At 42.1% G+C, this 115,343-nt stretch carries 95 protein-coding genes and 3 tRNA genes (1 of these 98 only partly in view); 34 read left to right on the top strand and 64 right to left on the bottom strand.

What is annotated here, in order from left to right; genetic code table 11:
- Positions 1-12 precede the first annotated feature (12 nt).
- Both AC570H_RS19450 and AC570H_RS19445 read right to left on the bottom strand, forming a co-directional pair.
- Positions 13-366, bottom strand: coding sequence for a translation initiation factor (locus AC570H_RS19450; protein ID WP_497357951.1), 354 nt, complete (start codon positions 364-366; stop codon positions 13-15).
- A gap of 14 nt (positions 367-380) precedes the next feature.
- Entirely contained in the window at positions 381-1,259 is an 879-nt protein-coding gene (locus AC570H_RS19445) for a diacylglycerol/lipid kinase family protein (protein ID WP_497357949.1), read from the bottom strand.
- 231 nt (positions 1,260-1,490) lie between these two features.
- Here AC570H_RS19445 and metK point away from each other — a divergent pair, with 231 nt between their 5' ends.
- Both metK and AC570H_RS19435 read left to right on the top strand, forming a co-directional pair.
- Positions 1,491-2,741 carry a methionine adenosyltransferase gene (gene metK, locus AC570H_RS19440; RefSeq protein ID WP_497357947.1) on the top strand — a complete coding sequence of 417 codons (1,251 nt, stop codon included), beginning with the start codon at positions 1,491-1,493 and terminating at the stop codon, positions 2,739-2,741.
- Positions 2,742-3,036: 295 nt separating this feature from the next.
- On the top strand, positions 3,037-3,234 hold the full coding sequence (locus tag AC570H_RS19435) for a hypothetical protein (protein ID WP_497357945.1): 198 nt from the start codon (positions 3,037-3,039) through the stop codon (positions 3,232-3,234).
- Between the two features lie 56 nt (positions 3,235-3,290).
- Here the strand turns inward: AC570H_RS19435 and AC570H_RS19430 are convergent, their stop codons facing one another.
- Positions 3,291-3,818: an ExbD/TolR family protein gene (locus AC570H_RS19430; protein WP_497357943.1), complete on the bottom strand. Its 528-nt coding sequence runs from the start codon at positions 3,816-3,818 to the stop codon at positions 3,291-3,293.
- Positions 3,819-3,914: 96 nt separating this feature from the next.
- Positions 3,915-4,442: a superoxide dismutase family protein gene (locus AC570H_RS19425; protein WP_497357941.1), complete on the bottom strand. Its 528-nt coding sequence runs from the start codon at positions 4,440-4,442 to the stop codon at positions 3,915-3,917.
- 131 nt (positions 4,443-4,573) lie between these two features.
- On the opposite strand from AC570H_RS19425, the gene AC570H_RS19420 reads away from it, so the two are divergent.
- From AC570H_RS19420 to AC570H_RS19410, 3 genes are all read left to right on the top strand, one after another.
- A complete protein-coding gene (locus AC570H_RS19420; protein WP_497357939.1) occupies positions 4,574-4,921 on the top strand; it encodes a hypothetical protein in 348 nt (115 codons plus the stop codon).
- A gap of 92 nt (positions 4,922-5,013) precedes the next feature.
- Complete coding sequence (locus AC570H_RS19415) at positions 5,014-5,433, top strand: DUF5655 domain-containing protein (RefSeq protein WP_497357937.1); 420 nt, start codon at positions 5,014-5,016, stop codon at positions 5,431-5,433.
- Positions 5,411-5,857 carry a hypothetical protein gene (locus AC570H_RS19410; protein WP_497357935.1) on the top strand — a complete coding sequence of 149 codons (447 nt, stop codon included), beginning with the start codon at positions 5,411-5,413 and terminating at the stop codon, positions 5,855-5,857. Before AC570H_RS19415 ends, AC570H_RS19410 begins: the two co-directional genes overlap by 23 nt.
- Here the strand turns inward: AC570H_RS19410 and AC570H_RS19405 are convergent, their stop codons facing one another.
- From AC570H_RS19405 to AC570H_RS19390, 4 genes are all read right to left on the bottom strand, one after another.
- Entirely contained in the window at positions 5,858-6,580 is a 723-nt protein-coding gene (locus AC570H_RS19405) for a hypothetical protein (protein WP_497357933.1), read from the bottom strand.
- A 114-nt stretch (positions 6,581-6,694) separates the two neighbouring features.
- Positions 6,695-6,768 (bottom strand) — tRNA-Asp (locus AC570H_RS19400).
- A gap of 93 nt (positions 6,769-6,861) precedes the next feature.
- Positions 6,862-7,935 (bottom strand): peptide chain release factor 1, encoded by a 1,074-nt coding sequence (gene prfA, locus AC570H_RS19395; protein ID WP_497357931.1) that lies wholly within the window; start codon positions 7,933-7,935, stop codon positions 6,862-6,864.
- 197 nt (positions 7,936-8,132) lie between these two features.
- The gene (locus AC570H_RS19390) at positions 8,133-8,879 is read right to left on the bottom strand and encodes a UDP-2,3-diacylglucosamine diphosphatase (protein ID WP_497357929.1); all 747 of its coding nucleotides are present in this window, start codon (positions 8,877-8,879) and stop codon (positions 8,133-8,135) included.
- A 167-nt stretch (positions 8,880-9,046) separates the two neighbouring features.
- Here AC570H_RS19390 and AC570H_RS19385 point away from each other — a divergent pair, with 167 nt between their 5' ends.
- Together AC570H_RS19385 and AC570H_RS19380 are read left to right on the top strand one after the other, a co-directional pair.
- The gene (locus AC570H_RS19385) at positions 9,047-10,057 is read left to right on the top strand and encodes an NAD(P)/FAD-dependent oxidoreductase (protein ID WP_497357927.1); all 1,011 of its coding nucleotides are present in this window, start codon (positions 9,047-9,049) and stop codon (positions 10,055-10,057) included.
- Positions 10,058-10,059: 2 nt separating this feature from the next.
- Positions 10,060-10,389 (top strand): 2Fe-2S iron-sulfur cluster-binding protein, encoded by a 330-nt coding sequence (locus AC570H_RS19380; protein ID WP_497357925.1) that lies wholly within the window; start codon positions 10,060-10,062, stop codon positions 10,387-10,389.
- 125 nt (positions 10,390-10,514) lie between these two features.
- Here the strand turns inward: AC570H_RS19380 and AC570H_RS19375 are convergent, their stop codons facing one another.
- The 5 genes from AC570H_RS19375 to AC570H_RS19355 all read right to left on the bottom strand — a co-directional run bounded on the left by AC570H_RS19375 (position 10,515) and on the right by AC570H_RS19355 (position 18,453).
- Positions 10,515-11,396 (bottom strand): DUF1735 domain-containing protein, encoded by an 882-nt coding sequence (locus tag AC570H_RS19375; protein WP_497357923.1) that lies wholly within the window; start codon positions 11,394-11,396, stop codon positions 10,515-10,517.
- Positions 11,397-11,425: 29 nt separating this feature from the next.
- Complete coding sequence (locus AC570H_RS19370; RefSeq protein ID WP_497357921.1) at positions 11,426-13,042, bottom strand: SusD/RagB family nutrient-binding outer membrane lipoprotein; 1,617 nt, start codon at positions 13,040-13,042, stop codon at positions 11,426-11,428.
- An 11-nt stretch (positions 13,043-13,053) separates the two neighbouring features.
- Complete coding sequence (locus tag AC570H_RS19365) at positions 13,054-16,173, bottom strand: SusC/RagA family TonB-linked outer membrane protein (RefSeq protein ID WP_497357919.1); 3,120 nt, start codon at positions 16,171-16,173, stop codon at positions 13,054-13,056.
- 234 nt (positions 16,174-16,407) lie between these two features.
- Positions 16,408-18,099 carry a S41 family peptidase gene (locus AC570H_RS19360; protein ID WP_497357917.1) on the bottom strand — a complete coding sequence of 564 codons (1,692 nt, stop codon included), beginning with the start codon at positions 18,097-18,099 and terminating at the stop codon, positions 16,408-16,410.
- Positions 18,100-18,237: 138 nt separating this feature from the next.
- On the bottom strand, positions 18,238-18,453 hold the full coding sequence (locus tag AC570H_RS19355) for a hypothetical protein (protein WP_497357915.1): 216 nt from the start codon (positions 18,451-18,453) through the stop codon (positions 18,238-18,240).
- Between the two features lie 233 nt (positions 18,454-18,686).
- On the opposite strand from AC570H_RS19355, the gene AC570H_RS19350 reads away from it, so the two are divergent.
- Positions 18,687-19,034 carry a hypothetical protein gene (locus tag AC570H_RS19350; RefSeq protein WP_497357913.1) on the top strand — a complete coding sequence of 116 codons (348 nt, stop codon included), beginning with the start codon at positions 18,687-18,689 and terminating at the stop codon, positions 19,032-19,034.
- A gap of 67 nt (positions 19,035-19,101) precedes the next feature.
- Here AC570H_RS19350 and AC570H_RS19345 read toward each other — a convergent pair whose 3' ends face one another.
- Genes AC570H_RS19345 through AC570H_RS19335 form a run of 3 tightly spaced genes read right to left on the bottom strand, consistent with a single transcriptional unit; the run spans position 19,102 to position 24,621 of the window.
- Positions 19,102-19,914 carry a hypothetical protein gene (locus AC570H_RS19345; RefSeq protein WP_497357911.1) on the bottom strand — a complete coding sequence of 271 codons (813 nt, stop codon included), beginning with the start codon at positions 19,912-19,914 and terminating at the stop codon, positions 19,102-19,104.
- A 7-nt stretch (positions 19,915-19,921) separates the two neighbouring features.
- Positions 19,922-21,508, bottom strand: coding sequence for a SusD/RagB family nutrient-binding outer membrane lipoprotein (locus AC570H_RS19340; RefSeq protein WP_497357909.1), 1,587 nt, complete (start codon positions 21,506-21,508; stop codon positions 19,922-19,924).
- A 26-nt stretch (positions 21,509-21,534) separates the two neighbouring features.
- Positions 21,535-24,621 (bottom strand): SusC/RagA family TonB-linked outer membrane protein, encoded by a 3,087-nt coding sequence (locus tag AC570H_RS19335; RefSeq protein WP_497357907.1) that lies wholly within the window; start codon positions 24,619-24,621, stop codon positions 21,535-21,537.
- A gap of 423 nt (positions 24,622-25,044) precedes the next feature.
- Between AC570H_RS19335 and AC570H_RS19330 the strand changes: the two genes are divergently transcribed.
- Positions 25,045-25,791 (top strand): DeoR/GlpR family DNA-binding transcription regulator, encoded by a 747-nt coding sequence (locus tag AC570H_RS19330; protein WP_497357905.1) that lies wholly within the window; start codon positions 25,045-25,047, stop codon positions 25,789-25,791.
- Between the two features lie 78 nt (positions 25,792-25,869).
- Here the strand turns inward: AC570H_RS19330 and AC570H_RS19325 are convergent, their stop codons facing one another.
- Positions 25,870-27,705 carry a RagB/SusD family nutrient uptake outer membrane protein gene (locus tag AC570H_RS19325; RefSeq protein ID WP_497357903.1) on the bottom strand — a complete coding sequence of 612 codons (1,836 nt, stop codon included), beginning with the start codon at positions 27,703-27,705 and terminating at the stop codon, positions 25,870-25,872.
- An 11-nt stretch (positions 27,706-27,716) separates the two neighbouring features.
- On the bottom strand, positions 27,717-31,133 hold the full coding sequence (locus tag AC570H_RS19320; RefSeq protein ID WP_497357901.1) for a SusC/RagA family TonB-linked outer membrane protein: 3,417 nt from the start codon (positions 31,131-31,133) through the stop codon (positions 27,717-27,719).
- A gap of 237 nt (positions 31,134-31,370) precedes the next feature.
- Here AC570H_RS19320 and AC570H_RS19315 point away from each other — a divergent pair, with 237 nt between their 5' ends.
- Positions 31,371-32,117, top strand: coding sequence for a DeoR/GlpR family DNA-binding transcription regulator (locus tag AC570H_RS19315; RefSeq protein ID WP_497357899.1), 747 nt, complete (start codon positions 31,371-31,373; stop codon positions 32,115-32,117).
- 2 nt (positions 32,118-32,119) lie between these two features.
- Here the strand turns inward: AC570H_RS19315 and AC570H_RS19310 are convergent, their stop codons facing one another.
- A complete protein-coding gene (locus AC570H_RS19310; protein WP_497357897.1) occupies positions 32,120-33,319 on the bottom strand; it encodes an anhydro-N-acetylmuramic acid kinase in 1,200 nt (399 codons plus the stop codon).
- 190 nt (positions 33,320-33,509) lie between these two features.
- Between AC570H_RS19310 and nagB the strand changes: the two genes are divergently transcribed.
- From nagB to AC570H_RS19295, 3 genes are all read left to right on the top strand, one after another.
- Positions 33,510-35,429 (top strand): glucosamine-6-phosphate deaminase, encoded by a 1,920-nt coding sequence (gene nagB / locus AC570H_RS19305; RefSeq protein WP_497357895.1) that lies wholly within the window; start codon positions 33,510-33,512, stop codon positions 35,427-35,429.
- A gap of 134 nt (positions 35,430-35,563) precedes the next feature.
- Positions 35,564-36,712, top strand: coding sequence for an acyltransferase family protein (locus AC570H_RS19300; protein ID WP_497357893.1), 1,149 nt, complete (start codon positions 35,564-35,566; stop codon positions 36,710-36,712).
- A 54-nt stretch (positions 36,713-36,766) separates the two neighbouring features.
- A complete protein-coding gene (locus AC570H_RS19295) occupies positions 36,767-39,643 on the top strand; it encodes a M16 family metallopeptidase (protein ID WP_497357891.1) in 2,877 nt (958 codons plus the stop codon).
- A gap of 114 nt (positions 39,644-39,757) precedes the next feature.
- On the opposite strand, the gene AC570H_RS19290 is transcribed toward AC570H_RS19295, so the two are convergent.
- Positions 39,758-41,314, bottom strand: a complete 1,557-nt coding sequence (locus AC570H_RS19290; RefSeq protein ID WP_497357889.1) for a glycoside hydrolase family 10-like protein — start codon at positions 41,312-41,314, stop codon at positions 39,758-39,760.
- A 225-nt stretch (positions 41,315-41,539) separates the two neighbouring features.
- Here AC570H_RS19290 and AC570H_RS19285 point away from each other — a divergent pair, with 225 nt between their 5' ends.
- The gene (locus AC570H_RS19285; protein ID WP_497357887.1) at positions 41,540-42,445 is read left to right on the top strand and encodes a DUF8428 domain-containing protein; all 906 of its coding nucleotides are present in this window, start codon (positions 41,540-41,542) and stop codon (positions 42,443-42,445) included.
- Between the two features lie 19 nt (positions 42,446-42,464).
- Here AC570H_RS19285 and AC570H_RS19280 read toward each other — a convergent pair whose 3' ends face one another.
- The 4 genes from AC570H_RS19280 to AC570H_RS19265 all read right to left on the bottom strand — a co-directional run bounded on the left by AC570H_RS19280 (position 42,465) and on the right by AC570H_RS19265 (position 48,337).
- A complete protein-coding gene (locus tag AC570H_RS19280) occupies positions 42,465-46,196 on the bottom strand; it encodes a sensor histidine kinase (RefSeq protein ID WP_497357885.1) in 3,732 nt (1,243 codons plus the stop codon).
- 80 nt (positions 46,197-46,276) lie between these two features.
- Positions 46,277-47,158, bottom strand: a complete 882-nt coding sequence (gene fabD / locus AC570H_RS19275) for an ACP S-malonyltransferase (protein WP_497357883.1) — start codon at positions 47,156-47,158, stop codon at positions 46,277-46,279.
- A 122-nt stretch (positions 47,159-47,280) separates the two neighbouring features.
- Positions 47,281-47,916, bottom strand: a complete 636-nt coding sequence (gene folE / locus AC570H_RS19270) for a GTP cyclohydrolase I FolE (RefSeq protein WP_497357881.1) — start codon at positions 47,914-47,916, stop codon at positions 47,281-47,283.
- Between the two features lie 10 nt (positions 47,917-47,926).
- A complete protein-coding gene (locus AC570H_RS19265; RefSeq protein ID WP_497357879.1) occupies positions 47,927-48,337 on the bottom strand; it encodes a 6-pyruvoyl trahydropterin synthase family protein in 411 nt (136 codons plus the stop codon).
- 134 nt (positions 48,338-48,471) lie between these two features.
- On the opposite strand from AC570H_RS19265, the gene mqnB reads away from it, so the two are divergent.
- Both mqnB and AC570H_RS19255 read left to right on the top strand, forming a co-directional pair.
- Positions 48,472-49,110: a futalosine hydrolase gene (mqnB, locus tag AC570H_RS19260; protein WP_497357877.1), complete on the top strand. Its 639-nt coding sequence runs from the start codon at positions 48,472-48,474 to the stop codon at positions 49,108-49,110.
- 79 nt (positions 49,111-49,189) lie between these two features.
- Complete coding sequence (locus AC570H_RS19255; protein ID WP_497357875.1) at positions 49,190-50,047, top strand: menaquinone biosynthesis family protein; 858 nt, start codon at positions 49,190-49,192, stop codon at positions 50,045-50,047.
- A 65-nt stretch (positions 50,048-50,112) separates the two neighbouring features.
- Here the strand turns inward: AC570H_RS19255 and AC570H_RS19250 are convergent, their stop codons facing one another.
- From AC570H_RS19250 to AC570H_RS19220, 7 genes are all read right to left on the bottom strand, one after another.
- Entirely contained in the window at positions 50,113-50,496 is a 384-nt protein-coding gene (locus tag AC570H_RS19250; RefSeq protein WP_497357873.1) for a hypothetical protein, read from the bottom strand.
- A gap of 5 nt (positions 50,497-50,501) precedes the next feature.
- Entirely contained in the window at positions 50,502-51,734 is a 1,233-nt protein-coding gene (locus AC570H_RS19245; protein WP_497357871.1) for an ABC transporter permease, read from the bottom strand.
- A gap of 192 nt (positions 51,735-51,926) precedes the next feature.
- Positions 51,927-52,565 carry an MBL fold metallo-hydrolase gene (locus AC570H_RS19240; protein ID WP_497357869.1) on the bottom strand — a complete coding sequence of 213 codons (639 nt, stop codon included), beginning with the start codon at positions 52,563-52,565 and terminating at the stop codon, positions 51,927-51,929.
- Between the two features lie 13 nt (positions 52,566-52,578).
- The gene (gene gldD / locus AC570H_RS19235) at positions 52,579-53,166 is read right to left on the bottom strand and encodes a gliding motility lipoprotein GldD (RefSeq protein ID WP_497359178.1); all 588 of its coding nucleotides are present in this window, start codon (positions 53,164-53,166) and stop codon (positions 52,579-52,581) included.
- Positions 53,166-53,909, bottom strand: a complete 744-nt coding sequence (locus tag AC570H_RS19230; RefSeq protein WP_497357867.1) for a shikimate dehydrogenase family protein — start codon at positions 53,907-53,909, stop codon at positions 53,166-53,168. The genes gldD and AC570H_RS19230 overlap by 1 nt, the downstream gene beginning before the upstream one ends.
- A 115-nt stretch (positions 53,910-54,024) precedes the next feature.
- The gene (locus AC570H_RS19225) at positions 54,025-54,789 is read right to left on the bottom strand and encodes a phosphosulfolactate synthase (protein WP_497357865.1); all 765 of its coding nucleotides are present in this window, start codon (positions 54,787-54,789) and stop codon (positions 54,025-54,027) included.
- A gap of 62 nt (positions 54,790-54,851) precedes the next feature.
- A complete protein-coding gene (locus tag AC570H_RS19220) occupies positions 54,852-56,255 on the bottom strand; it encodes a tetratricopeptide repeat protein (RefSeq protein ID WP_497357863.1) in 1,404 nt (467 codons plus the stop codon).
- A 243-nt stretch (positions 56,256-56,498) separates the two neighbouring features.
- Between AC570H_RS19220 and AC570H_RS19215 the strand changes: the two genes are divergently transcribed.
- Complete coding sequence (locus AC570H_RS19215) at positions 56,499-56,966, top strand: nuclear transport factor 2 family protein (RefSeq protein WP_497357861.1); 468 nt, start codon at positions 56,499-56,501, stop codon at positions 56,964-56,966.
- 347 nt (positions 56,967-57,313) lie between these two features.
- Here the strand turns inward: AC570H_RS19215 and AC570H_RS19210 are convergent, their stop codons facing one another.
- Positions 57,314-59,815: a M1 family aminopeptidase gene (locus AC570H_RS19210; protein ID WP_497357859.1), complete on the bottom strand. Its 2,502-nt coding sequence runs from the start codon at positions 59,813-59,815 to the stop codon at positions 57,314-57,316.
- 150 nt (positions 59,816-59,965) lie between these two features.
- Between AC570H_RS19210 and amaB the strand changes: the two genes are divergently transcribed.
- Complete coding sequence (gene amaB / locus AC570H_RS19205) at positions 59,966-61,507, top strand: L-piperidine-6-carboxylate dehydrogenase (RefSeq protein WP_497357857.1); 1,542 nt, start codon at positions 59,966-59,968, stop codon at positions 61,505-61,507.
- Between the two features lie 91 nt (positions 61,508-61,598).
- On the opposite strand, the gene AC570H_RS19200 is transcribed toward amaB, so the two are convergent.
- Entirely contained in the window at positions 61,599-62,246 is a 648-nt protein-coding gene (locus tag AC570H_RS19200) for a GIN domain-containing protein (protein WP_497357855.1), read from the bottom strand.
- 349 nt (positions 62,247-62,595) lie between these two features.
- Between AC570H_RS19200 and AC570H_RS19195 the strand changes: the two genes are divergently transcribed.
- The 4 genes from AC570H_RS19195 to AC570H_RS19180 all read left to right on the top strand — a co-directional run bounded on the left by AC570H_RS19195 (position 62,596) and on the right by AC570H_RS19180 (position 67,476).
- A complete protein-coding gene (locus tag AC570H_RS19195) occupies positions 62,596-65,493 on the top strand; it encodes a DEAD/DEAH box helicase (RefSeq protein ID WP_497357853.1) in 2,898 nt (965 codons plus the stop codon).
- A 17-nt stretch (positions 65,494-65,510) separates the two neighbouring features.
- The gene (locus tag AC570H_RS19190; protein WP_497357851.1) at positions 65,511-66,035 is read left to right on the top strand and encodes a hypothetical protein; all 525 of its coding nucleotides are present in this window, start codon (positions 65,511-65,513) and stop codon (positions 66,033-66,035) included.
- Positions 66,036-66,100: 65 nt separating this feature from the next.
- A complete protein-coding gene (locus AC570H_RS19185; RefSeq protein WP_497357849.1) occupies positions 66,101-66,763 on the top strand; it encodes a DUF2927 domain-containing protein in 663 nt (220 codons plus the stop codon).
- 53 nt (positions 66,764-66,816) lie between these two features.
- Positions 66,817-67,476 (top strand): DUF2927 domain-containing protein, encoded by a 660-nt coding sequence (locus AC570H_RS19180; RefSeq protein ID WP_497357847.1) that lies wholly within the window; start codon positions 66,817-66,819, stop codon positions 67,474-67,476.
- A 107-nt stretch (positions 67,477-67,583) separates the two neighbouring features.
- On the opposite strand, the gene aat is transcribed toward AC570H_RS19180, so the two are convergent.
- On the bottom strand, positions 67,584-68,219 hold the full coding sequence (gene aat / locus AC570H_RS19175) for a leucyl/phenylalanyl-tRNA--protein transferase (RefSeq protein WP_497357844.1): 636 nt from the start codon (positions 68,217-68,219) through the stop codon (positions 67,584-67,586).
- A gap of 75 nt (positions 68,220-68,294) precedes the next feature.
- On the opposite strand from aat, the gene AC570H_RS19170 reads away from it, so the two are divergent.
- Together AC570H_RS19170 and AC570H_RS19165 are read left to right on the top strand one after the other, a co-directional pair.
- A complete protein-coding gene (locus AC570H_RS19170; protein WP_497357842.1) occupies positions 68,295-69,725 on the top strand; it encodes a DUF1800 domain-containing protein in 1,431 nt (476 codons plus the stop codon).
- A 69-nt stretch (positions 69,726-69,794) separates the two neighbouring features.
- Positions 69,795-70,994 carry a DUF1501 domain-containing protein gene (locus AC570H_RS19165; RefSeq protein WP_497357840.1) on the top strand — a complete coding sequence of 400 codons (1,200 nt, stop codon included), beginning with the start codon at positions 69,795-69,797 and terminating at the stop codon, positions 70,992-70,994.
- Here AC570H_RS19165 and AC570H_RS19160 read toward each other — a convergent pair.
- Positions 70,991-71,344: a hypothetical protein gene (locus AC570H_RS19160; RefSeq protein ID WP_497357838.1), complete on the bottom strand. Its 354-nt coding sequence runs from the start codon at positions 71,342-71,344 to the stop codon at positions 70,991-70,993. The genes AC570H_RS19165 and AC570H_RS19160 overlap by 4 nt on opposite strands.
- A gap of 120 nt (positions 71,345-71,464) precedes the next feature.
- On the opposite strand from AC570H_RS19160, the gene AC570H_RS19155 reads away from it, so the two are divergent.
- Positions 71,465-71,833: a YccF domain-containing protein gene (locus tag AC570H_RS19155; protein ID WP_497357836.1), complete on the top strand. Its 369-nt coding sequence runs from the start codon at positions 71,465-71,467 to the stop codon at positions 71,831-71,833.
- Here the strand turns inward: AC570H_RS19155 and AC570H_RS19150 are convergent, their stop codons facing one another.
- Both AC570H_RS19150 and AC570H_RS19145 read right to left on the bottom strand, forming a co-directional pair.
- A complete protein-coding gene (locus AC570H_RS19150) occupies positions 71,834-72,232 on the bottom strand; it encodes an META domain-containing protein (RefSeq protein ID WP_497357834.1) in 399 nt (132 codons plus the stop codon).
- A 41-nt stretch (positions 72,233-72,273) separates the two neighbouring features.
- The gene (locus AC570H_RS19145) at positions 72,274-73,251 is read right to left on the bottom strand and encodes an App1 family protein phosphatidate phosphatase (RefSeq protein ID WP_497357832.1); all 978 of its coding nucleotides are present in this window, start codon (positions 73,249-73,251) and stop codon (positions 72,274-72,276) included.
- 55 nt (positions 73,252-73,306) lie between these two features.
- Here AC570H_RS19145 and AC570H_RS19140 point away from each other — a divergent pair, with 55 nt between their 5' ends.
- Positions 73,307-74,188, top strand: a complete 882-nt coding sequence (locus AC570H_RS19140) for a diacylglycerol/lipid kinase family protein (RefSeq protein WP_497357830.1) — start codon at positions 73,307-73,309, stop codon at positions 74,186-74,188.
- Here the strand turns inward: AC570H_RS19140 and AC570H_RS19135 are convergent.
- The 13 genes from AC570H_RS19135 to AC570H_RS19075 form a co-directional block, all read right to left on the bottom strand.
- Complete coding sequence (locus AC570H_RS19135) at positions 74,154-74,555, bottom strand: hypothetical protein (protein ID WP_497357827.1); 402 nt, start codon at positions 74,553-74,555, stop codon at positions 74,154-74,156. The two genes, AC570H_RS19140 and AC570H_RS19135, sit on opposite strands and share 35 nt — an antisense overlap.
- Positions 74,556-74,557: 2 nt before the next feature.
- Positions 74,558-75,211 carry an energy transducer TonB gene (locus AC570H_RS19130; protein WP_497357825.1) on the bottom strand — a complete coding sequence of 218 codons (654 nt, stop codon included), beginning with the start codon at positions 75,209-75,211 and terminating at the stop codon, positions 74,558-74,560.
- 17 nt (positions 75,212-75,228) lie between these two features.
- Entirely contained in the window at positions 75,229-75,927 is a 699-nt protein-coding gene (locus tag AC570H_RS19125; RefSeq protein ID WP_497357823.1) for a peptidoglycan DD-metalloendopeptidase family protein, read from the bottom strand.
- A gap of 38 nt (positions 75,928-75,965) precedes the next feature.
- Positions 75,966-76,619: a PAQR family membrane homeostasis protein TrhA gene (gene trhA / locus AC570H_RS19120; protein WP_497357821.1), complete on the bottom strand. Its 654-nt coding sequence runs from the start codon at positions 76,617-76,619 to the stop codon at positions 75,966-75,968.
- Positions 76,594-76,980 (bottom strand): 30S ribosome-binding factor RbfA, encoded by a 387-nt coding sequence (gene rbfA, locus AC570H_RS19115; protein ID WP_497357819.1) that lies wholly within the window; start codon positions 76,978-76,980, stop codon positions 76,594-76,596. The genes trhA and rbfA overlap by 26 nt, the downstream gene beginning before the upstream one ends.
- Before the next feature lie 36 nt (positions 76,981-77,016).
- Complete coding sequence (locus AC570H_RS19110) at positions 77,017-78,132, bottom strand: alginate lyase family protein (RefSeq protein WP_497357817.1); 1,116 nt, start codon at positions 78,130-78,132, stop codon at positions 77,017-77,019.
- A gap of 20 nt (positions 78,133-78,152) precedes the next feature.
- On the bottom strand, positions 78,153-79,346 hold the full coding sequence (hflX, locus tag AC570H_RS19105; RefSeq protein ID WP_497357815.1) for a GTPase HflX: 1,194 nt from the start codon (positions 79,344-79,346) through the stop codon (positions 78,153-78,155).
- 317 nt (positions 79,347-79,663) lie between these two features.
- Entirely contained in the window at positions 79,664-80,098 is a 435-nt protein-coding gene (locus AC570H_RS19100) for a hypothetical protein (RefSeq protein WP_497357813.1), read from the bottom strand.
- A 203-nt stretch (positions 80,099-80,301) separates the two neighbouring features.
- On the bottom strand, positions 80,302-80,700 hold the full coding sequence (locus tag AC570H_RS19095; protein WP_497357811.1) for a hypothetical protein: 399 nt from the start codon (positions 80,698-80,700) through the stop codon (positions 80,302-80,304).
- Between the two features lie 103 nt (positions 80,701-80,803).
- Complete coding sequence (trpC, locus tag AC570H_RS19090; RefSeq protein WP_497357809.1) at positions 80,804-81,619, bottom strand: indole-3-glycerol phosphate synthase TrpC; 816 nt, start codon at positions 81,617-81,619, stop codon at positions 80,804-80,806.
- Between the two features lie 10 nt (positions 81,620-81,629).
- On the bottom strand, positions 81,630-82,250 hold the full coding sequence (locus tag AC570H_RS19085) for an anthranilate synthase component II (protein ID WP_497357807.1): 621 nt from the start codon (positions 82,248-82,250) through the stop codon (positions 81,630-81,632).
- Between the two features lie 33 nt (positions 82,251-82,283).
- Entirely contained in the window at positions 82,284-83,687 is a 1,404-nt protein-coding gene (locus AC570H_RS19080) for an anthranilate synthase component I family protein (RefSeq protein WP_497357805.1), read from the bottom strand.
- Between the two features lie 298 nt (positions 83,688-83,985).
- Positions 83,986-84,429, bottom strand: a complete 444-nt coding sequence (locus AC570H_RS19075; protein ID WP_497357803.1) for a cytochrome B — start codon at positions 84,427-84,429, stop codon at positions 83,986-83,988.
- Positions 84,430-84,637: 208 nt separating this feature from the next.
- Between AC570H_RS19075 and AC570H_RS19070 the strand changes: the two genes are divergently transcribed.
- The 3 genes from AC570H_RS19070 (at position 84,638) to AC570H_RS19060 (ending at position 92,356) form a co-directional block, all read left to right on the top strand.
- On the top strand, positions 84,638-87,826 hold the full coding sequence (locus tag AC570H_RS19070) for a TonB-dependent receptor (RefSeq protein ID WP_497357801.1): 3,189 nt from the start codon (positions 84,638-84,640) through the stop codon (positions 87,824-87,826).
- Between the two features lie 185 nt (positions 87,827-88,011).
- Positions 88,012-91,047, top strand: a complete 3,036-nt coding sequence (locus AC570H_RS19065; protein WP_497357799.1) for an amidohydrolase family protein — start codon at positions 88,012-88,014, stop codon at positions 91,045-91,047.
- A complete protein-coding gene (locus AC570H_RS19060; protein ID WP_497357797.1) occupies positions 91,040-92,356 on the top strand; it encodes an amidohydrolase family protein in 1,317 nt (438 codons plus the stop codon). Before AC570H_RS19065 ends, AC570H_RS19060 begins: the two co-directional genes overlap by 8 nt.
- 497 nt (positions 92,357-92,853) lie before the next feature.
- On the opposite strand, the gene AC570H_RS19055 is transcribed toward AC570H_RS19060, so the two are convergent.
- Positions 92,854-92,997: transfer RNA gene (locus AC570H_RS19055), tRNA-Asp, on the bottom strand.
- Between the two features lie 72 nt (positions 92,998-93,069).
- A tRNA-Asp gene (locus AC570H_RS19050) sits at positions 93,070-93,180 on the bottom strand.
- A gap of 187 nt (positions 93,181-93,367) precedes the next feature.
- Here AC570H_RS19050 and AC570H_RS19045 point away from each other — a divergent pair.
- Positions 93,368-93,844, top strand: a complete 477-nt coding sequence (locus tag AC570H_RS19045; protein ID WP_497357795.1) for an Lrp/AsnC ligand binding domain-containing protein — start codon at positions 93,368-93,370, stop codon at positions 93,842-93,844.
- A gap of 56 nt (positions 93,845-93,900) precedes the next feature.
- Here the strand turns inward: AC570H_RS19045 and AC570H_RS19040 are convergent, their stop codons facing one another.
- Positions 93,901-94,905: an NADP-dependent oxidoreductase gene (locus AC570H_RS19040; protein ID WP_497357793.1), complete on the bottom strand. Its 1,005-nt coding sequence runs from the start codon at positions 94,903-94,905 to the stop codon at positions 93,901-93,903.
- Between the two features lie 131 nt (positions 94,906-95,036).
- Between AC570H_RS19040 and AC570H_RS19035 the strand changes: the two genes are divergently transcribed.
- Together AC570H_RS19035 and AC570H_RS19030 are read left to right on the top strand one after the other, a co-directional pair.
- On the top strand, positions 95,037-95,384 hold the full coding sequence (locus AC570H_RS19035) for a winged helix-turn-helix transcriptional regulator (RefSeq protein WP_497357791.1): 348 nt from the start codon (positions 95,037-95,039) through the stop codon (positions 95,382-95,384).
- A gap of 137 nt (positions 95,385-95,521) precedes the next feature.
- Complete coding sequence (locus AC570H_RS19030; protein ID WP_497357789.1) at positions 95,522-95,902, top strand: hypothetical protein; 381 nt, start codon at positions 95,522-95,524, stop codon at positions 95,900-95,902.
- 69 nt (positions 95,903-95,971) lie between these two features.
- Here the strand turns inward: AC570H_RS19030 and AC570H_RS19025 are convergent, their stop codons facing one another.
- Entirely contained in the window at positions 95,972-98,284 is a 2,313-nt protein-coding gene (locus AC570H_RS19025) for a Tex family protein (protein WP_497357787.1), read from the bottom strand.
- A 66-nt stretch (positions 98,285-98,350) separates the two neighbouring features.
- Here AC570H_RS19025 and AC570H_RS19020 point away from each other — a divergent pair, with 66 nt between their 5' ends.
- Positions 98,351-98,953 carry a hypothetical protein gene (locus AC570H_RS19020; RefSeq protein ID WP_497357785.1) on the top strand — a complete coding sequence of 201 codons (603 nt, stop codon included), beginning with the start codon at positions 98,351-98,353 and terminating at the stop codon, positions 98,951-98,953.
- Positions 98,954-98,956: 3 nt separating this feature from the next.
- Here AC570H_RS19020 and AC570H_RS19015 read toward each other — a convergent pair whose 3' ends face one another.
- The 8 genes from AC570H_RS19015 to AC570H_RS18980 form a co-directional block, all read right to left on the bottom strand.
- Positions 98,957-99,457 carry a hypothetical protein gene (locus AC570H_RS19015; RefSeq protein WP_497357783.1) on the bottom strand — a complete coding sequence of 167 codons (501 nt, stop codon included), beginning with the start codon at positions 99,455-99,457 and terminating at the stop codon, positions 98,957-98,959.
- 375 nt (positions 99,458-99,832) lie between these two features.
- Positions 99,833-100,819 carry a pyruvate dehydrogenase complex E1 component subunit beta gene (locus AC570H_RS19010; RefSeq protein WP_497357781.1) on the bottom strand — a complete coding sequence of 329 codons (987 nt, stop codon included), beginning with the start codon at positions 100,817-100,819 and terminating at the stop codon, positions 99,833-99,835.
- A gap of 157 nt (positions 100,820-100,976) precedes the next feature.
- Positions 100,977-101,537: a GNAT family N-acetyltransferase gene (locus AC570H_RS19005; RefSeq protein ID WP_497357779.1), complete on the bottom strand. Its 561-nt coding sequence runs from the start codon at positions 101,535-101,537 to the stop codon at positions 100,977-100,979.
- 39 nt (positions 101,538-101,576) lie between these two features.
- The gene (locus AC570H_RS19000) at positions 101,577-103,970 is read right to left on the bottom strand and encodes a glycoside hydrolase family 95 protein (RefSeq protein WP_497357777.1); all 2,394 of its coding nucleotides are present in this window, start codon (positions 103,968-103,970) and stop codon (positions 101,577-101,579) included.
- Between the two features lie 90 nt (positions 103,971-104,060).
- Positions 104,061-106,913, bottom strand: a complete 2,853-nt coding sequence (locus AC570H_RS18995; protein WP_497357775.1) for a PD-(D/E)XK nuclease family protein — start codon at positions 106,911-106,913, stop codon at positions 104,061-104,063.
- Positions 106,914-107,002: 89 nt separating this feature from the next.
- Complete coding sequence (locus AC570H_RS18990) at positions 107,003-110,218, bottom strand: UvrD-helicase domain-containing protein (RefSeq protein ID WP_497357773.1); 3,216 nt, start codon at positions 110,216-110,218, stop codon at positions 107,003-107,005.
- A gap of 141 nt (positions 110,219-110,359) precedes the next feature.
- Positions 110,360-111,151: a tRNA threonylcarbamoyladenosine dehydratase gene (locus AC570H_RS18985; RefSeq protein ID WP_497357771.1), complete on the bottom strand. Its 792-nt coding sequence runs from the start codon at positions 111,149-111,151 to the stop codon at positions 110,360-110,362.
- Positions 111,152-111,192: 41 nt separating this feature from the next.
- Positions 111,193-111,846 (bottom strand): TatD family hydrolase, encoded by a 654-nt coding sequence (locus tag AC570H_RS18980; RefSeq protein WP_497359176.1) that lies wholly within the window; start codon positions 111,844-111,846, stop codon positions 111,193-111,195.
- A gap of 112 nt (positions 111,847-111,958) precedes the next feature.
- Between AC570H_RS18980 and AC570H_RS18975 the strand changes: the two genes are divergently transcribed.
- Entirely contained in the window at positions 111,959-112,486 is a 528-nt protein-coding gene (locus tag AC570H_RS18975) for a thioredoxin family protein (protein WP_497357769.1), read from the top strand.
- Between the two features lie 236 nt (positions 112,487-112,722).
- Here the strand turns inward: AC570H_RS18975 and AC570H_RS18970 are convergent, their stop codons facing one another.
- Both AC570H_RS18970 and AC570H_RS18965 read right to left on the bottom strand, forming a co-directional pair.
- On the bottom strand, positions 112,723-114,786 hold the full coding sequence (locus tag AC570H_RS18970; RefSeq protein WP_497357767.1) for a glycoside hydrolase domain-containing protein: 2,064 nt from the start codon (positions 114,784-114,786) through the stop codon (positions 112,723-112,725).
- A gap of 49 nt (positions 114,787-114,835) precedes the next feature.
- A protein-coding gene (locus AC570H_RS18965) for a glycoside hydrolase family 3 protein (RefSeq protein ID WP_497357765.1) crosses the window boundary here: on the bottom strand, positions 114,836-115,343 show its final stretch. 1,205 nt of this gene lie beyond the right edge of the window; 508 of the gene's 1,713 nt are visible here — the last part of the coding sequence; its start codon lies off the right edge, out of view — the gene reads right to left on this strand; its stop codon occupies positions 114,836-114,838.

Genomic DNA, 115,343 nt, shown 5'->3' with positions numbered 1-115,343 from the left:
TTGAAAACAAAATTAGCCTCCAGATTTTTTTACTTTATAGCCTTCTTTTTGAAGCAATAAAACGATCTTGTCGCGAAAATCGCCTTGAATCAAAATTTCGCCATCTTTGGCAGCTCCGCCAACGCCACATTTTGTTTTCAGCATTTTGGTTAGTGTATCTAACTGTTCGTTGCTTCCTCTAAAACCTGTAACCAACGTAACGGCCTTACCACCCCTATTTTTGCGGTCTAGCATTACCCTCAAATCTTGTTGCGCATTGGTTAACTCTTCGTTTGCCTCTTGCTCATTGCTTTCAAAAACAAAAGACGGATCTGTGGAGTACATAATTCCCCCCAAATCGCTCAGTGTTTTATTTTTCGGTTTCATTTTTTCCTGCTTCTTTACTTGGTAATAATATTCAAAGATAATGGCAATACTTCAATATCAATATCTCTGCCCATAAACAAAGGCTCTCCATCTAAATGGATTGCATCTTCTTTTGTCCGTTTGATTTTGATACGTTGCCCCCTGATGATTTCTACCATATCCGATTCATGCGTTTGCGCACGCAACATGTGATAAGCTAAAACAGGAAGCTTGTAGAGAGGAAAAGGCTTGACAACACATACATCCAAAAAGCCATCGGTGATGGAAGATTTGGGAGAGATGTATACATTATTGCCATACTGGGATGAGTTGGCAATGCTGATGACAAAGGCTTTTCTTTTATAGAGCTTTCCATCAATTTCTATTTCATAGGGCTGTGGCTTATAGGAAGTCATTTCTTTGAGCCCCATTTCGATATATCCCTTTAGGCCACGGCTTTTGTTACCGGCAAAAACGGCGCTCAGTTGGGCATCGAAGCCCATTCCGGCCATATTAAAAAATGGCTTTCCATTCAACTTGGCCGTATCTATCTGTGTTATGTTAAGCGTATTGAGCAACTGGATGGCTTTTTTGGTCTGCAAAGGAATTTTGAGAAACCTTGCCAAGCCGTTTCCCGAGCCCAACGGAATAATTCCTAATGTCTTATCCGACTGTACAACTTTAGCGGCCACTTCGTTAATGGTTCCATCGCCGCCTACGGCTACAATCACATCGAAATTCTTATTTGCCGCTTCTTCTGCCAATTCTGAGGCATGCCCTATGTATTCGGTAAAACTATAGTTGGCATTAAACTTTGTCTTGTCTAAATACGCATCAACCAAAGCTGGGATTTTGAGTTTCCCCTTGCCCCCAGAAATGGGATTAATAATGAATAAGATATTCGTTTTTAACAAATTGCTTCGATTAAGTTGGCACAAAATAATTGATATTTTTTGACTATTAATAATATATATAGTAATTTTGCAGCTGTTAAAAGTGGACTGATTTGCGATGCTATGCAAGTAGCGGGATTGCAACCACGTAAAAAAAAGTGCTAAAACCATACTACAATCGTTTTACCACCTGTTTACAGGACCGTCATTCCATTTTAATAATAAGTTTATTTAAAAATTTAATTATTTAAAATGTCGTATTTATTTACATCAGAATCTGTATCTGAGGGCCATCCAGATAAAATTGCGGATCAAATTTCGGACGCATTAATTGACAACTTTTTAGCGTTCGATACAGAATCAAAGGTAGCTTGCGAAACCCTGGTTACCACTGGACAGGTTATTTTGGCAGGCGAAGTAAAATCTCAGACCTATCTGGATGTACAACAAATTGCAAGGGATGTAATCAGGAAAATTGGTTATACCAAGAGCGAATACATGTTCGAAGCCAATTCTTGCGGTATTTTATCGGCTATACACGAGCAGTCTCAAGATATTAACCAAGGTGTAGACAGAAGCAACAAGGAAGAGCAGGGTGCTGGCGACCAGGGCATGATGTTTGGCTATGCCACCAACGAAACCGACGACTATATGCCTTTGGCCTTGGATCTTTCGCACAAACTGTTGCAGGAACTGGCTGCATTGAGACGCGAAGACAGCGAAATCAAATACCTTCGTCCCGATGCCAAATCGCAGGTTACCCTGGAGTATGACGACAACAACAAGCCTGTGCGCATTGATGCGATCGTAATTTCTACCCAGCACGATGATTTTGACGAAGAAGGCACAATGCTGGCCAAAATCAAACAGGACCTGGTAAACATCCTTATTCCAAGGATCATCAAAAAATACCCTCAATATGCACATTTGTTCAATGCGAACATTCAATACCATATCAACCCAACCGGCAAATTTGTAATTGGTGGTCCGCATGGCGATACCGGCTTAACAGGAAGAAAAATCATTGTGGATACTTATGGTGGCAAAGGCGCACACGGTGGCGGTGCCTTCTCTGGAAAAGACCCGAGCAAGGTAGACAGAAGCGCGGCTTATGCAACACGTCATATTGCCAAAAACCTGGTTGCAGCTGGCGTGGCTAGCGAAATCTTGGTTCAGGTTTCTTATGCAATTGGCGTGGCTCAGCCTATGGGCATCTATATCAATACCTATGGCACCAGCAAAGTAAACAAGACCGATGGCGAAATTGCCAAGATCGTTGAAGGCATTTTTGATATGCGTCCTTACTTTATTGAGCAGCGCCTTAAATTGAGAAACCCTATTTACAGCGAAACAGCAGCTTACGGACACATGGGCCGCAAGTCTGAAACTGTAACCAAAACCTTCAAATCGCCAAATGGCGAAGAGAAAACGGTTACCGTTGAACTGTTTACCTGGGAGAAGCTTGATTTTGTAGACCAAGTTAAAGTTGCCTTCGGTTTATAATCGACAGCATTAAATATAGAAAAGGCTCCTGAGGTTAAATCAGGAGCCTTTTTTGTTTGCTATCAATTAATTTCTTTACAAAAAATCCCTGAAAACAACGAGCAGAGAAATACTGGTTTTCTGCGGTTGCTTATGTTGCTGGCAAAGGGTAGATTTATTAACTATTAATTAATGATCAGCGCATATTTATGTTGCCGGCCTAACCCATCAAAAGCTTATACCTTAAATTCTAAAAGGCAAAGCAAAAAGCACCTAAACAATCCAGAAGCATATTTAACCTAACCAATAATAAATTATGAAAAAAACCATGAATTTGGGCAAAGCCCTTAGCAAAGCAGAACAAAAATCTATAATGGGCGGCGATAGTCCGTTTCAATTTGTACTAATTGGCTGCAGCAACGGAGCGGTAGTTTGCATCTCTTGCAACGAAGGAGAAGATTGCGACGCCATAGCCAAAGCCGCCTGTGCCGCAGCTGGCAATAGCGAGAGCTAATACAATTATTAGTTAATTGACAGAACCGGCATTAAGCGATGCCGGTTCTATTTTATTCATATCCCTTTATTCTTCATAAACGCCTGCTCTTCGGCCAGGACATGCTTATCGTCTATAAAATAAGATTTCACGTTGGCGATGTGCATCTCATCAATCACATCTACAAAATTCTTATAATTAGCAGTATTTGTCGGCTTAATAACCACCACCATAAACTTTGAAGGGTTATTTTGATGGGTTTTGGCTACCTGAGCCTTGGCCTGCAAAATGTATTGCTGGATGTTTTCCATGCTCGCTTGCCTCATCACCGCCTTGCTTGGTTCGCCCATGTAATAAACCGCCTGATTATTTCTACCCAGCAAGATGGTCATTGTTCTTGATTGTGCCAATGTCATTTTCTCTTTGCCGTCAACCGGTTTGGCGATTTCCATCGATTTCATTTTGGCCAAGGAGGTAGTGAGCATAAAAAAGGTGATGAGCAAAAATGCCAAATCAACCATTGCAGTTAAGTCTACGCTTGGAGCTAGGGTTTTGGTTCTTCCCTTTACGGCCTTGCCGTTTTCTGGGGTAGTAAGTGTTGCCATATGCTGTTTAGTTTTAAACAGGATGACATACAAACAGAAATTGCATAAAAAAAGCGACTAAAAATTTAGTCGCCCTTTAATAAGCTCATTTTGGTGCTATTTTATAGCTTCAATAACGCCACACCCTACCCTTGGACCCGAGTTGCCCGTTGGCTGCGTGGTGTAATCATCTGTTCCGCCATGAACGATAATGCCTCTGCCAATAATATTTTTAACGTCGCCGTCTTTTACGCTCCATCTATCGGTGCTTACACTTACCGAACCATGGCCTTTGGCATCGAGCTTGATATTGCCTATGTCTCCAGAATGATAAGCAGCGCTGCCCCATTTGCCATGCATTTCATTAGTTGGATTCCAATGTCCATGGGTATTTTCTCCCATGTTACCACAATCACCATGCTCATGGAAGTGAACCGCTACGGTACTGTCGGCACGCTCGGGGAAATTGATCTCGAGATCCATCTTAATCTTTCCATCGGCCAGACTATAAAACTTGACGGTACCAATAGCCTTATTAGCTGCTGTTGTATTTAAGGTTGCCTGAGCAATCTCTTTTCCTGCATTGTTACATGCGCTCCATGCCATTCCTAGGCATAGCGCTAAAGGTATAAGGTATTTTTTCATATTATATATTTAGGTTTAGAAAAGAACAAACGCCGTAAAGATTTGGTTTTGAATACTTAACAAAGAATATATCGAAATCGAAAACCAATTAGCTTTGCTGTTGTTTTTAGGATATATAAACTTCAGCAATCATGGAACAGCCAGTAGAAATGAATACAATGAGTCAGATTTTGGAAAAACTAAGACTCAAAGGAAGAGATAACGAAATCAGGATGTCCGATCATGGCAAAATGCAATCGGCAAACCTCAATAAAATATACAAACCAGAAGATTTAACCATCGTAAAAACCTATCGTTTTGAGGGCATGTCTGATCCTGCAGATAATTCAGTACTTTATCTGGTAGAAGACAAAGACAAGAACATTGGTTATATATTAGATGCCTATGGTATTTATTCTGACAACGAGGGTCCGGCATTTGATGATTTTTTGAAAAAGCTCCCTGTAGCCGACCGAGATGAGCAAGAGCTTTTCAGCTAAAGCACTTGATAATAAAAAGGCTTCTCTGCAAACGAGAAGCCTTTTTTACGTCTACTAAAATAACTATGTTTGGGTTGATAAATCTTTCAGCCATGTGGACTTGCCCCTTATGTAGCCGCCCCTTTAAGCAAAGCAATCAGCAACATTACTGTGGAGACAAAACGGTTGGCGATTTTTTGCAGGGGAAAAGCGAGGTCTCATTGGCATTATTCGATCACCTGTTGGCTAAACTGACTACACTTGGCCCTATCCAGCTACATGCCACCAAATCGATGATCGTGATATCGGTTATTACACGTTTTGCTTTCGTGATTAACCTCGGCCGCAATTTTATCGATCTGGTATTGCCTTTTGATGAACCCTATTATGACAACCTCTGCTTTCGCAAAATTGGGCAAGTACCCGGAAGCAGGCAATATAATCACCATTTGAGGCTTTTATTTGCCGACGATATAAACGAAGAAGTATTTGGATACCTACAAAAAGCCTATGCCAACGGAAAAAACGTATGAATTAAACGGACATCGCCTCAAGGTAACTTTTGCCGACCAGCTAGTCAGCATAGGAAGTCCAAAAGCGCTTAAAGCATTTCTTTCCTTGGCTATAGAAGAACGCTCCATTACTTTTGCTGCGTTGCTTAAAAAAGATTATTACCAATTAACAGGAAAAAGCCTTGACATTAGCGATGATTCGATCATCATCGAAATCTGGGGTCATGTTTATGCCAGTTATGTAGCAAAAGCGATTAAAAATCTGATCAGCTTAAAGCTGATAACAGAGATGGCCGATTTTGTAATTAATCGTTCAGACAGCATTGAGTGTGGTGAAAGAGCGATTGACAGCAACCGTTTATTTTGGGATCTGCTTTCGAATTTTAAAGGCTTGATCTTGGAGTTTTTGCCCAAGAGCCTTAAGAATACCGAATCCAATGAATAATTACTGAACTTGCATCCTGATGCCAAACGACACCTTTCTTGTGACCGCCTTTCCGTCAGCCTGTGCAGGCAATAATTCTGGCGAATTCAACAAAACCCTTACCAGTTCTGGCAGTACTTGTTTATTTGGCTGTGGCCTAAATGACAAGTTGCTAACCTTACCTAGACTATCGATTGTGAAAGTTGCCCTGATACTAATCGATTGAACATCGTTTAAATAATTAGTGATCTCTTCGCTTAGATAGAATTCACTATTAAAGTATTCCCTAAAAGTCTTGTATTTGCTCTGCTTTAAGGCTGGATCCGAAAGGACGGCTTCATTCTTTGATTTATCTTCTCCTTGGCCAAATCCTGGGTCTATTGTTGGCGGATCCGTATTTGGTTTAGGTTCTTGTTTTATCCCGGCTATATATTTGTTCGCCTCATCAAAGCTGATCCTTTTGGTCTTTTTTTGATTCGCATCATAAATTTCCCAAGTACCGATGGCTGCACCGTTGCTGTCGTAAGTTTCGACCGCCTCCATACGCTTGTTTTTCAGGTCATATTTTTCAATCGTATAGTTGCCCCCATTCTTTGGCGTAATACTGATACGAGTCACTGCCTTGTCTTGTGCAACTTCAGCTCGCTGTTCGTCGTAATACTTAACGCTGGCCTGCTTGGTTTGGGAGTAAGCGCATGCCGCAGACAGCACGAACGCCATGGCTAAAAAGAAAATCTTTCTCATGTGCAATTTTAAGCTCGTTATTTTTATTTTGAGTTTGTTTGAACCCTCGAGCTTTTAGCCGCTAAAATAGTGCCATAAACCAAAAAAGCACCACTTTGTAAGTGATGCTTTTTGCGGTCCGGACGGGACTCGAACCCGCGACCTCCGCCGTGACAGGGCGGCATTCTAACCAGCTGAACTACCGAACCATTTCCCAAAACTAAATCTCTTTCGGATTGGGATTGCAAATATAGCGTCTTTAATTTATTTTACAATAAAAATTTGAAAATATTTATAACTCATTAATTTACAGCGCCTTCTTTCATCTTCTCTGCGTTTTCTGCAAATTGCAAAGCATCAATCAACTCTTGTACGCCACCATCCATTACGCCATTCAGGTTATATAAGGTTAAACCAATACGGTGATCGGTTACCCTACCCTGTGGATAGTTATAGGTTCTGATTTTGGCCGAACGGTCGCCGGTTGACACCATTGTTTTACGCTTGGCTGCAATGTCGCCATTCTTTTTCTGTACTTCTAAGTCATAGAGTTTGCTTCTCAACATCTCCATGGCCAATTCGCGGTTAGCCAATTGCGAACGCTCTACCTGGCAAACCACTACAATGCCCGACGGACGGTGTGTCAACTGTACCTTGGTTTCTACCTTGTTTACGTTCTGTCCACCAGCACCACCAGACCTTGACGTCTGCAAATCAATATCGGCAGGATTTACATATAAATCAATTTCTTCTGCTTCTGGCAATACGGCCACAGAAGCCGCAGATGTATGCACGCGACCTTGTGTTTCTGTATCAGGCACACGCTGTACGCGGTGTACGCCAGATTCGTACTTCAATTGGCCATACACATCATCGCCGCTCACCTTTAAAATTACCTCTTTATAGCCGCCTGCCGTACCTTCGGTTACATCCATTGTTTCTACTTTCCAGCCTTTGCTTTCAAAGAAACGGGTATACATCCGGTACAAATCGCCTGCAAATAATGCGGCTTCATCGCCACCTGTACCACCCCTGATCTCAAAAACTGCATTCTTTGCATCTTCAGGATCTTTAGGGATCAACATTAAGCGAACCCGCTCTTCTAATTCTTCTTGTTGGACCAATAAAAGATCCAATTCCTCTTTGGCCATCTCGCGCATTTCCTGGTCTTTTTCGGTACTCAGAATTTCCTTGTTGGCCTCGATGTTGCTCATCACATTCTTGTAGATTTTATATTCGTCTACAATTTTGCCCAAGTCTTTGTATTCTTTATTCAAAGCCGCAAAACGCTTCATATCCTGTACCGTGTCGGGATTGCTCAACTGCTCCTCAACATCTTCCCAGCGTAGCTTAATTGCTTCTAATTTTTCTAACATAGTTTTGTTTTTTGAAAATGTGCCTTGGTGCTAGCAACAAAGCAAGTCCCGCTATCCGCTTCTCCCGATTTCTATCGGGATCCGCTACTATCGGGTTTATTTAACGGCAGTCTGTGCCGTAAAGAATGCAAAAATACGATTTTAAGACTAAAGGTGAAAGCCTTCAGCCAAAAGAGCAGTCAAGCTCAAAAACCTGGTTAATTGGGCTTGTAATATTCAAGCTTAAGGTCTTGGCCATCAAAAACTCCGTAAGACGAATAATTGATCCACTCGCCAATGTTTACATAGCGGCTGTTATTGCCCAAATCAATATCCAGAGGCAGGTGCCGATGTCCAAAAACAAAATAATCAAAATGCGCTTCTTTCAGTTTTTCCTTGGCAAAAATAGCCAGCCATTCGTTTTCATTGCCTAAAAAAACTTCCTTCTTGTTGTTGGCAACCCTGCTGCTGCCCGACCAGCCGTTGGCAATAAACATGCCTATGCGAGGAGGCAACACCGAGAACAGCCATTGGCAAAATGGATTTCTGAACACCTTGCGCAAAAATTTATACTTCTTGTCTCCCGGCCCTAATCCGTCACCGTGGTGTAAATAAAACTTCTTGTTGGCCCGTTCAATCACCAATTCGTCGCTAATTATCTCAAGGCCTATCTCTTTGGTAAAATAATCGTCAACCCACATATCGTGGTTACCCTTAAAAAAATAGATTTTGATGCCTTTATCGGCCATTTCGGCCAATTTTCCTTGCAAACGGATAAAGCCTTTCGGAATGACCTTCCCATATTCGAACCAAAAATCAAACACATCGCCCATTAAAAACAGTTCGCTGCAGCTGGGCTCAATAAAATCTAGCCAACTCACAATGTGGGCTTCCCTTTTGCGGCTTTCTGTATAATTTGGCGCACCTAAGTGAAAATCAGAGGCGAAATAGATGCATTTATCCATAATAGTGCAAAGATAACAATTTCAACGGTCGTATAATCAGCTTCAACATGCTTATAAATATGGTAATTCTATAGTTTTAATAGACTTTTTTAGTTTTCTATGTAGAACCTGTCTAAATAAGACTAATTTTTAAAGTTTAATTGTTAAATTTGCAAAAATTTAAAAATATGATTTCAACTGACATAGCCATTATTGGCGCCGGACCCGTAGGTTTATTCGCGATTTTTGAAGCAGGACTATTAAAGATGCGTTGTCATTTAATCGATTATTTACCCCAAGTAGGCGGTCAGTTGTCTGAAATCTACCCTAAGAAGCCAATTTATGATATCCCTGGCTATCCTAGCGTATTGGCTCAAGAGCTTATTGATAACCTGGTAGAACAGGCTAAACCTTTTCATCCAGGCTATACGCTTGGCGAACGTATCGAAGGTTTGGAGAAACGTGGCGAAGGCGACTTTGTATTAACTACCAATATGGGTACCATCATCGAGGCCAAAGTTGTGGTAATCGCTGGCGGACTAGGCTGTTTTGAACCACGTAAACCTGCAGTTTCTGGTTTGGAGCAATTCGAAAACGGGAGAGGCGTAAACTACATGATCTTAGATCCGGAAAAATACCGCGGTCAGAAAATGGTTATTGCCGGTGGCGGCGACTCTGCTCTAGATTGGACAATTTTCTTGGCCGATATCGTATCAGAACTGACTTTGGTACACCGTAGCGAAAGCTTCCGCGGTGCGCCAGATTCGGTAAATAAGGTAATGGAACTGGCCGAAAGCGGAAAGATCAATCTGGTACTGAATAGCAACCTAAACTCGGTTAACGGAAACGGAAAACTAGAAAGTGTTGAGGTTATTCATAACCGAACCATGGAAACCGTAACCTATGAAGCAGACCACTTGATTCCGTTATTCGGATTAAGCCCTAAATTAGGCCCTATAGAGCAATGGAACCTCAACATTAGCAAGAGTGCCATTGAGGTAAATACAGACGACTACAGCACGAATATCCCAGGTATTTACGCAATTGGAGATATTAATACCTATACTAATAAATTAAAGTTAATTTTGTGCGGATTCCATGAGGCAGCTTTGATGAGCCACAGCGCTTACCAATACATCAATCCCGGAGTTAAATACACCATGAAATATACCACCGTAAATGGGGTAAGCGAATTTTAAGAATGGAAACAAACGATATTTCTATACAAGTTGAAGACCGTGAGGGCAATTTGGCAACACTAATTGCTCCTACTGACATGGGCTTAAGCCTAATGGAGTTTTTAAAGGCAAGCGAATACGATATTTTGGCTACCTGTGGAGGCATGGCACTTTGTGCTACTTGTTGCGTTGATGTGTTGGAAGGCGAAGAAAAGCTGAACGAAATGACAGACGACGAATATGCCATGCTGGATACCTTGCCAGATCTGTTGCCTAACTCAAGACTGGCTTGCCAGCTTCAATTAAGCCCAGCCATGGACGGATTAAAGGTTCGGCTGCATGCAGAGCAATAAGACAGGATAAAAACATAAATAAAAGGGGCGATAATCAGATTATCGCCCCTTTATTTTTTCCAACAAAGCAAATAAAAAAAGCCCTGAGCAATAAACTCAGGGCTTTTTTATGATTTAATTCGATGCTATGGATTTCTTTTCCATTTCTCCACTAAACCTCTACCAGAAAAAGTCCAATTGATATCGAAACTCTTAGTGGCTGTATTAAGCGTGAAGCTTTGGATAGAACTTGCATAATTAGTTGCACCATTATAGGCTTTAACTTCAGTAATTGCAGTATTGTCACCATTGAATTGGTACTCAACGAAACCACTATAGGTTTGCGCGATATATTGTACCCTTACACGATTAGGACCAACTGTTGATAAACTGATGCCATCTTCTGAATAGTGACCTATGTTAGCATCTATAGTACCATAGTTGTTATTTACATCGTAAAGGTATTTGCCTTCCCAAAGACTTTTGATAGGCAAGTTGTAAATAACAGCTCCAAAATTGCCACTTACAATACCAGCGGTTGCTGATGTAATTTTGATACCTATTACGTTAGCCTTAGTTTGGTCTAGCATAGGAACATTCAAAGTCACATCAAAATAAGCAGCCTTTTCACCTTTTTTAATGGTAACAGTAGAAGGGAAAGTGATAGCTCCACTAGCAATTTGATTGTATGGAAATTGTGCTGTTGGATATGCAGTATTCCATTTAGTTACCAACTCTGGTGCTAGCGCTACCTGTACAGTAATATCCTGTGGCGCTACATCTTCCGCACCTGCATATCTTACCGAAGTGGTAAATTTTGCAGTAGTTTGCGATGGATCTAGTGTTGTTGGTGTATAGGCATAAACTGGTGCTCCCGATGGAGAAGAAGGTGTACCTGTACTACCAAATTCAACTACGTTACCTGGTGATTTATCCGGATCTAATACAGTTGTATCGTCCTTCAAACAAGAGGTAAGTGCAACTGTAGCAAACAATAATGCTACAGTTTTATTTATAATTTTTTTCATTTTCATTAAATTTTAAATCCGTTTACCTATTAATTAGCATCCCAGAAGATAAGTGTACTAAACTTATTAATGCCTTGTGGTGCATTGGCCGGGTTCAAGTTGTACTCTTCTTGTGGATATAATACTCTTGTAGGCAATTTATCAACATGAGTAGATACCGATTGTCTAGAAGCGAATGTCAATAATGCATCTGCCGAACCATTTACAATAGCTGGATAGCCAGTACGTCTAAATTCGTTAAATGCTTCGTCGTTTTCAATCATGTTTAACGCAATGTATTTTTGAGTAATGATTGATTCGATTTTATGGTCTAGTGTAGTAGCTAAGGTAAAATTAACTAATGAGCTCGCAGCATTGGCTGTTTGATAAGCGGTCACATCAGTTGCTACGTTTTTAGTTGCATCTACAGTATTACTTACGTTTTTGTACAAATAAGTGAACGATTGTGTAATACCAGTATTGAATGCAGCTGCAGCATCACCAGTTAGGTAACCACGTGCATAGGCTTCAGCTCTTAAGAACCAAGCTTCCGCTGCCAACATTAATGGCTGAGCTTGTGTAGGTCCTTTTACGATACCCAATGCGGTAGCATCTTTAGTAGCTGTTGTCCACGAAGAACCTGCTGACAAAGCTGGTGGCACTGTTGAAGATTCATCACCCATTTGATTGATAGGGGTGGTTGGGAAAGACCTATAAATTACTTTACCACGTCCTTGGTCATTCAATTTTTTACCATCGTAGAAGCTATACATCCATTTAGTAGGAATTCTACTTGTAGTTGTATTTGCACCAGCAGTAGTAAAACCAATTGAGTTCCAAGTTGGATTTGGTCTTGTTGTTTTCTCATAACCTGGTTGAACCAAGGCGTCAGTAGTAATAAAACCAATTGTAGTATTCATAGCAGCAAATTCTGTATTTGCATAAGCTTGATGAGCTGCTACTCCAGCCATCTTGATCAACATACGCAATTTGATGGTATTGGCAAATTTCTTCCAATTATCCATGTTTATACCTTTATTAGCTGCTGTACCAGACGGATTACTACCACCAAATAAAGGATCGGCAGTAGCTGGTACGTCGGTAGTTTTACTCAAATTAGCTTGACCTGCAGTAATATCTGCAATCGCCTTATTCAACTCCGCGATACAAGCTTTGTAAACGTCTGCACCCTTATCATATTTAGGTTGCAAGCTTCCTGTGCCTTTAAACGCATCAGAATAAGGAACGTCGTTAAATTGATTCACCAAACGCTCAAAAGCTAATGACTTCATGATACGTGCAATTGAAGTAGACCAAACCAATGTTGGATCATCTTGAGTACTCTTGATTACATAATCAAAGTCATTGGCGTTGTTATAGGTCGCTGTCCATAAACCAGCATAATCACCTGTACCAAAATCATAAGTTACAACCGATCCAAAACCGCCGAAACCACCAGCATTTGCTCTTGCTCCAGAGAAATCGGCTAGACCCGTATTAAAAGTATTGGCTACAGCTGCGTTACCTACAATAGCTTGAGGTAATATAGCCTGTGGAGTTGATGAAGTGAAGCCGTTTGGATTTTCGTTAATGTCCAAGTACTTTTTACAAGAACTTGCACTAATAACTACCGCGCCCAACACGATATATTTAAATATTTTTTTCATGTTCTTTGTTATTATAAAGTTAATGATAAGGTTAGACCATAAAATCTACCTGGAGGAGTTTGGCTCAATGAGGTAAAACCTATAGCATTGCTACTCGCATCAAAAGCACTATACTCAGGGTCAGTATAAATATTGCTCTTAGGAGCCCACAAGAACAGGTTACGCCCTTGAACACTTACGGTACCACCTTTAATAAACTTGATATTGCTGAATACTGATTTTGGCAAATCGTAAGAAATTGAAAGTTCACGCATTTTCCAGAATGCAGCAGAGTAAGTATAGTTAGCGTTAACAGCTGTGTTTGATGGACCGTTAGTCCAGAAATCTACACCACCAGTTCTAGTTGTGATATTAGTATTCGCTACATATGTATTTGTTGCCGGATCTAAGTAAGACGAGTTAGGAACAATGAAACGCTCTCTGTTGAAATAAGTAGTTCTGATACCAGCACCTGAAAAGTCGAAACCAGTACTTGCACCAGTATAGATCACGTTACCTGTACGGTACTCGAATACTGTTGCCAAACGGATGCCTTTATACTCTACAGATAAGTCAAGACCTAAACGATGTTTTGGCTCTGTAATACCTAAAGAAGAAGTAAGGGTTGTTGCGCTTGGGAAACCAGTTAAACGATCAACAATAATTCTACCTTGAGAATCTTTATTATAAGTTGTACCTTTTAATAGAGGGAATGATTCGCCTACTTGGGCAACTAAGTTAGCTGTACCAAAAGTACCCAAACTGATAAAGCTTTGGTCTGTACTGATAGAAAGCACTTTATTAGAGTTATAAGTATAGTTACCACCAACTGAAACCTCTAATCCATAAGAAGTACGCACTGGCACTAGTCTCAATGAAGTTTCGATACCTTTATTTTCTACCTCACCCGTGTTGGTTAAGTAAGAAGTATAACCAGTTGCTGAAGGGATATTTACTGGTACGGTTTGATCTTTTGTATTTGATTTATAAGCAGTAAAGCTCACATTCACTCTTGATTTAAACATCTCTAAATCGAAACCACCTTCTAACGAAGTAGTAACCTCTGGTTTTAAGTTATCAGATACAATACGATCGCCTACACCAAATCCTGGTACACCTGCATAAGGATAACCAGATCCTTGTGAGAATGTAGGTTTCAATGCGTAAGCACCAATATTTACCTGACCTACTTTAGAAATACCACCTCTGATTTTCAAACTTGAAATAGTTTTAGACGATTTCAAGAAAGATAATGCGTCTGAAGCAATGAAAGAAATATCAGCAGCTGGATAGAACAACGAACGATTTTCAGGAGCCAAGATTGATCTCCAGTCATTCCTTGCGGTTGCGTGCAAGTATAAATAGCTTCTGAAGCCTAAACGGGCATCAGCATAAACACCTACTTGACGTACACGTGAATAGCTCTCGCCACCATTAATGTTTCCAGTCGTGTTAGATACGTTGTACAATCCAGGGATAACCATTACTGATGAGCTTGCGTTTACGTTCTTCGCATAGTTATCGCGCATACTTCCACCAATGATTGCATTTAAAGAGAAGTCTTTGCTCAATTGTTTGATGTATTGAGCCTGGAACTCAGGGTTCAACTGTGTTTCGGTATTAGACTGGTCTGAAACGCTACCTGGTCTGTTTGTAGCAACAGCATTACCACTGATACCGTTTCTATAAGCTGAATAAGTATATTTATCAGACCAAGCTTTTACCCTCACATTTCTGTTGCTCATACTTACCCTGAACAAAAGAGAAAGCTCTTGGATTGGGCTGTATTTAATTTGTACATTTCCAGTTAAATAATCATTACTGGTTAGGGTCCTACCATTACCTAAAGTAAAATAAGGGTTATCATAATACTCATTGTAGAATCCATCAGGAGAAGCAAATGGGTCTGTTCTCCAGTTTTTGTAACGGGTCAAAGGAACTTGACCAGGTGACATCAAAACGTTTTGAAAGGCAGTACCTGAATCACCTAAGTCAAATCTGTTTTGAACATAGTTGGCATTAAAATTAAAATTAACACCTTTCATCAATTCTTTAGCACCATTCAAACGTAATGTAAAACGGTTGTATTTATCTCCGGGAACAGTACCAGTTTGATCAAAATACTGAGAAGAAAGGTAATAAGAACCTTTTTCATCACCAGACGACAAACTAAAATCGGTTTGACTGTTTACACCGGTTTCCCAGAACTCTTGTTTACCTTCTTTTTCATTCCAAGAATAAGGAACAGTTTGGATAGAACCATCAACCAATGGCTTACCAATTACTTTCATCGAACCATCGAATCTTGGTCCATATTGCTGGTTCTCGTAAGCTGTGTAAGAAGGAATATCATCCGGACCTGTTCCTGAACCATATTGCTCTTGTACTTTAGGCAAGTAAGAGATCGTTTCCAAACTTGTAGTTTGACCTACTTTAATTTGAGTTACACCTCTTTTACCTGTTTTAGTAGTAATGATCAATGCACCGTTAGAAGCGTCAGAACCATAAAGAGCAGCAGCACCACCACCGTTCAATACTTGAATATCCTCAATATCTTCAGGGTTTAAGTTACCTAAGATGCTACTTGGAACGATTACGTTATCAACAACAACCAAAGCCTGGTTATTACCCAATAACGAACGGTTACCGCGCAAAACCAAACGAACGCTTGGATTCACACCCGAACCTACTGCGTTTACTTGTAAACCAGCAACTTTACCAGATAAGGCCGAAGCAACGTTGAATGCTTTAGCTTGGGTAAGTTCTTTTGAACCTAAAGTAGTAGATTGGTTACCTTGCTCACGACGTTTAATGGCAACACCACCCGCAGTAACCACTACTTGGTCTAATGTTTTAGCGTCTAGAACTAGGGAGGTGTTTACTACACCGTTAGCAGGAATAGCTACTTCTTGAGTAGTGTAGCCTAAGTAAGAAATCTGTAAAGTTCTGCCGTTTGCAGGAACTTTCAAGGTAAACTTACCATCAACTCCTGTTGTTGCACCGACAGCAGGGGCCTCTTTAACTTTTACGGAAGCACCTGGAATCGGCAGTCCGTCTTCACTTGCTTTAATGGTACCAGTAACCGTACGTTCTTGAGCGAACGAGGCTATAGCCATACACAAGATGAATAAACTTAGTACAAGTTTTTTCATGAATCAATAAAATTTAGGTTAGTTAATAGTTAATTAATCCCTAAATATGAGTAAAAGTATAGGGGAATCAAAATATTGAAATGTTAAAGTGACAATAAAAATTTATAACTTATTGATTATCAATTGTTTAAATTTTAACACTTTTTAACACTTCTTTGACTATTTTGAAAGGAGAACCTAAAAAAGTCAAAATGTAAACTAAAATTTACGTTGATTTTGGATAAAATGGCCGATTTAATTCTCTGTAGCCGAGGATTTTAATGGGCTTCCTATAGTTTTATAGGTTCCATCGCCTTTTAGGATAGCCAACATCTTTGACTGGTTATTAAAAAGCAATTTGGCTTGTTCTATTTCCTTGTCGTATTGAAAAGCCTGTTCTATTTTCCCTTTTTCGAAATAATAGCGGCTAATGATTTGCGTTTCAAGCACTTTCTTAATTTCTGCTTTATGTGTTAGCAGATCGGTTTTCTTGGCAGTCAACAGTTTAGTCTTTAACTCATCCAGATCGGTTTTTACCGCAGCAGACTTATTTTCTTTCTCGGCCTCGGTACGAAGATCGCCAATCAACTGCTCAGTGCGTGAGGTATAACTATAATCTTTGGCTGCCAATGAGCTTACAAACTGGGCATAATCTGCATCGCTTACCTGAAAGGTCTTTACGTTTGGTACCGTTTTATTTGCTTTCTTATAACTATTGGCATAATCAAAGAATAAATTCTTGGTGACTAATGAAATGGTTATCGGGCTATACTTGATCGGTTCTACAAAAACATCGGGATATACGCCATTGCCATTATATACGGTGCGCCCCGCTTTGGTATCAAATGCTTTCATTACCGAATCGGCGAATTTCTCAGCAACCCCGTTCTGGTCTTTGTGCGCATAATCCAATGCCTGGATACATCTGCCCGACGGCGTATAATACTTAGCTACAGTAACCTTAACCAAGCTATTATAGGGCAGGTTAAACGTTTGTTGCACCAAGCCTTTGCCAAAGCTGCGCTGACCGACTACAATTGCCCTGTCCAAATCTTGCAAGGCACCGGCTACAATTTCAGATGCCGAAGCTGAGGAGCTATTTACTAATACAATAAGCGGCAAACTTGGCGATATTGGATCGCTCATGGTTTTATAGGCGATTGTTTTCTCTGGGTTTCTTCCCTTTTGGGTAACCACCAGTATATCTTTATTAACAAACAGGTTGATGATCTTTACTGCTTCCTGCAATATCCCTCCACCATTGTTCCTTAAATCGAGTACAAGCCCTTTAGGTTTCTCTTTATTGATGTTTTCGAGCGCATCTTTTACTTCTTGTCCAGAATTTTCGAGGAACTTATCTAAACGGATATAGCCAATCTGCCCTTCTAACATACCCGAATATGAAACATTAGGTTGTTTGATCTCCTCGCGGGTTAAGGTTTTGTTGAGTACCGTGCCTTCTCTGATAATCACCAGGCTTACTGCCGAACCTTTAGGGCCACGCAATAGTTGGCTTACTTGATTGCGGTCTTTGCCCTGTATATCTACATTATTGATTCTTGTAATCTGATCGCCCGGCTTAATATCTTGCTTGAAGGCTGGATTATTTTCGCTTACCTCATTTACATAAAGCTTGCCTTCTATATTTAGGGTACCTATGCCAATGCCTCCATACTGGGTGCTGATATATTTGAGCTTGTAATCTTCGATCTCCGATTCAGGAATATATTCGGTATAAGGATCCAATCCGCCCAACATGGCATCGATACCATTGCGCATCAGATCGGCAGGGTTTGTTTCTTCTACATAGTTGATGTTGATCTCCTTATACAATGAAGCGAAAATATCAAGGTTCTTCGAAACCAAGAACAGGTCTTCCCTGAAAGCAAGCGTTACAGTTGCCAACGATATAACAAGCAATAGAATATATACCCTAAATTTTTTCATTTGTTTAAATATGTCTTCAGTAGTGATGAAGCAGCCATGATTATAAGTTTTTTATCCATTGGAACCCATGGCGGTCTCACTTACCTTATAGCAATAAAGGTAAACTTACAAAAAAGTGCAGGAAATTAAAAGCGGGGCTTATAATCGGTTGCCGTTCGGATCGGCCAAAGCTTTGCGGATGGTGAATTCAATATAAGTTTGGTCTCTCTTTACCAACTCCATGAGCTGCTGCACCAATTGATCTTCTTGGCCTGGTGTAAAAGCAAGATCGACTTGCGCCAATTCGCGATACTTTCTTAAGAATTTGGTTTTAACTTTTTGCCAGGTTTCGGGAGTAAGTGTAAAGCTTGCCATTGAATAATAATACTTTGAGCACAAAAGTATTAAATATTTATCAATACACACAGGGAGATGCGAAAAGTAATTATTGCCACCTACCAATCTGAGGTTAACTTCCGATTAAGCAACCTGGACATATAGCTATCTGTTTTAAGACCGGATATGCTTGTCAAAAAACTGAACATCAATTGTTTAAATATTTCTGTAAATTTAAATAGGTAACTATTCAACAACTAAAATTAATTATTATGAAAACCCTGATCATTAAACTAGCAGTAGTACTCACGTTTTTTGCATTTAGTTCATTTAAAAGCAAAACCTCAACTGGTTATGTTTACTTAGAAGTGAACTATATGACAGTAATGGGCGGTTCGGCTACCGTGCAGAACACGAGCACCAACGTAACCTATACGATTACTGCTGTAGATACCCAAGGTTCTGTAGAAGTTCCATATGGCAACTACATTGTAACCAGTGCTGGCACCAACTCTTGCAACCCTCCGTTAATCCATAGTGTAACCACTTCTAATGGCGAGTTTTCTTTTACAATTGATGAAGAAAATCAAGGTTTTACCATTTCGGCAAGCTGTTATTGATTGCAATACTTCACAAAAAAGGTCGCCCGAAATTCGGGCGACCTTTTTATTTAATTTGTACATTCGTTTATCGATTCTCCGTAAAATCGAGAAAGGGTGCAGGTGTACCGGTAATCAAATTCCCTCTAAGCGTGAAGGTATACAGACGCTCCTTAAACAAAGAGGTAGCAGCTCTTGAAACAACTTTGCCACTGGCCTGATCAATCAATCGCAATGAATATGGGCCTTGTTTAATAGGAATGTATGCCGAAGCATTCTTATATGCAATCCCTGTGATTGGAGTCGTTACAATAGTTACTGCAGGCGTAGTTGGCGTAGCCGGAATGGTTAGGGTAAGCTCCAAAGACAAGGTACTGGTGTTATGTCCGGGATTTACCAAACGAATATACGCAATTGAGGTATCAGGTGCCGGCAGATTATCCTCAATGATAAATGCATCCGATTTCTTTGTCGTATAGTCATAAATCCCACTGGTGTAGAAGCTATAGTTTTTGCCACTTACTACATCTTTGGTTACGCTGGCAATCTCAATAGAAGGACCTTGGCCTGTTGCATTGTTTACCGGCATCGTACTAGGGGTTACCGCCCTGAAAACCACTTTGCCTTCTGGCGCTAAAGAGTAGCCTCTTAATGGCACCAATCCGCCAAATGCGGTTCCGGTTGCTGCTTCTGCACCACTTGTTGAAGAAGTGGCTGCAGTTTTTGAATCGTTCGCATAAAAATTGATCGATGGTGCGTTGATCGCAAAGTTATAGTATTTGAACTGTGCGCCAGAGTAGGGAACAGTAATATCTACTACGGCATTTTTCTTACATGAAGCAACCACAATAAGCATTGCTACAATACAAACTGGGATTAAAAATATATTCTTTTTCATCATCTTTGAATTAAGGTTTAATAGCAATCCAAATTGGAATTGTAGCATAATCTAATTGTTTCAATCCTATCTTGTTTAAAGCTTCGATATTCCAAGTAAATTCAGAATCGTAGCGTGGGCGTAGGCGATAAACCGGTTTAAGGTTGTTATCAGCGAAAAGCCTGTCTGGCGCTGGAATTGCAAAGCCTTTAAAAACCTGTTTTGAAGGATCTTCTGGGTCTAGGTCTGTATAATGGTATCTTCTCAAGTCAGACCATGTTTCTAACAAGCCCCAGCCCCATAACGCAATGTACTTTTGGCTCATGATATCGCTCAGTTTCAAATTCGTTGCAACCGTTGGCAATAGGGCTGTCACAAAAGTGCTTTTCTCCGTTGCCGAGATTTGCGTTACGGTAGTATTACCGGCCTCGGCATTTGCCTGATTGACGAAATCAATATGTGCCTCGATGCCTTTCTTATAAGCATCTAGCGCAGTAACCTTATCGCCTTTTTTGTAGGCCGCTTCTGCTTTCACAAACTGCAATTCAGAAAAGGTTACTACTGGGAAGGTTGACTTGTCATTAAAAATATAATTGGCTGTTTGGCCAGTGCCAGAGGTTGTACTGCCCCAAAGCGTTAAGGTAGGTCTCTGCGCAGTAGTTAGCGTGCCATATCCAAATGTTGGATCCAAACCATATACATTTCCGTCTGTAGATGGAAAAAGCAGTCTTTTTAACCTTGGATCTACTACACCGCCAAATTGGGTGCCGTTCATTAGGTTTACAAAGAAATTCGTTTGTCTTACCGTAGTGATATTGCCACGTATTGGACTAAAAAAGTTAGCCGATGTAGAAAGAGGCAAGGCTGTAAATTTAAGTTTGGCATTGTCTGTATTGCTCGCCAAAGAAAGATCTACAAGTGTAATGATCTCATCTGGTTTGTACAGCGAAGGCTTATTGCTCAAATGATTCATGGCAATTGCCTTTAATCCATAAGCCAACTTTAGCCATTTTAACCTATCGCCGTTGTAAAACATATCATTAGCTCCAATATAGGCCTGGTTTACGGCACCATCGGTACGTTTTAAATTTTCAATGGCTTTGTCTAGCAAGCGAAGGATCTCTACATATACGTCTTCTTGCGAGTCATAATCAAATGTAGTGCGTGATCTGTCAAAAGCCTGTTTCAAGATGATCTCTCCATGTTGATCTGTACAATGTAACCACCCAAATGCTTTGATGGTATAACCTATACCTAACAGGTCCCAGCGTTGTTGCTGCTCAGAAAGAGTCATCATGTCGATGAGGTTATACCCTAATAAAAAGTACACCGTTCTCCAAAGTTCTCCACCATTATTGCTACCAGTTCCCCAGGCATAGCCTTGCTTATCATAGGTATCATTAGCGGTTACTTCAGCCCAATTCTGGATATATTTCGCTGTATAACGGCCATCCCACTGTTGTGAAAATACAAAATTGGTGAGCATAGGTGCCAAATACAAATTAGGCGACACCGTTTCTGGCCCATTCGGATTTTTATTTACATCTAGCCATTTTTTACATCCTGAAGCAGAGAGCAGGACTAGAATGGCAGTTAAACTATATATAAATTTTTTCATTTTAATTCTGATTTAATTTCAATTTTTTACAAGCCAATTCTTACACCAAAATTAATTCCTAAAGAAGTTGGGAAGTTACCAAAATCTATACCCATACCACCAGAACCTACAGTTGCAGCATTATTGCCATTGGCAATAGGATCCGCTCCCGAATAGTTAGTAATTAAGAAAACATCAGTAGCTGTTGCAAAAAAAGAAGCCGATTTAATAAATTTCTGTCTGGCTAAAAGTTCGCTTGACAATGCATAAGACAAGGTGATATCCCTCATTCTTATCCAATTGATATTTCTCTCAATGAACAATTCTTCGCTTATTCCAGAATAGTATCTGTTATCATAATATGGATTAACAACAATGTTATTTACAGTAGGTTTTGCTGTATTTTCAAGTCCATCTTGCAATACGCCTTTAATTACTCTAGGCGTTTCCCGGTCCAATGTTCTGTTTGATAAGCCTCTTACGGTTAAATAATGTTCAGTGGCATTTAACACATCGCCACCTTTGCGGAAATCTATCAAGAACGACAACCTGAAATTTTTATAAGAAAACTCGTTGGTTAAACCCAAAGTCCAATCTGGCCAGCGGTCGGTTCCATTAGAGATATAAGAAGTAGATCTTAGTGGAAGCCCTGTTCCAGGACTAATCAAAATCTCTCCAGCATTATTCCTCAAATAGAAGTTACCTGTAAATTGTGTTAATGGTTGCCCAGGTGTTGCACCTGCCCTAACCGCTCCATACAGCCAAGTATCAGAGTTGTAAGATTCAGGCAGATCTCTAGGCAATGAAATCAATTTTGATCTAGACAAGTCAAAGTTGGCAATCACATTCCAAGAGAAGTTTTTGTTAACAATTGGTTTTCCGGTTAATAATACCTCATAACCATGGTTTTCTGTATTACCACCATTCAAATCGGTCAAAACAAATCCGGTACCATAACTCGCTCTGATATCCCTAACAATCTGTTCGTCTGTTTTCTTTCTATAATAAGTGAACTCCACGTTTAACCTGCTATTCAAGAAAGAAAGGTCGGCACCAAATTCATATGAAGTTGCAATCTCTGGTTTCAAGCCCTGATTTGGACCGGTGAAGCCATAGCGATAACCACCTCCAGATAAATTTTCGTATTGTAGGGCAGTATAAATTTTGTACGGCCTAGCATCTCTACCTACCTGCGCAATACTGGCTCTTAATTTACCATAATTAAGAATTTTCTTTAAGCCTTCGAGGCCTCTTAAATCTGTAAAGTTGAAACTGGTAGATAAAGAAGGGTAGAAAAACGAGTTATTTGCAATTGGCAAAGTAGAGCTCCAGTCATTTCTTCCGGTAGCAGTCAAATAAACCAATTTGTTATAATTTAACTGTACCTGGCCATATACAGACGCTATTCTTCTTTGCGCAATTGTACTCAATGCCCTTCTTAAATCTGTATTGTTGATTGATGCAAAATCAGGCTCTAAGAATTTCTCGCCATAGGCACCCAATGATCTTGAATCTTCTGATTTAATCTCTGCACCAACAAGCGCATTTAAGCCTATTTTAGGCAAAACTTCTTTTTTATAGTTTACAAAAGAGTTCACATTGATGTTTCGCGTGTTTTGCTTAAGTTGATCAAAAGCTCCACCTCTAGCAGATGCATACCAGCTCTCTGGATGCAAAACATTTTCACTTTGGAAAGAGTTGATATCAAAACCCAATCTTGTAGTAAATGTAAAGTCTTTTATTGGCGTCAAGATCAAACTGGTACTTGCAAAAACACGATTATTCTCATCATTAGCAGAGTTCTTATTGATATTGAAGTAAGGGTTGTCGATCTCTGTGCTGTTAGCCAATCCTGGGAAAATCCTTCTTCTGGTACCTGCGTTTGTCAAGTAGTTTTTGGCATCGTCTGTTCTTGGCCAAATCAATAAGCCAATTAGCGGACCGCCAGCACCTTTATAAACCTTGTCGTTCTGAGAATAGCTATAGGTAAGTGAAAGGTCTATTTTGAACCAATTGTTTAAGGTAGCAGTTGAAGAACCTGTTAAGGTAAAACGATCATAGCTGGTATTAGGTATTGCTCCGTTTTGTTGATTGTAGGTGGTCGAAATCCTGTAAGTAGCTTTATCAGAGCCACCTTCAAAAGACAAATTGTGCTTTTGGGTCAAGGCTGTTTTAAAGAAACCGTCTACGTTATCATAAATTTTTGTTCCTGCAGGATATTTAGGGCCAAAATAAGATACAGTAGCAACATCACCAATACCATTGGCACCAAGACTATATACATCTTGAACGTTTGGAACAGTAGTTACCTGATCAATCCTGAAGCTATTGCTGTAATTGATACGGCCTTCACCTGCCTTACCTCTTTTGGTAGTGATGATAATTGCACCATTCGCCGCATCGATACCATAAAGCGCAGCCGCCTCTGGGCCCTTCAATACAGTGATGTCTTCAATATCTTCTGCACTAAAATCGGATGACCTGTTGGTAAAATCGACAGCCCGATTTTCTAAAGAGCTATTCGTAGCCATACTCGATGCAAAATTTGCAGTATTCAATGTACTGTTATCAGAAGGTATACCATCAATCACAATCAGAGGCTGATTGCTACTGTTAATTGAACTGATACCCCTTAACATGATAGTGCTTGATGCGCCTGGTACGCCAGAAGTACTATTGATAGTTAAACCGGCCACACGCCCTTGCAAACCATTAATAAAGTTTTCCCTTTGTGTTTGGGCTACCTCAGACCCTTTAACCGATTGGATAGAGGCACCTGTGGCACGCTTATCATCCTTGATACCCAAAGCTCCAGTAATCTTTACCTCCGATAATTGGTTTGCATCAGGCTTTAACACCACATCAATGGCATTAGCAGTACCTACTGTAATTTCTTGAGGTATGTTCCCAATAAAGCTGAATACCAGCACTTGGCCTGGAGCCACCTTGATAGAATAAACGCCATCGGATGAGGTACTCACCCCTCCTGCCTGACCTTTAATCTTAACCGATGCACCAGGAAGTGGCAACCTGTCGTCATCTAATACTTTTCCCGTAACCGTCTTCTGTTGCGCAAACGTTTGAGTAACGCAAACAATTATGGCCACGAAAAGCAAAAGTAGTTTTCTTTTCATAAAAGCTAATTTGGTTAATAATTTAAGTTTTGTTTGTTGTTGGTTTTGGCTTTGTTAAAACACGCAGTAAAACGCAAAATAACAATTGTCAAGTAAATATGATAAATGTTTTTCAGTAAAAAAAGAAAATAAGTAACTATTTAGATACTTTTTAGCAAACTTTTATTGCATAAAACTGCAAAAACCCGCAAGATATTTCTATTTTTATTATATTAGTATTCCTACAACCCCAACCTATACTTTTAAACAAGTAGGTAGTTGGGACTTAAAAAGTGTCTTACCCTTGGTTGGACATTTTAAAATAACACCAAAGTGGAGGAACGCACATTGCTTCACCTTAAACTAAATAAATAGACTTGGCATTTTTAAACACACCATTAACCAATCAGTAAAGAAGGCACACCTAACAACCGCTAAACCCCTATGTTAAAAAAAGAAAGACACGATCTGATTATGCGCCAAATCAATCTGCATAACCGCGTACTTACCTCAGACCTTGTACAGCTCCTTAACGTTTCTGAAGACACCATAAGAAGAGACCTTCAGGAAATGTCTGACGAAAACCAGCTCTATAAAGTGCATGGAGGGGCGCTATCTAAATCATACCACTCTTCTTTTGATGATAGCGATGTTTATGCCAAGGAAACCAAAACGAACATTGCCCAGAAAGCCATCTCCCTGATCAAAGACGGAATGGTGGTTTTAACAGGAGGCGGAACTACCATTATAGAGTTGGTCAAACACCTTCCAGAAAAACTACAAGCCACGTTTTTTACCATAAGTCCGCTGGTAGCGGTAGAACTGGCCAAATACCCTAAAATAGAAGTGATTTTAATTGGCGGTCTTTTTTCTAAAAACTCGAGGATCACCTACGGTGGCCATGTCATCAACCAGCTTTCGGAAATCAATGCCGACCTCTGCCTTTTGGGCACCAGCGCCATTCATCCCACAGATGGGTTAACCGATACCGATTGGGAAATCAACCAACTCAAGAAAACCATGTTGGGCTCATCGGGAAAATCGGCCGTACTCTGTATTTCGGAGAAGCTGAATATTTCCTTAAAAATAAAGGTAGCCTCGCTAGAGAACATCAGCTATTTGATAACCGAACTGGATCCAACCGATAGCAAGCTTGAAAATTACCACGCCAAAGGCCTGCAGATATTATAACGAAAGTTGCTACAAATAATTCCTAAGCAAAAAGGCTCCCGATTTGATCGGGAGCCTTTTTTGTTATTGAATAAAATATTACCACCCTGCTGTTTGGGTAAGCTTAAATCCTTTTTGTTGATATTGCACGATTTGCGATTGTCCAACAGGCGCCAAGTATGCCCGATCGGTAAACGCGTTTCTGTTTGCTGCGCTTTCTACCATCCAAAAACCTACCATATCAACGGCATTGCTACCGTTGTAGGTGACAATGGTTCCATCGGCTTTTTTAACTCGCACTTTGTTTATATAAGCTGCAGTAAGGTAACTTGGCGCTTCGGTTTGAAGATTTACCCATGGACCCAAGAGATAGTCGGGATTGGTACCGAAATTCATATACTGCAGTTTCTTCCAACGCTTCAAATCCAGCAATCTGGTATGCTCAAACAAAAACTCCATTCTTCGCTCCCTGCGGATTTCCCAAATGAGTTCAGGCACATCTGCATCGCGCAAAGGATCACCTGGAAAGCTACCTATAGTTAAATGCGCAGTTTTTTGCACGCCTTTTCTAATGGCGTCTGCATCTAATGGGCGGTCACGAATAGCATTAACTGATTTGTCTAAATCGGCTTGTGAAACTGAAGGTCCTGCAAAATATTCTGCAAGCACTGCTTTGGCTTCAATCCAGTTTAATACCACTTCTGCCAAGCGCATTACTGGCGCATCGCTGGTATTGGTATTGCTGCCCCATGCAGGCGGATAGGTTTTGCCGATAAAAGTAATCGCCTCTCTTGATGCAAACTTATACCCATATAATAAGGTAGTCGAAGTTGTTAAGGCCTTGTCAATAAACGAGGCTTCAAAGCGTGGATCGCGAGTTTTAACCAGATCGGCTATGGCGAACGTCTTGGCCCCAACTAAGTCCGAATTTTGCCAAACTTTGCCATCGCTAGTCAAGAAAGATTTAACCAGCACCAAATTGGCATCTACCCCTACGGTTTCTGTTCCATTGCTATAAGAACCAATGGAATGGGTTACGGTCAAGGCCGCATCATAAGCCCTGTACAGCAATACTTCTGGGTGGCCAGCTAGGCTTTCTGAGGTGAACAAAGATTTGAAATCACGCCCAAAGCTCCATTTTCCACTGTTCATCACATAATCGCCTGCCTCTACCGCAAACTCCAAATATTTCTTTGCGCGGGCGGCATCTAAACCATGGTAATGCTGATAAGTTCCTTCAAACAACATAAACCTAGAAATATAGGCCGCAGCGATGTACCTGTTTAAAAATTGCGCTCCATCGTTTTCGCGCATATTGGCCATCACAAACTTGAAGTCGTCATACACCTTGTCCATAACCACGCCTCTGTTGTCGCGATCTTTATATAAAGCAGGCAAATCAGTTTCCGCTATCACTTTATCATAGTAAGGCACATCACCAAACACGCTTACCAGGCGGCTATACTCATATCCCCTAAAAAAACGGGCAACCGCAGACCAATGCTTGTAAGCATCAGCCGAAAGGTTTGGTTTGGTTACGTTATCCAAGCGGTCAATGAAAATATTTGCTTTTCTTACCCAAGAAAAATTCCAAGTTGGCCCTGCATAAGTACCCAACCAATCGGCTGTTTCAGTGGTAGCGCCCCTAGAAGCAGGTACGCTGCTTTCGAAGTTGGCCTGAACGTTTCTGCCCGTTACATCGTCAGAAAAGTTATAGCCTCTTAAGGGCGCATAGTCTAGCGTAAACCCGGTATTATAGCCATTGAAATAACTGGTATAAAATCCATTCCCATACAAGCGTATGTCGTCTTCGTTTCGCCAAAATTTATCATCTAGGTAACTAGTTACAGGCGGGCGGTCTAACACATCTTTATTACAAGAAGCAAATAAGAGGATTGCTGCAGCTAAGCTGTATATATGTTTAAAATATTTCATCTCTTTATTTTTTAGAAATTTAATTGAACACCAAATGAGACGCTTTTAAAAGTAGGGATGCCTGTACCCGTACGGCCTGCATTGTAATTGCTGGTATCGAACATCGAATAGCCATTAATCGCTTCCGGGTCAATCGGCAAATCGCCCAAATGATCCCAAGTAATGATATTCTCCAGAGACATATAAACCCTTAACGAGCCGATGTATGCCTTTTTAACTACCGATTGTGGCAAAGTATAGCCTACCGTTACGTTTTTAAGCCTTAAATAAGCCATGTTCAACAGGTACCTGTCTTGAATTTGCATGTTGTTGGCATTATTGCTGGCTCCATTGTTATAAGCTGCCGGATAAAATGCCCCTGTATTTTGCGGCGTCCAATAATCATCGGCAAATGCGGCAGGTATGGCACCATCAGAAGAGTTATAGCCAGGAATGGCCAAGAAGCCATTACCCCAAATCTGGCGCTTAGCTACCCCTTGGAAAAAGGCGCTTACATCAAATCCTTTGTAATCGGCTCCAAGCCTAAACCCATATTCGTATCTTGGGGTAGAGTTTCCGATTTTCTCCAAATCGCCATGGTCATTTAACAAGGCATTGCCATTGCTGATTTCGCCATCGCCATTGAGGTCTCTAAACTTCACGTCGCCGGGCCCAAACATAAAATTGGCATTGGTTTGCAAAAAGGGCTGATAAACAGGTTTAGCCCCATTTACGCTTTTCAACTTATATGCTTTTTTACCTGCATTCAACTTGCTTTCTGCCGCTGTTAGCGTAATTACCTGTGGCTTGCCAGCAGCATCTAATTCAAAATCGTCCATTTGATACAACCTATCTGTTCTGTAGCCCCAGATTTCACCAATATCTTTACCCACATAGTTATCATTCACCCCTTGGAGCGTACCATATTTGGTAATCACCGATTTGGCATCAGAAACATTAGCCCTTACATTGATGCCTAAACCATTTTCAAATTTGTGGTTAAAATCGAGAGCCAACTCCCATCCTCTTGTTCTCAACGAACCAAAATTACTTTGGGGTGCACCTGTACCAAAAGTAGTAGGTATGCCCTCTTCAGGTACAATAGCATTGTTTGTATTTCGCTGATAAAGATCAAATGTCAGATTTAGCTTACCATTAAAAAATCCAGCGTCAATACCAAAATTCGCAGTTACAATATCCTGCCAAGTTATACTTCCCGAAACAGCATTAGGCGTTCCAACATAACTTACCTTGGCTCCCGATCCGCCAATCCAATTGGTTAAGCCACCAGTCATGGTAGAGACATATAAATTATTCGGTACCGTTTGATCGCCAATCGAGCCCCATGAACCTCTGATTTTCAATAACGACAAGGCTGGCTTAGACCATTTCATAAATTCTTCCTCACTAGCTACCCAACCTGCCGAGAACGACGGAAACCACCTCCACCATAAATCAGAAGGGAATTTTGATGAGCCATCATAGCGAATATTACCTTCAAAGAGGTACTTGTTTTTATATGCATAGTTTACACGGCCAAAGTAGCCCAATTGCGCTTCCTGGTATTTATCTCCGCCACCCGTAGTTGTTCCTACCGCAAAATTAAACTGGGGATTAAAAATATCCGTCAGATTGGTAATCTGGGTAAACTGCGATTCGGTATTGGCGGCCACCCTGTTCAAACCCAAGATAAACTTGAAGTCGTGGTCTTGGTTTAAATTAAGGTTGTAAGTGGTAAAAGCGTTGATGGTATGGCTGTTGAAATTTTCTGCCGATCTAAAGAAATGATCAGGATTGGAACCTGCTGCAGTATAAGTGTCGAGCGAAAGATCGTAAGCTGCAATGGCACCACTTGTACCCGCCGGTACCACTTGACCTTCTGAATTTACATAAATCTGGTTTCCACCAGCATCAAGCCTCAATTTTGGCGCAACCCACGAGTTTCTTGCGGTATATCTTGTACCTGGTCTTTTCCAATTCTGCTCCTGGTTAGAGAAGGTATAATCGAAATCTACTTTCCAGTTCTTGAGGATGTTTACCGTGGTTCCCAAATTTACATTCATGTAGTTTTGGAGAATATTCGCTGTGTTGGCCGCTGATGCTTCGCTGGCCGGGCTACGGATAGGATCTCCATTTTCGTCATTACCCAATGGATAAAGTGAGCTCCAACGGTAAAGGTATAGCCATGGATCGGCCGCTGTAGAGTTGGTTACATAAGGGTATTCCTTATTCCTTCTCGAGTAAATTGCTCCCCCACGCACCGTTACGAACTTGTTTAATTCGCTGCTTACCCTTAAAGAAGCATTGTAACGTGTAAATTGGTCAGATTTGGCTGGCTTCATCATACCGCTTTGGTCTAGCGCAGCCAAACCGATATTATAAGATGTTTTTCCGGTTGTACCACCTATAGACAAGTTATGCTGCTGGGTAGGCGCCCACTCTTTCACCATCATATCGTAGGGATTATAAGTCCTGATCCCCATTTTATTGCCATTCTGCACAAACCAGTCCCTACCAAAAACAGTTGGGTCATCCGGTCCAATAGTGTTTCCGTATTTTTCTTGCCAAGCATAGATTTTTTCTAAGCTGGCGCGATCTACCTGATAAAATGCACCAACTGGGGTAAAAGTTCCAACGCGTTCGGCTGCATCTACCGAATATTTCAGCGCATTTGCTTCTCCCATCTTCAACTCCTTCCATGGATTTTGAAAAGAGAAGTTATTGGTATAAGTAATCGCTGCCTTATCTGTGGCAGAACCTTTCTTGGTCGTGATCAACACCACACCAAACGCAGCTTTAGCACCATAAATGGAAGCCGCGGCAGCATCTTTCAGTAAGGTAATCGATTCGATATCGTTAGGGTTAACCAGCTGGATACTCGGGATCTCTACGTTGTCTAATAAAATCAACGGAGCTGAACCGCCTCTGAACGAGCCTATTTGGCCCCTAATTTTAATAATTGGATCTGAACCAACCTCCCCACTCGGAATAGTTACGCTCAAACCTGGCGCAGCACCCTGTAATGCCCTTCCCGCATCGGCAATAGGTCTCGCCTGCAAGGTTTTTGCCACGTCAATCGAAGTAACGGCACCGGTTAGGTTTGCTTTTCGTTGCGTACCATAACCCACCACTACTACAGCATCCAGGGCTTTACTGTCTGAAACCAGGCTTGCATTGATTACCTTATCGGCACCAATGGTTTTTTCTTGGGTAACATAACCTACGTAAGAAATTGCAATGACATCGCCAGCACTGGCTTTGATCTGATACATACCAGAAGGGTCGGTCTGGACAACGATAGCCGTTGTTTTGTTTTTCACAGAAGCTCCTGGAATGGGCAACCCGTCTTCTGCAGAAGTTACCTTACCAGTAACCGTAATTTGCTGGGCCATTACCTGCATGGCCAACAAAAAAGCACCCAAAAACAGCATGAGTAGTTTTTTTTTCATAAAAGCTAATTTCGTTAGAGATTTAAGTCTTATTTTGTGCTGGATTGGGTATTGCTAAAACACGCAAGAATACGCAAAACAACAACCGTCAAGTAAATATCATAAATGTTTTTGAGTAAAAAAAGAAAAAATGGTGTTGATTTTGAGGTTTTTCGAGCCACATTGTTGCATAAAACCGCAAAAACCCGCACCACGTTCATATTTGTAAATCAGTATTCCAAATAGCTATATTGCATTATGTTGAAAAAAGAGAGACATGACTTGATCATGCGCCAAATCAACCTGCACAACAGGGTACTCACCTCTGACCTGGTGCAGTTGCTGAATGTTTCTGAAGACACTATCAGAAGAGATCTTCAGGAACTGTCAGATGAGAATCTATTGTACAAGGTTCATGGTGGTGCTTTGTCTAAATCGTACCATTCTTCTTTTGATGACAGCACCGTATATGCGAAGGATGCTAAAATCAGTATTGCCAAAAAGGCCATTTCCTTAATTAAAGACGGCATGATGGTGGTAACTGGAGGCGGAACTACCATTATCGAACTGGCCAAACAGCTCCCAGAAAACCTAGAAGCTACTTTTTTCACCATCAGCCCCTTGGTAGCCGTGGAGTTGGCCAAATACCCTAAAATAGAAGTGATTTTGATAGGCGGCCTGTTTTCTAAGAACTCGCAGGTTACTTATGGCGGGCATGTCATTAGCCAATTGTCTGAAATCAATGCTGATTTATGTCTGATGGGAACCAGCGCCATGCACCCTCAAGATGGCCTTACCGATACAGATTGGGAAATCAACCAGCTCAAAAAGACCATGCTTAGCTGTTCCAGAAGATCGGCTGTGCTCTGTATTTCAGAAAAACTGAATATTTCTTTGCGGCTAAAAGTAGCCCCAGTTGAAAATATAGACTATTTAATTACCGAATTAGAACCAAAAGATCCTCAACTGGCCAATTACAGCGCCAAATCGGTGCAGATTTTATAGTTTTAGCCAGGCAAGCATATCTTGCCCATACAAACAGAAGGCACTCCTTCTCTTTTCCCAAAGTCGATTGGCTGGCCAGCTAATGTTTCATTGGCCAATAGTGCAAACAACACCGCTTCTTTTGCATCGGGGTTAATAGCCAGTTGGTCTGTTGTGCTAAATTCGCCGTTCGGCAATCCTTCTTTTAACAATTGCACTAGCAAGGGGTTGTGCATCCCGCCACCGCTCATGATCACTTTAGGATGTGGCACCGATTCCATGGTCTTTTCAATCGCATTAATAATTCCATTGGCCGAAAAACGGCAAAGGGTAGCCAATACATCTTCATGGCTTAAACTAAGGGTATTGCTTTGTGCTTGGGCTTTTGACAAATAAGCCAAATTGAACAATTCGGGACCTGTGGTTTTAGGAAAATCGGCACCGAAGAATTGATTGTCAAGCAAGGCATTTAATAATTGCGGATTTACTTGCCCAGCTTTTGCAAGGGTGGCATCTTCATCATAATACAAACCTGGGTAGTGAAGCTGCACGTACTGATCCATTAGGGTATTGCCTGGCCCAACGTCTGTAGAAAAGACCTTGCTGGCATCTTTATCTCCAGGTAGGTAGGTGAAATTGGAAATCCCACCCATGTTCAGCATTACCCGATCTTCACCTTCGGCAGAAAAAACAAGGTAATCGCCATACACGGCTAAAGGGGCGCCTTCGCCTCCGGCAGCCAGGTGTTTCTGCCTAAAATCGGCTAGGGTAATTATTCCTGTTTTAACTGCAATATGGTCGCCATCGCCTATTTGCAAGGTAGCATTTGGATAGCCTGCCTGGCCATGCAAAGATTTTGGCGCATGAAAAATGGTTTGCCCATGGCTGGCAATGGCATCTACCTCTTCTGGCTGAAGCCCCCATTGTGCCAAAGCATCTAAAATCATTTCGGCATGTTTTAAGCCAATCAGTTCATTTAGCAGGCATACCTTTTCCAGATCGGCATCTTTTCTAGAGAATATGGCTTTTACATCGGCCTTAAAATCATTGTCATAAGACAAAGTCATGAAATTAAGCAAGGTAACCTCGGTAGCTCTCCCACTATTTTTGCACAAGCAAAGGGCAATATCAAGGCCATCAAGGGAAGTTCCAGACATGAGGCCAATAATTTTGCGTTCTTGCTGCTGGGCGATATGATAAAGACGGGCGATATGTGGGTTCATCTCTTTATTTTTTGTTTTTAGCTGTCGGATGGGGCCTTTGATGATTAAAAAATTATTGTTTAATCATGCTGGGCCATGACATCAAATTTCAATAAAGGTAATTAGCGCAAACGTATTCGCAGAAATTTTGTCACGCTTTTTAAAAATACTCTATATATTTACTGCTCCGTTCACTAAACAACACAGATTAATGGCAAGATTAAATCTTTTAGAAGAAACGAGGTTCGAAAAACTACCTGTTACCGTATTTAAAACCCCGAAAGAAGCATCCTTAAGCGTAGCCAATCGCATTGCCACGCTCATTAAGGATAAACAAAAAAACAACTTACCGGCCGTTTTAGGCCTTGCAACCGGCGCCACGCCTATTCGCGTTTATGCCGAGCTGGTTCGCCTGCACAAAGAAGAAGGTTTAAGTTTTAAAAATGTAATTACCTTCAACTTGGATGAGTATTATCCGATGCAACCCAATGCAGCGCAGAGCTATGTAACTTTCATGAACGAAAACTTGTTCGATCATATCGATATCGACAAGAAGAATGTGCATATTCCTGACGGCACTTTAAAATTGGAAGAAATTCCCGCATTTTGCTTAGAATACGAAAGAAAAATTGGAGAATTGGGTGGTTTGGATATTCAGATCTTAGGTATCGGACGTACAGGTCACATTGGTTTTAACGAGCCGGGTTCTGCGCCAAATTCAGGAACTCGTTTAGTTACTTTAGATGATTTGACCCGTAGAGATGCGGCCAGGGATTTCGGTGGCAAATCTTTCGTGCCCACCAAAGCCATTACCATGGGTATCGGCACCATTTTCAAAGCCCGCGAGATTGTACTCATGGCTTGGAACAAGAAAAAAGCACCAATTATCAAAAAAGCGGTAGAAGGCGAAATGTCTAGCGACGTGCCGGCTACTTACCTGCAGCTTTCTGATAATGTAGAATTTATCCTAGACGAAGATGCGGCTTGCCTGTTAACCAGGTTTGATACGCCTTGGTTGGTTAAAGATTGCGTTTGGGATGATCGCTTGACCCGAAAAGCTGTAATCTGGCTAGCCAATACTCTGGGCAAACCTATTTTAAAGTTAACAGAAGACGATTTCAACAATAATGGCATGGCACAGCTAGCCTTAGAAAAAGGGCCGGTTTACAATATCAATATCCATATTTTCAACAAACTGCAGCATACCATTACCGGATGGCCGGGTGGCAAGCCTAATGCAGACGATAGCCAGAGGCCTGAAAGAGCTGAACCTGCGAAGAAAAGAGTAGTGATCTTCTCTCCACATCCTGATGATGACGTGATTTCTATGGGCGGTACTTTTATCCGTTTGGTTGATCAGCAACATGATGTACACGTAGCTTACCAAACTTCTGGCAACACCGCCGTTTGGGATGACGATGCCTTGCGTTTTGTAGAGTTCAACATCGATTTTTCTGAGAAGATGGGCATTGCTCAACCAGAAATGAAAGAAGTTTACAGCGAAATGCGCAAATTCATTGAGCAAAAACAACCGAATCAGGTAGATACCCCAGAAATTCAAAGCGTAAAGGGTTTGATCAGAAAGGGAGAAGCAATTGCCGGTGCACGTTACTGCGGATTGGAAGATGACCATATTCATTTTATGGCTCTGCCTTTCTATGAAAGCGGAAAAAACCAAAAAAACCCGGTAACAGAAGCAGATGTGGTATTAACCATGGAATTGCTTCAAAAAATCAAGCCTCAACAGGTTTTTGCGGCAGGCGATTTTGAAGATCCACATGGCACGCATATTGTTTGTTTCAACATAATTCTTGAAGCCCTTAAACGTTTGCAAAAAACAGAAGATTGGGTAAAAGACTGCTGGTTGTGGATGTATCGTGGTGCTTGGCTCGAGTTCGAAACCTACGAAATTGAAATGGCGGTTCCATTGAGCCCTCAAGAGGTAGAACGCAAGAAATTCGCCATTTTTAAGCACCAATCGCAAAAAGACAGGGCAGTATTTCCTGGCGATGATGCCAGAGAATTTTGGCAAAGGGCCGAAGACAGAAACAGGGAAACTGCAAAAGCCTATGACGATTTGGGCTTAGCCGATTACGAAGCCATGGAAGCTTTTGTGAGATATAAGTTTTAGATTTTCTGCTAGAAACATTTCTAGTTCACCAGCATCCGAAGTATAAGTTGCCAGCAGCAGCTAAAACTTCGGATGTTTTTTTTGGAATTTATTCTATATTAGTTCTCGATCTCCTTATCTGTAAATTTCAAAAAATGGAAACTAAACCCCAGCGGCTATTATCGCTTGATTTTTTTCGTGGCCTTACGGTAGCCACCATGATCTTAGTTAACAACCCTGGCGATTGGGGCCATATTTATGCGCCACTAGAACATGCCGAATGGAATGGCTGTACCCCTACCGATCTTGTATTTCCCTTTTTCCTTTTTATAGTGGGCGTTTCCATTGCTTATGCCATGGGGAGCAAAAAAAATGATGCAACAACCCATGGACAACTCATCAAAAAAGCCTTTAGGCGAATGGTTATCTTATTTGGTTTAGGCTTTATATTGGCAATCTTCCCAAGAAACTTTAGCGATTTTAACTTGATCGAATCATTAAAACATGTACGTATACCTGGTGTATTGCAACGCATCGCGGTGGTTTTCTTTGTCTCAACGCTGATTTTCCTCAAACAATCTGAAAAGGGGATTTTCAGGACCATTATCTTGCTGCTTATTGGTTATTGGGCAGTAATGATGTTTGTTCCGGTACCGGGATTTGGTCCTGCCAATTTAGAAAAGGAAACTAATTTAGGTGCTTGGCTCGACCGTACGTTGTTAACAGAAGCTCATTTGTGGAAGTCGGCTAAAACCTGGGACCCTGAAGGCATTTTGAGTACCATCCCAGCCATAGGCACCTGTTTATTTGGGGTTTTGGTGGGCCTCTACCTCAAACGCAAAGATGTAGAAGCTGGCCAAAAAGTGGCTTGGCTGTTTTCCATCGGCACCTTGTGCGTAATGGCAGGCTTGCTTTGGGATTTGGAATTTCCCATCAACAAACAATTATGGACGAGCTCTTATGTGCTGTATACCGGCGGATTGGCGACTATTGGCTTGGCGCTTTCCTATTGGATTATAGATGTAAACCAATACAACCGTTTTACCAAACCTTTTGTGGTTTATGGCGTAAATGCCATTACGGTATTTTTCTTAACCGGATTAACGCCTCGCTTGTTCAATATGATCAAAATAGAAACGGCTGATGGCGACAAAATGGGTGCGCTGAGCTGGTTTTATCAGCATTTTTTTCCGCCTTATTTTTCGCCGGTCAATGCATCTTTGGCTTACGCCATTGTTTTTATTCTCTTTTGGTACCTTATCCTTTGGATCATGTACAAGAAGAATATTATTATCAAGGTGTAACTATTGAGGCCAAAACAAGACTAATGTAATAAACGCGTTACGCTAACTAAATTTATGAAACAAGCTATGAAAAACCGCCAGCAAATTTTGGCATGGGGTTTAGCGGCATTCTTCCTTGCCCAACCTGCAATTGCCCAGCAAAAGGCCCCTGTTAAAAAGGCTACAGTAGCCAAGGCAGTCTTAAAACCATCCCCTGGCGCAACTATTCCAAATGACCCCAATGTAAAAATCGGGAAATTGGCCAATGGGTTAACCTATTATATCCGCAAAAATACCGAACCTAAGAAAAGAGCCGAGCTTTACCTGGCCAACAAAATAGGTTCTTTAATGGAAAACGACGACCAGCAAGGTTTGGCGCACTTTACAGAGCATATGGCCTTTAACGGCACCAAAGATTTCCCAAAAAACGAGATGATCAACTACCTGCAAAAGGCTGGTGTTCGTTTCGGTGCCGATCTGAACGCCTATACCGGCTTTAATCAAACGGTTTATCAATTGCCAATTCCTACAGATAGTGCTGAGGTTTTTAAAACCGGCTTCAAAATTCTAGCCAACTGGGCAGGAAAAGTAAGCATGAACGGTACCGACATCGACAGCGAAAGAGGCGTAATTGTTGAGGAAGACAGGCAGCGAGGCAAAAATGCGCAACAAAGAATGAGCAATCAGTTATTGCCTTTTCTTTTGGCCAATTCTCGCTATGCCAACAGAATCCCAATTGGCAAAGTAGACATCTTAAACAACTTTACCCACGACAAAATCCGTTCATTCTATGCAGATTGGTACAGACCAAACCTGCAAGCAGTTATTGCCGTAGGCGATTTTGATATAAATGAAGTGGAGAATTTGATCAAAGCAAATTTCTCAGAGCTCAGCAACCCTAAAAATGCCAAGCCTCGTCAAAATTATGATCTGCCCGACAATGTGCAACCTTTGGTAAAAATCGTAACCGATAAAGAACAGCCTTATAACGTGGCGCAGGTGATTTATAAACATCATGAAGGGCCAACGAAGACCACAGTCGATTTCAAAAACGACCTGATCCAAAGCATGATTAACAACATGTTGGGTGCCCGTTTGCAAGAAATTACACAAAAAGGCAATGCTCCCTTCCTATTTGCACAAAGTGTTTATGCACCTTATCAAAATGGATTGGTTTGGGGCGTAAATGCCTTTCAAACTATAGCTGTGGCTAAAACAGCTGGAGGATTAGCCGATGCCTTAAAAGCGGCACTTGCCGAGAATGAGCGCATGGCCAAATTCGGCTTTACCAGCAGCGAGCTCGAAACCGTAAAGAAAAAGGTAGAAGCAGGCATAGAAAAGCAATACAAAGAAAAAGACAAAACCAAATCTGCAGTTTATGTAAATCAATATTTGGAGAATTTCTTAACCGGAGCAAGTATGCCATCGGCAGATTACAATTACGCCGAAACAAAGAAATTACTCCAAAGCCTAACCTTAGCAGAAGTAAATGCGATCGCAAAGACCCTGGTTACCAAAACCAATCAGATCATTGTGGTACAGGCGCCAGAAAAAGAAGCTAAAGATTTGCCAACAGAGGCACAATTGCTGGCCGTATTGAAGAATGCAGGCAACAATGTTACTCCTTATGTAGACAATACCGTTAACAAGCCCTTATTGGCTAAAACGCCTACAGCAGGCAAGATTGTTAGCGAAAGCAAAAACGATAAGGTGGGCATTACCAGCTTAACCTTAAGCAATGGTGTAAAAGTGGTGCTTAAGCCAACGGATTTTAAAAACGACCAGGTCCTTTTTTATTCTTTTGCTAAAGGGGGTTCTTCATTGGCTAGCGATAACGATTTTCAATCGGCCGAAAACGCAAACCTGATTGGCCAAAGCGGCGTTGGCGAATTTAATCCAACCCAATTGACCAAATACTTGGCTGGAAAAGCTGTATCCACGAATACATACATCAACTCAGAATACCAAGGCTTCTCTGGAAACAGTTCTCCAAAAGATCTGGAAACCGCTTTTCAGTTAATTTATGCCTATGCGACCAATCCGCGTAAAGACACTGAGATTTTTAACAAGAACATCAGCGATTTTAAGGTAATCACTGCCAACAAAAACAGCAGTCCAACCAGTGTATATGCTGATACCGTACAAGCAGTATTGGCCAACTACCACAAACGAGGCATGCCAACTACCCTGCAAGACATTGATAAAATTTCTTTAGATAAAGCTTTTGCCTTCTATAAAGATCGCTTTGCTGATGCTAGCGGACAAACCTTTGTTTTTGTAGGAAACTTTGATGTAGAAAAAATCAAACCTTTCATTACTACCTATCTAGCCAGCTTGCCTGCACTCAACAAAAACGAGAACTTTGTAGACCTTGGCATCAATCCACCAAAGGGAAAAGTAAGCAAAACCGTTTATAAAGGCCTTGAAGACAAAGCCACTGTACAATTGTTCCTTCATGGAGATTATGACTACAATGTAGACAACAATACACAGCTAGACGCCTTAAAAGCTGCATTGGAAATCAAAATCCTAGAGCGTTTGCGCGAGAAAGAAAGCGGTGTATATAGCCCGAATGTTGAGCTGAGCGTACAAAAATATCCATCGGCACATTATTACTTCACCATTTCATTCAATTGCGCCAAAGCTAATGTAGATAAGCTGATCAACGCGGCTTTGGACGAGGTGAACTCATTTAGACAAAATGGTGCTACCGAAGACGATATTAAGAAGTTCAAATCTGAAGAATTGAGACAGGAAGAACTGAGCTTAAGAGAAAATGGATTTTGGCTCAACTATTTAGCAAACCGCTTAAAATATGGCGACAACGTTGAACAATTATTAAGCGATAAAGACAGGATCAACGGTGTAACCGTAGGCAGTACCAAAACAGCTGCACAAAAATATTTAAGCGGCGACAACTATATCCGCTTGGTATTGGTTCCAGAAAAATAAGTCATTAACAAAGAGGCGCATATATCATTATGCGCCTCTTCTTTTTAAACCATCTGTCATTTGCAGATAGGTGCCTCATTAAATCAACTGGCCGCCAAAGGCGAAATTAAAGCCTTACTTCTCTAAGCCAGATTTCGATTGTATACCCACTGGGCCACTCGGCTCGCTTTCATTCTTTAAACGATCTAATGCTGTTACCAAATAATTGTAACGCTTGCCTTTCTCGGCATTGGTATCTAGGTAAAAGGTATAATCTTCAAAACTTACGTGTATAATGTTCTTCGCATCCAATACCGAAATCTTTTCGCCTTCTTCAAAACGGTAAATCACGTAGCCCGAAGCCGTTTCGCCGTCTTTTGCTTTTAAAGGCTTTACCCATTTGAGGTTTACGCCATCAGCTTGTGCTTCTGCAGTCAAATTCTGTGGCTGATTAGGCTCCACATCGTCGAGCCAAGGCATTTGAGGTGGCAATGCCGGATATTTATATAAATCGGTTCTCAGCGAATCGGCAACCGCCCTGGCTACGGTAGAAAGCGATTTAGAGCTAAAGAACACGCTGCCCTGTACCCTATTATTCGCCCTCATGTACCTGATCTGATTTGGAATTTCACTGAGCTTGCCCCAGGCGGCTTCCTGCCTTGAAGGCATGCCATGCACCAGGTAAGCGGCTTGGCCAATATACAAGTGCCTGCCAAAGGAGTTATTGCTCCACCAATCGAGCAAGACCCCAAAAGGCGCGGCCTGGCGACTAAACGTAAAATAAATCTGCGGATTGATATAATCTACCCAACCCTCTTTAACCCATTTTCTAGAGTCGGCATAGAGTTCGCCATAGTTAGATAGGCCATTGGTTTTAGAACCAAGCGTATCTTCCCTAAAATTACGCCAGATGCCAAAAGGACTGACCCCAAACTTCACATATTTCTTGTAGTAATGAACACTGTCGTTCACCATCTTAATCAGCATGTCTACATTGTTGCGGCGCCAATCGTCTATTTTGGTAAAGCCGTTCGGGTATTTGGCAAAAGTGGCACTGTCTTTTATCGTTTGTCCCGCTATGCGGTAAGGATAGAAATAATCATCAAAATGTACCCCATCAATATCATAGCCTTTAACCACGTCTAAAATTACCTGCGTAATGTATTCGCGTACTTCTGGCAATCCCGGATCGAACAAGCGCTGACCTCCATAAGTATAAAACAGTTCCGGCCTTTTTTGGGTAATGTGTTCGGCACTGGTTACCGAATTGGCACTCATGGTGGCCCGGTAAGGATTGAACCAGGCATGCAGTTCCATGCCACGTGTATGCGCCTCTTTAATGGCAAATTCCAAAGGATCGTATTCCTGGTTTGGTGCCAGCCCTTGTTTGCCCATCAGCCAATGGCTCCATAATTCTCTCGATTTTGCATAAAGCGCATCTGCAGTGGGCCTGATCTGCAACATTACCGCATTAATTCCGTTCTTTTTATGTTGCTCTAAAATACCTATCAGTTCTTGCTTTTGCTGATCAACAGGCAGGCCTGGTTTAGAAGGCCAATCTATATTGGTAACGGTAGCTACCCACACTCCTCTAAACTCACGTTTTGGAGTAATTTTTGTGGTAGTTTGCGCTGTTAGGGAAAATGAGGTTACTAATGTGAGTAAAAGTACAAGAAAGGGGCTTTTATTCATTATTTGGCTAGGTAATAACAAAAATTGTTCGGTTTAAAATTTGTAGTCGTAAAGGTACACCCTGAGGTTTAACTTTATAGCTAAACGGTTTTTTTTAAAAAATCTGATACAAAGATGTTGCAAACATAAGCTTTTCATTTTTTTATACTATGTTAGCCTCCCCGTAAAATGAAAATTAAATTAAAGTTTATTGCGCGTTACCAAGGCCAATAAAAATTAATGACTATGCAGAATCAGGATCCCGTAAATAAAGTTGACAGGAACAAGGTCTATTTCTTGGTTGTTGTTATCGCCGCCCTTCTGGGCATCAATGCCTATCTTTACTTTAAAGACAAACAGCAGAGCAGCCGTTTTGTTACGGTAAATACCGAAAAAGATCGCCTAAAACTAGAAGTAGAAAAGATAGAAGTAGAGCTAGATCGCGTAAACGCCCTCAATGTTAGCCTCAGCGAGAAACTGCAAAACGAACAAAAACTGGCACGCGAGAAAATAGCCGAGCTTAAGCTGGCACTACAAAAGGGAGAGCTCACCCACGGCGACCTGGAAAAAGCTCAAGCACAGATCAAAGAACTGAGGGAATTCGTAAAAAACTATAACGACCAGATCGTTCGGCTAGAAAAGGAAAACTCCTATCTCAAATCTGAGCGCGACAGCTTAAAAAACACAGCAATTACCTATAGCCAGAAAGCACAAAGCCTGGAACGAGAAAACGAAAACCTCAATGCCAAGGTAAAAGTTGGTGCCGCCCTAAAAGCAGCTAAAATTAGCATTACTGCATTTAAGGTAAAAAGCAGCGGCCGCCATGTAGAAGTTACCCGCGCCAGCACTGCCCAAAAACTAGTGGTCGATTTCTCCATAGCTCCAAATACCCTGGCGGAGAAAAATTATCATAAAATCTATTTAAGGGTCTTTGATCCGGCAGGCAACCTTATTGCCAACGGCAGCAATCTTTTTGAAGCTGATGGCCAACAGATGCAATACAGCAGTGCCATCGAAATTTCTTACAATGATGACGATACGGCCTATAAAATAGATTGGACCAACCCAAAAGAGTTTATGAAAGGAGCCTATGCCATTATTCTCTACGCCGATGGATTTGTAATGGGCAAAGACCAGATTACCTTGCGCTAGAAGATTTTTATTATCCTTCTTATACCAAAGGGAAGCTCAAGTAAAAAGTAGTGCCTTTCCCTACTTCCGAACTAAACTCTATTGTTCCTCCGGCATTTTCTGTTGCTTGTTTAACAAAGGCCAAGCCCAATCCGGTGCCTGATGATTTGGTTGTAAAATTAGGCACAAAGATCTTATGTTGTAAGGATTGGTCTATGCCTTTGCCGTTGTCCTCTACTTCCACGTAAACATTTTTCTCGTCGTTAATAACGTGGATCTTGATCGAACACTTTTCTTTGCCTTCTGAAGCCTCTATTGCATTTTTAAGGAGATTATTAAACGTACGCAACAACTGGTCCTTATCTCCCATAACCGTAATCTCTTTGTTGGTGCGGTTAAGGATCATGATCTCTACATTTTCTGCTGTATTGAATACGGCAATGGCTTGATCTATTACGGGCAGCAACTCCAGGTTTTCGAGTTTGGTATCAGGCATTTTGGCAAAATTCGAGAACTCAGAGGCTATGGTAGCCAAACTATCTATCTGTTCTACAAAGGATTTGTTGAAGCTGGCAAATTTCTTTTCAAAATTAGGATCCTTTTCTTTCCACGATTTTTCCAACAGTTGCACTCCGAGCTTTAATGGCGTAAGCGGATTTTTGATTTCGTGGGCCACCTGTTTGGCCATTTCGCGCCAAGCACTTTCGCGTTCTGAGCGGGCCAGTTTATTGGCACTCGCTTCCAATGCAGCAATCATCTTGTTGTACTCCTTAATGAGCGAGCCAATCTCATCCTGCCTGTGCCATACAATTGGCTGGTTCTTTTGTCCCAACTTGGTCTTTTTGATGCTCTCTTGTATAAACGTAAGCGGATTGGTAATCTGGTTGGCCAAGAAAACCGCCAAAACTCCGATCAATACAAACACCAAAGCATAAATGTTGATCAGCGTATTGATAAACAGGCCGATTTTAGCTTCATAATCTTCCTCGTTAGAGTAGTAGGGAATACCGATATAGGCCACCGTTTGGTTCTGCGCATTACGGATAGGCGCATAAGCCGCTGCATATTTAAACGAACCTATCTTCTCTGCTGTATTTAAATATTCGGACCGTTGCTTTAAATGAAGCTCCAGATAAGCCTTAGAAGGCATTTTCCTGCCCAAAATACCATAGTTGTATATCTTTGGCAAAGAAGTCAGGTACAGGTTGCCATCAGTAAGGTAGAGGTTCAAAAATGCAGCATTCACATCTGCAAACTGGCTAAACTTCAACTCCGCTTCGGCATCGTTTCTAAGCATGCCGCTGTTTAAAATCTGGCGTTCGTAAGAAAGCTGTACCTTCCTTAATTTTTCCCTAATGGCGCTTTCCTGTTGTTTTAAGTATTCGTCTTTGATATAGAAGAAGGTAGTCCAGCCTACGATAAGCAAAGTGGCTACTACCGAAAGTACAATAGAAACCTGGATACGGGTTTTATAAAGGATTTTATTGGCGTTGATCATCAGGTAGCGATTGATGCTGAACCATCCGCCCTGGTTGCTATTGATGTTTTTAACCAGCCACATAAAGGCATACATCAATATGCCAAAGAGGATAAACACGAGGAAAAAGAAAGACAACGTAGCCAAACGCACCACATAAGGGATCTTTTCCTTGGTAATTACAATCAGTTTCGAGGCATCTGGTTTATAAACCGCATGGCTATAGCTAGGTCCATCAGCTATTTCTTCATTTATAAACTCTACTTTGCCGATGGCACCCTTAAAATCGTGGTTCACCATGGCATAAGTAAACTTCCCAGATTGGCTGTAAAGCTTGTTATCGCGATAAAAAGCAAAGGAGTAATCGCTAATATCCTCATCGCTTTTCAGCTTCCCATCGATGAGCAGTTCAGGGAAATGGCTATTCGAATCATAGGGCTGTGATTTAAGTTCGATTACCATGCTGCCCAATAGGTTTTTGCCATCCAGGATAGGAATGATACAAAAGTAGCTCTGAAAGCCAAAAGTATTATTGATGCGATAGGCGAATTCTGTTTCCTCTACCTTAACCGCACCCGACCTTACCAAATCCCGAAACTTGGAAAAAGGCGATGCACCATCGTCTTTTAAGGTCGAATCCTGGTTGTTGTACTCGTACATTTTATAGTCAAAGCGAGACAGGTAGCCATCTAAATATCTTTTTACGATATAATTGTGAAAGCTGTAGGTCTGGGTAAGCAACGGTTGCTTAAAATAGGCTACGATAGAAGAGTCTGACGAAACACCCTTCTCAAAGCTATCGATCGAGTTGATCACCTTCGGATCGTCGGAATAGGGAAGTTTTTCGGCAATGGTAGCCCTGATTGCCCTTTCCTTGATATCAATAAACTTAATGTACTTGATAGAAGTTAGAAAGGCCATGCACAGGAACAGGGTTGCAAAAACACCAATCGAAAACCGTCGGTGCTGCATGTAGCTGTTCCACGAAATAATAAAAATGAGCAGCGCATATACCAAGAAGAACACATTGAAATCGGTAACAAGCTTGTAAACAAAATAAGCTGCCAGCAATGCCAGAAATACAAACAGGCGTTCTCTGTTATTAAACTTAAATTGTTTGCTCAGTTCTATCAGTACATTAACCAATAAATAAACATTAAACCAGACCAGGCAGAGAATAATGATACTCGTCCAGCTGATCCAGCCCATGTTAATGATGTTCGTAATGTCAAAATTGATCTTCGAATTATAAATAAGTCCAAAGAATACATCATCTATCAAAAAACCAACATAGGCCAATACCAATAAGACCAGCACATGAAAGAGGATGGCAAATGCCTTGTTTTTGGTTATCCAGGCAGGAAAATTATACCGATAGCGATGTACGTAGGCAAAAAGCGAAATCCAGGTTATGGCGAGCACATTGAGCAATAAATCGCCCAAGGAGGGCAAGAAATCGCTTTCGGCATAAATGGAGGGACTAAATATCTCGAGGTTAAACTGGTGGTTAAACCAAAAAAACTGCAGGTCAGTTAGCCTTACAGCCGTAAAGAAAAGGGTAAGCACCAGCGTGGCCGATAAAACCAAACCTCTTCTGGCCAGCCAAGAACAATAAGAATTAACAAAAATACAAATGCTAACCAGACCTGTTATCCAAAGCCAAAGCTGAATGGTGCTATAGATATTCTTAGAATATTCTTCGCTCAGTTTTACCGGAAAAAGGTATTCTTTTTGAATGCTAAAGATCTCGGTGATGTCCCTGTCTGTAAAAGTGGCCAGGTCTAAGCTGTTGTTCGGAAAAAGCTCGGGCGAGAGTTGGTTTTGAAGATATTGGTTTTCAATGCTGAACTGCGTTTTTACCGTAATGAGAAAAACGAAGGTATGGTCATCAATGGTTTTCTTGATCTGCTCGTACCAGCCGTTAGACAGTTGGCTAAATGAAGTGCCCTCTTTTAAGCGGTCAATATTAGGCGGGAAAGCCCTTGCAGAGCTCCAAAAATCTAGTATTCCATTCTGATAAACCAGTACATTGATGCCCAGCTCCCTGTTATCGTCGATAAATTTGGAAGCCAGCTGATCGTCTTTGTAAAACGATTTCAGTTCTTCTATCTTCTTCGGATCGGAGAGATAGTGCTGTACAATGCGTTCTTTGGCCGAAAGGTTTTTTTGAAGAGCGCCAGCCTCGTGTAAAAGAAGGTCGGTTTGGGTAATTGAATTGTCTAGGGATAATGCTGTTACAATACAGCAAAGGCCTAAAATCAATAGCAGAAACCTAATTTTACCTCCAATACTCACGTTAAATTAATTTAGTAAGGGCATTTATAAAAGCGCATTGCTTTGGCGGTGCCAAAGCAATGCGTTAGGCACAGCATATTTTAGGCCAAAGTGGCACTGCTGGTCTGCATTTCTCTATTTACTTTTTTAACCAAGCCTTGCAATACATTTCCTGGACCAACTTCTACAAATTCTGTAGCGCCATCGGCAATCATGTTGGCAACGGTTTGTGTCCACCTTACCGCACCGGTTAGCTGTGCAATGAGGTTGGCTTTAATTACCGCAGGGTCTGTAGTAGGCTGGGCATTTACGTTCTGGTAGATTGGGCAAACAGGCGATGAAATCTGTGTCTGCTCAATAGCCGTTTGCAATTCAAGTTTGGCAGGCTCCATTAATGGCGAGTGGAATGCACCGCCTACATTGAGTTTTAAAGCTCTTTTTGCGCCAGCTTCGGTTAATTTCTGACAAGCCAAATCGATACCCTCGATGCTGCCCGAAATAACCAATTGTCCTGGGCAGTTGTAATTTGCCGGAACAACTACCGCATCAATTTCGGCACAGATCTGCTCTACCACTTCATCGGCAAGGCCTAAAATAGCAGCCATGGTTGAAGGTTGGATTTCGCAGGCTTTTTGCATGGCATTGGCACGAGCCACTACCAATTTAAGGCCGTCTTCGAAAGAAAGCGCATTGGCTGCTACCAAGGCAGAAAATTCGCCTAAAGAGTGGCCAGCAACCATATCAGGTGTAAAGCTATCGCCTAAAACCTTGGCCAAGATAACCGAATGCAAGAAAATAGCAGGCTGGGTTACATTGGTTTGTTTCAGTTCCTCGTCGGTACCGCCAAACATGATATCGCTAATGCGAAAGCCCATAATTTCATTGGCTTTTTCAAATAGTTCCTTGGCCATCGGGTTTTCATAAAGATCTTTGCCCATGCCAGAAAATTGGGCGCCTTGCCCTGGAAAAACGTATGCTTTCATACTTATAGCTTTGAGGTTGTTCTACGGAGGTTTATAATTAAAACCAACATAGGCCCTCTTATTTTTGTTTAAAGTTTATTTATTTGGTTAGAAGCTCGAATCTTGATACTTGATACTCGCTACTAATGTAAATTCGCTGTTATTAACCTCAAAAACTCGGCTCTTGTTTTATCATTGCTGATAAACTCTCCGGTAAATGCCGAAGTAGTGGTTACAGAGTTCTGTTTTTGCACGCCACGCATAGCCATGCACAAATGCTTGCATTCAATTACAACGGCAACGCCCGAAGGTTGTAATGTTTCGTGGATGCAGTCTCTTATTTCATTGGTTAGGCGTTCCTGAACCTGTAGCCTACGTGCAAAAGCATCAACCACCCTAGGGATTTTGCTCAATCCAACAATATGGCCGTTCGGAATATAGGCAATGTGCGCCTTGCCAAAGAAAGGCAACATGTGGTGCTCGCACATCGAGAAAACCTCAATATCCTTCACTACCACCATTTGGCTATAATCTTCTTTGAACATAGCCGAACGCAGGATTTCTGCCGGTTGCAAATCATAGCCATGGGTTAAATACTGCAAGGCTTTTGCTACGCGCTCAGGCGTTTTCAAGAGGCCTTCGCGTGCAGGATCTTCTCCTAATTGAGATAAGATGTCTTTATAATGGGTAGCTACAGATGAAATTTTGTCATCGTCGTACCTATCTATTTTTTGATAACCCAATACTTCTTCGTCGTGATCGTATTTATCGTTTTCCATATGTGCTCAATTAACCGAAATATTCAACAAAATTGTTTTCGGTCTCGTAAATTTTAATGCTGTGCAATTGTGCGCCGCTCTCGGCAATAGGCGATGATAGTTCTTGCCAAATGGCGATGGCCAAGTTCTCTGTAGAGGCTAGTTTATCTTTCATAAAATCAACATCCAAATTAAGGTTTTTATGATCGATTTTATCAACCACTTGGGTATTGATGACCTCTTTTAGCCATTTAAGGTCTACCAGAAATCCGGTTTCCGGATTCACTTCGCCTTTTACGGTTACATAAAGTTGATAATTATGCCCATGCCAATTCGGGTTGGCGCATTTGCCATATACCTCAGTGTTTTTGTCTAAGCTCCAATCCGTTCTCGATAGCTTATGTGCGGCATTAAAACTTGCTTTTCGGGTTATATAAATCATTTCTTACAAATAAAAGGCAAATATACGGATATCTTGTCAATGGTTTATGGTACATGGTCTATAGCCATGATGGCATTATTTGCCTAACGCGAACCATCGGCTAAATAACAAACAAAAAACTTTAAATTTACCTGATGAAATTATTGGTAGTTGCCGCCACCAGCGCAGAAATAGGTGGAACTTATGAGCATTTTGGCTTGGCAAAAGACAACTTTGTTCAAACACCCAAATTTGACATCTTGATTACAGGGGTGGGCATTGTGGCTACTGCTTTTGCTTTGGGCAGACACCTTAACAGCGACTACAGTTTGGCACTAAATGTAGGCATCGCCGGTAGCTTCGATGCAGACCTTAACCTCGGTGATCTCGTCAATATAGAAACTGATATTTTTGCCGAGCTGGGAGCCGAAGACCATGATCAATTTTTAACCATCGACGAGTTAGGCTTTGGCGCCAATACCTACAGCAATAACTACAATTTAGAAATTCCTGCTGTAGCTCAGCTCCCAAAAATAAAAGGCATTACCGTTAACAAAGTGCATGGCAACGCACAAAGCATTGCCAGTGTCATGGTCCGTTTCGAGCCTCAAACAGAAAGCATGGAAGGCGCTGCCTTTTTCTATGCCTGTAGCCAAATAGGCCTGCCATGCCTACAAGTGAGGAGCATTTCTAATTACGTAGCGCCAAGGGCGAAGGAAAACTGGAAAATCGGATTGGCGATTAAAAACCTGAATGCCTGGCTCATCGATTTTATCGAAGCCGATGCGAAATGAATTCTGTATGACCATAAGGATAGCTTTTAGCTTTATTTTTACCGCAGCAACCTTACAGGTCTAAATAATATATAAATAGATGAATCTTACACTCGGTTTTTCGCCCTGCCCTAACGATACTTTTATTTTCGATGCCTTGATCCATGGCAAGATCGACACCGAAGGCTTAACTTTTCAGGTCTCTTTTGATGATGTAGAAACACTGAACCAGAAAGCGATGCAAAGCGAGCTCGATATTACCAAACTCAGTTTTCATGCTTTTGCCTATGTGGCCAATAAATATGCCCTGCTTGATGCCGGAAGCGCACTGGGCTTTGGCGTAGGCCCACTACTCATTTGCAAAAAAGAAAATGCAGACAAGGTAAACGCAAGCCTCCAGACGCCAAACGCTCAACTTAAAGTAGGTATTCCCGGAAAATATACTACGGCAAATTTTCTTTTGGGCGTAGCCTATCCTCAATTAACTGACAAGCAGGAAATGGTATTTTCTGCCATTGAGGATGCGTTATTGAACGAGGAAATAGACTTGGGTCTTATTATCCACGAAAACAGGTTTACTTATCAGGAAAAAGGGCTGCACAAGGTAGTAGATTTAGGCAGTTACTGGGAACAGCTCACAGGCTGTGCCATTCCGCTTGGTGGAATTGTAATTAACCGCAAACTGCCGATTGAAGTACAGCAAAAGGTAAATAGACTGATCAGAAAATCTGTGGAGTTTGCCTTTGCCAATCCAAAATCGGGTGTTGAATTTATCCGTTCGCATGCGCAAGAAATGGACGAAGCCGTGATGTACAAGCACATTGAACTGTATGTAAACAACTACTCCATTAATTTGGGTGCTGAGGGCCGCAAAGCGATCGATACGCTATTCGATATGGCTACGTCTCGGGAAATTATTCCCCAAATCGAGCAAAATCTCTACGTAAGCGGAATTTAGTCTACAGTTAGCCTGCGAATTATGGCAGATTTTATACGGCCTGTTCACCGAAAACTGCCAACCGATTACTGATTACAAGGTCCTTCGGGGATCTGTTTGCTAATTTTAAGCAGCTTGGTTACTACCATTGTCGAATCGTAGTCTCCAGTAACGGTAGTGGTATCTGACTTGATGAAATGGCATTCCGCTTCGATATATACCGGTGTATATGGTTTTTCGAAGCCAAGGTTGCTATAGGCCAATTCGAGTGTTTTGGCGCTATCTACTACCCAATACTCTCTTCCTTCTTCGCAATCGGTAAAAGATTTGACTTCTGGACCAAAGCTGTAAAGCCCTTTGGCAACAATAGCTTTGTTTTGTTCAGAATCGCCTTGTTTTTTTTGGTTACAGGCTGAAAATATGCACAAAGAAACAATTAACGTGAGTAGGGAACTTTTATAGACGTTCATGTTTTTTATAGGTCTTGATTTAAATGGTCTATTTTCTTTACGCTTAAATTTGATGCCAAAGCTGAAGCGATGAAAGAAAAAAAACTAACAGTTACGAAAACCAGCACAAAATCTTTCCATTTAAAGGCGACGGGATAGGCATTGCTGATCAACAAATTTGATTCGCCCATTTTTACCCATCCGTAATGCTGTTGCAGTAAGCAAAATATGAATCCGATTAACAGGCCAAAGATACAACCTGCCAAAGTGATCATCATGCCTTCTGCCAAAAATATTCTTTTGATTAATTTCTTGCCTGCGCCAAGACTATTGAGCACGGCAATATCTTTTAATTTATCAATCACCAACATGGTTAACGAACCAATGATGTTAAAAATTGCAATGATTAGAATAAAGGTCAGAATAATATAAACCATCCACTTTTCTGAACCCAATACATTGTACAAGGCCTGGTTTTGCTGTACCCTATTTTTGACCACGTAGGCAGCACCCAATTTATCGGCTACCTGTTGCTTAAATTTCTCGGCATCTACCCCATCGTTGAGGTTAATTTCGATGGCACTTACCTTTTGTGCTTCACCAAGCAGCTGCCTGGCAAAAGACAAGGGAACAATAACGAGGTTGTCAAAATCCTGCTGGATCTCGAATACCCCTGATGGAGGAACGCTCATCACCGTAAAATCGTCCATTGGATTGATGGAATTGGCCTGAACACCTTTTTTTGGCGAATAAATTTGCAGCTGTTCAAAAGGGTCACTTGGGTTTACGCCCAAATAGGCTTGCAGGGCCGAGCCAATAACTGCATTTGCCCCATTTTTGTTCTCCAGAATAAAATGGCCCTCGAGCATTACAGTGTCCAAGCTTTTATTCTTCACAAAATCGGCACTAACACCTTTAATCAACGCTGGCGACTGCTTTTCACGATACCTTACCAAGGCATTCTCCGAAAGCACTTCCGTATAGGAGAATATTGCTTTATCAGCACTCAGCGTTTTAAAATAGCTCGTATTGGGATCGAAGGTCTTGCCTTTTGCAGGTTCGATGAGCACTTGCGGCGTTATGGTATTGAACATGTTGAGCACCACCTCTTCAAAGCCGTTAAACACCGATAAAATAATAATCAATGCAGTGCTTCCCACAAAAACGCCAACCGCCGAAATTGCCGAAATGATATTGATGGCATTGGTTGATTTTTTTGCAAAAAGATACCTACGGGCGATATAAAATGCGGTGTTCACAGGGCAAAGATACGGAAAAGGTTAAAGGTAGAAGGGAAAAAAGTAGAAGGTAGAAGGGGAAAAGGTTGAAGGTTAAAGAGGAAAGGCCAAAGACGGAAGGTTAAAGCCTAGCAACAAATGTATAAGGGAAAAGGCAAGACTGAAGCGCTATAAATCCATTACCCATCTTACCTGTTACATCTTACATAAAAATTACCTCAGGAACGGATTATTGAGTTTCTCAAAACCAATCGTAGTAGATGGGCCGTGACCGGGAAATACCTCGCAGTCATTAGGCAAGACAAAAAGATTTTGCCTGATGCTGTTGATCAATTGCTGATGGTTTCCTCCGGGAAGATCGGTTCGGCCTATGCTTTGGTAAAAAAGCACATCGCCTCCAATCAAAAAGTTCTCTTCCTTAGCATAAAAACAAAGGTGGGCCGGCGAATGGCCCGGGGCAAAAATCAATTCCAGCTGGCTGTTGCCAAAACTAATGGCACCTGTTTCGGGCAAAAATTGCTCAGGTTCTGGCGAAAGTTCGTAACGCATGCCCATTTGTGGCGCATAGCCCGGTACGGCCTGCAAAATATAAAGCTCTCCCTCATGGAACTGTGGTCTTAATCCCCAGTTATCAAACACAAATTTATTGCCCAGCACATGGTCTATATGGCAATGCGTATTGAGGAGCAAGGTTGGTTTTAACCCGTTTTCATTGATGAAGCTAGCTAACTGGTTTTGCTCGCTCCCATCGTACATTCCTGCATCTATAATTACACATTCTTTTGTTTCGTCAAATAAAACATAAGTATTTTCCTGATAGGGATTGAAGGTAAATTTCTGTAAACTGATCATCTTGGTTATAGAATTAGTTCTTCCACTTAAAAGTTTCGATCATCCTGTCGATGTCTTTCTTGATAAATTTCACAACAGGTTGGATAGAATCGTATTGCGGACGTTCGTTAAAATAAAGTGCGCCCCTAAAGTAATGCTTTGCACTATCGGTTAAAAAAAACTGTACAGAAGAAGCCGTATTGCCCTCAATGGCATAGTAAACTCCATACACTTTCCTTTCTGGATAATTGATCAGCTTCTGGTCTATGGCATTGGCCCTAACGGTATGTTTCATGGCCAAGGTCCGGGCGGCTTCGGTCATTTTATCATAGTCGGTTTTAGAAAAAACGCCATGATAAGTCAAATGCAAATTGCCATTGAACTGCGGAAAGCTGAGGTTATTCCAGCAGGGCTGGGCATTTCTGTCGGTGTCTTTGTTCATTACGGCATATACCGGATATTCAAACGTAAAAGGGCAATCGGAGTTAAAGGTCTGGTAGGCCTTTTTAGGGAAATTGATCCTAAAATATCCTTTTGGCTTAGGTGTACTTGGCTGCTCGCTGGTACAGGCCAAAAGGCTTGCGACCATAAGCAACAAGAAAAGCATTTGTTTTCTGATCATCATGTATTCCAAATATACCAAGAACGTTCGGCTTGCAGGTATAGCATTTCTAATCCGTTCTTAATTTTTCCGCCCTGCGCCTTTACTTTTTTTAAAAATTCAGTCTCCTCTGGATTATAAACCAAGTCGTAGGCCAAGTGTTGCGCTCCTAAAAACTGATAAGGGATGGCTGGAAAGGTATCGTAATTTGGCGACATGCCCAAGGGCGTGGTATTGATCAATATTTGGTGCTCCTGCAAGAGGCGCTCATCTACCTGATCATACAAAATAGCATTGGGTGCCGGATTGCGCACTACTGTGAGGTAAGGAATCTGCAACTGTTCTAAAGTGTATTTTACTGCCTTGGCCGCGCCGCCATCGCCAAAGATCAAGGCTTTTTGGTGGCGCTCATCTAACATAGGCTTCAAGGATTCGGCAAAGCCGTAGGCATCGGTATTGTAGCCTGTAATCCATTGCTCTGCATTTTTTCTGCCTATTTTAATGCAATTTACCGCTCCTATTGCCGCAGCTGCAGGATCCAATTCGTCTACAAAAGGCAATACATCTACTTTGTAGGGTATGGTTACATTAATGCCCCAAAGGTCTTCATGATCTGAGAGTATTTTATAAAACAGTGCTGCTTTTTCGATTGGAAAAAGTTCGTACCTGCAATTTTTGATTCCCTCCTTTTCGAACTTCTCGGTAAAATATTTCTTCGAAAAAGAATGTGATAAGGGATAGCCGATTAGTCCAAATGTTCTCATGATAGATTTATTTCTCTGTAACTCCTTTTGTCATTCCCACGATAGGAAAAATCTATCTTGATCGCTTAATAGATTCTTCGCTTCGCTCCGAATGACAAAGTGTACGCTTAGAAGTTTATTTTTTAGTCAAGAAATAATCAAAGGTATCGCCTCTTAGGCCCAAGCGAATGGTTTCAAGCGGAATAACTTCTGCCGGTGCAATATTGCCCAAATTCACATTGGTGCCAATCAGTTTGATGAACCAAACCTGTTGTTCTTTTTGTGGCGCTTCCCAAATGATGGTTTCTTCGGGTATCTGCGTTAAGATTTCGTCTACCAATCCTTCGCGCACCTCGCCAGTACCACGGTAAATGCCCACGTTACCACCCTCTCGAGCTTCGGCGATTACTTTCCATGAACCTGCTTCGATTTCTGCCTTCATCAATTTGATCCATTTGTATGGCGCAAAAATCTTGGTGGCATCTTTAGAGCCTACTTCAGAAATTACCGTAACCTGTTGGGCCAATTTATGGATGAACTCACATTTCTCTTCATGTTCAATGTCCATAGAGCCGTCTGATACTTCTGCATATTCCATCCCAAACTCCTCCAATACCCTACGGTAATCGTCGAACTGGTTGCGGATGGCAAAAGCTTCGAACAAGGTTCCTCCAAAATAGGTAGGAATACCTGCACTGCGATATAGCGCTAGCTTCTCTTTGAGGTTCGGCGTTACATAAGACGTGGCCCAACCCAATTTAACAATATCGGTATGTACGCCAGCAACTTCTATAAAATCTTCTACTTGCCTTAAACTAAGGCCTTTATCCATCACCATGGTTAATCCTTTTTGACGAGGCTTAGCCGAACGCTCAGGAATGTCGTTTAATTTGTAGTTCATATGGGTGCAAAGGTTAAAAAACTCTGCTATTTTTTAAAATAAACATCTAATTAATGACATTTCTATTTGATGTATTTGTTGATGACGTCTATAATCAGCCCATTATCCTGCAACTGTGGCAAGTATTCGAACAGAATATAATGCTTCTCAGGGTCGGTAACCAATGCGGTTTCCAGGTAGGCAATGGCATCCTTGCTTTGTCCCAAGGCAAACAGATAGGCCACCATGCGGTAATACAATTCAGCCGCATCGGGATTGTTTTTGATGGCCTCGGCCATTGTTTCCGAAGCCTCTACCAATTTGCCCTGCTCATAAAGCACCGTAGAAAAATCAAGCCATGCCTCTATGTCAACTGGATTATATTCCAGCACTTTGTAATAGGCTTCTATCGATTCGTCTATCTGTCCCAGTTTATAATGCGCATCGGCGATGGCAAACCAGAAATCCGGATTTTCTTCGTCCAGTTCCAGGGCTTTTTTGTAGAAATGCAGCGATTCGAAAAAACGCTCCTCAAAATTGAGGGTTACCCCAATGCCAAACCAGGCATCGGCCATTTTCGAATCCATTTTAACCGATTTTTTATAATAAGCACGGGCCTCGCCCATTTGCTCTAACTTCTCATAACACTCGCCAATGGCACAATAGGTATCGGCATTTGGCTGTTCGTACTCAAAAGTTTGCTTATATACCGCAATGGCGTCTTCATATTTCTCCAGTTGCACCAAGGCATTACCCTTGTTGTAGTAGGCTGATGCAAAGTTTTCTTTGATCAGGATGGCATAATCGTAGGCATCGATGGCTTTTTCGAAAAGATCAAGCTTATGGTACGAGTTGGCCAAATTATACCAAGCCGCGTAAGAATAGGGATCGTTGTCTATGTATTCCTGGTAAAAATGGATGCTTTCTTCCTGTTTATCTAAAATATCATAGCAAAAGGCCAGTTCATACAAACCATCTTTGTTTTCCATATTCTGCTCCAAGCTACGTTTGATGTACACAATGGCGCTTTCGTAATCCTGCATGTTCTGGTACACATAGGCCATCTGCAACAAAATCTCATCAGTGGTTTCGGCCAGGCCTAAAGCCTTTTCGAAATTCTCTAAAGCTTCCGAGTGGCGATCGAGGTTTTGGTAGATGTTGCCTCTCAGCACATAGATATCGGCCTCTGACGGTTCGAGCATTTCGGCCTTTTCGAGCGAGGCGAATGCCTTCTCTACCTGATTGGTAAACAATAAAAGCTGGGCCTGTTTAATTAAAAAAACCGCAGCATAAGGGTGTTGGCTCAACGCATATTCTATTACCTGCAAAGCCTTTACTGGATCGTTCTTCTCTATATAATTGTCAATTATATATTCAAATGCCTGCGCATCGAAAAAATACTGATCCTGGTTACGGATCATTTCTTCATAACGTTCTACAGAATGTTGCGCATCTTCATTAAAATCAAATTCAAATTCTTCTTCCATGTATCCTGAATATTTAAAGAACAGCCCAATTGTTTAATTAATTATAAGTTTACGCTATTTGTTAGAGGAGGTAAAATATAATTATCAACATACACACACCCCTTTCTATAATTGATTAATAATAAAAGATTTAGCCGAGGAGGGCTGTGAGTGATCGGCAATAGGTAGGCTAGGTATCTGCCGTTCTTTTAAATTAACTACAAATTTACATATATTTAGTTTTAAAACCGTAAAATTTAAGTCATGAAGCACTTTAGTATCATCGTTTTATTAATGGCATTAAGCCTTGGCGCCTTTGCCCAAACCAACGAAGAAGAAGCTGTAAAAGCTACCATTAACCAGCTTTTTGAGGGCATGCGCAATGGAGACACCACTTTAATCCGCAAGGCATTTGCCAAACAAAACGTGATGCAGACCATTGCCAAAGGCAAAGACGGCAAATCGGCAGTACGCACTGAAAGCGTTGATGGCTTTATCAAAAGCGTGGGGGCTCCACATCCAGAAAAATACGATGAACGCATTATTTTTACCAAGGTTTTGGTAGATGCCAACTTGGCCAGCGTTTGGACCGACTACAAGTTTTATGTGGGCGATAAGTTTAGCCATTGCGGCGTTAATTCGTTCCAGCTTTTTAAGGGCGAAGAAGGTTGGAAAATCATTTATATCATTGATACGAGGCGTAAGGATGGATGTAGTGAGGCGATAAAGTAATTTGATTCGTCTTTGTAATGAGCGACGCGAAGAAGCAATCTTTTTAACAAATTGGGATTGTGGTTGGCTCAATCCTTCTGTGGTCCTCTTTCTCGTCCCTTCGCTTCGCGGACATACTTTTTTCCTGTAGATGAAAAAAGTATGCAAAAAAATCCACGCCTGCGCCCGCTGCTTTAAGGTTTGTGCTCAAGCTAATTAGTGCTTACCGCACCGGACAAGGGCGATTTTAGCTCAACGGAGGATTATTGCTTGGGCCAGATATCACGCTTAGAATAAATTCGCATATGACAAAGGCTGTTGATTTAGATCAACAGCCTTTGTCATAAATCGTTTCTCGCAATGACGAGCTACTTATTCAATGCTGCTGCTGCCGCTTTAAAGTAGGCCGCTTGCTTCAATAAATTGTCTTTAGCTTCTCCGCTAGCATTCTCGGCTTCTTTGGTTTTGGTTTCTTCGGCAGTAGTAAATACCTGTACAAACTGTTTGCCGTAATATTGGGCCAATTTGGTACGGTTCATTCCGTTAACAATCGCCTGCGCGCCCTCTTGCGTAATCTTCGGATTTTTATTTTTTACCAAGTAATTTGAATAGGCACTTATTACGCCAGCCAAGGCATTGATATTGCCGGTATTGGCAATGTTCAAATAAAAAGCATGAAAGCTGTCGTCGCCTAAAGTTGCGTAGATCTGCGCCAATTGTGAAGGCACATGGTCTTTTGTATCCTGATCCAATCCAGCTACAATCTGGCCCAAAGAAGCAGGCTCTACCATGTTCATCGCCTGTAGCGACGTACCAATTACTTTATACGATTGCTCTTTTAATCCGTTCTGAAATACTGTTACATAAGCTTTATCGCCACTCATGGCCAATCTTGCAATGGCTACCGACCTAACATTTGAGTTCTTATCATTCTTGGCCAAAGCAACGATCTTTTCACCAGCCAAGGTTTTGATCTGTTGGTCTTTTAGGTTAAATCCTTTTAAAGCTAAAGCTCTTAAGCCTGCATTTTTATCATCCAGCGCCTTTAAAAGCAATTGCTGTGCAGTTTTTTCTTTATTGTTGATGGTGGCCTGCTCAATCGCTTTCAACCTATTTACATAAGATGGAGCATTGCTATATTGAAAAATGTAGTTATCGAGCGTTTTATTGTCTTTGATCTCGCCCACCAAAATTTTATCTACGTCAAAATCGATCAGCTCTGGCTTGGCCGAAACCGGGAAGCTAAAACGCTCTTCCCTGCCGTTGATCGTTATTTCTTTGCTTATTTTTTGTCCGCCAACATACAAGTCAACTTTCAATGGCAAAATGAAAGTCTGTACATCGGCCGCTTGGATTTGTTTTACATCGATTATCGCGTTGCCGTCTTTGTAATCGTATTTCACGTCTAACACAGGATGGCCGCCAGCATAATACCACTGGTTAAAATAAGGCAACAAATCCCTGCCGCTCACTTCTTCCAAAGCCAAACGCAGCTGGTGAGGCTCGCCGTTTTTATAAGCATTGGTTCTGAGGTAAAGATTTAGTCCTTTAAAGAAAGCATCATCGCCCAATAAATTCTTTAATGCGTATAAAATGATCGACCCCTTAGAGTAGCTCACGTTATCGAACATGTCTTCTTTGTCGTTGTAATAAAAACGGGCCAGCACTGGGCTTTCCCCATTTTTGGCTGTGCCCAAGTAAGAAGTCAGTTTACCGTAGCGCGATTCGTCTTCGGCATCTTTTCCTTCATCGTGGCCATGCCATAGCACTTCGCCAAAAGTTGCAAAAGATTCGTTCATGGTAAGGTTAGACCAGGATTCTGCAGTTACATAATCGCCAAACCATTGGTGAAACAGCTCGTGGGCTATGGTACCCTCTTCGTTGGCATCAATCAGTTCTCTTGGGGTTTTCTGTACGTGCTCGCCATGCAAGGTTGCCGAGGTATTTTCCATCGCACCCGAAACATAGTCTCTAGCCACCACCTGTGCATATTTTACCCAAGGATAATCAACGCCCAAGATCTTACTATAGAAAGTCATCATTTCTGGTGTTTTACCAAAAATCTGCTTGGCATAAGGCGCATACTTAGGCTCTAGGTAATAGCTCACTTCTTTGCCCTTCCAGGTATCTTTGTAAATCTTAAACGGACCAACGGCCATCATAAAAAGATATGGCGAATGAGGCTGATCCATTTTCCAAACATCGGTACGCGTGCCGTTTGCGTTTGTCTTTTGCGATACCAGTTTACCGTTAGACAAGGTGGTGTACTTCGATTGTACCGTCATGGCAATTTCGGCAGTGGTTTTTTGGTTAGGCTTATCAATGGTTGGAAACCAGGCCGAAGAAGCCTCTGTTTCGCCCTGCGTCCATATTTCGGTAGGCTTGTCTTTATCCGTACCATCGGGATTGATGAAATACAAGCCTTTGGCATCGGTAATGGCAGCGCTTCCTTTGGCTTTTAGTTCATCGGGCTTTGCCGTGTAAACGATGTAAACCGTATATTTTTCGCTCCTTGTATATTTCTTGTTCAGCTGTACAAACAACTGCTCATTATCATATTTATATTTTAACGGCGTGTTGGCTTTGGCACCAACCAGGGCTACGCTCTTAATGTCCATACCCTTTGCATCGAGGGTTAGGCTATCTGTGGCATAAAAATGTGGCGTTAAGGTTAACCAAGCCTTGCCATTGAGGTAGCGCTTGGCATAGTCGAAGCTCACATCTAGCTTGGTATGTACCAGATCGTTAATTTTTGTAGGGGTAACCCGATAAGTTGGGTTGGTTTTGGGCACTTCTTGCTGGCCATTTGCCACAACAGCGCTGCCAAGCAATACCACTCCAAGTAATCCGGCAATAAATTGTTTCTTCATAGTTTAATTTTTTGGTTTTGGACTTTATGAACAACGTAAAGTTACAATATTGCCAACAAGCTCGTATGCTTCCAAAAATTTATAAGTTGTAAATCCTGCTTAATTTTTTGTTGCTTTGTATAAACCGATTTTCAGCTTAAAATTTATAGAATGGGAACAAATATCAGTGCTATTTTAAAGCAATTAGGAATAGAATCCATCAATCCGGCCTATAGCACAGGCCAAAACTGGGCAAACCCAAGCAATGAAAAAATCATAGACAGCCACTCTCCAGTTGATGGCAAAAAGATAGCGTCGGTGCAGGTAGCATCGGCAAAAGACTACGACCAAGTTGTGGAAACTGCCCAAAAGGCATACCTGCAATGGAGAACCGTTCCTGCGCCCAAAAGAGGCGAAATGGTTCGTCAGTTTGGCGAGGCTTTAAGAGCAAACAAAGAAGCCTTGGGCACCTTGGTTTCTTACGAAATGGGCAAAAGCCTGCAAGAGGGCTTTGGCGAGGTGCAGGAAATGATAGACATCTGCGATTTTGCGGTTGGTTTATCGCGCCAGCTTTATGGCTTAACCATGCACAGCGAAAGGCCTTCGCACCGCATGTACGAACAATGGCACCCATTGGGCATTGTAGGCATTATTTCGGCCTTTAACTTCCCGGTTGCAGTTTGGAGCTGGAATACGGCATTGGCTTGGGTTTGCGGCAATGTTTGCATCTGGAAACCTTCTGAAAAAACACCATTAACCGCGGTGGCCTGTCAACAGATCATTAACAAGGTTTTAAAAGCCAACGATGTTCCCGAAGGCGTTTCTAACCTGATTATTGGCGATAGAACCGTAGGCGAATTGCTGAGCAACGATACCAGAATTGCCTTGGTTTCGGCAACAGGATCAACCCGCATGGGCAAAGCTGTTGGCGCGGCTGTTGGAGCACGTTTAGGCAAGAGTTTGTTAGAATTAGGTGGCAACAATGCCATTATCATTTCTAAAGATGCCGATTTGGACATGTCCATCATAGGCGCAGTATTTGGCGCCGTAGGCACTGCCGGACAGCGCTGTACTTCTACGCGTCGTTTAATCATACACGAAAGTGTGTACGATGCCTTTAAAGAAAAGCTAGTAAAAGCCTACGGCCAGTTGCGCATTGGCAATCCTTTAGACCAGCATAATCATGTAGGTCCGTTAATTGATACCGATGCTGTTGCCAGCTATTTGGATTCGATAGAAAAATGCAAAGCCGAAGGCGGAAAATTTGTAGTGGAAGGCGGCGTATTAACCGATGGCGAATATGGTTCTGGCTGTTACGTTAAACCATGCATTGCCGAAGTGAAAAACGATTATAAAATTGTGCAGCACGAAACCTTTGCTCCAATTTTGTACCTGATCAAATATAAAGAACTTGATGAAGCCATCGCCTTGCAAAACGGTGTGCCACAAGGCTTGTCATCGGCTATTATGACCCTTAATTTAAGAGAAGCCGAGCAGTTCCTTTCGGCTCAAGGTTCAGATTGCGGCATTGCCAATGTAAACATCGGTACTTCTGGTGCCGAAATCGGTGGTGCCTTTGGTGGCGAGAAAGAAACCGGTGGTGGTCGCGAAAGCGGTTCAGATGCTTGGAAAGCCTACATGCGCCGTCAAACCAATACCATTAATTATTCAAACACCTTGCCATTGGCACAGGGAATTAAGTTTGATTTCTAATAAGGCTAGCTTCGCAAATCTTTCTCAATAAAAAAAGCGCCTCGAAATCGGGGCGCTTTCCTTTTAAAAAAACTGATATATGATAGGCTTATTACTTTGCAAGTTTAATATCGTCTGCAGCGATAATGCTTTCCAATGTTTGACGAACCGGAGCAGCTTTGGCAATTAATGGAGCCACGGTGTTTACGCTGGTGCTATCTGCTGTGAATTGATCCATGCTCATTTTGGCTTTTGTACCTAGTACAGCGTAGTGATCGGTAGTACTACCAGTTAATTTCAAGTTTGCGCTGTCTTTAACCGAAGTATACAAGTTAACTGTACTGGCATTGATATCGGCTTTTGCGTTGCCTTTTAAGTCTATGTTCAAGCTTAAGAAGTTTACTTTACCGAAAGTTTTGATAGTTGCATTGTCTGTAGCTTCGATTGAAGAAAGGTTGCGTACATAAACCGCTACGGTTAAGGTTTCATCTTGGAAAGAACTGATGCGCAAAACGCCATCTTGTTGCTGTACCAAAGCATTTTTTGAATAGTATGTATCGTATACTTTTACGCTTTCTGTTGGCGCCTGTACCAAGATCACTTCAACATTACCTTTCACTTCGATTTTGCTAATGTTTTTTACTTGGTTTAATACGGTTACTTTGTTGTTGTCTTTTACATCTGTAGATGCAAATGCAGAACTGCTTAATACTACTAGTGATAAGGCTGCTGCGAATAAGGTTTTAATAGAAGTTTTCATGACTTTAATATTTTAAATAATTGTATATCTGTTATTTGTTTTTTGTTTTGGCCTGCCGTTCTTATTGGCAGGTTTCGTAAATAAGACTGCAGCACACAGAAAAAGTTGCACCGGAAATGGGCGTATTATACCACCCTCGCGTAACTCTAGACGAACGCCTGTAATTTTTCGACGAACTCGGACAAAAAATTTTCGTCGATAAGCAACTATTTGATTAATAAGGGAATTAACAGGATCTGTCAAATAAAATTCTCAGATTTTATCCCACCGCTGTTTGAATAAAAAACAATTTGATGTATGTTTAACATTTTTTAGATGCCTAGCTTTTCTTTCTTTTAGCTTTTATTCAATGTTACGTGTAAATAGTTCCAGTCCTTGCCAAATCGTGTATTCATTATGTAAGCATGAGTTTTTGGGCTATTTGATCGAACCGCACATTGTACAGCTCAATCCGCAGGGCGATTTCTCGCTCACCTACCAGCGCTTGTTTACGCATACGGCCAAAGAGTTTGCCAAGCACTTGAGCGAAGTAGATTTTAAGCTGATCAAAATATTGGATGAAACCGAGCAGGATTTCATCATCAAGAAATACCATAAAAAAGCCATTAGGCCTTTCGAGTTCTTCAGCAAGTTTTACGACGAGAAGTTTTACGACAGTGTGCGTCCGAAGATTGAAAAGAAGCTGGCCGAAGTTTTAGAAATCCTAAAGACCAAGGATGGCCTTTACCTGATGGACAAGGATGGCTGGCCTGCAGAACGCAAAATAGACCTGGCTACAGAACCGGCAACCGTGCTCTTTCACTTCAGGAGGAGCGATACAGAAACCCGGTACTTTCCTACCATCAAGTACCAAGGGATGCGCATCGATTTTATGTTTAAAGAGGCGCAAGTAGTCTGCAACCAGCCTGCCTGGCTTTTGCTCAACGATGTACTGTATTTCTTTGAACAGGATATAGAGGGCAAAAAACTGATGCCTTTCCTCAACAAGCGCTACATTACCATTCCGAAAGCTACAGAAGCTACCTATTTTGAGAAGTTTGTAGGTCCGCTGATCGAAAAATACCATGTGTATGCCGAGGGCTTTGAAATTAAGACCGAAAAGCTGGAGGCTACGGCTGTTATCAAGGTAATTTATGTAGATGGTGGCGTTTCGCAGTTGCAACTGTACTTTAAATACGGGCAATATGCCTTTGCCATGGGCAACGACCAAAGGGTTACCGTTAGGCTGAGCAAGGAAAATGATAATTACACTTTTACCCGTATCAAGCGAAATGCCGATTGGGAGAAGGAAAAATTCATCTTTCTGCAAAGCCTAGGACTAAAAAAAACCAGTGCGCTTTTCCATCATTTGGAACTGCCTAACCTCGACGAAAACCATAATCCCTCATACGCCATTATTACTTGGGTAAACGAGCATATCGAAGCCCTGCATGAACAAGGCTACGAAATTGAGCAGGCCAATAGCAACAAGCGTTTTGTTTTTGGCGCCAATAAAATCGATTTTGAAATTAAGGAAGACAACGATTGGTTCGATATCAATGCCATTGTATATTTTGGTATTCATCCTATTCCTTTTATTGCTCTAAAACAGCATATCCTTCATAAAAAGAGAGAATTTATTTTGCCCGACGGCGATATTGCCATTATTCCGGAGAAATGGTTTACGCAATACAGCAGTTTATTTAGCCTGGCTGATGGCAGCAAAAACCTCAAGCTGAAAAAACACCACATTGGCCTAGTAAACGACCTTGCCGAAGACAGTTTGGCCAATGTAACTTTAGATCGCAAATTACAGCGCCTCAACGATTTTGAGCACATTGCCGATAGTGCGATGCCTGTTAATTTTAAAGGTGACCTACGCCATTACCAGAAGGCAGGCTATAACTGGTTCAGCTTTTTGCGCGAATACAATTTTGGTGGTTGCCTGGCAGATGATATGGGTTTGGGTAAAACCATCCAGACTTTGGCTATGTTGCAAAAACTAAAGGAAGAAGATGAACAGAACGGCACGCACAGCACTTCGCTGATCATTATGCCAACTTCCCTGATTTACAATTGGCTAAACGAAGCGAAAAAATTTACGCCGAAATTAAGGATCCATGCCCACACCGGCACTTTCCGCAACAAGGACATGAGTCTTTTTGGCAAGTACGATTTGGTAATTACCACCTATGGCATTACCCGCGTAGATGCCGAGCTGCTGAGAGATTTCTATTTCAACTATATTATTTTAGACGAGAGCCAGAATATTAAAAATCCGTCTTCCAAATCCTTCAAAACCGTACGTATGCTCAGGTCGAGGCACCGCCTTATTTTGAGCGGTACGCCAGTAGAGAATTCGGTGGGCGATTTATGGACCCAGCTTACTTTTCTCAACCCTGGTTTGTTGGGCACGCAATCTTTCTTTAACGAAGAATATGTGCAGGCCATAGAGAAGAGAAAAGACGAGGATAAAGCGAAGAAATTGCAGGCCATCATCAAGCCTTTTGTATTAAGGAGAACCAAAGAGCAGGTAGCTGCAGAATTGCCTCCAAAAACGGAGCATATCTTCTATTGTGACATGAGCGAAGACCAGGCTGCTGTTTACGAGAAAACCAAATCGGCTTACCGCAACGATCTTTTAACCAGCATGGATGATGGCACTTACGCCAAAAAGCAGGTGCAGCTGCTACAAGGCTTAACCGCCTTGAGACAGTTGGCCAACCACCCGGTAATGATTGATGAAGGCTACGAAGCCGATTCGGGCAAGTTCGAAAACGTGGTACATACACTCGACAATGTGTTAAAAGGCGGCCATAAAGTGCTGATCTTCTCGCAATTTGTAAGGCATTTGGGTATTTTCAAGAATTATTTCGAGAAAGAGCATATTCCTTATGCCTATTTAGACGGCAGCACCAAAAACCGTGGCGAAATTGTAGCCGAGTTTCAGCAGAACACCGATTTAAAGGTGTTCTTAATTTCTATCAAAGCAGGTGGCGTGGGCTTAAACCTTACCCAGGCCGACTATGTGTTTATTTTAGATCCATGGTGGAACCCTGCAGTTGAACAACAAGCCATCGACCGTACCCATCGCATTGGCCAGGAGAAAAAGGTATTCATCTACAAGTTCATTTCTAAAGATACCGTTGAAGAGAAGATCTTGGCCCTGCAAAGGCGCAAGAAGTCGCTGGCCAACTCCTTGATTACAACCGAAGAAAGTTTCTTCAAATCATTGAGTAAAGACGATATTAGGGAGTTGTTGAATTAAGGTAATAAGAGATTGATATGGAGAAAAACATACTTTTATCTAAACGTTATCTATTTTTTGTAGTTTTTGTTGTTGTAATCATTGGTGCTTCAACCCTCATAAAAAATAGCTTGAAAGGTTGGTCAGCATCTGAAAAAGTCACTTTATATAATTCGTTCTATAAAGAAACTTTAAAAATTACTACCAATGAAGCGCAACGCAAAACTTTAACCACGTGCTTTACCGAAAAGATAATTGCCCGATATCCAAATACGTTAAATGGACTTCCCAAAGACAGTATCGATAAGATTAGTGAGCAGATTGCTATAGAATGTGCTGAAGGCATTACAGAAATAGCTTGGAGTTCAATTACGGAAAAAGCGGTATTAAAGAAAGTAAGCTCTCTGGACATACTCAAAAAAATGCCTCAAGAAAAAAAGATGGTTTTTGCCAATTGCGTGCTTGCACATCTTAAAAATCAGTATCCGAAAGGCATATCCCAACCTCTTTCACAAGTTGAGATGGATGAGATTTATTACACCTGTCTTCATGCATTAAAATAAAGAAAGGTTTCTTCAAATCGCCCAGTAAAGACGATATTAGGGAATTATTAAACTAGAGAATAAAAATGTCAATCAAATTAACGCTTACCTCTATTCTGTTATTAATAAGCATTGGATCATTTGCCCAAAGCCTCACTTATGATGAAAAACTCGTTTTTGATGATATAGCTTACATAATTTCTCCAACCACAGGAAAAAAAACTATTCTAAAATGGAATGGGCCGTTAAGATACCAGATAAAAGGAAATGCGCCCGAGTATCTGTTAAAAGAAATAGACACTACCTTTGCTCAAATCAGGCAACTAACTTCGCTCGATATTAAAAAGACTGGCGTTGATAGTGAGGCCAACTTGACTTTTGACCTTCAAGAGGCAGACAAGAGCAAAAACATTCCTACTCCCGCTGGCAGAACAATGCATTATACAGGCAATTTTAGCCATAAAGCAAATGATAAGTCAGAAATTACTCAGGTGGATAACCTATTTGTTTATGGTGCTTACACCACAAAATCTGATGTAAGATATGCGATTAAAAGAATCATTCTCAGATCGCTTGGATTTTTTTTCAAATCTGAAGAAGCGCCTTATAGCATTTTCTATTCTAGAAATAACAATACGATTAAAATCGATCGTTTTGACGGCCATATCATTAGTACGTTTTACAGTCCTAAAATTAGTCCGGGAATGACAAAAGAGGAAGTTAATGAACTCATTAAGATCAATAATTAGCGCTTTCTCTATATTATCGTTCTCCTATTTTAGCGTCCCTTATCAGCATTACGATGAAGATAAAAATTATTGCTTGCCTATTATTAGCTTTAAGCTTCGATTCTTTCGCCCAAAACTTAGATCCAACAGAAAAAGTAATTTTTGATCAGGTTGTTTTTCACCGCAGGAAAATTGGCGAATATGCTGTGCTTTCTAAATGGGTAACTCCTATCAAGTACAAAATTTATGGCGACACGGTTAAGTCCCTCCACAAAGAAATAGATTCCACTTTTAGTCAACTCAGAAAACTAACCCATTTAAGCATCGAAAAAACAGACGATGACGCTGCAGTCAATTTTGTAATTTCAATTGTAGACAACGAAAGCAATATGGCTCCATTGGGCAATAATGCCAAGAGGCTGGTGAATAGTCCGGGCTATTATTCGATAAGATCCAACATTAAAAACGAAATGACTGCAGGACAGGTTGCCATCAATATACGAAAGCAAAAAAACAGCTCTAGCGCAAGGAGCCACGTTAAAAAATTAATAATCAGGTGCCTAGGCTTTTTAGAAACCACCGAACTGATGCCTTATAGCCTATTCAACTCAAAAAATTACAGTAAGTTAAAAATCGATGATTTTGATGCGCATATCATTTCGGCCCTTTACCAGGAAAGCATCAAACCCGGAATGACGAAAGATGATGTGGATGCGATTTTGAAGGTGAATTAGCACTTTTAGCTTATAGCAAACAATGTGATGGGAGCGAGCACAGCGTAAAGCGAACAGCAGGACTGGATTTGCCCTCAAATGCTGCATTTGCTTTCGCATCTGTTGGCTCAATTGGCCTGTAAAATCTTTAAATATTCCTCCCTACTTATCATCTCCGCACCTAAGCTCATCAAATGATCGTTAGGCAATTGGCAATCTACCAGTTTGAAATCCATGTTTTTACAAAGGTAAATCAGCGCCGTTTTTGAGGCATTGCTCACTAGGCTGAACATGCTCTCGCCACAAAAAACATCGCCTATTTTAATGCCATAGAGTCCTCCTACCAACTGATTTTCTCGCCAAACTTCTATGCTGTGTGCTATGCCTTTTTGGTGAAGCTCGATATAGGCCGACTGCATCTCGTTGGTAATCCAGGTGCCATCCTGCCCTTCTCGAACCACGTGGGCACAATTCCTGATTACATTGCTGAAATCATGATTTACAGTTACCTCAAAAACATGGTCTTTAATAACTTTAGCCATGCTTTTACTGATCTTTACGCGTTCCGGAAAAATAACACAGCGCTCATGAGGTGCATACCATAAAATCGGGTCGCCTTCGCTAAACCATGGAAATATGCCACTTTGATAGGCCAACTCCAGCCGCTCCACACTTAAATCGCCCCCAATGGCCAATAATCCATCTGGCTCTGCCAAGGCAGTATCCGGAAAAACAATGGCGTCATCAAGCAATCTAAAAATCATGCTGCAATAATAGCAAACAAAACAATAGTTAAACCCAAACGTTTTAAAAGAGTCATACCTTCAAAAATTCATCCCGTGGAGAAAAAAGATAATTTCAACAGTGTTAAGCATTTATATAGCCGTGGCGCATTCGGAATCTCCTACCCTAAACTGCAGGATCTGAGCCGCAAAAACCTGACGAAAGTAGTAGAGCAGCTTTTTAAGGATTCTGCAACCTTCGAAGAACTGAAAAGCGTTGACCCTAACGAGGTAAGGCAACAAATGGAACTCCAATCGGCCCTGGGTGCCAAAAAAGAACTGACCCAGGAAGAAAAAGACAAAAGACAGGAAATTACCAAGATACAGAATGAACGCAGCCGTTCGCTCAATATAGATTGGCTCATGCGCATGATGAGTACCAATGCTTCCTTGCGCGAGAAAATAACCTTGTTTTGGCATGGACATTTCGCCTGCCGCTCTAACAACCCCATGTTTGCCCAGCAGCTGAATAATATACAGAGGCAATACGCACTAGGCAGCTTCAGGACATTGCTGATCGAAGTTTCCAAGTCGCCAGCCATGCTACAGTATTTGAACAATCAGCAGAACCGAAAAGGCCGTCCGAATGAGAATTTTGCGAGAGAGCTGATGGAGCTATTTACCTTGGGCATCGGCAATTATACTGAACAAGACATTAAAGAATCGGCACGTGCGTTTACGGGCTGGACCTACGATAAAAATGGTGCTTTTCAATTAAGGCCAGCCTTTCACGACGAGGGCAACAAAACCTTTTTTGGCAAGACCGGAAATTTTGATGGCGAATCCATTATCGATATGATTTTGGAAAACCCGAAGACTGCGGTTTTTATCTCCAGAAAGCTTTATATATTTTTGGTTAACGAAACGCCAAATGAAGCGCATGTCAAAGAATTGGCCGATCATTTCTATGCCAGCAAATACGATATTTCGGCCGTGTTGAAAAAAATGTTCACTGCCGATTGGTTTTATGCTGCTCCAAATGTGGGCACCAAGATCAAATCGCCGGCCGAATTCTTGGTAGGCTTAAGTCGGGAGTTTTATGTTACCTACAATAAGCCACAGGTTTTAATTCAGCTGCAAAGCAGCTTGGGACAATATTTATTTAATCCGCCCAATGTAGCGGGCTGGCCAGGGGGCAAGAATTGGATAGACAGTTCTTCGCTGATGTTGCGAATGAAGATTCCATCACTGGTTTTGAATGACGGACAAATTGATTTTAGCGGCAAGGCCGATCCAGAAGACGAAGCGGTTATTGCCTTAAACAAACCTGCCAATGCCAAGCCAAAGCCTAAATCGTATGTAGATGCGCAGAGCGATTGGGCCAAGTTTTTAGGCACCTTGCCCAAAGGAACAAAGCCACTTGATTTGGCCAAATTCCTGTTGCAGCCCACCCTCAACCAAAAAATCACCGATATGGTGGCCAATAACCAAGGCTTGAAAAGTACAGCCATAGAAGTAACCAGTTTGCCGGAGTATCAGCTCTGCTAGCTAGTGGCAAATGTTGAAGGAATGAGTTTTGAATGATTGAATGGACCATAAACCATTAGACCTAAGAAGATGAAAAGAAGAGATTTTTTAAAGAATTCTGCCTTTGCGGCTGCCGGAAGTTTGTTTGTACCGGTGTTTATGAAACCATTCGAAGCTTTGGCTTTAGATGAGCTGAGCCCATACAAAAATTTAGTGGTGGTACAACTTTCTGGTGGCAACGACGGATTGAATACTGTCATCCCTTTGGGCAACGATATTTACTACCAAAAAAGAAAAAGCATCGCCATTAAGCCAGAAGAAGTGATCAAGCTAAACGATATGCAGGGGCTTAATCCGAATTTGGGTGCTTTAAGAGAGATTTACGATCAAGGTTGGATGACCATCATTAATGATGTAGGCTACCCTAACCCAGATCGTTCGCATTTCCGCTCGATGGATATTTGGCAAACCGGAAGCGACAGCAACCAGTTTCTTTCTACCGGGTGGATTGGCCGTTACCTCGATTCGAACTGCGAAACCTGCAAATTTCCCTACACGGCTATTGAGGTAGATGACAGCTTGTCGCTAGCTTTAAAAGGAAACTCTAAAAAAGGAATCGCTTTAAAAGATCCGAATACCTTGTTCAGAAATACCAATGAAGCCTTTTTTAAGCAAATGGTTAACAGCAGCAAGGATCATTTGGATGAAGACAATTTGGGTTATTTATACAAAACCATGGTCGAAACTTCGTCATCTGCCAATTACATCCAACAAACTTCTAAAATTTACGAGAGCAAGGCTACCTATCCGAATTCTGGCTTTGCCAATCAATTGAAAACCGTTTCGAGGTTTATTTCTTCAGGATTAAAAACCAAGGTTTATTATGTTTCGCTGAGCGGTTTCGATACGCATGTAAACCAGCTGCAGCAACAAGGCAACTTGTTTAAGCAATACAGCGAAGGCATGGCTGCCTTTTTGAACGACCTGAAACAGCACGACAAGCTGAACGATACTTTGGTGATTACCTTTTCGGAATTTGGCCGCAGGGTAGAACAGAATGCCAGCAATGGTACTGATCATGGTACGGCAAATAATGTTTTCTTGTTTGGTGGCCGACTAAAAAAACAGGGCATCTATAACGATGCCCCGAACTTAACTGATCTAGATAATGGCGATCTTAAATACCAGGTCGATTTTAGAGAAGTATATGGAACTATTTTAGACAAATGGCTGGATGTAAGCAATCAGCAGATTTTGACCAAAAAATTCCAAACTTTGGATTTTATCTAGTTTGCTGTTCTTTTTAGCACATAAATCCTATCGCTAGAATTTTCGTAAACGCGGATATAAACCTGTAAAAGTTCGTAGCCGAAATCCTTCATTTTATTTACACAGTCGAGTACCGAATTATATTCCAGTTCGATGCCTTTGTCGTCTTTGATATAAGCATCTTCTTCTTCCCAAATCTTTTGGCCGTAATCTAGTTTTACCCATCGCTTGTCGCTAAAAACCTTTCGGATTTCTCGGAGTTCGATGTAAGGTGTTTTGATGTCGGTGAGCTTTACGCCTTTAACGTTTTGAGCTTGGGCATTAAAGGCCAAGCCAATGGCAATTGCCATTAAAAAAGTTAGCTTTTTCATGTTCTTACTGGTTGTTTGTGTGTACCCTAAAATACACAATTTTACTGTTTCAATATGAACATGGAGTTAATTAGCTGTAACATTCGTACCTAATATTGCTCTTACTAAAAAGAGCAAGGCATGAATTTTATTGGCAATATTATCTGGATTATTTTCGGTGGACTATTTATCTTTTTCGAGTATATTTTTGGAGGGCTGATCCTCTGCCTTACCATAGTGGGCATTCCCTTTGGCATCCAGTGTTTCAAGTTTGCCATTGTTGGCTTGGCGCCTTTCGGTGTAAAGATCACCAACAGTTCTTACAACGTAGGCTGCCTGTCTACCATTATGAACATCATTTGGTTGTTAACAGGAGGCATCAGCATTGTATTGACCCATTTGTTATTTGGGATATTATTGTGCATAACCATTGTAGGCATCCCTTTCGGAATGCAACACTTCAAGTTAATGAGCCTGGCTTTTTCGCCCTTTGGCAAATCGATCAACTAGCTATTTGGCGGGAGTAAATACCAGCAATACCGTACCGTCTTTTAAGAGCTGCAGCTTTTCTCCACTTGCTTTTAAGGTGTTGGCACTTTTTAAATCGTTGAGGAAGTTATTTTCAGCTTGTCCAACTTCTTCGCAATACATCATGGTACCAATCAGCTGGTCAAACTTTACCGAATCGCCTTTGATCGTTACTTTTCCACCAAAGCCGTTGCAGAATGACTTACCACTTACGCTATTTTCTGTATCAAATCTTAAGCTTGCATATGCTTTGGCTGGTATAGATTTTTCGGGCCAATTGCGTAATATCCATGTCTTATTCAACAAATTAGCTGTTTGCATTTTTGGAGTACAGGCCTGGAAGATGAAGATCAAGAACAAGCCAAAGAATAAATTTTTCATAATTTTGAATAGGGTTTTTAAAGATAGGCAGCATTTGCTTGCTAAGCAATTAATCCGATTTTTTTTGAGTGGCTGATGGCTTCTTCGCTGTGCTTAAAAAGGCAGGTTTGAATTTTGTTCTGCTCCAATTCCTTTAACAGCCTTATGGTTTCTTCCTGCTTTTTGGCCCTTACATTTCTGATGTAAACCGCAGCCACATTTTGGGGATACCTTTGGGCAATGGCATGGTAAATAGCTGGATCTTGTTGCGAGTTGTCGCCAAAAAAAACGAATTGTTGCTGTGGAAATACATCGATAATGCGCATTACCCTTAACAGCTTGCCTTCATGTCCGGTTTTTCCGGTTTTGAATAAGCTTTTCCATCTTTTTAATTGGTTAAGCAAAAATGCGCCCTCAGGCAGTTTGTTAAATCGAAAAGTCTCCAACAGGTAATCGTACAAGTTCCATTCGCTGCTCGACACGTAAAAGAAAGGATTGGGCTGCGTAGCTTCGGTATGGGCATTGGCCAACAGCTGGTAATGTGTTTGCGCCATTGGAAAAGTTTTGCGCGTGCGCGGATTTCGGGTAAAAAGCTCTTTTAATCTTCTGCCTATTTTTGCCGAGTGCGATACCATTACCGTGTCGTCGATATCGGAAACAAAGGCATATTGGGTAATGTGGGGCACAAAAATCTTTCCTTCGGCTGTTGCCAGCACTTGGCCTGCATCATCTATGGCATCAACCCTTACCAAATGCCATCCGGCCGGAACATCTTCCTGAGCCTGCCATTCGAACTTGAAAAAACCATCATAGGCCGCTTTCTGATGGATTACCTGCCCGTTAAAATTCAATCTCACCTTGGCAAAAGGATAGGGCTTTACGATAAACAGCTTGAGCAGGTGAACCATATTCACCAAAAAATTGCGGCTAAAGCCCTGCTTCGTTTTGGCCTTAAACTTGAATACATGACCATACAGCACCAAATTGTGGGTGTGCCCATAACCATGGTATATTTTTACGCTCATGCTATTGTTCATCATATTTAAAACATGCACAGGCTCCAGTTGTTTTGTATGCGCATCAAATTAAAGCTACGTGAAAACAAAAAAAATCCTATTTATCATCAATCCAGGTTCTGGGCATGGAACCACTGATTTTTCAGCAGCCATTTCTTCTTTCTTTAAAGACAGGCCAGAAAAAGCCGAGCTTTATGAATTGCCAAAAGACTGTGCCATTAAAGAATTAAAGGCATTTATCGAGAAAGCCCAGGCCGATCGGGTAATTGCGGTAGGGGGTGATGGAACCTTAAAGCTGGTAGCCACCTGTTTATTAGGTAGCAAAACGCCTATTGGCATCATTCCGGCAGGTTCGGCCAATGGCATGGCTAAAGAATTGGGCATTCCCCTGGCAATAGAAGAAGCCCTGGAATTAACCGTATCGGGAAAGCCGAAACAGATCCATGCCATTCTGATTAACGATGAGCTTTGCATCCATTTGGCAGATATTGGCTTTAATGCCTATTTGGTTAAAAAATTCGATGAATTGCCCGAACGTGGTATGCGTACTTATGCCAAAGCCCTATGGCATGCCTTTTGGAACCACCGCAAAATGGATGTGGAGTTTTCCATTGGCGGAAAAACCATTCGCGAAAAAGCAGCGATGGTGGCTATTGCCAATGCCAAACAATATGGAACGGGGCTGGAGATCAATCCAGATGGAAAACTTGACGACGAACTTTTTGAAGTAATTTTAGTGAAAGAATACGCAGTAATGGAAATCCTGAAAATATGGATGACCAAAAAACCATTTGATCCGAAAAAGATAGAGAGCTTTCAGACAGACAAACTCCGAATCACGACTAAACACAAGGTACACTTTCAGGTAGACGGCGAATATTTAGGCAAAATAAACGCGTTGAAGGCCAAAATTGTTCCTCAGGCCATCAATGTGGTTGTTTCAGCTTCACATGAGCTCTAATGGTCAGATAAAGCCTAATGAACTCGAACATCATGCAAACCTTTAAGAGGATTCCGAACCATTGATCGCCATAATAGCCCAAAGCTTCTGGAAATAGGGTGATAAAGCCTATGGAGAACACCCATAAATATAGCCTAAAAGGAAATTGGATATAATAAAGAATAAAGCCGTATTTCTTTAAGAGCGCTTGTCCAATGGCACCAATCAACACCAGCACAAACATCGGAAACATTAAAATGGAAGAGATTTTAACAGAAAGCTGATCAGGCAATTCGTTTAAATGGGTAGCTATTTGCCAAAGCTGCATCCCTAAAAAAACCAAAGAAACCAGATCGAGAAAGGCAAAAGAACGGAAAAGTAGACGCATTTTTATTTACAGTATTTGGCCAGTTGTTCATCGGCCATTTTGGACCCCATGTGTTTAACAAAATTGAATTCTTCGCAGGCACCGAGTTTATCGCCCTGTTTGTATTTTTTAAGGCCAGCCTCTACCCTGCTTTTTAAGTAATCATCGTCTATTTCTAGCTCGCTCTTGATCCGCATGATTTTGGGCAGGTCTTCAGGTTTATAGTTACCCTTTTCCTTGTTGCGGTAAAAGTTGAGCACCACATTGGTCAGTTCCTGATCGTCTTTATAGGCCTTAACGGCCAAGGCAATTTCGTTGGCACTCATTTGTCTGCAATCATAACCATCTAATGTAAAATTAACCGGTACTATCAGCAGGGCAGTGGTATCATGGCTGGAGGGAACTGTCCATTTGCCGCTGCTCATGCGCACCAGTCTTATCGCCTCGTCATCAAGATCGATACCAATGGCTTTACTGAGCGTGGTGTAATAAACTTCGCCCTTTTCATTGAGCTTAAAGCCTACATTTACGGTGCCCTGAATACAATTGTGCAAAGAGTAGGCAGGATAAATGATATTCTTTTTGATAAAAGCAGCCAAACCACCCTTTAGGCTCGGTTGCTGCGCCCAGGCACAGACCGAAATAAAAAGCAAGAAGAGGGTGATGATCCTTCGCATACTTAAATTTACGCATTTTATGGCAAAGCCGATGCAAAAGTCTGTTTTAAAATTATGGCCGGGTCTGGACAGTTCTGCAAATACAGCTCGCGATTAGAGAATTGGCAAACCCCTGGATAGTCTCCCTTCATGTCTTGCATATCGAGCATCAGTTGCATATGCAGGTGTGGAGGCCAATATCCATTTTCTGCAGCTGCGCCAAAATGTGCAAAAACCTTGCCTTTTGGTATCAGCATGCCTTCGTGCAGGTCTTGGAGCGAAGCTAAATCCAAATGTCCATACAAGGCATAAAACTTAAACTCGCAAAACTGATACTGCAGGATAATGGTTGCGCCATAATCGCCAAAATGGTTGTTAAACTGAAAGCTGTGTACCGTAGCATTGGAGAAATTATAGATGGGTGTGCCTACCGGTCCCCAAATATCGATGCCCAGATGCAATCGCCTTGGTTCTTGGCCTTGATCAAAATGCTTGCTTCTGCTGTAAATGGTACGGTGTTCATTATAGCCACCAATGCCATAACGGGCTTTTTTCTCGATCAATTTTTGTGCTACCCAAGCAGAAAAACGCTTGGTATCGGTTAAGGTAGCCAAATCCAGTTCGGTGTTATTGGCTGTAAAATCAAAAGGCAAGAGCCGATCGGCAACTGGATCAAAATCTACTACTTTGCCAATCAGGCCTATATGTTTTTCTATAAGTTCGTTAAACTGGGGCATTTTATTTTCTTAAAGCAGCGGATTAATCTAGGCTTTTATCAGCCTTTAAAAACATAAACGTAATTATAGACAAAATGCGATAAGGCACCAAAATTTACAAAAAGGTGCCATACTTCGTGGGTATGAAAGTATTTGTAAAGAGGCTTGTCTTTGGCATAAAAATAAGTACCACCCACATAAAAAACACCTCCCAAAAAGAGCCATACCAGGGCTACTACAGGCAGGGTTTCGATCATTTTTGCAATGAATGGAATAATAAGGCAGCCCATGGCAATGTAAAGCCCCGTAGAAACCGCTTGATTTTTTAGCCGATTAAAAATCTTGAGCAAACAGCCAATGAGTGCGATGGTCCACACCAGACCAAATAATAGCCAGCGGATCCAGCCATCAAACACCAGCAATGCCGTTGGCGTAAAAGAACCGGCAATCATCAAATAGATGCAGCAATGGTCAAACTTTTGCCAAAAGCGGATGCCATACTCGGTTTTGGGCAGGCTATGGTAAGTGGCGCTTACGCTGAACAATACCAAAATGCCAATGCCATAAACATAGGCGGCTGTATAGGCAAAATAGGTTTGCGCGGCCTGCAACAATAAATAAAGGGCTGGTATGGCCAAAATGGCCGGAACTACGTGGGTAATAAAATTTCCTGGTTCTCTGATATACCTATTGGTCTGCATCGTTGGGCTCATCGGTATCTTTTCGTTCCTTGGCTATTTTATCGAAAATTTTGTCCATGTGCTCTACGTACTCGTTGGTATCGTCAACAAAGAATGAAAGCGTTGGAATAACCCTTGCCTGGTGGCGGATACGCGAACCCAGCTTGTACCTGATTTCGCCAGCATGGGCATTTACAGTGGCAACAGATAAACTGGTATTGTTGGTATTTAAAAAGCTTAAATATACTTTGGCTACGGCCAAATCTGGCGAAACCCTAACTTTGGTAATGGTTACTAATGTATTGGGCAGATAAGCGGCACCTTCGCGCTGAAAAATCGAGGCCAATTCTTCTTGTAATAATCCTGCAAACTTCTGTTGTCTTTTACTTTCCATAATCTCAAATTCTATGGCCAACGGCTAGCGCCTTGGCTATTTCTTGTCCCCATTTTGTTTCAATTCGTTGAGAACGAACTGCCAGTTGGGGAAACGTGAACTGGTTTTGCCTTCTTGCTGATATACTTTTAGCAGCTGAGGCTCAAAATAGCTGGCCAGGGCAATACTCGTTCTTGCTTCTGCCGGTTTAAATGGTGTTCCTGCAATATAACCTTTTTCTCCATTCTGCGCCCTCTTTTTGTCAAAAGCTGCCTTTGAATTGACAAACTCGGCGTGGGTTTGCTCACCGGTAAAATAAGGCACCAGCCAGTTTACAGCCACTTTTAACGAATTGCCACCTGCAGATTGGTAGGTATAGGGGTTTTCGCCCAACTGACTATCTCTATTTAAAATGGTAGCCGTCACCAGCAATGGATCTACATCATAAATATGGTAATGCAGGGCATCGCGTTCGTGAAAATCCAAACTGCTGCCATCGGGTTTGAGGTTATCGGCTATTTGCTGCTTGTATTTTTCCCTTACCCAGTTTTTCAGATGTCCATCTTCAATTGTCCATGCAATTTCGGCCATTTCTTTAATGCGGTGCGAATGCCAATTGTTAATATGCGCGATTCCTTTACCTTTAGCCACCGCTTTATTGTAGGTTTTAAGCTCTTCGGCTGCTACTTGTTGAAGCCATTTGTTTATCATCTTGACGGACTTATCGGGCAGGTCCTTTTTCAGCAAATCGTAGGCAAAAATAATGCGGTCTAAATTGGTATCGTTAATCGGATTGCCCATCGGCTGGTTACGTGTAGCCCAAGCCAACAAAAACTCATCTGCCTTTTGCAGATAATCTTGTTTTGTGGTTATTTTGTAGGCGAAGGCCAATGCATAAACCTTTTGCATGTCTTCGAGGCTTTTCCAGGTTCTTGTTTTACGTGGGTCGCCCTGCAAAATTCCTTCGCTCAAAATGGTATCTGCCGGATTTGGTGTTGCGGTTAAAGCTTCATCTGCTGTTTTCAACAAGCCGTTCCAAAGCACCTCTACTTCGGCATCTGTTTGGACCAGCTGCGTTAATTTAGTTAGCTCTGCTTTGTTTAAACTTACGATTTGAGCTTGGGCTATCGAGATAAAGCTTGCGAAAACGCAAAGCAGCAGCAGTTTCTTCATCACAGCTTGAAATTTGGTTCTTAATACAACAATTTATCGTATGGATAGCGTGTGGTATGCAAGGCTTTCACCTTATCGTACAGCAGCTGCTTAAATTCTTCTACGTTTTCTTTTCGCGTTGCCGAAATAAAAATGGCAGGTGCATTGTGCTGCGCCATCCAGCTTTTTTTGAAATCGGCCAAGGTTAATGGCGCCTGCTCCTCTTCTTCCTGCCTGTCGCTTTCTGGGGTTACATAAGCATCTATTTTGTTAAACACCATGATGGTATCTTTATCCCTTGCGCCCAAATCGTTCAGCGTTTCGTTTACGGTATGAATCTGGTCTTCAAAGTTTGGATGCGACACGTCAACTACATGCACTAAAATATCGGCTTCACGCACCTCGTCTAAGGTCGATTTAAAGCATTCTACCAAATGGTGAGGCAATTTCCTGATGAAACCAACAGTATCCGAAAGCAGGAAAGGCAGGTTTTCGATTACTACCTTTCTAACAGTTGTGTCCAAAGTGGCGAAAAGCTTGTTTTCTGCAAACACATCCGATTTCGAAAGCATGTTCATGATGGTAGATTTACCCACGTTGGTATAGCCTACCAATGCCACACGGATCAGTTGGCCACGGTTTTTGCGCTGGGTTTCGTTCTGGCGATCGATCAGCTTGAGGCGCTCTTTGAGCAGGGAGATCTTTTCTAAAATCATCCGCCTATCGCTCTCTATCTGGGTCTCTCCCGGACCACGCATCCCGATCCCCCCTTTTTGGCGTTCCAAGTGGGTCCATAAGCGGGTTAATCGTGGCAACAAATATTGTAGCTGTGCCAATTCTACCTGGGTTTTGGCTTGCGCCGTTTGTGCCCTGCCTGCAAAAATATCCAAGATCAGGTTGCTCCTGTCAAGAATTTTTACTTGTAGTTCGCGCTCAATATTGCGCAGCTGCGATGGCGAAAGCTCGTCGTCGAACACTACCATATCAATTTCCTCGGCCTTTACATAGGCCTGTATTTCTTCCAGCTTTCCGGTGCCTACAAAAGTGGCGCGGTCTGGCTTGCTCATGCGCTGCGTAAAAACCGTTTCTACTTTTCCGCCAGCGGTATCAACCAAAAAGGCCAGCTCTTCCAAGTATTCTTTGGTTTGTTCGGGCTTTTCGCCCGGCATAATTACCCCTACCAGAACGGCTCGTTCTTGTTTAAGGGCAGTATCGTAATATTTCTGTTTTCCCATTGTATGCTGCAAAGATACGAAATCTATGCTCGTTTCATTTTGCACCTATAAAACTTCGTTTGGGGCTTAAAGTTTTATTTTTTAGAAGAGCTATTTGGAAATGTATGTTCAGTACTCCGTCGCAAATGCAGCCCCGCTGTTCGCTTTACTCGTGTCCGCTGCCATCGGGTTTAGCTAACAAGGCTTGGTGCAAAAAACAGAAATTGTTGACCGGGGCCAACTATCAATACAAAAAAGGGCCGCTTTTTCAAGACGACCCTTTTAATCAATTAACTGTATTTTAGTGAAAAGAATAGGTAAACTCGTATGGGTACTTTTTATTGCTTTGTCCCATTAAAGCTATAAACTATATCTCCCGCTGCTGTAGCATTAGTGAATATCCGCGCTGTTTTTTCCGAGTGCTTATAAACTATCGAACCAGCTGGATCACCGCTAACTGTAGCATCGTCAGAACCTGAAATGGCTCTAATAGCAACAACTTTAACTGTAACATTCGAGTAGGGTTCACCAGATTTAGCAGTAATTTTCACCTTATTGCCACTTTCTTTTGTAACAATAAGAACTGCGTTAAAGTAATCCTGGTCTACGCCAGATACATCTAATGTTCCTTTGTAAGTACCTACCACCCTGCCAGCGGCAGCTTCATCCGCATTTCCTGAAGGAGGAGTATCTTTCTTTTTGCTACACGCGCTCAATATGGTTAAAACCATTAGTGGTAATGCTATATACAATAGCTGCTTTAAATTTTTCATAGTAGTATAATTTTTATTTGACAGAGCAAAGTTAGGCCTACGGCTTATAGAAAGCTATAATGGAAAACCAGTATTCTAACATCCGAAAAACGCGCAAATTGACAACTATTGCGCATCTTTTGTCAAAGATTTTAATTATGAAAACCACCCTAAACAAAAGAGCCCGACTATTTAAGTCGGGCTCTTTTGTTCTTTAATACTTTTTATTTGCCGAAAGTATAGCTCGTAGTAGCAGACAGCACCGTGCCTGTACCTGTGTTTTCTTTAACCAGCTTGCCATCTACCCAAATCTGTACCTTTAGGCTAGAGTTAGCACTTGCACCCGATCCATTTGCACCGAAATTAATGACCAACACAGATGAAGGGATAATAAGCTCGGCACTGGTAAACGTTTTGCTGTTTACCGAAGTGTTGGTAGTTACATCGCCCGAAGCATTGGTGAAGAGTGCAGTCGAAATGCTGGCATCTGAAGAAGTTTCTGCTTTAAATACCACTTTGTGGGTTCCAGCTGGAGCTTCATCATCTTTTTTGCTACATGAGGCCAAAATCATCAAGGCCATTAAGGGCAATACAGCCAACACTACTTTTTTAAAGTTTTTCATTATATCAGTTTTTAGTGAGTAATGGCCTTCCAAAAACAAACATTATGCCATTAGCATAGCTGAAAACGCCATATTACTTGCTTTTCACCCCCTAAACTACAGGCTATAAATCCTTTACAAACTCTAAAATTGCTTCACCAGGGTCTTCGGTTTTCATGAAGTTCTCCCCTATCAAAAATCCATTATACCCTACACTTTTTAAATCTTTAATGGTTTGCTGATGGCTAATGGCACTTTCAGAAATCTTCAAAAACTCATCAGGGATATGCTTAACCAAATCGAAAGAAGTCTGAATATCTACTGTGAAATCGCCCAAATTACGGTTATTTACGCCAATGGCATTTACATTGGGACAAATGCTCGCCTCCAGCTCTTGCAGGTTGTGCACCTCAAGCAAAACATTGAGGCCTAAGCTTTGGGCAAAACTGCCTAAGGACACTACTTCCTGAGGACTTAAAATTGAAGCAATCAACAAAATGATATCTGCACCCCAGGCCTTGGCTTCTAAGATTTGATATTCATCTATCATGAAATCCTTGCGCAGGATGGGAATCTGGTTAACGGCCCTTGCCTGCTGCAAATCTTCAGCCTTACCTCCAAAAAAATCGGTATCGGTTAAAACCGACAAAGCCGATGCACCTGCCTCGTTGTAGGCCTGGGTTACCACAGCTACATCGGCAGTTCCGTTAATCAAGCCCTTTGATGGCGACCTGCGTTTAAATTCGGCAATGATGCCTGTTCGCTGGGCATCCAAAAGGAAGTCTTTAAATACCAAAGGCTCCCTGCCAAAGTGTGGATAGGCCTCTAGCTCTTTTATGCTTACTTGGCTTTTGGCCAAGGCCACTTCTTCTTTTTTGCGGAGCACAATTTTATCGAGTATGTTGCCCTCAGCCCCTGAAGGGGAGTTTGATTTTCCCATGTTTTTTCTGTTATAAGTTAGCCTCTTTAAGGGCTGGGGTGGTTAACCAGTTTTTCATTATTTGTTTGCCATCTGGTGTGAGCACGCTTTCTGGATGAAACTGCACGCCACAAACATCATACTCGCGGTGGCGCAGGGCCATAATCTGCTGATCGGCATCTATCGCGGTTACCTGCAGCACCGAAGGCAGATCGGCAGGATTAACTACCCAAGAGTGGTAACGGCCCACTTCAACCTGTGCCGGACAATCCTTAAATAACAGTTCATTCTCGTCTAAAACCGTTACCGGCGTAGCAATGCCATGCATCGGTCTGCCCAAGTTCAGCAAACTGCCCCCAAAGGCTTCGGCAATGGCCTGCTGCCCCAAACAAACGCCCATAATGCTTTTGCTCGATGCATAAGTCTTAATCACATCTAGCAAAAGGCCTGCTTCTTCGGGTATCCCTGGCCCCGGCGAAAGCAAAATCTTATCGTATTTTTCAACATAGGCCAGCTCAAACTTATCATTTCTCCATACTTCTGCCTCAAAGCCCAATTCGTTAATCAGGTGTACCAGGTTATAGGTGAAACTATCGTAATTGTCAATTACCAGTACCTTTTTGCCTCCCAAAGAGGATTTATTATCTTCCATTTCTTCTTAATCGTAAATCGTAATTCTAAAATCTTAAATCTCTTCTGCCATGGCTATTGCACGGCGCAAGGCGGCTATTTTGTTGTTTACCTCATTCAGCTCGCTCTCCGCTACCGAATCGGCCACAATACCCGCACCTGCACGGTAATGCAACTGGTTATTCTTGCTCATAAACGTTCGGATCATAATGGCGTGGTTAAAGTCGTCGTTAAAACCCATATAGCCAATGGCGCCGGCATAAAAAGTACGGCTCAGTTTTTCATATTGATCTATCAGCTGCATGGCCTTGTATTTCGGTGCACCGCTTAAAGTTCCGGCAGGATAGGTATCGGCAACTACTTTAAAAGCACTTGTTCCCTCTTGCAAATTGCCACTTACTTTCGATACCAAGTGGATCAAATGCGAATAGTATTGTACCTCTTTAAATGATTTGACCTCCACCCCAGAACAATGCCTGCTCAAGTCGTTACGGGCCAAATCGACCAACATCACGTGCTCTGCGCTTTCTTTAGGATCCTGCTCCAGTTTTTTAGCTAAGGCAGCGTCTTCTTCGTCGTTTCCGGTACGCTTAAAGGTGCCTGCAATGGGATAAATACTGGCTACATTATTGCTTACGGTAATTTGTGCCTCTGGCGAAGAACCAAACAGCTTAAAACTGCCGTAATCAAAATAAAACAGGTAAGGTGATGGGTTGATAGAGCGCAGGCAACGGTAAACATTAAATTCGTCGCCCAAAAAGCCTTGTTTAAATGCCCTTGAAGGCACGATCTGGAAAACATCGCCACGATAGATATGTTTTTTCAGCTGTTCTACCATGTCCATAAAACCTTCGTTGGTGAGGTTGGATTCTTCTTCGCCCTGTGTCTGAAAACTGTATTCGGGAAAGTTCTTGTTTTGGATAAGGTATTCTATTTTCGTCAGATCTGCATCCTCATCGTCGTTAAATACATTTTTAAACAAGGTAATCTCATTCTTAAAGTGATCTATGGCAATAATGTAGCGATACACATGGTACTGCATGGCAGGAATCTGATCATCGGCCGGTGCTTGTGCCGTAAAACGGATATCTTCGAAATGCTGCACGGTATTCCAGGTAAAATAGCCGAAAAGACCGGTCGAAATATGTTTGTCAATTTTAGGGCTTACCGGCTTGAATTTCGACTTAAAAGCAGCGATTTCATCAGTCAGCACAAAATCGTTCTTGCTCGTTTTTTCACCATCCGGAAAATAGGCGCTCAGTTTCTCATCCTGCAAAAGCAGTCCGGCAACGGGTTCGGCACATACATAGCTGGTGGCATTCTCACGGCTATGGTAATCGGAACTTTCCAATAAAATGGTGTTCGGAAACACATCGCGCAGGCGCAGGTAGATGCTTACCGGTGTAGTGGTATCGGCCAAGCGCTTTTTGGTGTGTGTTTGTATCTGGTATGTTTTCATATTCTTTTTTTTATTTCGCCATTACAAGGAGGAGCGACGAAGCAATCTCTTTTTAGCAATTATTTTCAAAACAAAAAACCCGACGTGTGGTTCCGTCGGGTTTAAATGTGGTTTAAGTTTAGGTTTAAGTTGATAAACTATAAGGTACACAAGGCTACGACGCAACTCTGTTTAGAATTACCACGCCACTGCCAAGTATGTATATTGTTGATCATCGTGGAGCAAAAATATATAAAAAGTTAAATAATCAAAATATTTTGGATTTTTTTCGTCCTGCCATCAAATTGAAGCTCAGCAACTAAGAAACTCCAAAGAAAGTTCTCGACGGGTCGCTTTTCACCATCATAAAAATCGTAGCGATAATGATAATCAGCCCCAGACCAAAGAAAACAGCGATATTTTTATGTTTGGCTGCTGCATCTGCTACTTTTTTAGACCTCGAATTTCCAACGGTAATCAAGATAATAGCCAAAATCATCATACCGATATGCTCCATTTTCCAGTAACGGCCCATCGCGATAGAACTGTCTACCTTATACCAGCCATTCAAAAAGTACACCGCCAGCCCCAACAACAATTGGATATGGGCACTTACCAAGGTAAAAACGTTTAGTTTTCTGTTGCCTTCGGTATAGGCTTTTTTGCCAAACCAGCCTGATAGCGCATTGATAATGGCAACTACCAAAAGGATAAAAACAACATAGCGCCAACCTGAGTGCGCACTTTTAAGGATCTCGTTCATTGTATAAGCAATTTAATTTTTTGTTCAAACCAAAAATAGCTAATTAATAACAAAAGTAAATCCATTTACTTTATTTATAAATCTTCTTAATACTGAGTTAACAGGGGGCTCGGCAAAATGTAATATTCCCATTACAATTACTTAATCAAAAGCCTACTCCTGAGTTAATGTTTACGCAAGAATTTTGCGGCAAACAAATTAATTAACTATGAGGTATTTTTTACTTTCTTTTATTTTGCTATGCTTTTTGGGAACCGGCAAGGTTTTGGCCCAAACTACGCAAGCTTCAATTTCAGGTATTGTTGCCGATGAGCAAAAGAAACCTATTGCAGGCGTTTCTGTACAGGTTAAAAACGAATCGACGGGTTTTACCACCAGAACAAACACCAATGCCAATGGCGAGTTTACGTTTAAAGAACTTCCATTGGGTGGTCCCTACACTGTTAAAGCCACTTTTACAGGTTTAGGCGATCAAAACCGCTCGGGCTACATGCTTAACCAGGGCGATGCTGTTAAGGTAAACATCAGCATGCTGGCTACTTCGCAAACCCTAGAAGCAGTGCAGGTGGTAGCCTCGGGCTTGAGGAACAAGGTGCAGAACTTTGGTGCTTCTACCGAGATTTCGGCCAAAGCCATTACCAAATTGCCTGTAAACGGCCGTAACTTCACCACCTTGATGGATCTTTCGCCATTGAGCCGTGGTGGCAACATTGCAGGTCAGCTAGGTTCTTCTACCAATTACACCATCGATGGCATGAATGCCAAAAACCCAACTTCGGCAGGTTCCACTACCAGCAGAAGCGGTGCACCTTATTCGATTTCTATCGAAGCGGTAAGGGAATTTAAGGTAGTAACCAACCAGTATGATGTTACTTTTGGTCGTGCAGGTGGCGGTACCGTAAGCGCGGTAACCAAAGCGGGTACCAACACCTTAAGTGGCAGTGCTTTTGGCTATGGCCGTGCCGATTGGTTGGCTAGTCCGTACGACATTAGGGGAACCAAACGTGATAACGATTTCTCTACTTATCAGTATGGTTTTACTTTGGGTGGACCGATTATTAAAGATAAACTGCATTATTTCGTGGCTTGGGATCATCAAAAAGATTCCCGTCCGCTAATTATTGCCGATATCAACTCGCCTGCAGATGAAGCCAGGTTTAACATTAACGAGGCTACTTTGGATCGTTTCCAAAGCATTGCACGTGCAAAATATGGCGTAGCGAATACGCCACAATATGGTAGTTTCGACAAAAAACGTGGTTCGGATGCGGCATTTGCTCGTTTAGACTGGCAGATTAACGACAAGAACTTGCTAACCGTTCGCGACAACTACACCAACGACAGAAATCCGTTGGGCTTGGCCGATAATACAGCGATCAACTTCTTTGAAAGCTATGGCAATGACAAGAACGTTGACAACAGTTTATTGGCCACTTTGCGTACCACCGTGAGCAGCAAAGTAACCAACGAATTGAAGTTCCAACACTTGTATACTTTCCAAGCCAGTACACAAAACGATCAATTGCAGTATGCCATTCCAAGAGCTATTGTGAGCAACGTGGAATCGACATTTGCCGATGGCTCAAAACCAAAAACAGCCATTCAAATTGGTGGCCATCGCTTTGGTCAAGAAGGATTTACCAATAACGTGTTTCAATTGGTAGATAATTTTTATTACAACACCGATAAGATCAAGTATACCTTTGGTGTTGATGTAATGTATACCCGTGCTACGTCATTATATGGCAGCGAGGTGAATGGAAGGTTTGAGTATTCGAGTTCTCAAATACAAGACCCTGCATTTCCTAACGATCCAACAAAGAAAATCACTATCCCTGCGCTTACAAATTTTGAGAATCTGGCACCAAACAGATATTACCGAGAAGTTCCTTTGGTAGCCGATCCAACGGTAAAGGCTGGAATTTGGAATGCAGCACTTTATGGCCAAATGCAAACCAAATTAGGCCTTGGTCTAGATTTAACCGCCGGTTTGCGCGTTGATTACAGTGCGTATCCAACATCGCCACTAAATCAGACCTTATTTCAAGAGCTAGGCGTGAGAACAGATCATAAACTGACCCAATTTTTAGTGCAGCCTAGAATCCAGTTGAACTGGGATATTAACGAAAAACATACTGATTATGTACGTTTCGGTGCTGGTATCTTTGGTTCAGACATTAACAACTATGTAACCATTAACAACTTGACTTTTGATGGCAAGCACTTGGCAACTGTTGATGTTTTTGGTGCCGATGTCCCTACGCCAAATTTCCCTGGCTATAGAACCGGTTTAAGCGCGCCTACTTTGGCAAACTTCCAATTGCCAACCATCAATACAAATGCAAGCGATGCAAAGGTTCCGGTTATTTACAAAGCCAACATTTCTTATAACAAATTGATTACCGACAAGTTGAAAGTGGGCATCAGTGGCTATGCTTCTTTGGGGAGACACAACTACATGTACGTAGATAGAAATATGGTTGCCAATCCGTTCTTCACCTTGCCAAACGAAGATAATCGTGGTGTATTTGTACCAACGATCAATGCCAGCAATGGTGTTTCTGATTGGAAAACTGGCCGTTTAAGCAATAAGTTTGGCCGTGTATTGGAATTGAACAGCAAAGGCAAGGTAAATCAGTTTGCCGTGGTGATAGATGCTACTTGGCAATACTTTAAAGATGGCGAGATTTCGGCCAGCTTTACCTGGAACGATTCAAAAGACAATACTTCATTTAATGGTAACGTAGCTAACTCGGCAACGCTATCCCTACCTGTAAAAGACGATCCGCGAAACCTTAACAAAATGAGCTACTCAGACGGTCAGTTCCGCAACAAAGTGGTTATTTATGGCACCTTGCCAACTTTCTATGGCGTTTCTGTTGGTGTTCGTTACTCGGGCATTGGCGGCACACGTTACTCATTGTTGTCTGGTGGCAATACCAATGGCGATTTTGTAACAACCAACGATTTGGCTTTTATTTTTGACAGAAGCAATCCTGCCGTACCTGCGAATGTGCGCACAGGCTTGCAAACTTTGCTAGACAACCCATTGGCCAGCCAAAGCCTGAAAGACTATATCTTGAAATATTCGGGAAAAATTGCCGAGCGTAACGGTGGTATCAATAACTTTTTTGGAATTGTTGATGTGAGGGTGAGCAAAAAATTCAAGATCCAAAAATCTCATAACATCGAAGTTTCTGCCGATATTTTCAACTTTGCCAACTTGCTGAACAAGAAATGGGGTGTGAACGAATCGTTAGGCAACCAAGCTTTATATGCTGTTTCTGCTTTCGACAACACAGCCAAATCTTTTACTTATAGCGTAAACAACAAAGGCGTAGTTAACCCTTCTGGCAACCCATATCAGTTCCAATTGGGCTTACGTTACGGATTTTAACCAAAAAATCTAATTTATTAAACCCACTTGCGAATATGCAGGTGGGTTTTTCTGTTTATAAGCTTTATTTTCCTTCGCTTTTTGGCCTTTGGTTAATTTATTGTGCACAAAATGTAAAATAAAAGTTAGGTGCGGTATAAATCTTTATTTATCAATAGATTTAAGCTCTTAACTTAACAACAATTATGAAGAAAATTCTACTCGCGTTAACGCTGGTGTTTTCTACTGCATTTTTGTTTGCACAGCAGACTTATCCCGTAAATGGTTCTTTTGACATCAGACCCGGATTGTATGCTTTTACCAATGCAAACATTGTGGTTAACGCCAACCAAACCATCAGCAATGGCGTATTGCTGATCAAAAACCAAACCATCCAATCGGTAGGTACCGGTACTACAATCCCGAAAGGCTATGTGGTGATCGACCTGAAAGGAAAATACATCTATCCATCGCTGGTGGATGCCTTTACTACTTATGGCATTCCAGAAGCACAACGTGCACAAGCAGGCGGAGGAGGTTTCTTTGGCCGTCAGTCGATTTTTACCTCTACCAAAAAAGGAGCTTATGGCTGGAATGAAAGTATCCGACCAGAAACCGAAGTAAAGAGTATTTTCACCATTGATACCAAAAAAGCAGACGACTTGCGCAAGGCTGGTTTTGGTAGCGTAAACGTAGTGAACCGCGATGGTATCGCCCGTGGTACTTCAGCCGCCGTTACCCTAAAAGATGGCAAGGAAAACGAAGTGATGCTGAACGATCAAAGCGCAGCCAACTATTCGTTTAACAGAGGTACTTCTACCAACGACTACCCTTCTTCTTTAATGGGTTCTATTGCTTTGCTGCGTCAAACTTATTTGGATGCCAGCTGGTACAAAAACCAAAAAGAAGAATACAACATTTCTTTAGAGCAATTTAACAAACAGCAAGGTTTGCCACAGCTTTTCGAAGCCGATGGATGGGCCAATATCTTGCGCGTAGACAAAATAGGCAAGGAATTTAACAAACAATTCATCATCAAATCAACTGGCGACGAGTACCAACGTATCGACGCGGTTAAAGCTACGGGAGCTACTTTGATTATCCCCATCAGTTTCCCGAAAGCTTTTGATGTGGAAGACCCTACAGAAGCCAGAAACCTTAGCCTAGCCCAATTAAAAGGCTGGGAATTGGCACCAACCAATCCCGGCGTTTTAGAAAAAGCAGGCGTTAAGTTTGCACTCACTACTTTTGGCCTGGAAAGTCCTAAGGATTTCTGGACCAATCTTGGTCAGGCAATCACCAACGGCCTAACCGAAAAACAAGCCTTAATGGCAGTAACCGAAGTTCCGGCAGGCTTGTTGGGTATTGGCGATAAAGTAGGTACGCTAGAAAAAGGCAAATTGGCCAACTTTCTGATCACTTCCGACAACATTTTCAAGCCAGGAAATATCATTTTCGAAAACTGGGTACAAGGCAAACGCTTTGTAGTTAACAAAATGGATGTAACCGACTTGCGTGGCACTTATAGCCTAAACATCGACGGTATTGGCACTACCCTTTTAAAAATTACAGGTACCAACGGAGGCTCTGTAGCAGCCATTGAACGTTTGGGTGCCGACAGCGTTAAAACCAATGCTACTTTTAGCCGCAGCGGCGACTGGGTAACTATTACTTTTAACCTGAAGAAAAATCCGGTTGGCGATGTTCGCTTGAGCGGTTATTTAACCAGCGCAACGCCACTTACCTTTAAAGGCGACGTGGTATTGAATTCGCTTCCGGCAGGCACCTGGAATGGCACTTTTAAAGAAGCCGCCAAAGATGCTCCAAAACGAGAAGAACCTAAGCCAGCCCTTAACAACGGCCCGGTTATCTATCCGTTTATTGCTTTTGGATCAACCACTTTACCTACCCAGGAAACGGTTTTATTGAAAAATGCAACTGTATGGACCAATGAAAAAGAAGGCATATTGCAAAATGCAGATGTACTTTTAGAAGGTGGAAAAATCAAGGCGGTTGGCAAAAACCTATCGGCTGGCAACGCCAAGGTGATTGATGCTACCGGTAAACACATTACTGCCGGCTTGATTGACGAACACTCGCACATTGCAGGCAGTGGCGGCATTAACGAAGGTGCCCAATCGGTTTCGGCCGAAGTACGCATTGCCGATGTGATCAACTCTGAAGATGTAAACATTTATCGCCAGTTGGCTGGTGGGGTTACTACCTCGCATATTTTACACGGTTCGGCAAATCCTATTGGTGGCCAAACCCAGTTGATTAAACTGCGTTGGGGCAAAACGCCAGAAGAATTGAAATTTGCAGGCAGCGATGGCTTTATCAAATTTGCCTTAGGCGAAAACGTAAAACAGAGCTCATCGCAAAATAACCAACGTTTCCCATCAACTCGTATGGGCGTTGAGCAGACTTTTGTGGATGAATTTACCCGCGCCAAAGAATATGAAAAAGCATTGGCCGTAAAAGGCAGCAATGTACGCAGAGACCTGGAATTGGATGCGATCGTAGAAATCTTGAACAACAAGCGTTTCATCACTTGCCACTCTTATGTACAAAGCGAAATCAACATGTTAATTCATGTGGCTGATAGCTTAGGTTTTAAAATCAACACCTTTACCCACATTTTGGAGGGCTATAAAGTGGCCGATAAAATGAAGGCGCATGGTATTGCAGGTTCAACCTTCTCAGATTGGTGGGCCTATAAAATGGAGGTTCAGGAAGCCATTCCTTACAACGGAAAAATCATGCACAACGTTGGCATTACAACCGCTTTCAACTCTGATGATGCCGAAATGGCGCGCAGGTTAAACCAAGAGGCAGGTAAAGCTGTATTGTATGGTGGCGTACCAGAAGAAGAAGCCCTAAAATTTGTAACCCTTAATCCTGCCCGCATGTTGCACATCGACAACAAGGTAGGCAGTCTTAAAGCAGGCAAAGATGCCGATGTGGTAATTTGGTCGGCCAACCCGCTTTCTATTTATGCCAAGGCAGAAAAAACCTTTGTTGATGGTATCGCCTATTGGGATATAGACCGCGATGCGCAAACCCAAAAAGCACAATCAGCAGAGAAAGCCCGCATCATTCAAAAACTTTTGGAAAGCAAAAACGCAGGTGCCCGTACACAACGTGCGTTTGGCGAGCGTCCACCAAGATTGTATGCTTGCGAAACCGAAGAAGATTATTGGGCAGAAATGAACCAAATGGAAGGAGAACATAATCATGAATAAGTATATCAGTACAGCTATAGCTTTGTTTGCGGCTACAAGTTTTGCCTACGGACAAGCCAATATTTCTCCAGCTAAGCCACAAAGCCAAAGGATTATCGTAATGGGTGCCACCATCCATACCGGCGAAGGCAACGTTATCCAAAATGGGTATATGATTTTCGACAAGGGCAAGATTACAGGAATTGGCGATGCCACTACCGTAAAACTGAACCTAACTGATGCCAAAACCATTGCAGCCAACGGCAAGCACATTTACCCTGGATTTATTGCCCCGATTACCAATTTGGGTTTGGTGGAGATCGAATCGGTAAAGGCAACCATTGATGAAGATGAGTTGGGCGAGAACAACGCGCACATCCGCTCTATCATCGCTTATAACACCGACTCTAAGGTTCCAGCTACTTTGCGCAGCAATGGTATTTTAATGGCGCAGATCACACCAAAAGGTGGCAGTATTTCTGGCAGTTCATCGGTAGTACAATTAGACGCCTGGAACTGGGAAGATGCAGCTCTTAAGAAAGAAGATGCCATGCACATGACCTGGCCAACTGCTCCCCGTGGCAGAGGTGGTTTTGGCGGTGGCGGCCGATTTGGTGTTGTACCCGGAGGTGTTGATCCTAACGAGCGTACCCAAAATGCCATAGCAGAACTCACCAGGTTCTTTACCGAATCCAAAGCCTATACTGAAGCTACTCCAGCGGTAACCAATACCCGCATGGCGGCCATGAAAGGTCTTTTTAATGGTACAGAGAAATTGTTCATCACTGCCAATGCGCAAAAAGATATCGTAAGTGCAGTAATGTTTGCCAAAAAATTCGGCATTACCCCGGTAATTGTTGGTGGCGATGACGCGCATTTGCTAAGCGATTTCTTAAAATCGAACAATGTAGCTGTTGTGGTTAAACAACCTCATGCCTTGCCTAACAATGCAGATGACGATGTGAATCTGCCTTACAAAAATGCGGCGCTATTAAGCAATGCTGGTGTAACGGTAGTATTGAGCATTGATGGTTTTTGGCAACAACGCAACCTGCCGTTTATGGCGGGAACCGCTTCTGCCTGGGGCATGAGCAAAGAAGATGCCTTAAAAACCATTACGCTGAATGCAGCCAAAGCGATGGGTGTTGACAAAACCACAGGAAGTTTAGCTATTGGCAAAGATGCCACTTTCTTTATTTCTGCCGGCGATGCACTGGATATGGTAAGCAACAAGGTTGAAGAAGCTTTTATCCAAGGCCGTTCTATTAACTTGGATAACCTGCACAAACAGTTGGATAAAAAATTCAGCGACAAGTACGGAATTAAATAGACTTGTGAAGTTTAGAAACTTCGTAAGTCTTCAAGAAAAAGGCCAACTCAAACTGAGCTGGCCTTTTTTGTTTTTGCTGAATAGACGATTATACTTCCCAATCGCATCTCGCATAATACCTATAGTCTTCGTAAAGATCGCAGCACGATTCCATGCTAGGACATTCCTTTAGGATACAATTACCTCCAGGAGGGCAACCTGCACCTGGCCCGAAAGGTTCGTAAATGCAGGTACTCCAGCAGGCATTACATCTAAATGTCTCATTGCCTCCACAACCACTTCCACCACCTCCAATCTGCTTCATTTCATTTCTAGATAAAGCTTTTCTAATCATAATGATTTTGTGTTTAATTTAGTGCAATTAACTGGTTAATTAACCTAATTTACTGAATAACAAACTCATACACAATAAAGACAACCCTTAAAACCGAAATGACAAAAAAAAGAGCAGTTTGAATTTCAAACCGCTCCCTTAACTAACTTATTATTTATAAAACTGGCTGTTGGGGAAGGAGTCGAACCTTCAAGGGGTAGTTAGCTGCAATTCAAAATTAATTTGTGGTCAACCCATAAATTGCGTTTGTCCCATAATCCCCACCACCGAGACAAGGAGGTGTGTCTGCCAATTTCACCACCCAACATTCTTTAGTGCTCAGTTTACAATTTTCAGTTTCCAGTTGCAAACCGCAAGCTGTTAACTGCTAACTGAGTTGCTGTAGGGGAAGGAGTCGAACCTTCATAGAGTGGTTGTACCATTGCTGGATTTCCCATTATTCTCTACCACCGAGACAAGGAGGTGTGTCTGCCAATTTCACCACCCTACAGTATTTTAAGTTTTTCAGTTGGCAATTTTCAATTGGCAGTTTGAACTGCTAACTGGCAACTGCTAACCGAATTGCTTGATACAAACATAAGACAAATAGCAAATACGTTGCAAATATTTTAATGTTTTTCTTTTATTTTTGTAAATATTATAATAAATTAGCAATATCATTAAAATTTAAGAAAATTATGCTTAAAAAAGAAACCCAAAATTTAGAAATTGACAACCTCGATATCCAGATTTTAACCCACCTGATGCAGGATGCCACTAAACCTTATACCGAAATCGCCAAAGATTTGATCATTTCGGGCGGAACAGTACACGTAAGGATGAAGAAATTATCAGATATGGGCATTATCAAGGGCTCTCACCTCATTATAGACCCTAAAAAAGCTGGCTACGATATTACGGCCTTTTTAGGCATCTATTTAGAAAAGGGATCGCTTTATAAAGATGCGGTAGAACATTTGAGCAATATTAAAGAAGTGGTAGAGCTCCATTATACGACCGGTTCTTATAGCATGTTTGCCAAAATTACCTGTCGGGATACCAACCACCTGCGCCATGTGCTTAATGAAGAGATACAGGCCGTAAAGGGAATTCAACGCACCGAAACGCTGATCTCCTTAGAAGAAAGCATCAAAAGGCAGATCGAATTGAGCTAGGCGATAGTTTATAGCAACTCAGCCTATGAAACAACCAAACTAGCATGCTTGGTAGTTTAAGATGTGATGCTCATCACCAGCTTTTTTCCTTTGCTTAGGTTTTGCTCCATAAGCTCATGGGCTTCTTGAACGGTATTTACAGAAAAACCACCAACGATTTTAATGCTTGGCGGTACAATTTTCTTATTTTCCATTAAATATGCCAGTTGCTTTAAGGTTGTTGCGTACCACTCGAGCTGGTTGCCCATTGCAAAAGCATAATTAGAAATGTTTAATACTGTAGCTCCGATATCGAACAGCCTTTCTCTTGTTTTTTCGGTTCCCAAAAAAGTTATATCGGCATAAGTGCCATTTACTTTTAGAACCGACGCTGCCGTTTCGGCGATGCTGGCACCAACAAGATCTACCACATGATCGAAATCGCTTCCCTGGTTGGCATCCAAGATGTTTTTCTTCAGTTCCGGTTCTTTATAGGCTATAATTTGCTCATCCCTCAATCCCAACTCCTTTAAAGCCAGCCTGCTTGCTTCATTGCCGGCCATACTCACAATTTGATGAATGCCATGGTATTTAAGCAATCGGATGAAGAACGAACCTACCGCTCCACTCCCTCCAGTAACCAAAACACTTTCTTTTTCTCCCATGTTTAAACGGCTGAAGGTTTGCCAAGCAGTTAAGCCTGCCGATGGGACAGCTGTTGCTTGTTCGAAACTAATGTTTGTAGGCATTTTAGCTACCCGCTTTTCGGTAAGCGAAATATATGTTGCATAGCTGCCGTTGGACCCGCTGCTCCCCGAGGAAGCAAAAACAGCATCTCCAATTGAAAAGTTTTTTACTTCCGGCCCAACTCCCTCTACAATTCCAGCCAATTCGCGACCAAGTACAGGAGAATGCATGAGCTGACTTTCCCTCAGTCCTTTCCTCATTTGATAATCAATTGGATTAAAAGCCGTAGCCTTTATTTTAATCAATAATTCATCTTTGCTGGGCACTGGAGTGGGCATTTCTGCCAGTTCGAAATTCTCGGCACCTCCAAATTCATTTAATATGATTGCCTTCATTTAGCCCTCCTTTAGCATAATGGCCTCATCGACCTATTTTAATTTTGTTTGTTATCTTTACAAAGGTTAGCCAAAGGGCATAAACATGCAATAACCCATCTTAAGTGGAGTTACTCAAAAAAATGTGAGTTATGATCAAAGAGACCTCTTCCAATGCTGCAAACAAAACTTTTCTATTAAACTCTTGCAGGATCAATGGAGCCTTAAATGTAATTTCGGGAAGATGGAAGGCACTCATTCTCATCCATATTTCGGAGGGCATTAACAGGTTTAGCCTGCTTAAAAGCGTATTGCCCACCATATCAGACCAAGCTTTAGGCAAACAGCTCAAAGAGCTCGAATCCGACAAACTCCTATCAAAAGAGATTATTCCAGAAGTACCTGTTAGGGTAGACTATCACTTAACCGAGAAAGGAAATGCGTTGCTTCCTATTTTAATAGCCCTTTCTGAATGGCATGAGCCTAGAGAGGACAATTAAGAAATTGATAGTGATAGCGCCTCAACTATTCCTTAAGATTAGCGGGGAAAAATCGCCTCACTGAAAACCATGATTTTTGCTTTATTTAACTGAAATCCAAAATATTACGGTGATATTTATTTTCTAAAACGAAAATAATGAAAAACACAATCAAAACCTTAGCTGTCTTATTGCTGGTTAGCACTTTGGGCACAGCAGCCTTTGCTTCAAAAAACCTAAAGGCAGACCCAATTGTGATTGAAGTCATCAGCAAAAGCACCACGATTGACGATGCCCTGCTAAAAGCAAAAAACGCACTGTTAGAGAATAAATTCATCTCTACAAATGGCATTCAGAAAAACACATTTAACGCGACCAGAACGACTGGCTCTAAAGCCGATTATTATGTAGCTGATGTAACGGCAACAAAGGATGGCGATAAAATAAAATTGACCATCAGCTTTGTTAAGGTAGGCACTGGTTTAATGAGCTTAAAGAAAGTGGCCGAAAAGGTTAAACAAAAACTAGAAGAAGGATAAACCTTAGGTATTTCAAAATGGTCGAGATGACATATCTCGACCATTCTTACGTTTGGCCAGCAAGCCAGGCTATTTAAACAAACCTTTCAGTGCGGCCAGTTTGGCCTGCAAATCGCCATCTACTTCTTTTTCAGTTTTGGCTGGCTTGGCATATGTCTTTTGATCCTTATTTCTTGTTCCCTGATCCTTTGGATGTGGTCTTTGCTCTTTGTTCCTTCCCCCTTGGTCTTTGTTGTTTAATCCTTGTTCTTTTGGACTGTTCTCCTTCATCGATAAAGAGATTCTTTTTCGTGCTACATCTACATCAACCACGGTTACCTGTACTACCTGACTAACTTTTACCACTTCGTTAGGGTTGGCTACATAACGATTGGCCAATTGGCTCGTATGCACCAATCCGTCCTGATGCACACCTATATCTACAAAAGCACCAAAATTGGTAATGTTGGTTACGATACCTGCCAGTTTCATACCTGTTTTAAGGTCTTCTATCGAGTTCACGCCATCGGCGAAGCTAAACACCTCGAATTGCTCACGCGGATCGCGTCCAGGCTTTGCCAGCTCTTTTACAATATCATTTAAAGTAGGCAAACCAACGGTAGTGCTCACATAACGCTGCAGGTTCAGCTGTTTTTGGAGGTTGCTGTCTTTCATTAAGTCGTTTATTGTACAGCCTAAATCTGTCGCCATTTGCTTAACCAACGCATAACGCTCCGGATGCACCCCACTTCGATCTAAAACCTGCTCTGCATCGCGAATACGTAAAAAGCCTGCAGCCTGTTCAAAGGCCTTATCACCCAAACGCGCTACTTTTTTAAGGCTTTCCCGATTTTTAAATGCGCCATTTTTATTACGGTAATCGATAATATTCTGCGCCAATTGCTCGCCTAGACCTGATACATAGGCCAAAACCTGCTTAGAAGCGGTATTCAGCTCTACACCAACGGCATTTACACAACTGATTACGGTATCATCCAGACTTTGTTTCAATTGGCCTTGGTCTACATCGTGCTGGTATTGGCCTACGCCGATTGAGCGCGGATCGATCTTCACCAATTCGGCTAAAGGATCCATCAAACGCCTGCCGATAGACACCGCACCCCTAACGGTTACATCTTTATCTGGAAACTCTTCTCTTGCCAATGGCGATGCCGAGTAAATAGATGCCCCACTTTCGTTAACCATTACAACGGTTACCTCTGGTATGCGCAAGCCACGTACAAAAGTTTCGGTTTCGCGACCGGCTGTTCCATTGCCGATAGCAATCGCCTCTATTTCATATTTATCGCACAGTTGCTTCACTTGCCACTCAGCATCTTTTAAATTGCCTTGGCCAGTATGCGGATAAATATTGGTGTTTTCTAACAGTTTCCCTTGCCGATCTAGGCAAACCACTTTACAGCCCGTTCTGAAGCCTGGATCTATGGCCATCACATTCTTTTGGCCCAAGGGCGCTGCCATTAACAGCTGACGGGCATTTTCGGCAAATACACGTATGGCTTCGGTATCTGCTTTTTGCTTAATGGTAGCCCTCAGTTCAGTTTCCATTGCCGGACGAAGCAAACGCTTGTAGCCATCGCCTATGGCCAATTGTACCTGATCGCTACAGGCATTACGGCCAGTTATAAACTGGGTTTCGAGCAGATCTACTGCGCCCTCATCGGGAGGCAACACATCGAGCTTTAAAAAGCCTTCTTCTTCGCCCCTTAACATGGCCAATACGCGGTGCGATGGTGCAGTTTTTGCATTTTCCTCCCACTCAAAATAATCCTTGTATTTGATGCCTTCTTCTTCCTTGCCTTTGGCCAACACGGTTTTATATGTAGCTTTTTGCATAAAGTAATGGCGCATTTTGGTCCTGGCTTCGGCATTTTCGCTCACCATTTCCGCAATAATGTCGCGGGCGCCAGCTAGGGCTTCCGCATTGCTGTTTACGCCTTTTTCGGCATTGACATAGGCGTTTGCCTCTTCTTCAGGATCAATCCTGCTCTGCGATAAAATGCGCAAGGCCAAAGGCTCCAATCCTTTCTCCTTAGCCACCGAAGCCCGGGTTTTGCGTTTGGGCTTATAAGGCAGGTAAATATCTTCTAAGGCTGAGATAGTTTTGGCCTCATTGATTTTTTGCTCTAGCTCTGGCGTTAGTTTTTCCAGCTCGGTTAACGATTTTAAGATCGCCTCGCGACGTTTATCCAATTCGCGGAGCTGCTGTGCAAGGTCTCGGATGGCAGCCACCTGTACCTCATCTAAACTGCCGGTCAGTTCTTTACGGTAACGTGAAATAAACGGAACGGTTGCGCCTTCGTCTAACAAGTTAAGCGTGGCATTTACCTGGCTATTAGCGATATTTAATTGCGAAGCAATTTGTGGAGAATGGATATTCATATTCAATTAGGAAAGCTGTAAAATTAAAACTATTATGAGTAATATTTAGTGTAACATCATTGATTTATGAAAAAGATACACCTGTTTTATTTGCTGGCCATCTGCCTGTTTGGCTGCCAAGCTCAAGACAATTTGGAAGAAGAAATTTTGGTGATCCAACAGACATTTGAAAAGGCCACCTCCTCAGTATCGGAAAACGATATGAATGCCATGATCGAACTTAGCCCAAAGCTTGGATATCCCGGCACTACACCTATCCTCATCAGAGACTCTGGCTATAAAGCCGGCAAACACATTTATCACGTTGAGGATAGCCTGTTTAACCTCAAACATTTTGAATACAGGCCAAAAAAAGCCAACAGTGAACTGGAAAAGCAATTAATAGGATCAGATCTTCAATCGGAGCTTGCCACACTTACCACAAACTCGAAGAACATTCAGCTGGTTAAAGCAACTGATACTTCTGTTTACCAAAACAAGGATTTTAACGGAAGGCTTAGCTTTAGCAGGGTAGTTTTTAACAAAGACCGCAGCCAAGCCTGCTACTATTTTGAACAAAGCACCAAAGTTGGCAAAACCAGGAATTGGGGCATGGGTACGCTTGTTTTTGTGGCAAAGAAGAACGGTAAATGGGTTTTTGTAAAGGAAGAAGGTGTATGGATTGTATAACCCTTATGGCTTTACGATTTTGAATTTAAAACTTCCGTTAGTTACTTTTTTTGAGCCGCCGTTTGTATTGCCTGCCGTAAATTCAAAAGTGCCGGTTGCAATATCATTTGCATAACTTTCCACAATGATTTTTCCGTTGCTCCCTGCAGTGCCACCTGTACTATAAGCATTATTTACATTTCCATCTGCAGTTAAATAATATTGGCCAATGTGAAAAGAATCTCCGCCCAAATTATAAGTACCTTTTCCTGTAAAAGGGAAAAAGAACAAATCAAGGCCAGTAAACGTGCTCCCCGATTTAATTCTGCCAACGGCATGTACAGATTGAAGGTCTTTAGAAAAATTGGCGTTTCCGGTTGGACAAACCAACTCTTTACCATCTATGGTTCCTTTGATTAAGAAATCTCTAGATGCAGTGTTGCCATCCTCGTCTTTTTTACCACATGAGCTTAATGATGCAACAAATAGTATGCTCACAAGAAATATCAGAATAGATTTTTTCATAGTTTTATGATTGAGTTGTTTGGAGAATATTTTGCAAGATTTGTGCCGTTAGTTGTGCTGCCAATCGCCAAAGCATTGTCCAATTCTGCTTAATCCTTATTTACAAGATGCTTTAAGCACTTTTCCAGCCAATGTCTATTTTAAAAATGGTTGTAAACAGTGATGCGCTATCATTAGCTATTCGAGCCTTAAATTTTTGTGGATGTAGTTAAATCCTACACTTAGCCTTATACTTCTACACTGGTTACTACAAGCCGCTCACAAAACCGAAATCCATTAAACAAAAAAATCCCCGAAGTTTCCTTCGAGGATGATATTTTACGCGCTTCGATATTTGGGCAAGCTCAATATAAACTAAGCGCAGCGTAATCGGTTTTATTTATTCACGTACATTACTTCTTTAACCGCTTTAACCACTTTTTCTGCATTTGGCAAGCTGGCAGCAATTAAGGTTGGCGCATACGGAAGTGGCACATCGGCACAAGTGATACGCAATACTGGCGCATCTAGGTGGTCGAATGCATTTTTTTGAACGTTGAAGGCAATTTCTGAAGAAATCGAAGCCAATGGCCAAGCTTCTTCTACAATTACCAAACGGTTGGTTTTCTTAACCGAGTTGATGATGGTTGCATAATCGATCGGACGTACGGTACGCAAATCGATTACTTCGGCATTGATGCCTTCTTTGGTCAACTCTTCTACAGCTGGATTAACTACGCGGGTTAGCATCTTGCCAAAAGTTACGATGGTTACATCTGTACCTTCTTTAACCACGTTGGCCTTGCCCAACTCTAAATAGTATTCGCCTTCTGGCACATCGCCTTTATCGCCATACATTACCTCAGATTCCATGAAAATTACTGGATCTGGATCAAGAATAGCTTGTTTCAATAGGCCTTTGGCATCGTAAGGTGTAGCCGGAACCACAACTTTTAAGCCTGGGCAGTTAGCATACCAGTTCTCAAAGTTTTGAGAGTGCTGTGCGCCTAATTGACCCGCGTTACCCGTTGGACCACGGAAAACGATTGGCACAGAAAACTGGCCGCCGCTCATCGACAATATTTTGGCTGCGCCATTGATAATTTGGTCGATCGCAACCAAAGAGAAGTTGAAGGTCATAAACTCTACAACAGGAATCAAGCCGTTCATCGCCGCACCAATGCCTATACCGGCAAAACCTAATTCGGCAATAGGCGTATCAATTACACGTTTATCGCCAAATTCGTCTAACATGCCCTGACTCACTTTATATGCACCGTTGTATTGCGCAACTTCTTCGCCCATTAAAAAAATGTTCTCGTTTTTACGCATTTCTTCGCCTAATGCTTCGCGTAGCGCTTCTCTAAATTGGATCTCTCTCATTGTTTGTTCAAAAATTACCGAGGGCAAATATAACTAATGAATCGTAATTTTAAAGTAGTGTTTTGATTACACGATGTTTAGTTGGGTATCAAGCAGTAAGGATCAGGCATCTAGACTGAACTGTTATTTGGCCAGCATTAAAAACCGCATTAGAATATTAGCCTTTTATGGGGGTTAACAGCGAATAGATTTCGCTATCCAAGAACTTTCCATTAAAGTAGTAATCTTCCTTAAAATAGGCTTCCTTTACAAATCCGTGTTTCAAAAGGATTTGCCTAGAGGCATTGTTGCTTGGATTGATATTAGCCTGGATGCTGTGCAAACCCATCGTTTCGAAGCCAAAGGCGATGGTTTTGACCAAAGCTTCGGCTGTAATGCCCATTCGCCAGTAATCTGGATGCAGCATATAGCCGATTTCTGCCCTGTGGTTAGCCAAATTCATGCGCCAATAGCCAATAGCGCCGATCATTTCTTCAGGCTTCTCTTTGAAGGCAATGACCCAGGCCAAGTGCTGTCCGGCTAAAAAACCCTCGTTAAAGACGGTGATGAAATTTTGCATGTCTGGCAGGCTTTTTGGCCGCTCGCGATCGATAAACCGCATCACTTCTTCATTGGTGCGCAGCTTAAAAAGGTTTTCGGTATCGCTTAAGGCATGCTCGCGCAACAAGAGCCTTTCGGTTTCGAGCACAGGAAAATTCGGAAAATCAAATGCTAACATCTTCTATAAATTTGGCAAAACCAATTATAGCAAAATACATTAAATTTCTATAGCATAACTTTTGCCTGCTTCTGTTTTCAGTTCCTTTAACTTGTTGCCATATTTTATCTTACAATTGCCACCTGCTCTCGAAGTGATTTTGGCTCCAATCAGCTTGCCATTTTTCCATTTCATGTCTACCACAAAACCTCCGCGGGCTACCAAGCCTTTTACATCGCCTTCGGCCCACTCAACAGGCAAGGCCGGCAAAAGCGCGATGTAATCTTCATGACTTTGCAACAGCATTTCTGAAATACCGGCACCACCTCCAAAATTACCATCGATCTGAAATGGTGGGTGTGCACCAAAAAGATTGGCATAAACGCCACCGCCACCCATTTTAATTTGGGCATCTTTACCTACGTAGCGCAACATTTTTTTAATGGCATCATAAGCTCTTTCGCCATTTTGCAAACGCGCCCAAAGGTTAATGCGCCAGGTAATGGCCCAGCCTGTACCTTCATTGGTTCTAATTTCTAATGATTTTTTCACCGCATTGGCCAATTCTGGGGTTTGCGTGCTGGTAATGCTGTAGCCTGGATAAGCCGCAAATAAATGCGAAAGGTGCCTGTGGCGTGGATCTTGGTCTTCCCAATCATGGTACCATTCCTCCAAATTGCCTTTTTTGCCAATTTGATAAGGATATAGTTTAGCTAAGGCCGTTTTGACCTGGTCTTGCATGCCTTGGTCAATTTGTAGTACAGCTGCTGCTTTAAGATAGTCGGCAAACAACTCTCTGATCATCGCCAAATCTGCCGTGCCGCCGTACAGGGTTTGTCCCTTATAACCTGTTGGCGTAATGTACACGTTTTCTGGCGAGGTAGATGGTGCAGTTACCAGATTCCCCTGCTTATCAGGTGTTAAAAAATCGAGGCAAAATTGCACTGCACCTTTCATTAAAGGATATGCCTGTTTCGCCAGGTAGCTTTCGTCTTTGGTAAAGGCATAATGTTCCCATAAATGCGTAGACAACCATACGCCACCCATAGGCCAATTGGCCCATTGCGGATCTCCCTCTCCAAATCCACCTACCGGATTGGTCATGGCCCATAAATCTGTATTGTGGTGACAAACCCAACCGCCTGCATTGTAATAATTTTTGGCCGTTACGGTTCCTGTTTTGGCCAATTGCCCAATAAAATCGAGCAGGGGCTGATGGAGTTCTGACAGATTAGCCGTTTCTACTCCCCAATAATTCATTTGAGCATTGATGTTCGTGGTGTAGTTGCTGCTCCAAGGCGGTCTCATCAATTCATTCCATATGCCCTGCAAATTTGCGGGGATACCACCCACCCGCGATGAACTGATCAAAAGGTAACGGCTATATTGGTAATACAGGGCGACCAGACTGTTATCGGTTTTACCAGATGCAAATCGGTTTAAGCGGTCGATCGTAGTTAAATTTTCCGCTTCTTTATCTCCCAAATCTACTTGCACGCGATCAAAATACTTTCTGAAATCAGCTGTATGGTTTTTGAGCAATTCGGCATAGGTTTTACCTGTTGCCTGTTGCAGGTAAGCTGCCGCCAAAGCCACTTCGTCTTTGCCTTGTGTGCCCGGGTTTTTATTGATGCCATTAAAACTGGTTGCCATAGACACCAGCAGGATCGTTTCTGTAGCGTTGGCTACATTTAAGGCGCTATCTCGCAAACTTTGCTGCCCATCTGTTTTTAATACCCTTAGCATAGCAGAAAAACGCATGGCATTAACCGGATCATTCACAATTGCGTTGGGTATATTGCCTCTGTAATTAGGTTCTGCATGAAAAGGTGCATGCCCTTTAAAATGAAGGTTACCCGCTTCAACAGCCACCTTAGCTTGCAGCAAACTATTGAAACGACAGGTAAAATTAAGTTTATCCTTTCCTTTTGCGGTTAACCTGATGACCATCACCTGATCGGGATGCGAGATAAATGTTTCTCTGGTATAAGTTGTTCTGTTAACAACATAGCTGACCTTCGAAACGGCATTTTGGATATCCAGCTCTCGTCTGTAATCGCTTGGTTCGCCCTGATGGTTAAAATCGATGTACAGGTTGCCCAGGGGAGCATAGGATTCTGAGTAGCTTCCCTGCATAAAATGCATGAGCGAATCTGCCTTTTTATAGTTTTCGCTAAACAATGCATCCCTAACCGGCTGCAGGTAGTTCTTGGCATTGGGATTCATATCTGGATTAACCGGACCACCAGCCCAAAGCGTTGCTTCGTTTAAAGAAAATCGTTCTGTTTTGGCACCGCCATAAACCATCGCGCCCAAACGGCCATTACCTAAAGGCAAGGCTTCTTCAAATTGGCCGGCGGGCTTGGTATACCAGAGTTTTAATGCATTTGAGTTTTGCCCAAACACAGTGCTAACGTACAGCAAATGCAGTACTAAAAGGAGATATTTTTTCATAGATAGAGTATAGGATAAGCTAAATATATGTGTTTAAATTCAAAAAAAGCTAAACAAGTAAAATTTTGCTTCAAGAATAATAACCTATAACTACCTACCAAACAAGGTTTTATAAATAGAAAATTTATAGTTGTCTTCAACCGCACTGGCCCTAAAATAAGGGGCTTCGAACAGTTCGGTCAGTTTTTTCCGCAATTCCTCTAAAAATTCCGGTTTCAGCTCTTCCAGGTAATCGCCAGCTAAACTTTGCCTGCCCGATTTAAACCAGGTTCCGTCTTGGCTCATGGTTTTAACCACATACAAATTCGGCTCAACTGCTGTTTTGTTGGCAAACTGCTCATACACATAGGTATAAAGCAGGGTTTGTACCAAGGCCTTGTTGATGTATTTGCCATCAGAATTGAACAGTTCTGGAATATCTTTGAACGTTAGCTTGTCGCTGCCTGTTTTATAATCGATAATTTTAATTACACCGTCTTTCTCATCAACACGGTCTATATACCCAAATATTTTTACGCTTGCCTCTTCCCCATTTAAAGGGAACGAAACCGTGGCTTCTACCTTTTGCTCTAAAGTAAGGATCTGAAAAGGTGCTTGGTTTTCGTCTTGATTTAAAATAATCTCAACATAAGCCTCTACAATGGCCAAGATCACTTTCTGCATGCCCGAGTATTCGAAAACCTTATTCGGGTTATCGAACATCACCGCAGCGAATGCCTGTTGCACCAATGGCGGAACTTTTTTGCGTTTGGCCTGAATAATTTCCTTGCTGATGATTTCGGCACGCAGGTCCTGATAAAAATATTCCATCACCTTGTGCAAGATAGAGCCGATTTCATTGGCTTCTACTACCGCACTTATCTCTTTCGGTTCCTTAATGCCTGCGATGTAATTAAAGAAGAAATCTATCGGGTTGGAGATATATTGCGTAAGTGCCGAAGGCGAAAGAATACGCTCTTTTCTGAGGTATTTCTGCAATACGGCCTGGATAGCAGGATTGCTTTTATCAATCTGTATTTCTTTGGATAATTCTGTTTTTACATTTAAACTCAAGGCATAATGGTTAAACGTAAAATTGCTTTCATACTCTAATTGTTTCAGAATTCTGCTGACTTCGCCAGAGTTCGATTCGTCTGTTAAGCTATTATAGACAAAACTGATATATTTGGCGCGTTGCAATAGACGATACACCATATAAGACGAAATGGCGTCTTGATTTTCGAGTACCGGCAAGCCATAAACCCTGCGAATGCTATCTGGAATAAAGCTATTGCCCATTGACGATTTGGGGATCACTCCTTCGTTAAAGCCCAAAAACACAATCTTATCAAAATTGAGGTTCCGCGTTTCGAGCAAACCCATCAGTTGGATGCCATTTAGCGGATCTCCAGCCAAAGGTACCGCAATGCCTTGCAATGCTTTTTTTACCAAGGTGCAAACAAAAGCAATTTCTTCATTAACAATATGCTTGCCAATGGTATCGTGCAAACGGTTAAGCTCCTGAATGGTTTTGATAAACAACTCGGCGTCTATCTTTTTCAGCAGTTTTTGGGTAGATAGCCTGTTGAGCAGGAAATCCATTACCGTTAACAGCTGGCTAATCACCTGTTGCGGACCATTAACTTTCTGATAGAAGATTTCAAAAAGTCCCTTTTGGTTCAGCAACCTCTCATAGGCAATATTTGCAACCTTTTCATCCAACAAGGCTGTTTGCACCTTGTCTTTCATTTTTTGGCTGAGGCCGGTTAAAGGATGGGTTAAAAAAGCGGCCAATTGCTGATAGCTGATCTGTTGGTCTTGTTGGATTTCCAATTGCGAACTGAGCCATAAATCGGCCAAGCCATAAACACTCGAAGTGCCCAAAGGAAAACCCATGGTTACGTTCAGGTCTATGGTATGCTCGCCTAGTTTGTTCGGTATGGTTTGTAAGGCAGGAATCAGCAGATTTTCATCCGCTAGAATTACGGCCGTAGTGCCTATCGTTTTGCTTTGCACATAATCATCGGCCAATATATGGTTCAATATTTTGGCTTGCGCCGATTTGCCTTGTATCTGATAGGAATCTACATGATGAGGCGTGCCCTGCATTAAACTTGGCCTATCTTCAAATACATTTTTAAGCTTGAGCTGATTGATGTTTTTGCGCAAAAACAAACCTGCTTCCTGCAAAGGATCTTCGAGATAATAGCGATCTACATCAAAATAGAAAAGAGCCCTGTCCGCTTCCTGCAATTTGACAAATAGGCGGGCCTCGGCACTGGTCAGGGCATTAAAGCCGATAAAAATAATCTTGCCTTGATCAAAGTTTTGCAAAAACGGTACAGACACAATATCGCTATTGGCCAAAGTTCTGTAGGCATAGCCATTGGTAATGAAATTCTGGCTTTTTAACTGGGCATGAAACTGGTGGTACAGCTTTGGCATGCGGCGCCACATCTGGATAAAAAGTTCCTGTTGCTTTTTGTGTTTGCCTTCTGAATAGGATGTCCAGAACTGGGATAGAAATTCATGTTGCTCTGGACTGAGGTAATCGAATTCCTGGTTAATGACAGAAATATCTTCGAGGTCGCGGTAAAGCTTATCGGCATCAACCAAATCGTTGTCTATCTGGCTAAAATCACTCAGTATAATTTTGGCCAAGGGGAAAAACCTGTTGCTGCTCAAGGGCTCCAACCCTTCTTCGCGCAACAACTGATTGTACACCTGCAAAAGCGTGTAGAACTGCAGGTAGAAATCGGCTGTTTTTTCTTTTACCGCTTCAGAGAAAAACTCTTGAATGGTAAAGACAGCAGGGCTGAAAAACGGTTTTTTTATGATATCGGCCAAATATTTCTGCAAATAGGTTGCCGGCCTTTTGTTATTGAAAACAATGGCACAGTGCTGCAACTGGGCACCAAACTTTTCGACTAGGTCTTCGGCAACTTCTTGCAAAAATGGCTTCATTTCTTATTTTTTAGTCGTCATCCTGAATTGGGTTCAGGATCTGTTTTGAGAGAGATGCCGGATCGCGCTCGGCATGACGGGTTTACTATTTAAACTAATTTCAATTTTTTGCTCGCAGCGTAAAACAGGTAAGCTTTGATCTGCTCGTAACCCATTGCCCTGAGCAGGCTTTTGTAATTTTCTACTTGTTCTATGTGTCGGTCGCTTTCTTCCAGCGTAAATTTATAATCAACAATAATTACTTCGTTTTCTTTGATCAAAATTCGATCTGGGCGATGCATTTTGCCATTGGCATCGATGATGTTCTTTTCGATGATGCTTTCATCGGCGCTGCTAAAAATCTGCTGCAGTTCTGGATGGTTAAGTACCTCCATTACACCGGTCTGCAATTCGGGCAGTTCATCTTCCAGGATCTCTCCTTCCAGCAACAATTTGCTGAGGTAACGCTCTACTGCCGTGGTCGTTCCAGCATTGGCCAATACATCGTGCATCAAAGAGCCTTTTCTGCCTGATTCGTGGATATTGAGCAGGTGCTTTAAATGCTTCTCCTGAGGCAAAACGTACAGTTCTGATAAACGATTGGTGGTTGGATAAGTGCCAAGGCTAATCAGGGCGGGCTCTTCAGCGGGCGCGTTAAGCACTACATCTTCTACAATTTCGTAGCGGTTGTTCTCGTCAAATTCCTGTTCGAAAGTATGGTTCAACACATCGCCCATGGTCGATATTTTTGAGGTATCCTTTTTGGCCATCGTGGCGATGTAGAGATAGTCTTTGGTACGGGTGGTGGCTACATAAAGCATATTGAGCGCATCCATCTGACTAAACAACAACTCTTCATAATAGGCCTTGGCAATTGCCGAATCGGCCAGTGCATCGTTAAATTTTAACGGAATCCCTTTCAGCTCTTTGTACAAAGTTTCTTCGGCCGAGACCCAAAATATAGAATTGGCCTGCGCCTTGATTTCCCAATTACAGAAAGGAATAAATACGGCCCTAAAAGCCAAACCTTTCGATTTATGGATGGTAATCACCTGAATGGCATCTACACCTTCTGGAGACGGCAAGGATTTATTAACGCCCTCTTCATCCCACCAGGTGAGGAAAGCAATGATTCCCTTTTCACCCAATCGGGTAGCATTGCTGGCCAAATCTCTGAAGGCCAACAAATAGGGAATATGATCGGATAAGTTTTTCAGTTCATAGCAATCGATGAGGTTTTCTATCAGCTCTGCCAAAGGCAGCTGTAGCCAGTTTGGCCAATTTTCGCAGAGCTCTTTTGGCAAAATATGGCCCAAAGCGCTTAACGAAGTACCTGGGAGATTGAGGTAAGCATTGGGATCAATTGGTTTTTGATGGAGGTTATGGTACAATGCAATGCAATTGGCTTTGTACAAAGCCGTTTGGGCATCGATACCCGTCAAAACTTTTAAGGTATTGATGATCAATTGCACGCATGAGTTGTTCGATATCAGCAAAGCATCTCCAGAAATTACGGCTAATCCTTGTGCCATCAGCTTTCGCACCACCAATAAGGCTTCACTGTTTGAACGGACCAAAATAGCGATGTCTTTCGCAGCATAAAGCTGCTCGTTTTTGAGGATTAAGATCTCTTCTATGACATCATCGAGTGCCACATCTCTAAACATGGTTTCAGAGAAACGCTGTTCTGGCGAAGCTTCGTCTTTTCCAAATTTTCTGATTTTGATGGTCCCCCCAGCCAAGGTTTTAGCGGCCAGGTTTTGGGTAGCGCCCCCGTAAATGGCCGTGATGATTTCGTCGTATTGGTTTTCTTGCCACCACTGGTTAATCAGCTCGGGTTTGGCTGCTACATTTTCGTTGAGCAGGTTTTGAAGCGTAAGCGGAATAGATTTGTACAGAAAATTATTAAACGTAATGATATTGGCTGCGCTGCGATAGTTTTCTTCCAGGCTTTCTTCCAGTACATTGGCTACGCCTACATCTATTTTGGCCTGTTTGTGCAGGATGTTCCAATCGCCATTGCGCCAACGGTAAATAGATTGCTTGGTGTCGCCCACAATGAGGTGATCGATCAGCTCTTGGCTAGGCGTGGCCATGGCATTGCTCAGCAGCGATTTAAAGCTGTTCCACTGACTGGTAGAAGTATCCTGAAATTCATCGAACAGGAAATTGCGGTAGCGGGTGCCTACCTTTTCCCAAATAAAGGAGGGATTGTCGCCTGCATCATCGGTAATGCCACTGATCAGTTGTTGCGCATCGCTAATGAGCAGGTTATCGTTTTCATTGCGATAGGTTTTGAGCAAGCCCGCTATTTCCTGCATCAGCCTCAAATAGTAGAGGTTTTTGTTAAAGGCGATGGCCAGGCTATAGTTAGGCAGCTGCGCAAAATAATGGTTTCTCAGTTCGTGTAGCAAGGGATTAGCCAAAGCATACAACTCGGGCATTTGCGCATTTTTTTGAAACCACTCTTCGGGATCGTCGATGTATTTGAAAATGGCATCGATCTTCGAAAAATCGCCTCTGGCTACCAAAATGATTTTAGCCAATCCGTTTCTCGATTTGCCTTTCAGCTGTTCGTTGCTTAGGCCATGCTGTTCAAAAAGCTGATGGATTTTGGTGGCCTGGGCCATCAGTTCTTCCTCAAAATTCTTGATTTCGGCTTTGGTAACCTGGATATATTGTTTAAAAAGTTCGTCGATGTTCTCCAGCCCCAAAGTTTCTACGGCCTGCTCAAATACCTGAAAGCTTTCCTTAAAAATCTCGCCAATGAGGTTGTAGAGTTCTAATTTATAGTTCCAGCTTTTATTGTCGTTGATGCGCTCGATGGCGAGGTCAATGATCCACTGCAACAATTGTTTGTTATGGTCTAAAGCTTCATCCAACTTGGCTACCAAATCGTCTTTCACCTTATCATAATTCATTTCGAGGTTATAATCGGCATTCAGCCCCAATTCGAAGGCAAAACCACGGATTACTTTTTGTACAAATCCATCGATGGTGCTTACCGAAAATCGGCTGTAATCGTGCAAGATCTTGCGGTATACCTTGTCTGCCTGCAGTTTTAAGGTTTCGGCATTGAGGTTGGGGTGGGCTTTTAAAATGAGCTGTCTGTAGCCTTCTACATCGGCATTGCCCAAGGCAAAACCGTGCAAAACCTCTAAGATCCGCGATTTCATTTCCTCTGTTGCCTTATTGGTAAAGGTTACAGCCAGGATTTCACGGTATTTGTTCTCGCCACTAAAAAGCAGGGTAAGGTAATGCGCCGTAAGACTGAATGTTTTACCCGAACCGGCAGAAGCTTGAAGTATTTTTAAGGGTTGAGGCATAGGCTAAACTTACACAATTTTCAATTTATACTTGCGAAGTTTTGAAACTTCATTATACCAAAAAGCCGTCACCCTGGACCTGATCCAGGGTCTACCTCGAGCAGATGCCGAGTCAAGCTCAGCATGACGATTTGATTGCTGTTATTTCTTCTTCATTCTCTTGGCCATTACCTTCAGGTCTATCCTGTCTGGACGCTTGGCCATTTCTATCGGATAGCCCAACAGCTCGCGGATCACAACCGAAGCGCATACCCCGCCAAAAGCGCCGGGCAAATAAGAAATCGTGCCATAAGCCGAACGTTTAAAATTGCTGCCATCGGTCATGATGAGCGAATCTTTTCTGCTTTCCTCGATAGAAAACACAGCCCTCACCTTCGAAAAATCGGCCAATTTGCGCAGGCGCTTGCGTACATAGCTTGCAAATACGCACTGATAGGTATCTGGAAGATAGGTTACGCGCAATTGGGTTGGGTCTAACTTGCCGCCGGCTCCCATCGAACTCACAATTGGAATGTCTTTTTCCAAGGCTTTAGAAAGCAGGGTTACCTTAGGCGTAATGCTGTCGATACAGTCCATTACATAATCGAACTTTCCCTCCATCAGTTCGCGGCATTTTTGAGGCGTTAAAAATTCTTTGACCACATGCAGCTTGAGTGCCGGATTAATAGCTAGCAAACGTTCATGCATAATATCGGCTTTGCTCACACCATGATTGGTAGCCAGTGCCGGCAACTGTCGGTTTCGGTTGCTCGGATCAACCACATCGCCATCGACAATGGTCATTTCGCCTACGCCCGAACGGCAGACAAACTCGGCCGCAAAAGAGCCTACGCCCCCAAGACCAACCACTAAAACATGCTTGCCTTGTAATTTTTCAATTCCTTCGTTGCCAACCAATAAAGCTGAGCGCGACAACCAACTCACATCCGACATAATTCTTGCATTGTAAAGCTAACATCCCATGGGAAGAAAGCCTATATTAAACCTATTTTTTTCCAGTTGGCAAAAATAAGTGCTTTAAGTTCATCAAGGGTAGATTTTTTTAAATTAGAAGCAGCTTCATAAATTGATTCGATGCTGCTCTCGCCTTCATCACTTTCTAAGAAAAACTGGTCAGTATGGGCGAGCAACTGGGCGGTATTCGAATCTTGTTTGAGAATAGATGCACCCAAAGAAAGCCAAAAGCCCTTAGCCAGTAACTGTTGGCCCAGTTCGGCATTTTTATTAAAGCCATGGATCACCATCGGCACTTGTACCTTTAGCCTTTTTTTAATGGCCATCAGCTCATCGAAACAGCGCACGCAATGTAAAATAAGGGGCTTGTTCAGTTTTTCGGCCAAAGCAATTTGCTTTTCGAAAATTACGAGCTGATGAGGCAAGGGCTCTCCTTTTAAGCGATCGAGACCACACTCTCCTATCAGTTTTACATTGGGTTGCTCAGCTGTTCGCTCCAATAGGGCCAGGTGTTCTTCTAAATTAGCCAAGGTGGCATACCAGGGGTGCAGACCTACAGAAATGGGCCTATCGGTTGGGATTTGGGCCGATTGATCGGTTAACGAAAAGCTCTGTATGCTGAGGGCATTTAAATTTGTTGCAGCTTTATGGGTATGGATGTCTAATAATTGCATCAAACAGCTTAACTTTAGGAATTATAGGTAAATGTACTCGTTCTGTAAAGAAATAGTGAATTATCTATAGTTTTAGTAGTCTTTTTTATTTTTGTCCAAATATTTCAAAATCATGAAGAAAATCATTTTTCTAGTTGCGTCGATGTTTATCGCAACCGCCAGCTTTGCACAAACACCTGCACAACCTGCTACCCCGGCTCCGGCCAAAAAAGAAGCCGTTCACATTTATGATCCAAAGGCCAATGCCCAAGCTGATATTAATGCAGCTGTAGCAAAAGCCAAAAAAGAAGGCAAGCATGTTTTTATACAAGCGGGCGGCAACTGGTGCATCTGGTGTATCCGTTTCCATGATTTGGTAAATGCTACACCAGAACTTAAGGATTACCTTGATAAAAATTATGTAACTGTGCTGTTGAACTGGAGCCCAGAAAATAAAAATGATGCCGTATTTAAAAAACTGCAATACCCTGGCCGTTTTGGCTTTCCGGTATTCTTGATTTTAGATGGCAATGGCAAATTGATCCACACCCAAAATTCTGCGTATTTAGAAGAAGGCAACGGACACAGCGTGAAGAAAATAATGGAATTCTTGAAAAACTGGAATGCCGGTGCTTTAAAACCTGAAAACAACAAGTACTAGCCTTGAGGCTAATCAAATGAAATCCTAAGTCTTTAAATAGGCTTAGGATTTTTTTTATTCGTCGCTGCGAGGAATGAAGTAATCTCTTATGCCGCTCAGCATATAGTTTTGTTTTCACCACCTAAGACACCTGAGTTCGCCTGAGCAATTGATTAGCCTGTCACTAGCGATTAATACTGTCCCCCTCTGGAGGGGGTAAGGGGGAGGAAAACGACAATATTCTTACCACATAAAGACTACTTATCTTCTATACTCGAAATGAATTGGTTCTTAATCCCAAACTGCTGGTTAGGCGTTTTCGATGCTGTGATGACCAACTCGCCACCTTTGTTAATCTCCTCTTGGCTAATCCAATTGCGATCTAAGACCTTCCCATTTAGTTTCACATTGTTGATATAATCGTTGCCTTTGCCAAAATTTTCTACACTGATTTTAAACTGCCTACCTTCGGGAAAATTGTAGGTTAAGGTTTTAAATAAAGGCACGTTGAGGTAATAGATCGGCGAGCCAACCAATGCCGGCGAAAAGCCGCTGGCCGTAAACACGTACCAGGCCGACATCGCCCCTGCATCATCGTCCATCGTGCGGATATAGGCCTTCGGCTCATTTTTATAGATGCGATCAATAAAAGGATCAATCCCCCTACTGTTGTCATTGAAATAATATTGTACCACGGTATCGGCGGCCAATTGATGCATCCATTTTTGCGAAATCCATGGCGCGGTGCTGGCATTGAACATCAAAGGCACCTGCAGATCGGGTTCATTGGCATGGTTGTAATAATCGTTTTCGTAAAAGCGCTTCAACTGTATCAAATAGGCATCCTCGCCACCACATAATTCTTTCAATCCTTTTACATCAAAAGGTACAAACCAGCGGTACTGCCAAATGGTGCCTTGATACAATCCCCGTGCCTGCATGCGATCTACATCGTTTTTATCGATGTCTTTAAAATCTTTGTTCCAGTAATTTTTATAGGCTTTGGCTTTTTCTAAATACTGTTGGTAGCGTTCTGGCTGTTTGAGGTGATTAAAAATCTGTGCCATTGCCCAAACATCGTAACTGGATTCGAGTGCCTTATCGGGCTTGCTGAAATCGAGCCGGTTGACTTCAGACACCAGCGAATCGGCAATCTTGGCAAAATCTACCTGATAGCCCTTTCTGTAGGCATCTAGCAATACCACGATGGCATGCTCGGTCCTTACCGTATTAGAAGCTTCGCTTTGCGTGGCATAATCCTTTTTGCCGCTGCTATACAAACTGGCAATTGAACTGGCAATATCCTGATAGATTTTTGGTTGGATGATGGACAGCAAAGGCAATTGGGTTCTGTAGTTATCCCAGATGGCCCAGCCGTTGTAATGTGCATTCTTCGCTTGCGACGTACCGCTGCTCAGCTGGTATTTTCCGTCTTTTTCTGAAATCAGGTACGGCGACTGCATGGTACGGTACAGCAAAGAATAAAAAAGCTTTTGACTGGCCAGATCACCATCGGCCTTAATGCTACTCAGTTTTTCGTTCCATTCTTTTTGCGATTGGCCTTTCAACGTTTCGAAAGAAAGGTTGTTGGCATTGGTTTTGGCATACGAATCGCCGATGGCAGAAAACCCAATCCGCAGCTCCACATTGGTTTCATCACCTTGCAAAAACAGGCTGACCTGATGTGCGTTTAGCGTTTTGGCTTCAAAACCTTTATTGATGAGCAACTGATAATAAACCCTGTATTTTCCGGCACCACATGTTGTTTTGGCTTCGATCCAACCGTTAATGCCAAGGTGGTTGATTTCATGTGCTTCGGCTACAAAACCATTAGAAAGCGCATGGCTAAAATCGATAAAGAAACCTTTTTTTCCGCCTTTCGGGAAAGCGTATTGGTGCATCCCCGATTTATCACGGGCAGTAAGCCTCACATCGATCTTGTTTTCAAAAGCTACATGGTAATAACCCGGGCTGGCATCTTCCTTGGCTTTGAGCAATTCGCTCTTTTCGTCGGCTAAAAAGGGTTTGATCAACAGCAAACCACCACTGCCGGTACAGCCTACGCCTTCGAAGCGGTTGTGCGTAAAGCCCAAGAATTTCTTGGCCTCGTATTCATAGCCGGCATGCAGGTTTGGATAGGTCTGCGGACCGATGCTCATCATGCCAAATGGCGAAGCCGCTGCTGGGCTCAGCTGGCCATGATCGCCCGAAGACCCTAAAAAAACATTGACCAGTTGAGCAGGCTCGAAAGCTTTTTGCTGTGCGCTTAAACTGGAAGAGAACGTAACTAAAAATAAAGCAATCAGCTTCAGGCTTTTCATTGGATTGGGGAATTAACTCAAAACTGTAAATTCGGCACTCTAAACTGGCTTAGAGCCCATCGCCATATTTGAAGAAACTATTTACCGAAACCGGCAATTTACCTGTTGGCACCAACTGATTTTTAAACACAGCGGCGGCTGCTTTTTGCATATAATCCTCTTTTTGATAAGCGATCAATAAAGCCTTTGCATTTTCCAGTCCCGGTAGGCTCGCCAAGTTATAAGGATTGGCAAAGAAGGCGAAAACTGCATCTTTTTTGGCCATCTCTGCCAAGAACATCTTCAGATCAGCACTTAAAGCCAAGTTGTTGCTTGGACGCAGACGGCTGTCTACTATGCCAATAATTACCTGGTCTTCTGGCTTAATTTCGGCCAGCACCTTTGCAATTTCATTGGCATTGGCGTTTTTATCTAAATTATAGTAAACCGAATTTTTATATACCGTTGCCAATTCTTTCTGGAAAGTAGTGACATCGGGCGTACCGATGTTCAGGATTACCGTGCGTTTGTTTGCGGTAAGCTGCTGTACAACTTCCCGTCCCTTGAGTAAAGTCATG

Source organism: Pedobacter sp. B4419 (assembly GCF_059693725.1).
The sequence above is the reverse complement of the archived record's forward strand: the minus strand, read 5'-3'. Positions and strand labels throughout refer to the sequence as shown.

Coding starts and splice junctions, on each gene's coding strand:
- AC570H_RS19450 (WP_497357951.1), bottom strand. CDS start 366: ATGAAACCGAAAAATAAAACACTGAGCGATTTGGGGGGAATTATGTAC.
- metK (WP_497357947.1), top strand. CDS start 1,491: ATGTCGTATTTATTTACATCAGAATCTGTATCTGAGGGCCATCCAGAT.
- AC570H_RS19435 (WP_497357945.1), top strand. CDS start 3,037: ATGAAAAAAACCATGAATTTGGGCAAAGCCCTTAGCAAAGCAGAACAA.
- AC570H_RS19430 (WP_497357943.1), bottom strand. CDS start 3,818: ATGGCAACACTTACTACCCCAGAAAACGGCAAGGCCGTAAAGGGAAGA.
- AC570H_RS19425 (WP_497357941.1), bottom strand. CDS start 4,442: ATGAAAAAATACCTTATACCTTTAGCGCTATGCCTAGGAATGGCATGG.
- AC570H_RS19420 (WP_497357939.1), top strand. CDS start 4,574: ATGGAACAGCCAGTAGAAATGAATACAATGAGTCAGATTTTGGAAAAA.
- AC570H_RS19415 (WP_497357937.1), top strand. CDS start 5,014: ATGTGGACTTGCCCCTTATGTAGCCGCCCCTTTAAGCAAAGCAATCAG.
- AC570H_RS19410 (WP_497357935.1), top strand. CDS start 5,411: ATGCCAACGGAAAAAACGTATGAATTAAACGGACATCGCCTCAAGGTA.
- AC570H_RS19405 (WP_497357933.1), bottom strand. CDS start 6,580: ATGAGAAAGATTTTCTTTTTAGCCATGGCGTTCGTGCTGTCTGCGGCA.
- prfA (WP_497357931.1), bottom strand. CDS start 7,935: ATGTTAGAAAAATTAGAAGCAATTAAGCTACGCTGGGAAGATGTTGAG.
- AC570H_RS19390 (WP_497357929.1), bottom strand. CDS start 8,879: ATGGATAAATGCATCTATTTCGCCTCTGATTTTCACTTAGGTGCGCCA.
- AC570H_RS19385 (WP_497357927.1), top strand. CDS start 9,047: ATGATTTCAACTGACATAGCCATTATTGGCGCCGGACCCGTAGGTTTA.
- AC570H_RS19380 (WP_497357925.1), top strand. CDS start 10,060: ATGGAAACAAACGATATTTCTATACAAGTTGAAGACCGTGAGGGCAAT.
- AC570H_RS19375 (WP_497357923.1), bottom strand. CDS start 11,396: ATGAAAAAAATTATAAATAAAACTGTAGCATTATTGTTTGCTACAGTT.
- AC570H_RS19370 (WP_497357921.1), bottom strand. CDS start 13,042: ATGAAAAAAATATTTAAATATATCGTGTTGGGCGCGGTAGTTATTAGT.
- AC570H_RS19365 (WP_497357919.1), bottom strand. CDS start 16,173: ATGAAAAAACTTGTACTAAGTTTATTCATCTTGTGTATGGCTATAGCC.
- AC570H_RS19360 (WP_497357917.1), bottom strand. CDS start 18,099: ATGAAAAAATTTAGGGTATATATTCTATTGCTTGTTATATCGTTGGCA.
- AC570H_RS19355 (WP_497357915.1), bottom strand. CDS start 18,453: ATGGCAAGCTTTACACTTACTCCCGAAACCTGGCAAAAAGTTAAAACC.
- AC570H_RS19350 (WP_497357913.1), top strand. CDS start 18,687: ATGAAAACCCTGATCATTAAACTAGCAGTAGTACTCACGTTTTTTGCA.
- AC570H_RS19345 (WP_497357911.1), bottom strand. CDS start 19,914: ATGATGAAAAAGAATATATTTTTAATCCCAGTTTGTATTGTAGCAATG.
- AC570H_RS19340 (WP_497357909.1), bottom strand. CDS start 21,508: ATGAAAAAATTTATATATAGTTTAACTGCCATTCTAGTCCTGCTCTCT.
- AC570H_RS19335 (WP_497357907.1), bottom strand. CDS start 24,621: ATGAAAAGAAAACTACTTTTGCTTTTCGTGGCCATAATTGTTTGCGTT.
- AC570H_RS19330 (WP_497357905.1), top strand. CDS start 25,045: ATGTTAAAAAAAGAAAGACACGATCTGATTATGCGCCAAATCAATCTG.
- AC570H_RS19325 (WP_497357903.1), bottom strand. CDS start 27,705: ATGAAATATTTTAAACATATATACAGCTTAGCTGCAGCAATCCTCTTA.
- AC570H_RS19320 (WP_497357901.1), bottom strand. CDS start 31,133: ATGAAAAAAAAACTACTCATGCTGTTTTTGGGTGCTTTTTTGTTGGCC.
- AC570H_RS19315 (WP_497357899.1), top strand. CDS start 31,371: ATGTTGAAAAAAGAGAGACATGACTTGATCATGCGCCAAATCAACCTG.
- AC570H_RS19310 (WP_497357897.1), bottom strand. CDS start 33,319: ATGAACCCACATATCGCCCGTCTTTATCATATCGCCCAGCAGCAAGAA.
- nagB (WP_497357895.1), top strand. CDS start 33,510: ATGGCAAGATTAAATCTTTTAGAAGAAACGAGGTTCGAAAAACTACCT.
- AC570H_RS19300 (WP_497357893.1), top strand. CDS start 35,564: ATGGAAACTAAACCCCAGCGGCTATTATCGCTTGATTTTTTTCGTGGC.
- AC570H_RS19295 (WP_497357891.1), top strand. CDS start 36,767: ATGAAACAAGCTATGAAAAACCGCCAGCAAATTTTGGCATGGGGTTTA.
- AC570H_RS19290 (WP_497357889.1), bottom strand. CDS start 41,314: ATGAATAAAAGCCCCTTTCTTGTACTTTTACTCACATTAGTAACCTCA.
- AC570H_RS19285 (WP_497357887.1), top strand. CDS start 41,540: ATGCAGAATCAGGATCCCGTAAATAAAGTTGACAGGAACAAGGTCTAT.
- fabD (WP_497357883.1), bottom strand. CDS start 47,158: ATGAAAGCATACGTTTTTCCAGGGCAAGGCGCCCAATTTTCTGGCATG.
- folE (WP_497357881.1), bottom strand. CDS start 47,916: ATGGAAAACGATAAATACGATCACGACGAAGAAGTATTGGGTTATCAA.
- AC570H_RS19265 (WP_497357879.1), bottom strand. CDS start 48,337: ATGATTTATATAACCCGAAAAGCAAGTTTTAATGCCGCACATAAGCTA.
- mqnB (WP_497357877.1), top strand. CDS start 48,472: ATGAAATTATTGGTAGTTGCCGCCACCAGCGCAGAAATAGGTGGAACT.
- AC570H_RS19255 (WP_497357875.1), top strand. CDS start 49,190: ATGAATCTTACACTCGGTTTTTCGCCCTGCCCTAACGATACTTTTATT.
- AC570H_RS19250 (WP_497357873.1), bottom strand. CDS start 50,496: ATGAACGTCTATAAAAGTTCCCTACTCACGTTAATTGTTTCTTTGTGC.
- AC570H_RS19240 (WP_497357869.1), bottom strand. CDS start 52,565: ATGATCAGTTTACAGAAATTTACCTTCAATCCCTATCAGGAAAATACT.
- gldD (WP_497359178.1), bottom strand. CDS start 53,166: ATGATCAGAAAACAAATGCTTTTCTTGTTGCTTATGGTCGCAAGCCTT.
- AC570H_RS19230 (WP_497357867.1), bottom strand. CDS start 53,909: ATGAGAACATTTGGACTAATCGGCTATCCCTTATCACATTCTTTTTCG.
- AC570H_RS19225 (WP_497357865.1), bottom strand. CDS start 54,789: ATGAACTACAAATTAAACGACATTCCTGAGCGTTCGGCTAAGCCTCGT.
- AC570H_RS19220 (WP_497357863.1), bottom strand. CDS start 56,255: ATGGAAGAAGAATTTGAATTTGATTTTAATGAAGATGCGCAACATTCT.
- AC570H_RS19215 (WP_497357861.1), top strand. CDS start 56,499: ATGAAGCACTTTAGTATCATCGTTTTATTAATGGCATTAAGCCTTGGC.
- AC570H_RS19210 (WP_497357859.1), bottom strand. CDS start 59,815: ATGAAGAAACAATTTATTGCCGGATTACTTGGAGTGGTATTGCTTGGC.
- amaB (WP_497357857.1), top strand. CDS start 59,966: ATGGGAACAAATATCAGTGCTATTTTAAAGCAATTAGGAATAGAATCC.
- AC570H_RS19200 (WP_497357855.1), bottom strand. CDS start 62,246: ATGAAAACTTCTATTAAAACCTTATTCGCAGCAGCCTTATCACTAGTA.
- AC570H_RS19195 (WP_497357853.1), top strand. CDS start 62,596: ATGTTACGTGTAAATAGTTCCAGTCCTTGCCAAATCGTGTATTCATTA.
- AC570H_RS19190 (WP_497357851.1), top strand. CDS start 65,511: ATGGAGAAAAACATACTTTTATCTAAACGTTATCTATTTTTTGTAGTT.
- AC570H_RS19185 (WP_497357849.1), top strand. CDS start 66,101: ATGTCAATCAAATTAACGCTTACCTCTATTCTGTTATTAATAAGCATT.
- AC570H_RS19180 (WP_497357847.1), top strand. CDS start 66,817: ATGAAGATAAAAATTATTGCTTGCCTATTATTAGCTTTAAGCTTCGAT.
- aat (WP_497357844.1), bottom strand. CDS start 68,219: ATGATTTTTAGATTGCTTGATGACGCCATTGTTTTTCCGGATACTGCC.
- AC570H_RS19165 (WP_497357840.1), top strand. CDS start 69,795: ATGAAAAGAAGAGATTTTTTAAAGAATTCTGCCTTTGCGGCTGCCGGA.
- AC570H_RS19160 (WP_497357838.1), bottom strand. CDS start 71,344: ATGAAAAAGCTAACTTTTTTAATGGCAATTGCCATTGGCTTGGCCTTT.
- AC570H_RS19155 (WP_497357836.1), top strand. CDS start 71,465: ATGAATTTTATTGGCAATATTATCTGGATTATTTTCGGTGGACTATTT.
- AC570H_RS19150 (WP_497357834.1), bottom strand. CDS start 72,232: ATGAAAAATTTATTCTTTGGCTTGTTCTTGATCTTCATCTTCCAGGCC.
- AC570H_RS19145 (WP_497357832.1), bottom strand. CDS start 73,251: ATGATGAACAATAGCATGAGCGTAAAAATATACCATGGTTATGGGCAC.
- AC570H_RS19135 (WP_497357827.1), bottom strand. CDS start 74,555: ATGCGTCTACTTTTCCGTTCTTTTGCCTTTCTCGATCTGGTTTCTTTG.
- AC570H_RS19130 (WP_497357825.1), bottom strand. CDS start 75,211: ATGCGAAGGATCATCACCCTCTTCTTGCTTTTTATTTCGGTCTGTGCC.
- AC570H_RS19125 (WP_497357823.1), bottom strand. CDS start 75,927: ATGCCCCAGTTTAACGAACTTATAGAAAAACATATAGGCCTGATTGGC.
- trhA (WP_497357821.1), bottom strand. CDS start 76,619: ATGAGCCCAACGATGCAGACCAATAGGTATATCAGAGAACCAGGAAAT.
- rbfA (WP_497357819.1), bottom strand. CDS start 76,980: ATGGAAAGTAAAAGACAACAGAAGTTTGCAGGATTATTACAAGAAGAA.
- AC570H_RS19110 (WP_497357817.1), bottom strand. CDS start 78,132: ATGAAGAAACTGCTGCTGCTTTGCGTTTTCGCAAGCTTTATCTCGATA.
- hflX (WP_497357815.1), bottom strand. CDS start 79,346: ATGGGAAAACAGAAATATTACGATACTGCCCTTAAACAAGAACGAGCC.
- AC570H_RS19100 (WP_497357813.1), bottom strand. CDS start 80,098: ATGAAAAATTTAAAGCAGCTATTGTATATAGCATTACCACTAATGGTT.
- AC570H_RS19095 (WP_497357811.1), bottom strand. CDS start 80,700: ATGAAAAACTTTAAAAAAGTAGTGTTGGCTGTATTGCCCTTAATGGCC.
- trpC (WP_497357809.1), bottom strand. CDS start 81,619: ATGGGAAAATCAAACTCCCCTTCAGGGGCTGAGGGCAACATACTCGAT.
- AC570H_RS19085 (WP_497357807.1), bottom strand. CDS start 82,250: ATGGAAGATAATAAATCCTCTTTGGGAGGCAAAAAGGTACTGGTAATT.
- AC570H_RS19080 (WP_497357805.1), bottom strand. CDS start 83,687: ATGAAAACATACCAGATACAAACACACACCAAAAAGCGCTTGGCCGAT.
- AC570H_RS19075 (WP_497357803.1), bottom strand. CDS start 84,429: ATGAACGAGATCCTTAAAAGTGCGCACTCAGGTTGGCGCTATGTTGTT.
- AC570H_RS19070 (WP_497357801.1), top strand. CDS start 84,638: ATGAGGTATTTTTTACTTTCTTTTATTTTGCTATGCTTTTTGGGAACC.
- AC570H_RS19065 (WP_497357799.1), top strand. CDS start 88,012: ATGAAGAAAATTCTACTCGCGTTAACGCTGGTGTTTTCTACTGCATTT.
- AC570H_RS19060 (WP_497357797.1), top strand. CDS start 91,040: ATGAATAAGTATATCAGTACAGCTATAGCTTTGTTTGCGGCTACAAGT.
- AC570H_RS19045 (WP_497357795.1), top strand. CDS start 93,368: ATGCTTAAAAAAGAAACCCAAAATTTAGAAATTGACAACCTCGATATC.
- AC570H_RS19040 (WP_497357793.1), bottom strand. CDS start 94,905: ATGAAGGCAATCATATTAAATGAATTTGGAGGTGCCGAGAATTTCGAA.
- AC570H_RS19035 (WP_497357791.1), top strand. CDS start 95,037: ATGATCAAAGAGACCTCTTCCAATGCTGCAAACAAAACTTTTCTATTA.
- AC570H_RS19030 (WP_497357789.1), top strand. CDS start 95,522: ATGAAAAACACAATCAAAACCTTAGCTGTCTTATTGCTGGTTAGCACT.
- AC570H_RS19025 (WP_497357787.1), bottom strand. CDS start 98,284: ATGAATATCCATTCTCCACAAATTGCTTCGCAATTAAATATCGCTAAT.
- AC570H_RS19020 (WP_497357785.1), top strand. CDS start 98,351: ATGAAAAAGATACACCTGTTTTATTTGCTGGCCATCTGCCTGTTTGGC.
- AC570H_RS19015 (WP_497357783.1), bottom strand. CDS start 99,457: ATGAAAAAATCTATTCTGATATTTCTTGTGAGCATACTATTTGTTGCA.
- AC570H_RS19010 (WP_497357781.1), bottom strand. CDS start 100,819: ATGAGAGAGATCCAATTTAGAGAAGCGCTACGCGAAGCATTAGGCGAA.
- AC570H_RS19005 (WP_497357779.1), bottom strand. CDS start 101,537: ATGTTAGCATTTGATTTTCCGAATTTTCCTGTGCTCGAAACCGAAAGG.
- AC570H_RS19000 (WP_497357777.1), bottom strand. CDS start 103,970: ATGAAAAAATATCTCCTTTTAGTACTGCATTTGCTGTACGTTAGCACT.
- AC570H_RS18995 (WP_497357775.1), bottom strand. CDS start 106,913: ATGAAGCCATTTTTGCAAGAAGTTGCCGAAGACCTAGTCGAAAAGTTT.
- AC570H_RS18990 (WP_497357773.1), bottom strand. CDS start 110,218: ATGCCTCAACCCTTAAAAATACTTCAAGCTTCTGCCGGTTCGGGTAAA.
- AC570H_RS18985 (WP_497357771.1), bottom strand. CDS start 111,151: ATGTCGGATGTGAGTTGGTTGTCGCGCTCAGCTTTATTGGTTGGCAAC.
- AC570H_RS18980 (WP_497359176.1), bottom strand. CDS start 111,846: ATGCAATTATTAGACATCCATACCCATAAAGCTGCAACAAATTTAAAT.
- AC570H_RS18975 (WP_497357769.1), top strand. CDS start 111,959: ATGAAGAAAATCATTTTTCTAGTTGCGTCGATGTTTATCGCAACCGCC.
- AC570H_RS18970 (WP_497357767.1), bottom strand. CDS start 114,786: ATGAAAAGCCTGAAGCTGATTGCTTTATTTTTAGTTACGTTCTCTTCC.